This is a genomic window from Nocardia sp. NPDC051833 (assembly GCF_040681225.1).
GTDB lineage: Bacteria > Actinomycetota > Actinomycetes > Mycobacteriales > Mycobacteriaceae > Nocardia.
The window spans coordinates 1,201,010-1,313,829 of sequence record NZ_JBFAYK010000001.1; the positions used below are offsets into that span (position 1 = coordinate 1,201,010).

At 69.9% G+C, this 112,820-nt stretch carries 112 protein-coding genes and 1 pseudogene (2 of these 113 running past the window's edge); 61 read left to right on the forward strand and 52 right to left on the reverse strand.

Annotation, left to right across the window (positions count from 1 at the left end; genetic code table 11):
• The 6 genes from AB0L91_RS05195 to AB0L91_RS05220 form a co-directional block, all read right to left on the reverse strand.
• Positions 1-184, reverse strand: the 5' portion of a protein-coding gene (locus AB0L91_RS05195) for a CbiX/SirB N-terminal domain-containing protein (RefSeq protein WP_355276538.1). Its footprint begins 515 nt before the window's first position; the window shows 184 of its 699 coding nt (coding positions 1-184); it begins with the start codon at positions 182-184; its stop codon lies beyond the left edge, outside the window.
• Between the two features lie 71 nt (positions 185-255).
• Positions 256-1,500, reverse strand: coding sequence for a uroporphyrinogen-III synthase (locus tag AB0L91_RS05200; protein WP_357343527.1), 1,245 nt, complete (start codon positions 1,498-1,500; stop codon positions 256-258).
• A gap of 4 nt (positions 1,501-1,504) precedes the next feature.
• On the reverse strand, positions 1,505-1,906 hold the full coding sequence (nirD, locus tag AB0L91_RS05205) for a nitrite reductase small subunit NirD (protein WP_357343525.1): 402 nt from the start codon (positions 1,904-1,906) through the stop codon (positions 1,505-1,507).
• 63 nt (positions 1,907-1,969) lie between these two features.
• Entirely contained in the window at positions 1,970-4,519 is a 2,550-nt protein-coding gene (gene nirB, locus AB0L91_RS05210; RefSeq protein ID WP_365007351.1) for a nitrite reductase large subunit NirB, read from the reverse strand.
• 31 nt (positions 4,520-4,550) lie between these two features.
• Complete coding sequence (locus tag AB0L91_RS05215) at positions 4,551-6,011, reverse strand: nitrate/nitrite transporter (RefSeq protein WP_365007352.1); 1,461 nt, start codon at positions 6,009-6,011, stop codon at positions 4,551-4,553.
• Positions 6,012-6,276: 265 nt separating this feature from the next.
• A complete protein-coding gene (locus tag AB0L91_RS05220; protein ID WP_365011185.1) occupies positions 6,277-7,428 on the reverse strand; it encodes an MFS transporter in 1,152 nt (383 codons plus the stop codon).
• 248 nt (positions 7,429-7,676) lie between these two features.
• On the opposite strand from AB0L91_RS05220, the gene AB0L91_RS05225 reads away from it, so the two are divergent.
• The 4 genes from AB0L91_RS05225 (at position 7,677) to AB0L91_RS05240 (ending at position 11,589) form a co-directional block, all read left to right on the forward strand.
• Positions 7,677-8,348, forward strand: a complete 672-nt coding sequence (locus AB0L91_RS05225; protein WP_355276039.1) for a FadR/GntR family transcriptional regulator — start codon at positions 7,677-7,679, stop codon at positions 8,346-8,348.
• Between the two features lie 208 nt (positions 8,349-8,556).
• On the forward strand, positions 8,557-10,041 hold the full coding sequence (locus AB0L91_RS05230) for a nitrate/nitrite transporter (protein ID WP_355276041.1): 1,485 nt from the start codon (positions 8,557-8,559) through the stop codon (positions 10,039-10,041).
• Between the two features lie 160 nt (positions 10,042-10,201).
• The gene (locus AB0L91_RS05235; protein WP_365007354.1) at positions 10,202-10,735 is read left to right on the forward strand and encodes a GNAT family N-acetyltransferase; all 534 of its coding nucleotides are present in this window, start codon (positions 10,202-10,204) and stop codon (positions 10,733-10,735) included.
• A complete protein-coding gene (locus tag AB0L91_RS05240; protein WP_365007356.1) occupies positions 10,732-11,589 on the forward strand; it encodes a hypothetical protein in 858 nt (285 codons plus the stop codon). Before AB0L91_RS05235 ends, AB0L91_RS05240 begins: the two co-directional genes overlap by 4 nt.
• Here AB0L91_RS05240 and AB0L91_RS05245 read toward each other — a convergent pair whose 3' ends face one another.
• From AB0L91_RS05245 to AB0L91_RS05275, 7 genes are all read right to left on the reverse strand, one after another.
• The gene (locus tag AB0L91_RS05245) at positions 11,590-12,558 is read right to left on the reverse strand and encodes an SCO2521 family protein (protein WP_357343511.1); all 969 of its coding nucleotides are present in this window, start codon (positions 12,556-12,558) and stop codon (positions 11,590-11,592) included.
• A gap of 41 nt (positions 12,559-12,599) precedes the next feature.
• Positions 12,600-13,607 carry an SCO2522 family protein gene (locus tag AB0L91_RS05250; RefSeq protein ID WP_365007358.1) on the reverse strand — a complete coding sequence of 336 codons (1,008 nt, stop codon included), beginning with the start codon at positions 13,605-13,607 and terminating at the stop codon, positions 12,600-12,602.
• Between the two features lie 162 nt (positions 13,608-13,769).
• Positions 13,770-14,690: an SCO2523 family variant P-loop protein gene (locus AB0L91_RS05255; protein WP_365007360.1), complete on the reverse strand. Its 921-nt coding sequence runs from the start codon at positions 14,688-14,690 to the stop codon at positions 13,770-13,772.
• A 4-nt stretch (positions 14,691-14,694) separates the two neighbouring features.
• Positions 14,695-16,551, reverse strand: a complete 1,857-nt coding sequence (locus AB0L91_RS05260) for an SCO2524 family protein (RefSeq protein WP_357343509.1) — start codon at positions 16,549-16,551, stop codon at positions 14,695-14,697.
• A gap of 170 nt (positions 16,552-16,721) precedes the next feature.
• Positions 16,722-17,573 (reverse strand): TIGR02569 family protein, encoded by an 852-nt coding sequence (locus AB0L91_RS05265; RefSeq protein WP_355276053.1) that lies wholly within the window; start codon positions 17,571-17,573, stop codon positions 16,722-16,724.
• 112 nt (positions 17,574-17,685) lie between these two features.
• The gene (moeZ, locus tag AB0L91_RS05270) at positions 17,686-18,867 is read right to left on the reverse strand and encodes an adenylyltransferase/sulfurtransferase MoeZ (protein WP_355276055.1); all 1,182 of its coding nucleotides are present in this window, start codon (positions 18,865-18,867) and stop codon (positions 17,686-17,688) included.
• Positions 18,868-18,972: 105 nt separating this feature from the next.
• Positions 18,973-19,932 carry a DUF3152 domain-containing protein gene (locus tag AB0L91_RS05275; protein ID WP_357344247.1) on the reverse strand — a complete coding sequence of 320 codons (960 nt, stop codon included), beginning with the start codon at positions 19,930-19,932 and terminating at the stop codon, positions 18,973-18,975.
• Between the two features lie 321 nt (positions 19,933-20,253).
• Between AB0L91_RS05275 and AB0L91_RS05280 the strand changes: the two genes are divergently transcribed.
• Complete coding sequence (locus AB0L91_RS05280) at positions 20,254-20,916, forward strand: TetR/AcrR family transcriptional regulator (RefSeq protein WP_019048689.1); 663 nt, start codon at positions 20,254-20,256, stop codon at positions 20,914-20,916.
• Between the two features lie 197 nt (positions 20,917-21,113).
• On the opposite strand, the gene AB0L91_RS05285 is transcribed toward AB0L91_RS05280, so the two are convergent.
• Positions 21,114-21,341, reverse strand: a complete 228-nt coding sequence (locus AB0L91_RS05285) for a DUF3107 domain-containing protein (RefSeq protein ID WP_355276057.1) — start codon at positions 21,339-21,341, stop codon at positions 21,114-21,116.
• A gap of 100 nt (positions 21,342-21,441) precedes the next feature.
• Positions 21,442-21,978 carry a YceI family protein gene (locus tag AB0L91_RS05290; RefSeq protein ID WP_365007363.1) on the reverse strand — a complete coding sequence of 179 codons (537 nt, stop codon included), beginning with the start codon at positions 21,976-21,978 and terminating at the stop codon, positions 21,442-21,444.
• A gap of 115 nt (positions 21,979-22,093) precedes the next feature.
• On the opposite strand from AB0L91_RS05290, the gene AB0L91_RS05295 reads away from it, so the two are divergent.
• Positions 22,094-22,951: a helix-turn-helix transcriptional regulator gene (locus AB0L91_RS05295; RefSeq protein ID WP_365007365.1), complete on the forward strand. Its 858-nt coding sequence runs from the start codon at positions 22,094-22,096 to the stop codon at positions 22,949-22,951.
• A 3-nt stretch (positions 22,952-22,954) separates the two neighbouring features.
• Here AB0L91_RS05295 and AB0L91_RS05300 read toward each other — a convergent pair whose 3' ends face one another.
• Together AB0L91_RS05300 and AB0L91_RS05305 are read right to left on the reverse strand one after the other, a co-directional pair.
• On the reverse strand, positions 22,955-23,644 hold the full coding sequence (locus tag AB0L91_RS05300; RefSeq protein ID WP_355276063.1) for a ferritin-like fold-containing protein: 690 nt from the start codon (positions 23,642-23,644) through the stop codon (positions 22,955-22,957).
• A 28-nt stretch (positions 23,645-23,672) separates the two neighbouring features.
• Positions 23,673-24,725, reverse strand: a complete 1,053-nt coding sequence (locus AB0L91_RS05305) for an alpha/beta fold hydrolase (protein ID WP_365007367.1) — start codon at positions 24,723-24,725, stop codon at positions 23,673-23,675.
• Positions 24,726-25,182: 457 nt separating this feature from the next.
• On the opposite strand from AB0L91_RS05305, the gene AB0L91_RS05310 reads away from it, so the two are divergent.
• From AB0L91_RS05310 to AB0L91_RS05330, 5 genes are all read left to right on the forward strand, one after another.
• Positions 25,183-26,934, forward strand: a complete 1,752-nt coding sequence (locus AB0L91_RS05310; protein ID WP_365007369.1) for a DEAD/DEAH box helicase — start codon at positions 25,183-25,185, stop codon at positions 26,932-26,934.
• 279 nt (positions 26,935-27,213) lie between these two features.
• On the forward strand, positions 27,214-28,452 hold the full coding sequence (locus AB0L91_RS05315) for a hypothetical protein (RefSeq protein WP_357343498.1): 1,239 nt from the start codon (positions 27,214-27,216) through the stop codon (positions 28,450-28,452).
• Between the two features lie 36 nt (positions 28,453-28,488).
• Entirely contained in the window at positions 28,489-29,106 is a 618-nt protein-coding gene (locus AB0L91_RS05320) for an acid phosphatase (protein WP_365007371.1), read from the forward strand.
• A complete protein-coding gene (locus AB0L91_RS05325; RefSeq protein ID WP_365007373.1) occupies positions 29,103-29,582 on the forward strand; it encodes a GNAT family N-acetyltransferase in 480 nt (159 codons plus the stop codon). Before AB0L91_RS05320 ends, AB0L91_RS05325 begins: the two co-directional genes overlap by 4 nt.
• A 3-nt stretch (positions 29,583-29,585) precedes the next feature.
• On the forward strand, positions 29,586-30,263 hold the full coding sequence (locus AB0L91_RS05330; RefSeq protein WP_365007375.1) for an endonuclease V: 678 nt from the start codon (positions 29,586-29,588) through the stop codon (positions 30,261-30,263).
• A gap of 63 nt (positions 30,264-30,326) precedes the next feature.
• On the opposite strand, the gene AB0L91_RS05335 is transcribed toward AB0L91_RS05330, so the two are convergent.
• Entirely contained in the window at positions 30,327-30,737 is a 411-nt protein-coding gene (locus AB0L91_RS05335) for a hypothetical protein (protein WP_365011187.1), read from the reverse strand.
• A gap of 129 nt (positions 30,738-30,866) precedes the next feature.
• On the opposite strand from AB0L91_RS05335, the gene AB0L91_RS05340 reads away from it, so the two are divergent.
• Complete coding sequence (locus AB0L91_RS05340) at positions 30,867-31,811, forward strand: diacylglycerol kinase family protein (RefSeq protein ID WP_365007377.1); 945 nt, start codon at positions 30,867-30,869, stop codon at positions 31,809-31,811.
• A gap of 252 nt (positions 31,812-32,063) precedes the next feature.
• Entirely contained in the window at positions 32,064-32,318 is a 255-nt protein-coding gene (locus AB0L91_RS05345) for a WhiB family transcriptional regulator (RefSeq protein WP_022567051.1), read from the forward strand.
• A gap of 111 nt (positions 32,319-32,429) precedes the next feature.
• Here AB0L91_RS05345 and AB0L91_RS05350 read toward each other — a convergent pair whose 3' ends face one another.
• The 5 genes and pseudogenes from AB0L91_RS05350 to AB0L91_RS05370 form a co-directional block, all read right to left on the reverse strand.
• On the reverse strand, positions 32,430-33,944 hold the full coding sequence (locus tag AB0L91_RS05350; protein WP_355276077.1) for a histidine kinase N-terminal domain-containing protein: 1,515 nt from the start codon (positions 33,942-33,944) through the stop codon (positions 32,430-32,432).
• A gap of 31 nt (positions 33,945-33,975) precedes the next feature.
• Positions 33,976-34,191: a biotin/lipoyl-binding carrier protein gene (locus AB0L91_RS05355; protein ID WP_189026708.1), complete on the reverse strand. Its 216-nt coding sequence runs from the start codon at positions 34,189-34,191 to the stop codon at positions 33,976-33,978.
• Between the two features lie 154 nt (positions 34,192-34,345).
• A pseudogene (locus AB0L91_RS05360) lies at positions 34,346-35,428 on the reverse strand (RNA-guided endonuclease TnpB family protein); the annotation flags it as partial.
• Between the two features lie 267 nt (positions 35,429-35,695).
• A complete protein-coding gene (gene rsrA, locus AB0L91_RS05365; RefSeq protein WP_218718691.1) occupies positions 35,696-35,959 on the reverse strand; it encodes a mycothiol system anti-sigma-R factor in 264 nt (87 codons plus the stop codon).
• A gap of 11 nt (positions 35,960-35,970) precedes the next feature.
• On the reverse strand, positions 35,971-36,714 hold the full coding sequence (locus AB0L91_RS05370; protein WP_355276080.1) for a sigma-70 family RNA polymerase sigma factor: 744 nt from the start codon (positions 36,712-36,714) through the stop codon (positions 35,971-35,973).
• A gap of 132 nt (positions 36,715-36,846) precedes the next feature.
• On the opposite strand from AB0L91_RS05370, the gene ybaK reads away from it, so the two are divergent.
• The gene (gene ybaK / locus AB0L91_RS05375) at positions 36,847-37,338 is read left to right on the forward strand and encodes a Cys-tRNA(Pro) deacylase (RefSeq protein WP_357343488.1); all 492 of its coding nucleotides are present in this window, start codon (positions 36,847-36,849) and stop codon (positions 37,336-37,338) included.
• Between the two features lie 99 nt (positions 37,339-37,437).
• Entirely contained in the window at positions 37,438-37,758 is a 321-nt protein-coding gene (locus AB0L91_RS05380; protein ID WP_365007381.1) for a hypothetical protein, read from the forward strand.
• 63 nt (positions 37,759-37,821) lie between these two features.
• Here the strand turns inward: AB0L91_RS05380 and AB0L91_RS05385 are convergent, their stop codons facing one another.
• Positions 37,822-38,595 (reverse strand): SOS response-associated peptidase, encoded by a 774-nt coding sequence (locus AB0L91_RS05385; RefSeq protein ID WP_365007383.1) that lies wholly within the window; start codon positions 38,593-38,595, stop codon positions 37,822-37,824.
• A gap of 84 nt (positions 38,596-38,679) precedes the next feature.
• On the opposite strand from AB0L91_RS05385, the gene aroA reads away from it, so the two are divergent.
• Positions 38,680-39,990: a 3-phosphoshikimate 1-carboxyvinyltransferase gene (gene aroA, locus AB0L91_RS05390; protein ID WP_357343483.1), complete on the forward strand. Its 1,311-nt coding sequence runs from the start codon at positions 38,680-38,682 to the stop codon at positions 39,988-39,990.
• Positions 39,987-40,988: a ribosome small subunit-dependent GTPase A gene (gene rsgA / locus AB0L91_RS05395; protein WP_357344244.1), complete on the forward strand. Its 1,002-nt coding sequence runs from the start codon at positions 39,987-39,989 to the stop codon at positions 40,986-40,988. Before aroA ends, rsgA begins: the two co-directional genes overlap by 4 nt.
• 28 nt (positions 40,989-41,016) lie before the next feature.
• Here rsgA and AB0L91_RS05400 read toward each other — a convergent pair whose 3' ends face one another.
• A complete protein-coding gene (locus tag AB0L91_RS05400; protein ID WP_355276088.1) occupies positions 41,017-41,886 on the reverse strand; it encodes an Ig-like domain-containing protein in 870 nt (289 codons plus the stop codon).
• Between the two features lie 196 nt (positions 41,887-42,082).
• On the opposite strand from AB0L91_RS05400, the gene AB0L91_RS05405 reads away from it, so the two are divergent.
• From AB0L91_RS05405 to AB0L91_RS05425, 5 genes are all read left to right on the forward strand, one after another.
• Positions 42,083-42,400, forward strand: a complete 318-nt coding sequence (locus AB0L91_RS05405) for a hypothetical protein (RefSeq protein WP_357343481.1) — start codon at positions 42,083-42,085, stop codon at positions 42,398-42,400.
• A gap of 130 nt (positions 42,401-42,530) precedes the next feature.
• On the forward strand, positions 42,531-43,613 hold the full coding sequence (locus tag AB0L91_RS05410; protein WP_365007385.1) for an AMP-binding protein: 1,083 nt from the start codon (positions 42,531-42,533) through the stop codon (positions 43,611-43,613).
• Positions 43,613-44,983, forward strand: a complete 1,371-nt coding sequence (locus tag AB0L91_RS05415) for an aldehyde dehydrogenase family protein (RefSeq protein WP_365007387.1) — start codon at positions 43,613-43,615, stop codon at positions 44,981-44,983. Before AB0L91_RS05410 ends, AB0L91_RS05415 begins: the two co-directional genes overlap by 1 nt.
• A gap of 62 nt (positions 44,984-45,045) precedes the next feature.
• Positions 45,046-45,492, forward strand: a complete 447-nt coding sequence (locus AB0L91_RS05420) for a MarR family winged helix-turn-helix transcriptional regulator (RefSeq protein ID WP_365007389.1) — start codon at positions 45,046-45,048, stop codon at positions 45,490-45,492.
• 95 nt (positions 45,493-45,587) lie between these two features.
• On the forward strand, positions 45,588-46,037 hold the full coding sequence (locus AB0L91_RS05425; protein WP_357343475.1) for a hypothetical protein: 450 nt from the start codon (positions 45,588-45,590) through the stop codon (positions 46,035-46,037).
• 12 nt (positions 46,038-46,049) lie between these two features.
• On the opposite strand, the gene AB0L91_RS05430 is transcribed toward AB0L91_RS05425, so the two are convergent.
• Positions 46,050-46,385: a metalloregulator ArsR/SmtB family transcription factor gene (locus AB0L91_RS05430; RefSeq protein ID WP_365007391.1), complete on the reverse strand. Its 336-nt coding sequence runs from the start codon at positions 46,383-46,385 to the stop codon at positions 46,050-46,052.
• An 83-nt stretch (positions 46,386-46,468) separates the two neighbouring features.
• On the opposite strand from AB0L91_RS05430, the gene AB0L91_RS05435 reads away from it, so the two are divergent.
• From AB0L91_RS05435 to AB0L91_RS05465, 7 genes are all read left to right on the forward strand, one after another.
• Entirely contained in the window at positions 46,469-48,073 is a 1,605-nt protein-coding gene (locus AB0L91_RS05435) for an ABC transporter substrate-binding protein (RefSeq protein ID WP_365007393.1), read from the forward strand.
• On the forward strand, positions 48,040-49,062 hold the full coding sequence (locus AB0L91_RS05440; protein ID WP_365007395.1) for an ABC transporter permease: 1,023 nt from the start codon (positions 48,040-48,042) through the stop codon (positions 49,060-49,062). Before AB0L91_RS05435 ends, AB0L91_RS05440 begins: the two co-directional genes overlap by 34 nt.
• The gene (locus AB0L91_RS05445) at positions 49,055-49,876 is read left to right on the forward strand and encodes an ABC transporter permease (RefSeq protein ID WP_365007397.1); all 822 of its coding nucleotides are present in this window, start codon (positions 49,055-49,057) and stop codon (positions 49,874-49,876) included. Before AB0L91_RS05440 ends, AB0L91_RS05445 begins: the two co-directional genes overlap by 8 nt.
• Positions 49,873-50,811 (forward strand): ATP-binding cassette domain-containing protein, encoded by a 939-nt coding sequence (locus tag AB0L91_RS05450; RefSeq protein WP_365007399.1) that lies wholly within the window; start codon positions 49,873-49,875, stop codon positions 50,809-50,811. The genes AB0L91_RS05445 and AB0L91_RS05450 overlap by 4 nt, the downstream gene beginning before the upstream one ends.
• Positions 50,811-51,440 (forward strand): ATP-binding cassette domain-containing protein, encoded by a 630-nt coding sequence (locus tag AB0L91_RS05455; protein ID WP_365007400.1) that lies wholly within the window; start codon positions 50,811-50,813, stop codon positions 51,438-51,440. The genes AB0L91_RS05450 and AB0L91_RS05455 overlap by 1 nt, the downstream gene beginning before the upstream one ends.
• Positions 51,441-51,483: 43 nt before the next feature.
• A complete protein-coding gene (locus AB0L91_RS05460) occupies positions 51,484-52,893 on the forward strand; it encodes an FAD-binding oxidoreductase (protein ID WP_365007401.1) in 1,410 nt (469 codons plus the stop codon).
• A gap of 212 nt (positions 52,894-53,105) precedes the next feature.
• Positions 53,106-53,819, forward strand: coding sequence for a hypothetical protein (locus tag AB0L91_RS05465; RefSeq protein ID WP_357343456.1), 714 nt, complete (start codon positions 53,106-53,108; stop codon positions 53,817-53,819).
• 48 nt (positions 53,820-53,867) lie between these two features.
• Here AB0L91_RS05465 and AB0L91_RS05470 read toward each other — a convergent pair whose 3' ends face one another.
• Positions 53,868-55,079 (reverse strand): cytochrome P450, encoded by a 1,212-nt coding sequence (locus tag AB0L91_RS05470; RefSeq protein ID WP_365007403.1) that lies wholly within the window; start codon positions 55,077-55,079, stop codon positions 53,868-53,870.
• A 112-nt stretch (positions 55,080-55,191) separates the two neighbouring features.
• On the opposite strand from AB0L91_RS05470, the gene AB0L91_RS05475 reads away from it, so the two are divergent.
• The 6 genes from AB0L91_RS05475 (at position 55,192) to AB0L91_RS05500 (ending at position 60,850) form a co-directional block, all read left to right on the forward strand.
• The gene (locus AB0L91_RS05475; RefSeq protein ID WP_365007404.1) at positions 55,192-56,235 is read left to right on the forward strand and encodes a 3-oxoacyl-[acyl-carrier-protein] synthase III C-terminal domain-containing protein; all 1,044 of its coding nucleotides are present in this window, start codon (positions 55,192-55,194) and stop codon (positions 56,233-56,235) included.
• Between the two features lie 6 nt (positions 56,236-56,241).
• Positions 56,242-57,108 carry a hypothetical protein gene (locus AB0L91_RS05480; RefSeq protein WP_357343451.1) on the forward strand — a complete coding sequence of 289 codons (867 nt, stop codon included), beginning with the start codon at positions 56,242-56,244 and terminating at the stop codon, positions 57,106-57,108.
• Between the two features lie 50 nt (positions 57,109-57,158).
• Complete coding sequence (locus tag AB0L91_RS05485; RefSeq protein WP_355276108.1) at positions 57,159-57,482, forward strand: hypothetical protein; 324 nt, start codon at positions 57,159-57,161, stop codon at positions 57,480-57,482.
• Positions 57,483-57,564: 82 nt separating this feature from the next.
• A complete protein-coding gene (locus tag AB0L91_RS05490; protein ID WP_365007406.1) occupies positions 57,565-58,584 on the forward strand; it encodes an NAD-dependent epimerase/dehydratase family protein in 1,020 nt (339 codons plus the stop codon).
• Positions 58,581-59,336, forward strand: a complete 756-nt coding sequence (locus AB0L91_RS05495) for a glycosyltransferase family 2 protein (protein ID WP_365007407.1) — start codon at positions 58,581-58,583, stop codon at positions 59,334-59,336. Before AB0L91_RS05490 ends, AB0L91_RS05495 begins: the two co-directional genes overlap by 4 nt.
• Positions 59,333-60,850: a class I adenylate-forming enzyme family protein gene (locus AB0L91_RS05500; protein WP_365007409.1), complete on the forward strand. Its 1,518-nt coding sequence runs from the start codon at positions 59,333-59,335 to the stop codon at positions 60,848-60,850. The genes AB0L91_RS05495 and AB0L91_RS05500 overlap by 4 nt, the downstream gene beginning before the upstream one ends.
• Before the next feature lies 1 nt (position 60,851).
• On the opposite strand, the gene AB0L91_RS05505 is transcribed toward AB0L91_RS05500, so the two are convergent.
• Positions 60,852-62,144 (reverse strand): hypothetical protein, encoded by a 1,293-nt coding sequence (locus AB0L91_RS05505; protein ID WP_365007410.1) that lies wholly within the window; start codon positions 62,142-62,144, stop codon positions 60,852-60,854.
• 356 nt (positions 62,145-62,500) lie between these two features.
• The gene (locus AB0L91_RS05510; RefSeq protein ID WP_365007412.1) at positions 62,501-64,033 is read right to left on the reverse strand and encodes an amidase family protein; all 1,533 of its coding nucleotides are present in this window, start codon (positions 64,031-64,033) and stop codon (positions 62,501-62,503) included.
• Positions 64,034-64,183: 150 nt separating this feature from the next.
• Here AB0L91_RS05510 and AB0L91_RS05515 point away from each other — a divergent pair, with 150 nt between their 5' ends.
• Genes AB0L91_RS05515 through AB0L91_RS05525 form a run of 3 tightly spaced genes read left to right on the forward strand, consistent with a single transcriptional unit; the run spans position 64,184 to position 66,782 of the window.
• Positions 64,184-64,810: an urea carboxylase-associated family protein gene (locus AB0L91_RS05515; RefSeq protein ID WP_365007414.1), complete on the forward strand. Its 627-nt coding sequence runs from the start codon at positions 64,184-64,186 to the stop codon at positions 64,808-64,810.
• Entirely contained in the window at positions 64,807-65,922 is a 1,116-nt protein-coding gene (locus tag AB0L91_RS05520) for an NADH:flavin oxidoreductase (protein ID WP_365007415.1), read from the forward strand. The genes AB0L91_RS05515 and AB0L91_RS05520 overlap by 4 nt, the downstream gene beginning before the upstream one ends.
• Entirely contained in the window at positions 65,919-66,782 is an 864-nt protein-coding gene (locus tag AB0L91_RS05525) for a polysaccharide deacetylase (protein WP_365007418.1), read from the forward strand. Before AB0L91_RS05520 ends, AB0L91_RS05525 begins: the two co-directional genes overlap by 4 nt.
• Here AB0L91_RS05525 and AB0L91_RS05530 read toward each other — a convergent pair.
• Entirely contained in the window at positions 66,770-68,323 is a 1,554-nt protein-coding gene (locus AB0L91_RS05530) for a PucR family transcriptional regulator ligand-binding domain-containing protein (protein ID WP_365007419.1), read from the reverse strand. The two genes, AB0L91_RS05525 and AB0L91_RS05530, sit on opposite strands and share 13 nt — an antisense overlap.
• A gap of 78 nt (positions 68,324-68,401) precedes the next feature.
• Between AB0L91_RS05530 and AB0L91_RS05535 the strand changes: the two genes are divergently transcribed.
• The 4 genes from AB0L91_RS05535 to AB0L91_RS05550 all read left to right on the forward strand — a co-directional run bounded on the left by AB0L91_RS05535 (position 68,402) and on the right by AB0L91_RS05550 (position 70,647).
• Positions 68,402-68,680, forward strand: a complete 279-nt coding sequence (locus tag AB0L91_RS05535; RefSeq protein WP_355276126.1) for a hypothetical protein — start codon at positions 68,402-68,404, stop codon at positions 68,678-68,680.
• The gene (locus tag AB0L91_RS05540; protein ID WP_355276127.1) at positions 68,677-69,000 is read left to right on the forward strand and encodes a hypothetical protein; all 324 of its coding nucleotides are present in this window, start codon (positions 68,677-68,679) and stop codon (positions 68,998-69,000) included. The genes AB0L91_RS05535 and AB0L91_RS05540 overlap by 4 nt, the downstream gene beginning before the upstream one ends.
• Positions 69,001-69,099: 99 nt before the next feature.
• On the forward strand, positions 69,100-69,732 hold the full coding sequence (locus tag AB0L91_RS05545) for a pentapeptide repeat-containing protein (RefSeq protein WP_365007422.1): 633 nt from the start codon (positions 69,100-69,102) through the stop codon (positions 69,730-69,732).
• 99 nt (positions 69,733-69,831) lie between these two features.
• On the forward strand, positions 69,832-70,647 hold the full coding sequence (locus tag AB0L91_RS05550; RefSeq protein ID WP_365007424.1) for a peptidase inhibitor family I36 protein: 816 nt from the start codon (positions 69,832-69,834) through the stop codon (positions 70,645-70,647).
• A 65-nt stretch (positions 70,648-70,712) separates the two neighbouring features.
• Here AB0L91_RS05550 and AB0L91_RS05555 read toward each other — a convergent pair whose 3' ends face one another.
• The 3 genes from AB0L91_RS05555 to secA form a co-directional block, all read right to left on the reverse strand.
• Complete coding sequence (locus tag AB0L91_RS05555) at positions 70,713-71,111, reverse strand: type II toxin-antitoxin system VapC family toxin (protein ID WP_365007426.1); 399 nt, start codon at positions 71,109-71,111, stop codon at positions 70,713-70,715.
• On the reverse strand, positions 71,108-71,374 hold the full coding sequence (locus tag AB0L91_RS05560; protein ID WP_357343422.1) for a hypothetical protein: 267 nt from the start codon (positions 71,372-71,374) through the stop codon (positions 71,108-71,110). The genes AB0L91_RS05555 and AB0L91_RS05560 overlap by 4 nt, the downstream gene beginning before the upstream one ends.
• Positions 71,375-71,463: 89 nt before the next feature.
• A complete protein-coding gene (gene secA, locus AB0L91_RS05565; RefSeq protein WP_365007428.1) occupies positions 71,464-74,259 on the reverse strand; it encodes a preprotein translocase subunit SecA in 2,796 nt (931 codons plus the stop codon).
• A gap of 247 nt (positions 74,260-74,506) precedes the next feature.
• On the opposite strand from secA, the gene AB0L91_RS05570 reads away from it, so the two are divergent.
• The 6 genes from AB0L91_RS05570 to bluB all read left to right on the forward strand — a co-directional run bounded on the left by AB0L91_RS05570 (position 74,507) and on the right by bluB (position 81,322).
• Positions 74,507-75,916, forward strand: a complete 1,410-nt coding sequence (locus AB0L91_RS05570) for a wax ester/triacylglycerol synthase family O-acyltransferase (RefSeq protein WP_365007430.1) — start codon at positions 74,507-74,509, stop codon at positions 75,914-75,916.
• Positions 75,917-75,956: 40 nt separating this feature from the next.
• Positions 75,957-76,472, forward strand: a complete 516-nt coding sequence (locus tag AB0L91_RS05575; protein WP_355276546.1) for a hypothetical protein — start codon at positions 75,957-75,959, stop codon at positions 76,470-76,472.
• Between the two features lie 123 nt (positions 76,473-76,595).
• A complete protein-coding gene (locus tag AB0L91_RS05580; RefSeq protein WP_365007432.1) occupies positions 76,596-77,726 on the forward strand; it encodes a ferredoxin reductase in 1,131 nt (376 codons plus the stop codon).
• Positions 77,727-77,918: 192 nt separating this feature from the next.
• Entirely contained in the window at positions 77,919-79,319 is a 1,401-nt protein-coding gene (locus tag AB0L91_RS05585; protein WP_357343414.1) for a fatty acid desaturase, read from the forward strand.
• A gap of 99 nt (positions 79,320-79,418) precedes the next feature.
• Complete coding sequence (locus tag AB0L91_RS05590; protein WP_355276138.1) at positions 79,419-80,663, forward strand: fatty acid desaturase; 1,245 nt, start codon at positions 79,419-79,421, stop codon at positions 80,661-80,663.
• Positions 80,664-80,686: 23 nt separating this feature from the next.
• Positions 80,687-81,322 (forward strand): 5,6-dimethylbenzimidazole synthase, encoded by a 636-nt coding sequence (gene bluB / locus AB0L91_RS05595; protein WP_355276140.1) that lies wholly within the window; start codon positions 80,687-80,689, stop codon positions 81,320-81,322.
• A gap of 48 nt (positions 81,323-81,370) precedes the next feature.
• On the opposite strand, the gene raiA is transcribed toward bluB, so the two are convergent.
• The 6 genes from raiA to AB0L91_RS05625 all read right to left on the reverse strand — a co-directional run bounded on the left by raiA (position 81,371) and on the right by AB0L91_RS05625 (position 88,189).
• A complete protein-coding gene (raiA, locus tag AB0L91_RS05600) occupies positions 81,371-82,045 on the reverse strand; it encodes a ribosome-associated translation inhibitor RaiA (RefSeq protein WP_355276547.1) in 675 nt (224 codons plus the stop codon).
• Between the two features lie 206 nt (positions 82,046-82,251).
• Complete coding sequence (locus AB0L91_RS05605) at positions 82,252-82,896, reverse strand: ComF family protein (protein WP_365007435.1); 645 nt, start codon at positions 82,894-82,896, stop codon at positions 82,252-82,254.
• 32 nt (positions 82,897-82,928) lie between these two features.
• Positions 82,929-84,740, reverse strand: coding sequence for an MtrAB system accessory lipoprotein LpqB (lpqB, locus tag AB0L91_RS05610; protein WP_365007438.1), 1,812 nt, complete (start codon positions 84,738-84,740; stop codon positions 82,929-82,931).
• Positions 84,737-86,662, reverse strand: a complete 1,926-nt coding sequence (mtrB, locus tag AB0L91_RS05615) for an MtrAB system histidine kinase MtrB (protein ID WP_365007440.1) — start codon at positions 86,660-86,662, stop codon at positions 84,737-84,739. The genes lpqB and mtrB overlap by 4 nt, the downstream gene beginning before the upstream one ends.
• 124 nt (positions 86,663-86,786) lie before the next feature.
• Positions 86,787-87,464 carry an MtrAB system response regulator MtrA gene (gene mtrA, locus AB0L91_RS05620; protein ID WP_019048752.1) on the reverse strand — a complete coding sequence of 226 codons (678 nt, stop codon included), beginning with the start codon at positions 87,462-87,464 and terminating at the stop codon, positions 86,787-86,789.
• Positions 87,465-87,541: 77 nt separating this feature from the next.
• The gene (locus AB0L91_RS05625) at positions 87,542-88,189 is read right to left on the reverse strand and encodes a dTMP kinase (RefSeq protein WP_357343404.1); all 648 of its coding nucleotides are present in this window, start codon (positions 88,187-88,189) and stop codon (positions 87,542-87,544) included.
• A 271-nt stretch (positions 88,190-88,460) separates the two neighbouring features.
• Here AB0L91_RS05625 and AB0L91_RS05630 point away from each other — a divergent pair, with 271 nt between their 5' ends.
• Positions 88,461-88,718, forward strand: a complete 258-nt coding sequence (locus AB0L91_RS05630) for a hypothetical protein (protein WP_355276149.1) — start codon at positions 88,461-88,463, stop codon at positions 88,716-88,718.
• Between the two features lie 62 nt (positions 88,719-88,780).
• Here AB0L91_RS05630 and ahcY read toward each other — a convergent pair whose 3' ends face one another.
• From ahcY to cofD, 9 genes are all read right to left on the reverse strand, one after another.
• Positions 88,781-90,262, reverse strand: a complete 1,482-nt coding sequence (gene ahcY, locus AB0L91_RS05635) for an adenosylhomocysteinase (RefSeq protein WP_365007443.1) — start codon at positions 90,260-90,262, stop codon at positions 88,781-88,783.
• An 80-nt stretch (positions 90,263-90,342) separates the two neighbouring features.
• Positions 90,343-91,437, reverse strand: a complete 1,095-nt coding sequence (locus tag AB0L91_RS05640) for an alkane 1-monooxygenase (protein ID WP_365007445.1) — start codon at positions 91,435-91,437, stop codon at positions 90,343-90,345.
• A gap of 185 nt (positions 91,438-91,622) precedes the next feature.
• Complete coding sequence (locus AB0L91_RS05645; protein WP_355276152.1) at positions 91,623-92,291, reverse strand: TetR family transcriptional regulator; 669 nt, start codon at positions 92,289-92,291, stop codon at positions 91,623-91,625.
• Positions 92,288-92,470 carry a rubredoxin gene (locus AB0L91_RS05650; RefSeq protein ID WP_189026616.1) on the reverse strand — a complete coding sequence of 61 codons (183 nt, stop codon included), beginning with the start codon at positions 92,468-92,470 and terminating at the stop codon, positions 92,288-92,290. The genes AB0L91_RS05645 and AB0L91_RS05650 overlap by 4 nt, the downstream gene beginning before the upstream one ends.
• Positions 92,467-92,640 (reverse strand): rubredoxin, encoded by a 174-nt coding sequence (locus AB0L91_RS05655; RefSeq protein WP_218718627.1) that lies wholly within the window; start codon positions 92,638-92,640, stop codon positions 92,467-92,469. The genes AB0L91_RS05650 and AB0L91_RS05655 overlap by 4 nt, the downstream gene beginning before the upstream one ends.
• Positions 92,637-93,872, reverse strand: a complete 1,236-nt coding sequence (locus tag AB0L91_RS05660; RefSeq protein ID WP_357343393.1) for an alkane 1-monooxygenase — start codon at positions 93,870-93,872, stop codon at positions 92,637-92,639. Before AB0L91_RS05660 ends, AB0L91_RS05655 begins: the two co-directional genes overlap by 4 nt.
• A 195-nt stretch (positions 93,873-94,067) precedes the next feature.
• Entirely contained in the window at positions 94,068-94,592 is a 525-nt protein-coding gene (locus AB0L91_RS05665) for an NUDIX domain-containing protein (RefSeq protein ID WP_355276156.1), read from the reverse strand.
• The gene (locus AB0L91_RS05670) at positions 94,589-95,935 is read right to left on the reverse strand and encodes a coenzyme F420-0:L-glutamate ligase (protein WP_365007449.1); all 1,347 of its coding nucleotides are present in this window, start codon (positions 95,933-95,935) and stop codon (positions 94,589-94,591) included. Before AB0L91_RS05670 ends, AB0L91_RS05665 begins: the two co-directional genes overlap by 4 nt.
• Entirely contained in the window at positions 95,932-96,918 is a 987-nt protein-coding gene (gene cofD / locus AB0L91_RS05675; protein ID WP_355276160.1) for a 2-phospho-L-lactate transferase, read from the reverse strand. The genes AB0L91_RS05670 and cofD overlap by 4 nt, the downstream gene beginning before the upstream one ends.
• Before the next feature lie 500 nt (positions 96,919-97,418).
• On the opposite strand from cofD, the gene AB0L91_RS05680 reads away from it, so the two are divergent.
• From AB0L91_RS05680 to AB0L91_RS05715, 8 genes are all read left to right on the forward strand, one after another.
• Positions 97,419-97,652 (forward strand): WhiB family transcriptional regulator, encoded by a 234-nt coding sequence (locus AB0L91_RS05680; RefSeq protein WP_133733920.1) that lies wholly within the window; start codon positions 97,419-97,421, stop codon positions 97,650-97,652.
• 146 nt (positions 97,653-97,798) lie between these two features.
• On the forward strand, positions 97,799-98,281 hold the full coding sequence (locus tag AB0L91_RS05685; RefSeq protein WP_218718623.1) for a metallopeptidase family protein: 483 nt from the start codon (positions 97,799-97,801) through the stop codon (positions 98,279-98,281).
• Positions 98,282-98,365: 84 nt separating this feature from the next.
• Positions 98,366-98,740: a DUF3499 domain-containing protein gene (locus AB0L91_RS05690; RefSeq protein WP_355276550.1), complete on the forward strand. Its 375-nt coding sequence runs from the start codon at positions 98,366-98,368 to the stop codon at positions 98,738-98,740.
• A gap of 102 nt (positions 98,741-98,842) precedes the next feature.
• Positions 98,843-100,222 (forward strand): phosphomannomutase/phosphoglucomutase, encoded by a 1,380-nt coding sequence (locus tag AB0L91_RS05695; protein WP_365007452.1) that lies wholly within the window; start codon positions 98,843-98,845, stop codon positions 100,220-100,222.
• Between the two features lie 115 nt (positions 100,223-100,337).
• Positions 100,338-101,561 (forward strand): tobH protein, encoded by a 1,224-nt coding sequence (locus AB0L91_RS05700; RefSeq protein ID WP_355276164.1) that lies wholly within the window; start codon positions 100,338-100,340, stop codon positions 101,559-101,561.
• Positions 101,561-102,781 carry a mannose-6-phosphate isomerase, class I gene (gene manA, locus AB0L91_RS05705; RefSeq protein WP_355276166.1) on the forward strand — a complete coding sequence of 407 codons (1,221 nt, stop codon included), beginning with the start codon at positions 101,561-101,563 and terminating at the stop codon, positions 102,779-102,781. The genes AB0L91_RS05700 and manA overlap by 1 nt, the downstream gene beginning before the upstream one ends.
• 82 nt (positions 102,782-102,863) lie before the next feature.
• The gene (locus AB0L91_RS05710; RefSeq protein WP_355276167.1) at positions 102,864-103,784 is read left to right on the forward strand and encodes a cation diffusion facilitator family transporter; all 921 of its coding nucleotides are present in this window, start codon (positions 102,864-102,866) and stop codon (positions 103,782-103,784) included.
• A 116-nt stretch (positions 103,785-103,900) separates the two neighbouring features.
• Positions 103,901-104,839, forward strand: a complete 939-nt coding sequence (locus AB0L91_RS05715; RefSeq protein ID WP_365007456.1) for a cation transporter — start codon at positions 103,901-103,903, stop codon at positions 104,837-104,839.
• Between the two features lies 1 nt (position 104,840).
• On the opposite strand, the gene AB0L91_RS05720 is transcribed toward AB0L91_RS05715, so the two are convergent.
• Both AB0L91_RS05720 and AB0L91_RS05725 read right to left on the reverse strand, forming a co-directional pair.
• Positions 104,841-106,310, reverse strand: a complete 1,470-nt coding sequence (locus tag AB0L91_RS05720) for an NAD(P)/FAD-dependent oxidoreductase (RefSeq protein WP_365007458.1) — start codon at positions 106,308-106,310, stop codon at positions 104,841-104,843.
• A gap of 96 nt (positions 106,311-106,406) precedes the next feature.
• Complete coding sequence (locus tag AB0L91_RS05725) at positions 106,407-106,982, reverse strand: TetR/AcrR family transcriptional regulator (RefSeq protein WP_355276171.1); 576 nt, start codon at positions 106,980-106,982, stop codon at positions 106,407-106,409.
• An 87-nt stretch (positions 106,983-107,069) separates the two neighbouring features.
• On the opposite strand from AB0L91_RS05725, the gene AB0L91_RS05730 reads away from it, so the two are divergent.
• Complete coding sequence (locus AB0L91_RS05730) at positions 107,070-107,522, forward strand: DUF4267 domain-containing protein (RefSeq protein ID WP_365007461.1); 453 nt, start codon at positions 107,070-107,072, stop codon at positions 107,520-107,522.
• Positions 107,523-107,600: 78 nt separating this feature from the next.
• Entirely contained in the window at positions 107,601-107,819 is a 219-nt protein-coding gene (locus tag AB0L91_RS05735) for a DUF4287 domain-containing protein (protein WP_357343376.1), read from the forward strand.
• Between the two features lie 51 nt (positions 107,820-107,870).
• Here AB0L91_RS05735 and AB0L91_RS05740 read toward each other — a convergent pair whose 3' ends face one another.
• Positions 107,871-109,223: a cation:dicarboxylase symporter family transporter gene (locus AB0L91_RS05740; RefSeq protein WP_365007463.1), complete on the reverse strand. Its 1,353-nt coding sequence runs from the start codon at positions 109,221-109,223 to the stop codon at positions 107,871-107,873.
• Between the two features lie 77 nt (positions 109,224-109,300).
• Here AB0L91_RS05740 and AB0L91_RS05745 point away from each other — a divergent pair, with 77 nt between their 5' ends.
• Both AB0L91_RS05745 and AB0L91_RS05750 read left to right on the forward strand, forming a co-directional pair.
• Positions 109,301-110,854, forward strand: coding sequence for a sensor histidine kinase (locus AB0L91_RS05745; protein WP_357343372.1), 1,554 nt, complete (start codon positions 109,301-109,303; stop codon positions 110,852-110,854).
• Complete coding sequence (locus tag AB0L91_RS05750; protein ID WP_316575908.1) at positions 110,851-111,549, forward strand: response regulator; 699 nt, start codon at positions 110,851-110,853, stop codon at positions 111,547-111,549. The genes AB0L91_RS05745 and AB0L91_RS05750 overlap by 4 nt, the downstream gene beginning before the upstream one ends.
• 8 nt (positions 111,550-111,557) lie before the next feature.
• On the opposite strand, the gene AB0L91_RS05755 is transcribed toward AB0L91_RS05750, so the two are convergent.
• A protein-coding gene (locus tag AB0L91_RS05755; protein WP_365007466.1) for a cytochrome P450 crosses the window boundary here: on the reverse strand, positions 111,558-112,820 show its 3' portion. 66 nt of this gene lie beyond the right edge of the window; 1,263 of the gene's 1,329 nt are visible here — the last part of the coding sequence; its start codon lies off the right edge, out of view; it ends in the stop codon at positions 111,558-111,560.

Sequence of the window (112,820 nt, forward strand, 5' to 3'; positions counted from 1 at the left end):
CCACGACGGCCGGGCCGTCGAGGTCGCGCAGCACCTCCGACGGCGACGGGCCGAGCACGTCGACGAAGGCGGTGCGCAGCGCGGCGTTGGGCGCCGCGCCCTCGGCTTCCGTGCCGTCGGCGCCGCGCCCCGAAACCGCGGCGCCGAGTTCGGCGGCCACCGCGTCGGCGAGCGCGGCGATCATCTCCACACCGCGCGCGCTGCGGGTGCCGTGCGCGACGAGCACCAGGGCCGGCTCACCCGGCCGCGCGGTGCTCACCAGACGCCGATCGGTTGCGCCGGTCGCGGCGACCGGGCCGGCGTGCCGATGCCGGCCTGATGCGGCGGCTGCACCGGCGGCCTGCTCACGGGGGTGTCGGAGCAGTCCGCGGCGTCGAGCGCGAGCCGGTAGCCGCGCTTGACCACGGTCTGGATCGCCTTGGGCGTGCCGAGGCCTGCGCGCAGCCGGGCGATCGCGGTCTCCACCGCGTGGGTGTCGTCGCCACCGCCGGGCAGGGCCGAGAGCAGGTCCTCGCGGGACACCACCCGGCCGGGCTGCCGGGCCAGCGACCGCATCAGCGCCATCGGCGCGGGCGCCAGCTGGCGCACCTCACCGTCGACGACGACGCAGCCACCGCGCACGCTGATCAGGTGACCGGCCGCGTAGATCCGGCTCGCCCGGCGCGGCAGTTCCTCGGCGACGTGGCGGGCCAGCGCACCGAGCCGCGCGCGGCCCGGCATGGTGGTCGGCACGCCGAGTTCCTCCAGCGGCGCGGCGGTGATCGGGCCGACGCAGGCCGCGAGCACCCGCCCGCGCAGCGCGTGCAGCACGGACTCGAGCAGGCCGGTCTCCTTGGCCCGCATCAGCATCGACGCCACCGCCGGAGCGCTGGTGAAGGTGACGCAGTCGAGGCTGCCGGAGATGATCGACTCGATCATGGCGTCCATCGGGCCGCGGTCGGCGGGCGGCTCCCACCGGTACACCGGGACCGGAACCACGTCGGCGCCCGCGCAGCGCAGCACCTCGCAGAAGTCGGGAACCGGCTCCCACTCGGTGGTCGCGCCGTGCAGCTGCACCGCGATGCGGACCCCTTCGACGCCCTCGGCGAGCAGGTGATCGAGCACCTCGGCCGAGGACTCCGAGGCAGGCGACCATTCCTCGCGCAGCTCGGCGGCGCGGATGGCGCCCTTGGCCTTGGGGCCGCGAGCCAGCATCCGGGTCGAGGCGAGCGTGTCGCGCAGCGTCTCGGCCAGGCCCCAGCCCTCGGCCGCTTCCATCCAGCCGCGGAAGCCGATGCCGGTGGTCGCGACGGTGATCTGCGGCGGATCGGCGATCAGCAGCTCGGTGACGCGCTCGAGCTCGGTGTCGTCGGCCAGCGGGATGATGCGGATCGCGGGGGCGGAGACCACGGTCGCGCCCTTGCGGGTGAGCAGGGTGCCGAATTCCTCGGCACGGCGCGCGGCGGTGACGCCGATGGTGAAGCCGGCCAGACCGGGGCCGGTGTCGGTGGGAGAGGTCATGGAATCAGCCGTCCGAGGATTCGAGGGCCGAGACCTGCACCGGCTCGTTGGATACCGAGACGACGCCACCGTCGAGCTGGACGGCGTAGACCGGCAGGGACTTGGTCGCGTCGTCGAGACAGCGACCGTCGATCAGCGAGAAGGCCTGCTTGAGCAGCGGCGACGCGACGACGGGCACCCCGCCGCGATCACCGACGATGCCGCGCGACATCACCGCGGCCCGGCCGAACGGATCGATGTTGCCGACGGCGGCGAGCGTGCCGTCGGTGAGTAGGAACAGGGCGGCCTGCCTGCCGCCCCGGAGCAGGACAGCAACGCCGCGGCCCGGGATCAGGAAGTCGAGTCGGCACGCCTGAGTCCAGGTTGCCGTCTCCGTGGTGATGGTGGGTGTGTCGATAACGGTCATCGGTTCCTCCTCCGAACGCCTTACCTATTGGTACAGGCGCCCTGTTTCCGCAGGGTTAAGCGCTTATTTCCCGGCCGCTGCTGTGTCGGAGCCAACACCGGCGGGCATGCCGGGCAGGCCGAGAAGCACTGGCACCTTGCGCTCGCCGCTGTCGTCGAACGAGATGGTCGGGTCGGCTTCGTCAGGGGCGTTGACGAAGGAGACGAAGCGCGAGAGCTTGTTCTCGTCCTCGAGCACGGCCGCCCACTCGTCCTTGTAGCCGTCGACGTGCTTGGCCATCGCGGCCTCCAGGTCGTCGGCGATGCCGAGGCTGTCCTCGCACACGACGGCCTTGAGGTAGTCGATGCCACCCTCGAGCGCCTCCTGCCAGGGCGCGGTGCGCTGCAGGCGGTCGGCGGTGCGGATGTAGAACATCAGGTAGCGGTCGATGTAGCGGATCAGCGTCTCGTCGTCGAGGTCGCCGGCCAGCAGCACGGCGTGCTTCGGGGTCAGACCACCGTTGCCGCCGACGTAGAGGTTCCAGCCGTGCTCGGTGGCGATCACGCCGACGTCCTTGCCGCGGGCCTCGGCGCACTCGCGCGCGCAGCCCGAGACGGCCAGCTTCAGCTTGTGCGGCGAGCGCAGGCCGCGGTAGCGCTTCTCCAGCAGCACGGCCATGCCGACCGAGTCCTGCTGGCCGTAGCGGCACCAGGTGGAACCGACGCAGCTCTTGACGGTGCGCAGCGACTTGCCGTACGCGTGGCCCGACTCCATGCCCGCGTCGACCAGGCGCTTCCAGATCAGCGGCAGCTGCTCCACGGTCGCGCCGAACAGGTCGATGCGCTGGCCACCGGTGACCTTGACGTAGAGGTCGAACTCCTTGGCGACCTCACCGATGACGATCAGCTGCTCGGCGGTGACCTCACCACCGGGCATCCGCGGCACCACCGAGTAGGTGCCGTTCTTCTGCATGTTGGCCAGGAAGTGGTCGTTGGTGTCCTGCAGCGCCGCCTGCTCGCCGTCGAGGATGTGATCGCTCGAGGTCGAGGCCAGGATCGAGGCGACGGTCGGCTTGCAGATGTCGCAGCCGGTGCCCTTGCCGTGCTTGGCGATCAGCTCGGAGAAGGTGCGGATGCCGGTGACCTGCACGACCTGGAACAGCTCGGCGCGCGACTGACTGAAGTGCTCGCACAGCGCCTTGGACATCTCCACGCCGGACTGCTCGAGCAGCTTCTTGATCATCGGCACACAGCCACCGCAGGAGGTACCGGCGTTGGTGCAGCTCTTGATGCCGGGGATGTCGCAGGCGCCGTCGGCGATGGCGCCGCAGATCGCGCCCTTGCTGACGTTGTTGCAGGAGCAGATCTGGGCGTCATCGGGCAGCGCGTCGGCGCCCAGCTCGGCGCCCGCGGGCGAGATCAGCGCGGCGGCGTCGGCGGGCAGCGGGCGGCCGACCAGCGGGCGCAGGGCCGCGTACTGGCTGGCGTCACCGACGAGGATGCCGCCGAGCAGGGTCTGCGCGTCGTCGGAGACGACCAGCTTGGCGTAGGTGCCCTTGGCCGCGTCGTGCAGCACGACCTCGAGCGCGCCCTCGGTGGTGCCGTGCGCGTCACCGAAGGAGGCGACGTCGACGCCCATCAGCTTCAGCTTGGTGGACATGTCGGCGCCGGGGAACTCGCCCGCGCCACCGAGCAGCCGGTCGGCGACGATCTCGGCGGTGGTGTATCCGGGGGCGACCAGGCCGTAGCAGATGCCCTCGATCGCGGCGCACTCACCGATCGCGTAGACGCTCGGGTCCGAGGTCTGCAGGGTGACATCGGTGAGGATGCCGCCGCGGGCGCCGATCTCCAGGCCCGCGGCCTTGGCCAGCGCGTCGTGCGGGCGGATACCGGCCGAGAACACCACCAGCGAGGCGTGGATCTCCGATTCGTCCGACAGGTGCAGGGTGACGTTGTTGGCCCCCTCCTCCTCGATCGAGACGATCTTGGCGGTGCCGACGCCGGTGTGCACGTTGAGGCCGATGTCGGTGACCAGCTTCTCCAGGATCGCGCCACCACCGGCGTCGACCTGGGCGGGCATCAGGCGGTCGTTGTACTCGATGACGTGCGGGGTCATGCCCATCAGCCGCAGCGCGTTGGCGGCTTCCAGGCCGAGCAGACCGCCACCGACGACGACGCCGTGCGCGCCGGGACCGGCCGCGTCGGCGGCGGCGCGGATGCCGTCGAGGTCGTCGATGGTGCGGTAGACGAAGCACTCGGGCAGATCGTGACCGGGCACCGGCGGGACGAACGGGTACGAACCGGTGGCCATGACCAGCGCGTCGTAGGCGATGACGTCGCCGTTGGAGCTGGTGACGGTCTTGGCCGCGGTGTCGATGGACTCGCCGCGCTGGCCCAGCCGCAGGTCGACCAGGGGGTCGCCGTCGTAGGTGTTACCGGGCAGCGCGAGCTCCTCGGCCTTCCAGCTGCCGACGTAGTAGGACAGGCCGACGCGGTCGTAGGCGGGCAGCTTCTCCTCGGAGAGGATGACGACCTGCCATTCGCCTGCCTCGTCGCGCGAGCGCAGGGCCTCGACGAAGCGGTGACCGACCATGCCGTGGCCGACCACGACCACTGTCTTGCGAGTGCTGTTCATGAGAGTGACCTCCTTGGTTGTGGTCGGGTAGTCAGCGAGCCGACGTAGTGGCCGACGAAGCGTTGTTTTCGGCCTCGAGGACCAGGGACTCGGCCTCGACCACGACATCGGAGTCGGCAGGCACGGTGGACAGACGGGGACGGCGCAGGAACACCGTCCAGGTGACGGCCGCGCAGAGCACGTAGAAGGCGAGGAACACCCAGAACGCGGTGGTGGCCGAGGAGGTGCTGGCGTAGGAGCTGCGCAGCACCATGTTGATGCCGACGCCGCCGAGGGAGCCGATCGCGCCGACGAAGCCGATCAGCGCGCCGCCGGCGTTCTGCGACCAGGCGGCCTGCTCGGCCCGCGGGAGCGGCAGGCTCTTGGACTTGGCCTCGAACACCGACGGGATGATCTTGGTGACGGCGCCGTTGCCGAAACCGGAGAGCACGAACAGGGCGATGAAGCCGACGACCAGCAGGGCCATGGTGGCGCCGGAGGCGACCCCGTTGTTGCGGTCGGCCATCGTCGAGGCGGCGATCACGATCAGCGCGGCGGCCATCATGGCGCCGAAGGTGCCGAGCGCGACCCTGCTGCCACCGATCCGGTCGGCCATCTTGCCGCCGTAGGGGCGGGCCAGCGAACCGAGCAGCGGGCCGATGAAGGCGATCGAGGCGGCGTGCACGGCGGCCTGGGCGGCGGTGTCGCCACCGGCCTTGAAGCTGATCTGCAGGATCTGGCCGAAGGCGAAGCTGTAGCCGATGAACGAACCGAAGGTGCCGATGTAGAGGAAGGCGATCGCCCAGGACTGCGGCACCTTCAGGGCCTTGCCCATGGAGGACAGGTCGGCCTGCTGGTTGGTCAGGTTGTCCATGTACAGCGCCGCGCCGACCGCGGTGACACCGACGAGGACCAGGTAGATCGCGCAGATGAGGTAGGCGTAGTCACCGCCGAGGGTGACCAGCACCAGCAGGCCGAGCAGCTGGATCACCGGGACACCGATATTGCCGCCGCCCGCGTTCATGCCCAGCGCCCAGCCCTTGAGCCGCTGCGGGTAGAAGGCGTTGATGTTGGTCATCGACGAGGCGAAGTTGCCGCCACCGATGCCGGCGAACGCGGCCACGACCAGGAAGGTCGTGTACGAGGTGCCCGGCTGGGTGACGAAGTACAGCGTCAGCAGCAGCGGGACCACCAGCAGCAGCGCGCTGAAGATCGTCCAGTTGCGGCCGCCGAAGCGAGCGGTGGCCACGGTGTAGGGGATCCGCAGGAACCCGCCGACCAGGGTCGGCATGGCGACCAGGAAGAACTTGCCCGCCGGGTCGATGCCGAACTTGTCGGCGGGCATGAACAGCACCATCACCGACCAGATCGACCACACCGAGAACCCGATGTGCTCGGCGAAGACCGACCAGATCAGGTTGCGCTTGGCAATGTCCTTGCCGCCGGCCTCCCAGGCCGCGACATCCTCGGCATCCCAGTGCTCGATGTCGTGGTTACGCTTCAGCGTGCTCAAGTTGGGCCTCCCAAAAGTGCGATGGCCCAACGGTAGGAAATGGGTATTGCCGGAATGCTGCGGGAAATTTCGCGCGAATCAACGGTTTCTCACCTATGCCGCTCAGAGCGGGTGAGATCGGCCCTTTTGTTTCCGGCGTGTGACACAACGATTTCCGCAGGTAAGGAAGCGGCCAGAAATCGTCGGAATCACCCGTGAGGGTGTGACGTACACAGCATTACCCTCGACGCACACGCGCGCAACTCGAGCGGTGAGATTTCCCGGCTCAATTCCAGGTGTCTTCGAGCATGCGCGGCTTGCACGCCTGCCAGGCACCCGCCAGCAGCACGCCGAGGGCGACCAGGAGCATGCCGAACGGGACCGCCCAGCCGCCGGTCCAGGTGTGCAGCATGCCGAACAGCAACGGTCCGACGCACGCCACCGCGTAGCCGACGCCCTGGGTGAACCCGGACAGCGCCGCCGACCCCCGCGGGGTGCGGGTGCGCAGGTTGATCAGCGTCAGCGCCATCGGGAAGGTGCTCGGGCCCAGCCCCAGCAGCACCACCCACAGCACCGGGGCGCCCATGGGCGCGATCAGCAGACCGGCGAAGGCGATGACGAACAGCACCATGCAGCCCACCACGACGGGGAACGGATTGCGCATCCGCGAGACCACGGTCGGCGCGCCAAGCGCGGGGATCAGGCCCATGAGCGCGAACAGGCCGACCATGCTGCCGCCGAAGCCCGCGCTCGCGCCGGCGTCGGACAGGATCTTGGGCAGCCAGGCGAACATGGCGTAGGTGGTCAGCGAGGTCATGCCGAACATCGCGGCCATCCCCCAGGCCACCGGCGAACGCCACACTTTGCCTGTCGCCGTTGACGATTCGGCGGGCAGGGCGGTGACGTCGTGGCGGTCGCGGCCCTTGCGGTCGCGCAGCACGAACACCCACGGCACCGCGGCGGCGAAGCCGACCAGCGCCCACACCCCCATCGAGATCCGCCAGCCGTGGTCCTGCGCCAGCGGCACCGCGACGAACGCGGGCACGACGGTGCTCAGCTGCACCATCACGATGTAGAGGGAGCTGATCGCGGCCAGCTGATCGGCGAAGTACCGCTTCACCAGCGGCGGGATCACCACATTGCCGATGCCCATGCCGAGCAGCACCACCGCGGAGAACCCGAGCAGTTCCCCGGTGCCACCCGCGAACGCGCGCACCAGCGACCCGGCACCGGCCAGCAGCATCGCCAGCAGCACCGTGCGCTCGAGCCCGTACCGGCGCACCAGCAGCGGCGCGACCAGCCCGGCGAGGCCGAACATCGCGGTCGGCAGCATGCCGAACACCCCGACGATCGCCGTCCCGTACCCGATATCCGCGCCGATCTCCTCCGCCAGCGGACTGAACGCGGTCACCGCGGCCCGCAGGGTGAGGGCCGACATGATGATCGCCGCGAGAACCAGCAGCCGCCCCTCGACCAACGATCGACGACTGACCCGACCCCCGTCGACCACGACCTCCGGCTCGCGGTCGCGCAGATGGGGGGCGGTAGCGGATTCATGGAGTGGCGGCACCGCAAAATCATAGGATGACCCGATGACCAATGCCAAGCGACTGTGAGCAATGTCCATCTCCCCGCCCTCGAGTCTGGCCAAAGTACGCGGAGAGGCGGGCAAGTACCCTGGCTGACGTGCAACCCGTCCGGCGAACCAGCCTCATCGCTCAGGTCACCGAACAGCTTCGGGCCGAGATCCGTTCCGGCCGTTGGCCAGTGGGCCAACGGATCCCCACGGAACCCGAACTCACCGAGCTCACCGGGACCGGGCGCAACACCGTCCGCGAAGGCGTCCAGGCCCTCGTGCACGCGGGCATGCTCGAACGCCGCCAGGGCTCGGGCACCTATGTGATCGCCACCTCCGAGGTCGGCGGCACCCTGGGCAAGTACTTCGCCGACGCCGAGGAGCGCGACATCCTCGAACTGCGGCAGGCGCTCGACACCACCGCCGCGGGTCTGGCCGCCCGCCGCCGCGACGACGCCGACATCGCCACGCTGCGCCGCCTGCTCGCCGAGCGCAGCAACCGCAACTGGACCGAACCCGACCCGGTCGCCATCGCCGCCGACGTGGAACTACACCGTGCGATCGTCGTCGCCAGCCACAACGCGGTATACCTGGAGTTCTACGATTCGCTGCTGCCGATCATCGAGCACGTGATCCACGCGCGCACCGCCCGCTCCGACGACGCCTACGACACCGAGCACGCCGAACTCGTGCAGGCCGTGATCGACGGCGACGCCGACAAGGCGATGCAGGCGACCCGCTGCTTCCTCGGCTCGCTCATCGCCGAGTACCCGGATCGCTGAGAAAAGCGAACCGGCGGCTCTTCTACATCCAGGTTTCCGGCCGGTCACCGACCCGCGATTTCGGCGGTGAGCGTGAGTTGGCTGGAACGTCACCTGAGGCCATTGTCACGCAACAACCGACTTCTACCTTTATCTCGACCCCGCAAGAAGCGCATCGAACGCCACGAAAGTCGATGCGCTTCTATCGAGCCCGATCGAGAGGAAGCCGATGACCGCAATCGCCGCCACCGGCCAGGAGACGGAATCCCCGTCCTTCGAATATCAGAAGAAGGGCCGCTGGCTGACCCAGTGGAACCCGGACAATCCGGAGTTCTGGGAAGCCGGCGGCAAGCAGACCGCCCGCAAGAACCTCTGGTTCTCGGTCTTCGCGGAGAACCTGGGCTTCAGCATCTGGGTGATCTGGGGCTCCATCGTCACCGCCATGGGCTCGGCCGGCTTCGAGTTCCTGGCCGGACTGGGCAAGGGCAACCCGACCGCGGTCAGCAACGCCCTGCTGCTGACCTCCATCCCGACCCTGGTCGGCGCCGCGCTGCGCATCCCGTACACCTTCGCCGTCCCGAAGTTCGGTGGTCGCGCCTTCACCGCGTTCAGCGCGGCGATGCTGTTCATCCCGACCCTGGGCATCCTCTACTTCGTCAACCAGCCCGGCACCCCGATGTGGGTCTTCCTCGTGCTGGCTTCGCTGGCCGGTGTCGGTGGCGGTAACTTCTCGTCGTCGATGGCCAACATCTCGTTCTTCTTCCCCGAGGGCAAGAAGGGCGCCGCGCTGGGCCTCAACGCCGCGGGCGGCAACCTCGGCGTCGCGCAGACCCAGCTGATCGTGCCGCTGCTGATCACCTTCGGCACCCACATCATGGCCAAGGACGCGGGCGGTTTCCGCTTCGGCATCACCCTGGCGGTGCTGTTCTGGCTGCCGTTCATCGCGGTCGCCACCATCGGCGCGCTGTACTTCATGGACTCCATCGCCGAGGCGAAGTCCGACGGCAAGTCCTACAAGCTGGCCCTGACCAACCGGCACACCTGGATCATGGCCTTCCTCTACATCGGCACCTTCGGTTCGTTCATCGGCTTCTCCTTCGCCTTCCCGACGCTGATCAAGGCCACCTTCCCCGATCTGGCCAAGATCGGCTGGATCACCACCCTCGGTAACCTCGCCTTCCTCGGCGCGCTGGTCGGTTCGTTCAGCCGTCCGTTCGGCGGCTGGGTCTCCGACAAGATCGGCGGCGGCGCCAAGATCACCGTCTACGTCTTCGGCGGCATGTCGATCGCGGCCGCGTTCATCGTCCTCGCGGTGGACCTGAAGAGCTTCCCGCTCTACCTGGCGTCCTTCCTGGCGCTGTTCGTCCTGGCCGGCATCGGCAACGGTTCCACCTACCGGATGATCCCGTCGATCTTCAACGCGACCGCCAAGAAGTACGCCTCCGAGCACGGCATCGACATCGCCGAAGCCGCCATTTCGGCCAAGCGTCAGGCCGGCGCCGCCATCGGTGTCATCGGCGCGGTCGGCGCCGCGGGTGGCTTCGTCGTCCAGCAGGCGCTGCGCCTGTCCAACGTCCACCTCAAGACCATGGCCCCCGCCTTCTGGGCCTACGCCGCGGTGTTCCTGGTGATGGCGGCGGTCACCTGGTGGTGCTACCTGCGCACCAACTTCGCCACCGACCGGGCGCCCTCGCTGGCCTACGCCAGCGTCTGATCCACCCAGCGAAACCCCGAAAGCCACGTTCGGCTCCCCCTCACCGAACGTGGCTTTCGGCTGTGTGACAACACTTTTCGGCCGTGGTTGTGGCCGCGATCACCGATCTGCGCTTACCCTGGAGTTCAGACTTGCACCGGGGCGGCAGAGGTGAGCGGTATTGAACATCTCGAACGAGCAGGCAGAGCTACGATTCCGATCCGCCACCGTCGACGATCTGGCCGCCATCGCCGAGCTCGAATCGCACGAATTCATGCCACTGGCCTATCCGTATTTCGCCATCAGGCAATTGTTCGATATCCACGGATCGCATTGGCTGGTCGCCGATCTGGCAGGTTCGATTTGCGGGTACGCGATGGTGGCGGTCGGCCGCAGCACCGCCTGGCTGATCGGCCTGGCCGTCTCGGCGGGCTATCAGGGCCGGGGTCTCGGCCGCTCACTCCTGGATCTCGCTGTCGCGCAATGCCGTTCATCGCAGGTCGACGCCGTCTTCATCACGGTGCGCCCGTCGAATGTGCCCGCGGCGACGCTGTACAAGAATTCCGGTTTCGTCTGGGCGGGTTACGAGGACCAGTACTTCGGCGCGGGGGAACCACGAGATCTGCTGGTGCACCGCATCGTTCCCGATTGGCCGAGCGCCGATCCCACCGATCGCCGGTGGTACAAGGACCGTGGGCCGGTCGACGAGGGATGACCGACTACGCCGAACACGATCGGCTCGGCGACTTCGTCGCCTCCAAGACCACCCTGATCCGCAGACACGCGGGCGCTTTCGCCGACGTGGTCGCCGATTTCCTGCACGCGCCAGGACCGGCCGACGAATACGCCCTGCTCGACGAACTCAATCACCGGGTCGAGCAGTTCCTCGCCGACTACGTTCCGCCCTCGACCCGCCGCGTCGGCGACAGCCTGGTCTTCGCCCACCTCTATCGCGACGCCGATCCCGACGTGCTCGACAACGCCGGACGCGAACTGTCCTGCGAGACCGTGCTCACCGCGCTGTTCGCCGCCGAGGTCGAATTCCGCGGCCCGCTGCGGCTGAGCCGCACCCAGTCGATCCTGCTCGCCGAGGTGTACGAGGAACTCGGCGAACAGCTCTCGGCGCACAAGCTGCCCGCGCACGCCGCGCTCGCCTACCGGCAGGCCTACCGCCTGCACACCACCACCGAGAACCCGCGCGGGCAGGACCGGTGCGGGCTGAACATGGCGCGCGCAAAGACCAGGGCGCGCAGCCCACGCTGGCGGCGGCTGCCCGGAATGACCTCGGACCTGCTGTGCGGCTACGGCTATCGGCCGTTCCTGCTGCTGGCCTGGATCGCGGTGGAGATCGCGCTGTTCGTCGGGGTCTTCTACCTGTCGAGCACCGGGATCGGCGTCAACACCGCCGTGCGGGTGGGACTGCTGAACTTCCTGAATCCGGTGGGCACCGACGATCTGCCGAAGCTGGGTTCGTTCGCGCAGGCCACCCTGATCGTGGAGTCGTACGCGGGCATCGTGTCGACCTCGGTGTTCTTCGCGCTGCTGGTGCGGCAGCTGTTCCGGCTGTGATCACCAGCGCGACTGGCTGCGGGTGAGCGCGCCCAGCGTCGCCACCGCGACCCGGTCGCGCAGCTGCCCGATCCGGGAATTCCACTGCACGGTGAAGCCGGGTTCGGCCTCCAGACCCGTCCACAGGCCGCGCAACGGCGCCGGGGTGAAGGCGCCGGGCAACCACAGGTGCACCAGGTGCTCCAGCAGCGGGGTGAGCACCTGGGCGGGCGAACTGCGCGAGAGCTCGGCCATCTCGGCCTCGTCGATGACCTCGGTGAGCACCGTCAGCAGCCAGTCGTGCATGGCCAGGTCCTCGCAGAAGGCCTGCACCATCGCCAGTTCCGCCTCGTCGCCGACCACCACCGAGGCCAGCCGGGTCTCGTCGTCGAGCAGGACGAACGACATGCTCGGCGCCTGCCCGCGCTCCACCCGCGCGGCCCACCGCAGCCGCGACGCGCTGGTCTGGATCGGCGGCTTCTGGTTCAGCATCGGATCGGTGCGGACCCGCATGTGCAGCCGGGCCGCGATCGCGCCGGGGTCCAGCGTGGCCGTCGTCGCGTCCCCTGCCCCGAGGAAGCCGTCGACCAGCTGGGTGCTGATGTCCGGCGGTATCCGGGTGAGGATCTCGACGATGCCGATCCGGCCCAGGTAGTGACCCCAGCTGCGCCGATGTGTGCCCTCCCCGGCGGTCACGGTGGCCGTCGCCGAGCTCTGCAGGATCCGCCCGCCCAGGACAACGGCGTGGGCCGCGACCGTCCCGACCGCCCGCACCCGGCCCCGCGCCGGGGTGGCGAGCCGGCAGTCGACGCCCTCGGAGATCACCGGCGACTGCGCCCAGCTGACCGGACGTTCCCGCGACTGCACGCGTCGGCCCCGCACGAGAGTCAGCAATTCCGCCGCCGACCCACGGCTCAGAGCCGCCGACTCCGGGAGCAGCCCGGTGCGCACCTCGCCAAGGAGCGCCAGCGGTCCACCGCTGAGATGCATTGCTGCAGCGTAGCCCGTATGCGCTGGTGACGGCATCGGATCTACAGGCTGCTGAGGAAGAAGTGGGAGAGCCGGTCGGTGACGTCGTCGGTCATCGCGATCCCCTGTTCGCTCGCGCGGCGGGTGAGCAGCCCGACGACGGCGGGGTCGGGCTGGACGTGGTCGAGGATCATCCGCACCGCGTGCTCGATGCCGACGTACCGCTGCGGCAGCAGCGACAGCGAGCGGAACGCGGCGAACGGCGCCGCCCGCTCCTGCAACCGGATCACGCTCGGGAAATCCGCCCAGCGCGCAGGCCATTCGTGCCCCGGCGGCCAGTACTCGGCATCGACGATGGCCTTGCCCTCGTAGCGGAGCATGCCCAGGCGCAGCAGCTGCCAGACCGAGGCGAGGAACGGGCACGACCAGAGCACGTCCTGGCCCGCGCCACGATCGCGCCACATCTCGACGTCGAGGAAGATGTTGTGGTTGCGCGCGGCGAACTCCACCGGCGGCCGGTAGTTGACCTCCATGGCGTGCCCCGGCTCGTGATCGCTGGACCGCTCGCCGTTGCACAGCCAGCCCGACTCCGCGGTCGGTGGCCGGCGCCCGGTGCTGCCCGGCGCCGGTTCGGCCACGATCGCGTCGGCGACCATCTGCGCCAGCGGAATCCGCGGCTCGTCGTGCTGACGGCGCAGATACCGGCTGCACCCGGCCTCGCTGGCCAGGTAGTCGATCCGGACGCCGCATTCCTCGGCGATGCGCAGCAGTTTCGGCACGATCCGGCGCGGATCGGCGTCGGTCTGGAAGTAGTCGTCGAGCAGGAAGCAGGTACTCACCCGCACCCGCGAGGCGCCACCGGCGGCCTCGGCGAAGTCCTGCCTGGCGATCTCGGTGAAGGCCTCGAGCAGCGGTGCCACCCTCCGGAACTGGGCCGCGATCGTCGCTTCGCCGTTGAGCAGGTCCGACATGTAGAAGTGCCCGACCTCGATGGACACATGCGACAGCGGTACATCCTCGACACGCACTGACGCCGTCGACTCGGCGTAGACGGCGCCACCCACAACCACAGCCCCTCGTCAACCCGTCCGGATAGAATCGTGGCGATTCTAGCCATCACGACGGCGCGCCCATCGATCGGACACGCCCATCGAATTTTCCCCTCCCCCAGTCCCTTTCGCAAGTTATGTCGCGATTGCGCGCATTGTGCCCGAGCGGGCGTTTTCCCGCGGTTACACCCGCACCCAGGTCGCGCGATCCCACAGCCGCCGCGCCAGTTCCTCGAAGGCGTCGACGGTGGCGCGATTGGCGATGCCCGCGTTCACATCCGCGTCGAGCACGATCTGCTCCCGCCACTGCAACACGGGCTCGACCGGCGTCTCCCCCAGCAGCGCGCCCGCGCCGAGCCGGTACTCGGCCGCCAGCGAACGCAACGCGTCGTTCTGCTTGAGCAGCCAGGCCGCCTGGGGGCCGCCGCTGGCCGCGTGCTCGTCGGTGACGCGCGGAACGGCGGTGCGGACGAAGCGGATCCGGGCCAGCAGGTCGTCGGGGGCGTAGCCGAGTTCGACCCCGGTCTTCAGCAGGCCCTTGGGCCCGTGCACCAGCCCCTGCGCGGCCATCAGGTGCTGCCGGGTCCAGCGGTGGTAGACCAGCCAGCACACCTCCTTGTCCGGCATGTCCTGGGGGCGGGTCGCTTCCAGCGCGATCTGCATGGCCACCGACCGGCCCGCGCTCAGGTCGACGATCACCACCTTGTAGGTGCTGTCCAGATCGAGCAGCAGTTCGCGGCAGCGGCGCACCACATGCGTGTCGTTGGCCGACATGGCCTCGCCGCCGCCCTCGTCGCCGGGCAGCAGGACCAGCTTGCCGCCCCGGGATCGCTGGCTGCGCAGGGCATCCCGATTGGTGTTGGCCCGCACGTCGATGCGCTGCGGCAGGCTGTTGTGGCCGCGCAGATACGAGTGCAGGCCGCTGCCGGAGGCGGTGCCCCGCTCGACCGCGCTGATCTCGAACAGCGCACCCGCGGTCGGTGAGCCGAAGTCGAAGTCGAGATAGGCCGTGCTGATCCCGCGCAAGCCAAGCCGGTAGGCCAGGTTGCAACTGGTCACCGACCGTCCGGTGCCGCCCTTGTCCGAGGTGGCGAAAACGATCATGGGGTCACGTGCTCCTCATCGCGTCGAGACGAGCGTAGGCGAGCCGGTCGAGTTCGATCAGGGCCGCCGAGGCGAGCGTGAACGCCGTTCCCGGTTGCAGATTCACCACGTCGCGGGCCCTGGCCAGCTGCTGCTCGACGCCGTCGAGCGCGATGCGGTTGGCCGAGGTGTCCTCGACGCTGACATTGAGCATCTCCTGATTGAGCAGGTGCTCGGCCTCGTTGAGCAGTTCGACGGCGCGCACCACCATCGCCGGGGAGCGCAGCGGCGCCTCGCGGTAGGTGCGGTCGGCGGTGACCAGGCATTCGATCACGCGCTCGGTCATGTACCAGGACGGGAGGGTCTGACCCGCCCTGGCGGCGGCACCGAAGGCCGCGCCGGGATCGTCCCACAGGCCCGCGGCGTCACCGTCGGTGATCATCCGCAGGTCCAGGTGGTCCATCACCTTCTTGGCCAGTTCCATCAGCCGGTCGCGGGCGGTGATGTTGCCGGACAGGCGGGCCGCCTGCAGGCTGCGCTTGAGCAGCACCGGCGCGAAGTCCGAGGCGATCCACTCCAGCCGGGAGCCGCCGCCGTCGACGAGTTCGCTGCCGCGCAGTGTCATCCGCACGCCGGGGTGGTGCAGGGCCAGGGACGGGTCGTCCTGGGTGGGTCTGCGGATGATCCGGCCGCGGCGGGCCAGCTCGTCGAAGATGCCGATCGCGCGGGTGAGGTCGTCGTCGGAGGCGGTGCGGGCCACCAGCTCCTGGATCAGCACCGCGGACACGATGAGGGAGAAGTAGTCCGACTCCTCGCCGTCGGAGGTCCGCCACGGGATGTCCTCCAGCGGCCAGGTGCCGCTGCCGAAGCGGGCGACCGTCGCCCAGTAGCGCTGGGTGATGTCCCAGCGGATGCGCAGCGCCTCGGCCAGGCGGTACTGGGTGTCGTCGAGCAGGTCGAGCTCTCTGGTGCGCTGGGAGAGCACGTCGTTGATGCCGTCGAGGGCGGTGATGGTGAAGTAGAGGTAGGGCCTCGGGTCGGCGTAGCCGATGCTGGAACCGATGGCGTCGGGGACGAAGTCGACCGGGTCGGCGCCCTGCACCACGCCCCAGCTCCAGCCGCACTCGAAGAGCAGATCCTCGTCGTCGAGTTCGGATTCCGGCGCCCGGCCCAGCGTGACGTCGTTGCGCAGCCGGGCGCGCACGCGATCGAGGCTGCGGGCCACGGCGTCGACGACCACCTTCTCCGGCTGCCCCGACTGGTTGAGCATCCCGAGCATCGCCTTACCCGAGGGTGAGCGCGGCGAGGCCGTGTTGACCACGAAACTGCGCACCAGGCCCGTCATCGCGGCGGTCAGCCGGGTGCTCAATCCGGTACTGAGCTCGGCGATCCTGGCGCTGATGTCCTTGCGCCGCTCGGTGCGCGCCCAGCGGTCGAAGACCCGGGCGAAGCCGAGCGCGGCGATGCACAGCGTCACCGACATGGAGTAGCCGTCCACCACCTCCAGCGCGTGCTGGGCGGGGGTCGGCTCGGTGTCGCCGGTGGCGCGCAGGTAGCTGCCCGCGTCGAAGCGGGGCAGGCCGTCGGGATCGGTGTTGCGGGCCAGGTACTCCTCCACCAGGCCGAGCACCGTGATGCCGATCCTGGCCTGGCCGCCGAACGCCTCGAGGACGACTCTGACGTCGTCGGACATCGCCTCGGGGCGGTCCAGCGCGAAGCTCTCGATCTCGGTGGCCGGATACAGCAGGCACAGCAGCTGTTCGGAATCACTGATCGAATTGGCGCCGAGGACTCCGTCCCAATGCCATTTCTCGTCCCGGTAGCAGGCCGAGAGCATGGCGCTCCAAATATCCAGAATCTGTTGTCTGGGCTGGATTCTCACCCGCAGCAATCCTCACCGCTCGTGACGGGCCGCACGGGTCCCCCGGTCCGGCGCAGGACACATGGCGGCGATGCTCGATGAAGATAGCACGGGATATCCCAGGAAACGTTGGGTCTCAACGGATTTGAAACCACATCAGACCCATCGGTCACTATCGGCGCAATTCGCCCTTACAACGCCAAACGGACCATGTCCGCCGTGCGGGCCAGGCCGGGAAACGCCTCCGGGGTGGACCGCGGGTGCAAGGCGTGCACGGCCAGCCGGAAGATCAAGGCGCGCAACAACATCTGCGGCCATTCCGGCAGGCTGGCCCAGCGGTCGAGCAAGCCGTCGTCGCCACCGCCCCAGGCCAGCGCGTCGACGACCACCACCCCGGCGGCCCAGGCGGCCGGACGCCAGTACGGGGTGATGTCGGTCAGGCCGGGCGTGTGCGCGCCGGCGAACAGGACGGTGCCGAAGAGATCGCCGTGCACGAGCTGATCGGGTCCGCGCACCGGCTTGCGCAGGGTGGCCAGCTGACCGATCAGTTCCAGGCTGCGCTGCCCGTCGGGGGTCGCCGCGATCGGGACGCCGCCCGCGCGCAAGCTGCGCAGCGGCACCGATTCCCAGGCGGCCCGATCGGCGGCCACGAACACGTCGACGTCGACCCACGGCGCGACCGGCGGCTGCACCAGGAAACGCGGACGTTCCAAGGGCGCTGTCGCCTTGTGTAATCGCAGCGACACCGACACCACCTCGTCGTGCCGCGGTTCCGGCGCGCCGTCGACGAAGGTGTCGGCGCGCCAGCCGGACACCACGTACCTGCCGTCGGTGGCGCGCACCGGGCGCGCCACCCGCAGACCGTCGACCGCCAGCGTCTCGCGCACCTTCGCCGACCACGCGGCCCGCGCGTGATCGGCCACCGGACTCAGCACCACGTCACCCAGCCGCCAGCCACCGTCCCAGTCACCGAGGGAGACCGGTGTCACTTCGCGAAGCCCGAATGTGGCCCGCACATGCTCGGGAGGTTCGACTGAGGTCACGGCCGTACCGTAACCCCGCGGCTACCGCCCGAGCCCGAAGGCACGCTGGCACACTCCACTTTGCGACCTCGCCGCAATCTTCGACGAGGTCGGCAACAGCGCAGTTACCGGATCAGTAGACCGGCAGCGAGGGATCGACCTGCTTGGCCCAGGCCACGACGCCGCCCTGCAGGTGCGTGGCGTCGGCGAAACCGGCGCGCTTGAGCGCCGCCAGCGCCTCGGCCGAGCGGATACCGGTCTTGCAGTGCAACACGATCGGCTTGTTCTGCGGCAGTTCGGCCAGCGCCTCACCGGACAGGATGCGGTCCTTGGGAATCAGCGTCGCGCCGTCGATGTGGACGATGTCCCACTCGACCGGCTCGCGGACGTCGATCAGCTCGACCTTGTCCGCGTCGAGCAGATCCTTCAGCTCGGCGGCGGTGATCGTCGACCCGGCCGCGGCGGCCACACCCTCTTCCGAGACCACACCGCAGAACGCCTCGTAGTCGATCAGCTCGGTGATCGGCTGACGCTCCGGATCGCGGCGCAGCTTGATGGTGCGGTAGTTCATGTCCAGTGCGTCGTAGACCATCAGGCGGCCGAGCAGCGTCTCACCGATGCCGGTGATCAGCTTGATCGCCTCGGTCACCATCACCGAACCGATCGACGCGCACAGCACGCCGAGCACGCCGCCCTCGGCGCAGGAGGGGACCATGCCCGGCGGCGGGGCCTCCGGGTACAGGTCGCGGTAGTTGATGCCGCGGCCGTCGGGGGCGTCCTCCCAGAACACCGAGACCTGGCCCTCGAAGCGGTAGATCGAGCCCCACACATAGGGCTTGCCCGCGAGGACGGCGGCGTCGTTGACCAGGTAGCGGGTCGCGAAATTGTCGGTGCCGTCGACGATCAGGTCGTACTCACGGAACAGCTCGACCGCGTTGTCCGGCTCCAGCCGGATCTTGTGCAGCCGCACATCGATCCCGGAGTTGATCTCGCGGATCGAATCGCGGGCGCTGTCGGCCTTCGACCGGCCGATATCGGACTCGCCGTGGATGATCTGGCGCTGCAGGTTCGACATGTCGACCTCGTCGAATTCGACGATGCCGAGCGTGCCGACCCCGGCCGCGGCCAGGTACAGCAGCGCGGGCGAACCGAGACCACCCGCGCCGATCACGAGCACCTTGGCGTTCTTCAGGCGCTTCTGACCGTCGACGCCCAGATCGGGGATGATCAGGTGCCTGCTGTAGCGAGCGACCTCGTCCTTGGTCAGTTCCGCGGCCGGCTCGACGAGCGGCGGCAGGGACCCGTTGAATGACACGTCAGAGCTCCTGTATCTATGGCGAAAACCGTGCGGGTTGGCAATGGTGACAACATCGCCGGCCGCGGGGTTCTTCCCGTCTATGGTCGCGCATCGCCGGGGGCCTCACCCCCTCGGGTACGGCCAGGGGTTGAAGCGGCAGGTCTTGCCGTCGGCGGGCACCACGCCGTGCGGGTCGAGCAGGGCGATGTCGTTGTTCTTGGTGCCGAAGGTCTGCTGCATCATGATCGGCGCGAGGCCGCCGTCGGTCTCGCAGGGCTGGTGGCCGTGGTAGCCGATGGCGTGGCCGACCTCGTGGTTGATCTGGTACTGCCGGTAGGAGCCGATGTCGCCGTCGAAGGCCAGCGCGCCGCGCACCCAGCGCACCTCCGAGAGCACCACGCGGTCGATATCGGCGTTGTAGCAGGAGGAGTCGATCGGGATCTCGAATCCGCACGCGGCGCGGGTGCTCTCGCGGGAGGTGAGCGAGAGCCGGAAGTCGGGTTCACCGGTGTCGACGCGCTGGAAACCGAAGCGCGGGTCGTGGGTCCAGCTCTTCGGGTTGGCCAGGGTGGTCTCCACCATCTTGGCCACCGCGGCGTCACCACCGAACGGGCCGGTGTCGATCCCGTCCTCGACCTCGACGGTGTAGCGGAACACCCGCTCGGTGCCGGTGCCGACCTGGGGGCTGGTGCCGGGCACCACATGCCAGGTGCCCGCCGCGCGATCGACGTACTCGCCGCCCTCGGGCAGCGCGCCCAGCGGCAGATCTGCGGGGAACTTCCCGTCACCGGGCGGGGCGCCGATGATGCCGGACTGGGCGACCTTCGGGCTCAGCGCGCCGAACCCGGGTTCGACCGCGGCGGGCATCGGGCCCGCGCGCACGGCGTCGACGACGACGAGCACGGTGACGGCCAGCAACACCGGCAGCGCGTAGGCCCGCCAGCCGTAGCGGCGCACGAACCGGCCGATCGCGCTCTGCTTCTTCGCCTCCCGCTGCGGGCTGCGCGGACGGCCGCTGTCGGCGTCGGTGGGGTTCCAGCGGGCGCGCAGTGGCTGCCGCGACTTGTCGGCGGGCTGATACAGCCCGAGCGGGTCGTAGACCTGGAGTTCTCGCCCTTCTGGCGCCGACGTCACAGAACCGGACTCGGTGGGTTGCGTGGGGCGAGCGACATCGCGCCCGCCGCCGGATGGTCGTTCCGGTCGGTCGGTCACCCCACCAGATTCTCACAGTGCGCAACCCCGGCTTCGCGGCGGCCGCAGGAGATCACGCGGTTACGGCCCGGCGAACCCCGCGGACTGGTACTACATTTCCAGGGCGAAACTTGATGGGAACACCGTGCGGGTATCGTTCGTGGGATACCGGACCGCACCCCTGGGCCGGGGTAAACGACAAAGAGAGCCGAGATGACAGACCTCGTGGACCGCATGACCTCGCGCCGATCGGTGCCGGAAACGGTCCCGGCCAAGCGCGGCACCCGGCTGCCCCGTGACGAGCGACGCCAGCAACTGCTGCTCGCGGCCAGCGAAGTGTTCGTCCAGCGTGGCTACCACGCCGCGGGCATGGACGAGATCTCGCAGGTGGCAGGCGTCAGCAAGCCGGTGCTCTACCAGCACTTCGCGAGCAAGCTGGAGCTGTACCTGGCGGTGCTGCAGAACTATGTCGACATCCTGGTGTCGAGCGTGCGCCAGGCGCTGCGCTCCACCACCGACAACAAGCAGCGCGTGCGGGCCGCGGTCGCCGCGTACTTCGACTTCGTCGACAACGAGATGCAGGGCTTCCGCCTGGTCTTCGAATCCGACCTGACCAGCGAGCCGCAGGTGCAGCGCCGGGTCGAGCAGGCCACCGAGGCGTGTGTGGACGCCGTCTTCGACCTCGTCGCCCACGACTCCGGCCTCGACCCCTACCGGGCCCGCATCCTGGCCGTCGGCCTGGTCGGCGCCAGCCAGTTCACCGCTCGCTACTGGCTCGAGGCCGACCGCCCGATCCCCAAGGACGAAGCGGTCGACACCACCGTGGCCCTGGCCTGGGGCGGCCTCAAGCACGTCCCCCTGCACCCGATCGGCTGAGAACGAAACAGCGAAGGCCTGCCATCCGAACTCGATGGCAGGCCTTCGCTGTTTCACGACCTGAGCAACTGATCTCGCGAGAACATCGGTACCTCGTCGGGCACGCCCAGAACTCGAGCGGCTCCCATCCGCAAGCCCGATCAGGAGATCGGCCGGTCCCTCAGCCGTCGGCCGAAATCGCGGGGAGGCGGGACAGCTCAGACCGTGGCGAAGCCGACGCGGCCGGTCGCGGGCGAGCCGATCTCCACGTAGGCGACCTTCGCCGACTGGATCAGGAACTTACGGCCCTTCTCGTCGGTCAGCGAGACCACACCGCTCGCGCCGCTCAGCGCCTCGGAGACCAGCGCCTCGATCTCGTCAGGGCTCTGCGCGCTGTTGATGACGAGCTCGCGCGGGCTATCCGAAATACCGATCTTGACCTCCACGGCCAAACCTCCGAACGTAAGAGTCCTGTGTTGTCGACTCCAGGCTAATGCAGGCGGCCGATGCGAGCGCCATGCCCGCCTGCGCTCTGAGCGAACGGGATCAGGCGGGCTCGATCAGTTCGATCTCCAGTTCGATCTTCACGGTGTCCGACAGCATGCCCGGCATCGGGACGCCGACGCCGAAGTCGGTGCGCTTGATCGCGCCGGTGGCGGAGAAGCCGGCGTGCCGGGTGCCGTCGGGGAAGTCCGCGACGCCGCCCCACTCGACATCGAGGGTGACCGGCTGGGTGACGGTGCCGAGGGTGGCCTCGCCCGCGACGGTGAAGGACTCGGCGACGCGCACCGGCGCGGTGGCGCGGAAGGTGAGGGTCGGGCGGTTGGCGACGTCGAGGAAGTCGGCGGCGCGGATGTGGGCGTCACGGTCGGCGTTGCCGGTGTCGAACGAGTCGAGCGCGATGGTGGCGCCGATGGTGGCCGCGCCCGCTTCGTCGACCACGAACTCGGTCTCGAAGCTGGTGAAGCCGCCGCGCACCTTGGCGATCCCGAGGTGGCGCACGGTGAACGAGACCGAGGAGTGGTGGGTGTCCAGCGCCCACGATCCGGTCCTGAGCTGCTGGGTCTGTGTCGAGGAAGTCATGACTCCACCCTGACCGGACCATGGTCCGCTAACCAGACCGCGCTTATCCTGGACCCCGCAGGGCGTGGCTGCGAGAGCGGGGACCGGGCACCATCGAGACATGGCAGGCGAAGACATGACAGATCGGCAGCATGCTCGATCGGCGTTCGCGGAACTTCTGGTCGCGCGCCGGGCCGAGCTGCGGCCCGAGGACGTCGGCCTGCCCGGCGGCGGCCGACGGCGCACCCCCGGCCTGCGGCGCGAGGAGGTGGCGGTGCTGGCCGGCGTCAGCGCCGACTATCTGGCCCGGCTCGAGCAGGGGCGCGACAGCAATCCGTCGATGGCGGTCGTCGACGCGCTGGCCACGGCGCTGCGCTTCAACGACACCGAGCGCGCGCACTTCGGCTGGCTGGCCCTGACCAGCAGCGCCGAAGCCCGCTGCCCGAGCACCGCGTTCGACCCGGAGCTCGATCAGGTGCCCGCCGCGCTGCGCGGAGTCGTCGACGCGATGACGCCGACGCCAGCGTTCGTGCTCGGCCCGCGCGCCAATGTGCTGGCCTGGAACAGCGCGTGGGCGGACCTGGTCGGCCCGATCGGCCTGCTCGACGATCCCGACCAGGTGAACCTGGCCGTGTGGACCTTCCGGCACGCGCAGGCCCGCGTCACGGTGACCGACTGGGCCCAGCTCGCTGATCACCTGGCCGACCAGCTCGCCAGGACCAGGCTGCGCAGGCCCGAGGACGAGCGGGTGGCCGGGATCATCGCCCACCTGTGCACCGAGCCGGAATTCGCCCGCCGCTGGCAGCCGCATCGCCTCGCCGAGGACGTGCCCACCCTGCTCGGTTTCGAACACCCGGTGCGCGGCACCCTCACGTTCACGGTGCAGACCCTGGCGGCCGAGCGCGATCAACAGGTCGTCATCTGGCTGCCGCGCGAGGCAGCGGCCCGCGCACCGGAACTGCGCCTCGTGCCGGGCCACGCGGTCGGCGAGTAGTACCTACAAGCCGAGTTCGGCCATGCGGGCGGCGTGGCGCTCCTGCATCCGGTCGAACAGGGTGGCGATGCCGTTGAGGTCGCCGGTCGCGGCCAGCACCAGCTCGGCCAGCTCGTCGCGCTGGGCCATCACGTACTGCGCCTGGGTGATCGCCTCGCCGAGGAGCCTGCGGCCCCACAGGGTGAGGCGGTCGCGCTCGGAGCGGCTGGCCGCCACCGCGCTGCGCACCTCGTCGACCACGAACTGGGAGTGGCCGGTCTCGGCGAGCACGTCGCGCACCACGTCGGCGACCTCGGCGGGGAGCACGCCGACGATCTCGGAGTAGAAGTCGGCGGCCAGACCGTCACCGACGTAGAACTTCACCATCGACTCGAGCCAGGTCGAGGGGTCGGTGGAGGCGTGGTAGGAGTCCAGCGCGCCCTGGTACTGCGCCATCGAGGCCTCGGGATCGGCGCCCCGCGCGGCCAGCGCCGACTCCAGGGTTTCGAAGTGCGCCAGCTCGGCGGCGGCCATCTTCGCGACGGCCACCCGGCCGCGCAGCGACGGCGCCAGCTTGGCCTCTTCGGCCAGCCGGTAGAACGCGGAGATCTCGCCGTAGGCGACGACCGCGTACAGCTCGGTCACCCCCGGGTGATCCGCGGCGAGCGGTTCGGTCGAGACAACATCCGGCGCGGCAGAGGTCTGTGCTCCCATGGGTATCAACCTTAGTCCCGATCGATGATCAGTCGCGCTCCGCCAGGAACTTGTCGAGGTAGGTCCAGGTGGTGTGGCGGGCGTCCGGCCCGGCCAGGATGCCGAGATGACTGCCCGGCGCGACCTCGTAGGTGACCGACGGCGATCCGGTGAGGGTGCGCAGGCCCGCCTCGACGGCGGCCTTGGGCGTGATGACATCGGACGTGCCGCCGACCAGCAGCACCGGCACCCGCACATCGGCGAGTTCGACGACCCGGTCCCGCAGCTGGAGCCTGCCCCGGCCGATGTCGTTGGCCAGGATGAACCGGCCCCAGATCTGCCCGTAGAAGCGGCCGGGGTAGCCGGGCATGGCGGCCTGGAACCGGTCGATGGATTCCATCTTGGCCAGCGTCTCGGTGCGGGTGATGTTGTTCGCCAGGAACATCGGCCGCGCCAGCTCCCGGTCGAAGGCGGCGAGCCGGTAGCCGATCTTGACCAGCGGCGCGGGGATGCCGCCCGCGGCGCGCACCAGCGCGGTGGTGGCCTGGCCGCCGGTGACGCTCGCGACCGCGCGCAGCTGCGGCATGCCGAGCATCTTGTTGTAGTCCAGCGGCGAGCCGACGCCGGTCACCGAGCGGATCGGCAGTTCCGGGTTCGCGGCGGCGGTGAGCAGGGCGAACACGCCGCCGATCGACCAGCCGACCAGGTCGACGGGAGCACCGCCGCGATCGGCGCTGGTGCGCAGGATCGCCTCGGGCAGGATGTCGGTGACCCAGTCCTCGAAGCCCATCCGGCGATCGGCGAAGGAGATGTCGCCGTAGTCGACGAGGTAGGTGGACCGGCCGGTCGAGACCAGGTGGCGGGCCAGGCTCTGGTCCGGGCGCAGGTCGAAGCAGGTCGCGGGCGCGGCCAGCGGCGGCACCAGCAGCACCGCGGAATCCGATGTGGCCGAGGGCGATTCGGATTCGTAGCGGCGCAGCAGACGATGCGGTTCGTCCCACAGGACGGTCGAGGGGGCCGGGGCCGGCGCTTCGATGCCTCCGCCGAAGCTCAGCGCCCACGCGTTGCGCGCGGCGGTGGTGACGGTCTCGGTGATGCTCACGTCAAGAATGTCTCACACACGGTACCGGCGGTACCAAGTGAGTTCTGTTACACGTGACAGACACGCGCGAAATCGCGGCCGTCGAATTGTGCTGTGACACAGGGTGGGACCACGAGAATGTGACGTCGCACCGGTATTCGCGGCACTGTGCGCCGAGCCGAAATTCGGGCTGCGAAGAATATCACGCTACAATCTCCGTGGACAACGCTAGTTTCCTCGCCCCGGCAGACCCTGCGGGCGCGACTCTCCCGCTCTCGCGGGCGCTGCGCTCCACCGGCGTTCAGCGCGGGCGGACGGCGGCGATGTCCACGGAAAATGTGCGCGCACCGAATCCGCATCACCGATGTGCCGCGCCGATGACGCGATAGCGCTCGGTGCAGGCCCGGTGAATATCACAGGCGGATATGTGGTCGTCGCGGGCCGACCGGCCCGCCCCACCTCGTGCGTGCGAGATGCAATGACGAGGAAGGCACGAACCCTGAGCAAGATCACTGTCGAACAGGAACCCGGTTTGACCGACACTCTCCTGACGGCCGAACTGGACAACACCCACATCCCGCCGAGTTTCGCCGAATTGGGCGTGCGCGAAGAAATCGTGCGCGCGCTCGGCGAGATCGGGATCGAACGCACCTTCGCGATTCAGGAACTGACCCTGCCGCTGGCGCTGGCCGGCGAGGATCTCATCGGTCAGGCCCGCACCGGCATGGGCAAGACCTTCGGTTTCGGTGTGCCGCTGCTGCACCGCATCGCCACCGCCGACACCGGCACCACCCCGCTCGACGGCACCCCGCGCGCCCTGGTCATCGTGCCGACGCGCGAGCTGTGCATCCAGGTCACCAAGGACCTGGAGAACGCGAGCAAGTACCTGACCAACCACCAGGGCCCGCTGAAGGTCGCCGCCATCTACGGTGGCCGCCCGTACGACACCCAGATCGCCGCGCTGCGCGACGGCGTCGACGTGGTCGTCGGCACCCCCGGCCGCCTGCTGGATCTGGCCAACCAGAACCACCTGATCCTCGGCAAGATCGGCGTGCTGGTCCTGGACGAGGCCGACGAGATGCTCGACCTGGGCTTCCTGCCCGACATCGAGCGCATCCTGTCGATGGTCCCCGACGCCCGCCAGACCATGCTGTTCTCGGCGACCATGCCCGGCCCGATCATCACCCTGGCCCGCACCTTTCTCACCCGCCCGACCCACATCAGGGCCGAGGAGGCCAGCGACTCGGCGGTGCACGATCGCACCGCGCAGTTCGTCTACCGCGCGCACGCGCTGGACAAGAGCGAGCTGGTCGCGCGCGTGCTGCAGGCCGAGAGCCGCGGCGCCACGATGATCTTCACCCGCACCAAGCGGACCGCGCAGAAGGTGGCCGACGACCTGGCCGAGCGCGGTTTCGCGGTCGGCGCCGTGCACGGCGACCTGGGCCAGATCGCCAGGGAGAAGGCGCTGGCCAAGTTCCGCAAGGGCACCATCGACGTGCTCGTCGCCACCGACGTCGCCGCGCGCGGCATCGATATCGACGACGTCACCCACGTCATCAACTACCAGTGCCCCGAGGACGAGAAGACCTACGTGCACCGGATCGGCCGCACCGGCCGCGCCGGCCGCACCGGTGTCGCGATCACCCTGATCGACTGGGACGAGCTGCACCGCTGGGAGTCGATCGACAAGGCGCTGGGCCTCGGCATCCCCGACCCGGCCGAGACCTACTCGCGCTCGCCGCACCTCTACACCGATCTCGGCATCCCGGAGGGCGTCACCGGCGTCATCCGCAAGCCGAAGCCGGTCCGCGAGGAGGGCGACGTCGTCGAGGAGCGCACCGAGCGGCCCAAGTCGACCAGGAGCCGTCGCCGCACCCGCGGTGGCAAGGCCGATCCGGCCGCGGGCACCGAGTCGGCCACGGCCGACACCGCCGCCGACGAGTCGGCCCCGGCCGACGACGCCGAGGGCGACAAGCCCGCCCGCCGTCGCCGCCGTCGCCGCAAGCCCGCCGAGGCGGGCGAGGCGACCGCCACCGAGTCGGGTGCCGAGGCGGCTCCGGCCGCCACGGGCGAGTCGGCCACGTCCGGCGACACTGCCGCCGAGTCCGCGACCTCCGGTGACGCGCCCGCCGAAGCCAAGCCGGCCAGGCGCGGTCGTCGGCGCAAGCCGGCCGAATCCGCCGCCGACAGCCCGGCGACGGCCGACAGCCCGGTGACCGTCGACGCCTGACGCGGAACACCCCGACCGCCCCCTGCCCCCACGGGCCGGGGGCGGTCGCGTCTTCGCCTGTCGCCCCGGCCGGACTCACCCCCTGGCAGCCCGCCGACCCGGATGCCCGGCGCGCACGCCACGCCGAGCGCCCCGCTCCCCCTTCGGGACCGGAGCGGTCGACGTGCCCGCCGGGCTCCTGGTCAGGCACCTGCGCGCGGACGACGGCGCCGCAGGCGCGAGCAGGCCACCAGGGGTGGTGGACTCGGGTGCCATGGCGCGCCGAATACACTCGCCTGTGTGCTCGCACCCGAGCGGCGGACGCGCGCCGATATCTTTGCCGCAGCAGCGATCGCCGTCACCCTCGTGCTGGCGGCGATCGTGGTGTGGGCGCGAGCCGACGCCACCGGGACCGATTCGGTCACCGCGGCCTCGCCCGCGCCGACGGTGACCGCGGCGACGCAACTACCCGCCACCCTCAGCGAACGATGGCACGCGGCCGACACGGCGAGCAGCCGGGCCCTGACCTCCGGCAATGTCGTGGTGACCGGCGACGCCGGCACCGTCAGCGGCCGGGACCCGGTGAGCGGCGAGCAGCTGTGGTGGTATCGCCGCGACATGCCGCTGTGCGCGGTGGAATCCCAGTTCGGCACCGTCATCGCCACCTATCGCGATCAGCGCGGTTGCAGCCAGACCACCATGCTCGAGTCCGACACCGGCGCGCGCAAGGTCGCGCGCAGCAGCTACATGGACGACGAGATCCGGGTCACCGGCGACGGCACCTACCTGCTCGCCCTCGGTCCCGACCGGCTGGAGATGTGGCGCTCGGACCTGGTACGCACCCTCGAGTTCGGCTACGTCGACGCCCCGGTGAACCCGAACACCCAGCCGCGCACCGGCTGCGCGCTGACCTCGGCCGCGTCGAGTTCCTCGCGCCTGTCGGTGCTCGAGCGCTGCCCCGCCGACATGACCGCCCGGCTGACCGTGCTCAATCCGGCGCCGAAGGAATCGACCGACCCGGAGGAGTACGGCTCGCGGGTGCTCACCGCGCCCGGCGCGGACTCCCCCGAGGTCCGGGTGATCGCGGTGTCGGACAACAAGACCGCCGTCTACTACCCGGCCACCCCGGCGACGGCGACCGGCCTCGGCCTGCCCGCGCGGATCGCCGTGCACGACGGCACCGGCAACGAGATCGCGGTGCACCAGCTGGCCGCGCCGTGGAACCCGCGCACGACCACCGTGACCCGGCTCGGTTCGGCGATCTACGTCTTCACCGGCGACAGTCTGATCGCCTTGAGCGCGAACACTTTACAGCCGGTCTGGACGGTCCGCGACGCGCTCGGCACGCCCGCGCTGATGGCGGGCAGGCTGCTCGTCCCGGTCGCCGACGGACTGATCGCGGTGGACACCGCCAACGGCGAGACGGTCGCCCGCATCCCGCTCCAGCGCACCGACTACCAGGGCGACACCATCTCCACCGCCGTCCTCGGCCCGACGGTCTTCGAACGGCGCGGCGGACAGCTCTACGCCCTCGGCTGACGATTCCGCCGTGGCGGCGCCTGCCATGATGGACCCATGTCCACTTCCGACGTCCGGCTGGTCCTGCTGCGCCACGGCGAAACCACCTGGTCCAGTCAGCGACGGCACACCAGCCACACCGATCTGCCGCTGACCCCGCTCGGCGAGGCCCAGGCGCGCTCGGCCGGACTGGTACTGAAATCGCTCGACCTGCGCGATCCGCTGGTCTTCACCAGCCCCCGCCTGCGCGCCAGGCAGACCGCCGAACTGGCCGGGCTCACGCACGCCGCGATCGACGAAGACCTCGCCGAATGGGACTACGGCGACTACGAGGGCCTGACGACCGTGCAGATCCGCGAAACCGTCCCCGGCTGGACGGTGTGGACCGCCCCCGTCCCCGGCGGCGAGAACGCCGAGCAGGTGGGCGCGCGGGCCGACCGGGTCCTGGCCCGGGTCGAACCGGTACTGGCCGACCGCGACGTCGTCCTGGTCGGCCACGGCCACTTCTCCCGCGTCCTGATCGCCCGCTGGGCCGAATTCGCCGTCACCGAGGGCCGCCGCTTCGCCCTGTCGACCGGCGCGATCACCGAACTCGGCTACGACCACGACGCCCACACCGTCTGGGGCCACAACCTCACCACCCGCACCGAACCCATCGAAGGAGCCGCCCGATGAGCGTGCGTCGCGCCACCCCCGCCGATGTCGCCACGATGGTCGAGCTCGTGCACGAGCTGGCCGAGTACGAGAAGGCGCCCGCGGAGTGCACGCTGACCGTCGAGCAGCTCGATACCGCGCTGTTCGGGCCCGCGCCGGCGCTGTTCGCCCATGTCGCCGAGCTCGACGGGGTGGTGGTCGGGTGCGCGATCTGGTTCCTGAACTACTCCACCTGGGACGGGGTGCACGGGATCTATCTGGAGGACCTGTACGTGCGGCCGGAGACGCGCGGCACCGGGCTCGGTCGCGCGCTGGTCGCCGCGCTGGCGGCCGAGGCGGTCGCGCACGGGTACAGCCGGGTGTCGTGGTCGGTGCTCACCTGGAACACGCCGTCGATCGCGTTCTACGAATCCCTCGGCGCCGCACCGCAGGACGAGTGGATCGGCTACCGGCTCGCGGGCGACGAACTGTCGGCGCTGGCCGCGACCGCGCGCTGAGCCGTGCGGATCGACGCGCCCCGCGACTGGCCGCGCACGCCCGAGGAGGCGACCGCGCTCCAGGACGAACTGCGCCCGCTGGTGCGCGCGGAAAACCCCGCGCCGCCGCGATTCTCGACCGCCGCGGGAATTGATTCCGCCTACGCCGAGGACGGCACCGTCGCGACCGCGGCGGTAATTCTCGATATCGCCACCCTGGAACCGGTGGAATCCGCGGTGGCGCACGGAATCTCGACATTTCCCTATGTGCCGGGACTGCTCGCGTTCCGGGAACTCCCGGCCACCGTCGCGGCACTGGAGAAACTCACCGGTACCCCGGATCTGCTCGTCTGCGACGCCCAGGGCCGCGCGCATCCGCGCCGCTTCGGGCTGGCCTGTCACGTGGGATTGCTGGCCGGAATTCCCACCATCGGTGTCGCCAAATCGGTGTGGGGCGAGTACACCGAGCCCGGCCCGCGCCGCGGCGACGCCACCGACGTCACCATCGACGGCGAGGTGGTCGGGCGCGCGCTGCGGACCCGCGACGAGGTGAAGCCGCTGTTCGTCTCGGTCGGCCATCTGATCGACCTCGACACCGCCTGCGCGCAGGTGCTCGCCCTCACCAGGGGCTTCCGGCAACCGGAGACCACCCGCCGGGCCGACCACCTGTGCCGGGCGGCGCTGCGCGCGGCGACGGCCTGAGCGCTACGCGTCCCGGTGCTCGGGGTCGGAGAGCTCGCCGTAGTCCTGCCGACAACGGTCCGGCTACGGACGGTCTTCAGTGATCTCGCCGTAGTCCTGTGCCATGAACCGGCTCGACGCGGGGGCGAACAGCGCGGCCAGGCCGCCGAGCGAGATGATCGCCAGCAGGGTGCCCCACAGCGGCTGGTGCGAGTCGGTCAGCAGCGACCACGCGACCGGCAGCAGCAGCACCTGGGCGATGACGGCGATCGCGCGCCCCCAGCGCTTGCCGCGCAGCAGGCCGATGCCCGCGGCGAGCACGCCACCGAACAGCACACCGAACCACATCGCGGTGCCGACGCCGCTGGCCACCGACTGGTCGTGGCCGGTCAGCGCGCGCACCACCAGCACGACCGCGGTGCCGACGCCGGCCAGACCCTCGAGGGTCACCAGGGCGCCCGCCACCCGGATCGACGCCGGAATGCCGGTCGGCACCGGTTCGTCGTCACGCTGTTCGCCGCTGTCTGTCACGTCCTGCTCCGCCACGGCCCCCAGCCTACGACGAGCTGTCGTGGTGGCCCGGCGCGCGCCGGGTGTTCACGCCCTCCCATTACCCTCGACATCGTGCGGACGCTGCTCATCGTCAACCCGAATGCCACCTCGACCACCCCGGCGACCCGGGATCTGCTCGCCCATGCCCTGGAGAGCCGGACCCAGCTGACCGTTGCGCACACCCAGCATCGCGGCCACGCGGCCGAACTGGCCCAGTGGGCATCCACGCAGGAGATGGACCTGATCGTCGTGCACGGTGGCGATGGGACGGTCAACGAGACCATCAACGGCTTCCTGCCGGTGCCCCAGGTGGGCGACGATCAGGTCTGGCGACCACGCCTCGGCATCATCCCCGGCGGCTCGGCCAACGTCTTCGCCCGCGCCCTCGGTATCTCCCCCGATCCGGTCACCGCTACCAACCAGCTCATCGATCTGCTCGGCCGCGACGCGGACCGCCGGATCGGGCTCGGGCTTGCCGACGATCGGTGGTTCACTTTCAGCGCGGGCGTCGGTCTGGACGCCGATGTGTGCGAGGCGATCGATGTCGCCAGGGCGAAGGGCCGCAAGGCGACGCCCGCCCGCTATCTGCGGACCACGGTGCGCCAGTTCTTCCGCGCCCGGCGCGCGGATCCGCGCGTCACCGTCGAGGTCCCGGGACACGATCCGGTCGATGAGGTGTATTACGCCTTCGTCACGAATTCGAGTCCGTGGACCTATCTCGAGGACCGCCCGATTCGCACCAATCCGGGGACGACCTTCGAATCCGGCCTCGGGGTGTTCGCGGTCCGTTCGATGAGTGTGACCCGCACCCTGCTGCTTGCCAGGCAGTTGCTGGCCGAGAATGGAAACCCCAAGTCGGACACGCTTTTCCGGGTCGACGACGTGCCGTCCGTGCACATCGAGACGCCCGAGGAGATCGGCCTGCAAATCGATGGCGACTTCATCGGAAAACGCAAGATGGTGCATTTCACATCGGTGCCCGGCATCCTCGATGTGGTGGCGCCCAAGCCCTCCTGAGCTCCGGACACGCGGAAAAATCTCCCGGTTGCGCTGCGAAAACCAGGAGACGCGAGTACAAAGGACCGGGCGGGTTCCCCCTGCGGGCACCTTAGAGCGTGATCTCCCCCACGGTGCGCCGGACACCTATTGACATCTACGGTGTTCGTGAAAGCATTCACAAGCAACCGTGCGGAAACATTCGAGTCGCACAAGTGAACGATCCACTAACCAGAGGTGCCCTTTGTGGCGCCCGCGCAAAGGAGCAGAGGAATGGACTGGCGCCACAAGGCCATCTGTCGCGACGAGGACCCCGAGCTGTTCTTCCCGGTGGGTAACAGTGGTCCTGCGCTCGCGCAGATTGCCGATGCCAAGCTGGTCTGCGCCCGCTGCCCCGTCACTGCCGATTGCCTGTCGTGGGCCCTGAAGTCCGGACAGGATGCCGGCGTGTGGGGTGGAATGAGCGAAGACGAGCGTCGCGCGCTCAAGCGGCGCAACGCGCGCACCCGTACGCGTACCTCCGTCTAGTCGACGAAGGAGGCGTTGCCGGGCCATTCAGCCCGGCCCGGTAACGCATGTGAGAACCCGGCACCTCGCGGTGCCGGGTTTATTGTTGCCCTACAGCGGTTTTCGGACTTTCTAACGTCCGGAGCGGCGGCCCAGCGGGACCCGCAGCACCGCGTCGGTGCCCACGTCGGCACCGGGATGCAGGCCGATCGAACCACCGAGTTCCGAGGTCACCAGGGTCCGCACGATCTGCAGGCCGAGGCGGTCGGAACCCTCCAGACTGAACCCGGCGGGCAGGCCACGGCCGTCGTCGCTGATGATCACGTCGAGCCAGCGGGCCGACCGTTCCGACCGAATCGTCACGGTACCGTTCTGCCCCGCGTCGAAGGCGTGCTCGATCGCGTTCTGCACCAGTTCGGTCAGCACCATCACCAGCGGGGTCGCCCGCTCGGCGGAGAACACCCCCAGCGAGCCCGCCCGGCGGACCTTGATCCGCGCGGTGTGCACCGTGGCCACATCGGCCATGATCGGCAGCAGCCGGTCCACGACCTCGTCGAGGTCGACCTCTTCGTCCACCGACATCGACAGCATCTCGTGCACCGAGGCGATACTGGTCACCCGGCGCACCGATTCCGTCAGCGCCACTTGGGCTTCCGGGTTCTCGGTACGGCGCGCCTGCAGGCGCAGCAGCGCCGCCACGGTCTGCAGATTGTTCTTCACCCGATGATGGATCTCGCGGATCGTCGCGTCCTTGCTCAGCAGCGCGCGGTCGCGTCGCTTCACCTCGGTGACGTCGCGCACGAGCACCGCGGGCCCGGCCAGTTCGCCGCCCGGCCGCAGCACCAGCGTGCGCAGCAGCACGGTCGCGCCGCGCGCCTCGACCTCCATCCGGCGGCCGGTGCGCCCGGCCAGCGCGGCCTGGATGTCGGCCACCACCTCCTGCGCGTCGAACGGGTCGGTGATCAGCGAGCGGGTGGTGACGGCGAGATCCTGGCCGACCAGGTCGGCCTGCATGCCCATCCGGTGATACGCCGAGAGCGCGTTCGGGCTCGCGTAGACGACGATGCCCTCGGTGTCGAGCCGGATGAAGCCGTCGCCCGCGCGCGGGCTGGAGTGCGTCGCCGCACGGTCCTCCGGGGTGGGGAAACTGCCGTCGGCGATCATCTGGCACAGGTCGTCGGCGCAGGAGACGTATGCCGTCTCCAACGTGCTGCGGACCCGGGACCGCTGCAGATCGGAGTCGCGGCTCAGCACCGCGATCACGTCCTCGCCGCAGCGCACCGGGATCGCCTCCCGGATCGCGTGCACCGGGCTGGGGTGATAGACCGCGCTGACCTCGACCTCGCTGTCGGTCCGCGCCGTCTCGCCGGTCAGCAGGGCGTCGAAGACCTGCGGGAAGTCGGTGCGGGAGGCCGTGGTGCTGACCTTGTCGTCCAGGTGCACGGTCGGTGCCGTCGTCGGACGGATCTGGGCGACGCACACGACATCGGCGCCCTCGGCGACCGGCCCGGCGCCGACCCACAGCAGCAGGTCCGAGAACGAGAGGTCGGCGAGCAACTGCCAGTCACCCACCACCCGCTGCAGATGGTCGACGGCGATGCCGGGTAGGTCGGTGTGTTCGGCCAGTAACTCGCTCAGAGTTGCCACGGTGGATCTACGCTTCGCTTCCGGGTGCGGGTCAGGCGATGGTGGCGATCAGGTCGCCCGCCTGGAGGACCTGTCCGGGCGCCACATCGATCGAGGTGACGTCACCTTCGACCTCGGTGAGCACCGGGATCTCCATCTTCATGGATTCGAGCAGCACCAGGGTCTGATCGACCCGCACATGCTCGCCCACCGCGACCTCGACAGCGAGCACGGTCGAGACCATCTCCGCGCGCACTTCTTCAGGCATGGCACCCCGTTCACTAGTCGGTCAAGCCACCGCATGCATGCGATAGCGGTAGTGCCGAAGCTACAGCCATTGACTTCCTCCCGTCCCCGAGGGGCCGGGATTTACCTGCCTCACGGCAGGACCTTCCTGTTTCATCGACAGTCGCCTACCCGCATCAACCACGGGTTGGTCTCACACCATCTCCACAGGCGAGCACCGCCAGCCCGACGGCACGTATGTTCCTCGCGGCATTGACATCCCGATCGTGGACCGCGCCACACCGGCACTCCCACTCGCGAACATTCAGCGGCAACTTGTCCACGATCGATCCGCACGCCGAACACGACCTCGACGACGGATAGAACCGGTCGACCGCAACCACGGTCCGCCCGTACCAATCCGCCTTGTACTCCAGCATCGACCGGAACTGTGACCAGCCGGCATCCGAAATCGACCGCGCCAGACGATGATTGCGGGCCATGTTGCGCACACTCAGATCCTCGATGGCGATCACTTGATTTTCGCGCACCAATCGAGTAGAGAGCTTGTGCAGATGATCTCGCCGCCGGTCTGCGATCCGGGCATGAATCCTGGCCACCCGCAGCCGGGCCCTCGCCCGATTGCTCGACCCCTTCTGCTTGCGCGACAACGCGCGCTGAGCCTTCGCCAAACGCTCCCGATCCAGCCTCTCGTATCGGGGATTGGATACCTTTTCCCCCGTCGAGAACGTGTACAGGCTGCTGATCCCAGCGTCCACCCCGATCGATTCCGAAGAGTCGGGGTGATCGGCGATGAACTCCTCCACCAGGATCGACACGTGATAGCGGCCCGCAGCATCTTTCGACACCGTGACCTGCGATGGTCGAGCCCCCTCCGGTAGTGGGCGTGACCATACGACAGCCAATGGGTCTGCTTGTTTGGCCAGCTTGATGCGCCCATCGCGGTAGGTGAAACAGTTCGAGAAGTAGGTGGCCGAATCAGTCGACCGCCCCTTCCTCTTGAACCTCGGGTAGCCGGTCTGCTTGCGCCAGAACTTGTCGAAAGCAGCTTGCAGATTCTGCAACGTGGCCTGCAACGGCCCTTTCGAAGGCTCAGCGAGCCACTCGGTATCCGGATCACGTTTCCAGGCGGTGAGCATCTTGCTCGTCTCCGCATAGTTGACGCGTCGCTGCTCCTGCATCCATGCGCGCGAACGTTCCGCAAGAGCCCGGTTATAGACATAGCGGACGCAGCCGAAAGTACGGGCAAGCTGTTGCCGTGCCGCTGCCTCCGCGGTGAAGGCGGAGTCTGCGCGACGACCCTCGGATCACACATGAAACAATGGCTCTCGATCAGATCGTGCTCCGCGCTCCGGCGGGGAGGACCCAGAGAAGGGAGCTACCTATGGGTAAGCGTGGACGTAAGAAGCGCAGCCGCAAGGGCAACGCAGCCAACCACGGCAAGCGGCCCAACTCCTGAGCTGCGCTCGGAGTACGGAAAAGGGGCACCCGTCGGGTGCCCCTTTTCTGTGTCCTGACCCGGGCGTTCAGCCCTCGGTGGTCTCGATCCTGGTGACCGTGATCGACCGGTGGATCTCCAGCTTGAGCCGGTCGCGCAGCCCCTCCGGAGCGTGCTCACCACCACATTTGCGGCTGAGCAGGCCCTTGATCTTCTCCTCGATGCCGTAGGCCTCGATGCACGGACTGCAGTGGTCCATGTGCTCCTGGAGCCGGTCCCGGGTGGCCTGATCGCATTCGCCGTCGAGCATGAGCCACACGTCCGCGAGTACCGCGGTGCAGTCCATCTCCATGTCGGGGTCGCTCACTTCGTAACCTCCTGGCGTTCCCCACGGTCGAATCCACGTTCACGCGCCACGTCGGCGAGCAAACCCTTGAGCTGCTTGCGGCCGCGGTGCAGCCGGGACATCACGGTACCGATCGGGGTGCCCATGATGTCGGCGATTTCCTTATACGGGAACCCCTCGACATCGGCGTAATACACCGCCATCCGGAACTCCTCCGGCAACTGCTGGAGCGCGGCCTTGATCTCGTCGTCGGGCAGGGCGTCGAGTGCCTCCACCTCGGCCGAGCGCAGGCCCGTCGAGGAATGCTCGGCGGTGGCCGCGAGCTGCCAGTCGGTGATCTCGTCGGTCGGGTACTGCGCGGGCTGGCGCTGTTTCTTGCGGTAGGAGTTGATGTAGGTATTGGTCAGGATCCGGTAGAGCCAGGCCCGCAGATTCGTGCCCTCCTTGAAGGACTTGAACCCCTGGAACGCCTTCACGTACGTCTCCTGCACCAGGTCCTCGGCGTCGGCCGGGTTCCTGGTCATGCGCAGAGCGGCGCCGTAGAGCTGGTCCAGCATCGGGAGCGCATCGCGCTCGAACCGCGCAGCCAGCTCGGCTTCGTCGACTTCCGAGCCGGACGCCTCGGCAGGCACCACGTCATCGTCGCTCGTCACACCAATCCCTTCGATCGCCGTAGTAGCCGAATCTACCGGCACCACGGATTCGAAAGGCAATCGCGCACCCTGCGGCGAGACAGGACGCTCCTCGAGCAGCAGTGTCACTATCTCTCCTTCGCGAGTTCGGCGGCGGGTGGGCTTGTCACTTGTGTGCAACAGGCACCCCAGCATCCGTGTTCCCGGACGGTAGGAAATGTGTTTGCCGAGCGGGGCACCCGCGCGGTTAGGGTGACGCACATGGCAGCCGCGTCGACTCCCGCGATCAAGGTCCTCACCGGTGCTGGCATCGCCCACCGGGTCCACGCCTATGCCCACGATCCGCGGGCGGAATCCTTCGGCGACGAGGCCGTCGACGCGCTGGGCGGCGAACTCGGCGTCGCGGCCGCGCAGATCTTCAAGACGCTGGTGATCGAACTGTCGACCGGCGCGCTGGCCGTCGCGGTGCTGCCGGTACCGGCCAAACTGTCGCTGAAGGCGGCCGCCGCGGCGCTGGGCGCGCCTAAGGCGGGCATGGCCGACAAGACCAAGGCCGAGCGCACCACGGGGTACGTCCTCGGTGGCGTCTCCCCGCTCGGCCAACGCAAGAAGCTGCCGACCGTCGTCGACGCCTCGGCGCTGGACTGGGACCGGGTGCTGTGCAGCGCGGGCAAGCGGGGCCTCGAGATCGAGCTGGCACCGGCCGACCTGGTGCGCGCGGCGGCCGCCGTCACGGCCCCGATCACCGCCTAGCGCGGCGCGCGGCCATCCGATCGGCGTTTCGTTCCGAATTCACTGCGACGCAGTCCGCGCCCGGTACGACCGATTCGACCCGAGGATGTGATGCGAGAAATGTCCGCTCGTTCGACGATCGCCACCCTGTCCGGTGCTCTTGTCCTGACCTTCGGCGCTGTCGCCTTCGCCCCGCCCGTCACCGCGATCCCGCCGGTGGCCCCGTCCGCGCCGACCGACCCGAGCGACTTCCCGCTCAACGGTCCCGGCACCACCAAGAACTCCCCCCAGGCCGCGCCCGAGAAGGACGAGAAGGCCGAGAAGGCCGAGAAGGCGGAGAAGCTCGGCGGCGGGGTCGCCACCGTGCTGATCGATCTGGCCACCGGAATCGTCAAGTGCGGCTTGAACATCGCCACCGACGCGGTGAAGTGCAAGTTCTGACGACGCACACGGCGGGGCCGGATCGGCGCGAGCCACCCGGCCCCGCCGTTTTCCGTCTCCGGACTAGAACAGGCTCGGCACGTCCGCGGCGGGGTCGAGCAGCTCGGGCCCGTTGTTGCGCACGCTGTTGACCAGGGTCGACACCGGCCGCGCCACGATCGCCGCCACCTCGGCGGGCGAGGCACCGGCGAGCAGTTCGGCCGGTGCCGGATGGTCGGGATCGAGCCAGGCGTCCCAGTGCTCGCGCGGCATCGGCAGCGGCATCCGGTCGTGGATCTTCGCGAGGTCGCCGATGGCGTCGGTGGTGAGGATCGTGCACGACAGCAGCGGCGCGGCGTCGGGCACGTCCCGATCGCGCCACACCGACCACAGCCCGGCCATGTAGAGCCGCGACCCGTCCGCGTGCGCCATGTAGTACGGCTGCTTGACGGCCTTGCCCTTCGCCGTCGGGGCGGATTCGACCAGCCATTCGTACCAGCCGTCCATCGGCACCAGGCAGCGCTTGTGCTTGGCGGCGTCGCGGAACGACGGCGCGGTGACCGCCCGGTCGGCGCGGGCGTTGAACAGCGGCTTGCCCTTGGCCGGCTTGCCGGGCTCGCCCGCCTTCGTCCAGGCCGGGATCAGGCCCCAGCGCATGCGCCGGACCCGCAGTGCCGGGTCGTCGTCGGGGGCGCCGTGCTCGTGCCGCTCCACCACGGTCAGCACCTGACTGGTCGGGGCCACGTTGTAGCTGACCGCCGATTCCTGCTGGTCCGCGTCGAGATCGGTCTCGTCGATCGCGTCGAGTTCGGCCGCCAGCCGACCCGGATTCGTGGTCGTCGCATATCGTCCGCACATACGGCCATCGTCTCACCGGGGACCGACACCCGGCGGCGACGCGACCACACCGAATTCCACACCACCCGTGTGTCCGGACCGCACATGCGCGAAGATGGGCGGGTGAGTTTCTGGCCAGCGCCCCATATCGAGGTCCCCGTCCACGCGACCGTGACCCTGCCCGGTTCGAAATCCATCACCAATCGCGCGCTCATCCTGGCCGCACTGGCCGATGGCCCGTCCACCCTCACCGGTGCGCTGCGCAGCCGCGACACCGACCTGATGATCAAGGCCCTGCAGAGCCTGGGCACCGAGATCCTCGGTGACGCCGAGACGCTCGAGGTCACCCCGGCGCCGCTGCGCAGTGCCGCCGTCGACTGCGGCCTGGCGGGCACCATCATGCGGTTCCTGCCGCCCGCCGCCGCGCTGGCGACCGGCGACGTCGCCTTCTTCGGTGACGAGCAGGCCAAGACCCGCCCGCTGACCACCATCCTCGACGCCCTGCGCAAGCTCGGTCTCGACGTCGACGGCGACGCGCTGCCGTTCGTCGTGCACGGCACCGGCAGCCTGCGCGGCGGCGCGGTCACCATCGACGCCTCGGGCTCCTCGCAGTTCGTCTCCGGCCTGCTGCTCTCGGCGGCCCGGTTCGACGAGGGCATCACCGTCCACCACGACGGCAAGCAGCTGCCGTCCATGCCGCACATCGAGATGACGGTGGAGATGCTGCGCCGCGCCGACGTGACCGTGCACACCCCCGCCGACTCGCGCAGCGCGCAGACCTGGACCGTGGAGCCGGGCCCGATCCGCGCGGTCGACTGGGAGATCGAGCCCGATCTGTCCAACGCCACCCCGTTCCTGGCCGCGGCGGCGGTCACCGGCGGCGAGGTGAGCATCCCGATGTGGCCGCGCGGCACCACCCAGCCCGGTGACGTGATCCGCGAGATCCTGGTCCGGATGGGCGCCGAGGCGCGCATCTTCGACGGCGTGCTCACCGTGCGCGGCCCCGGCCGCCTGGCCGGCATCGACATCGACCTGCACGACGTCGGCGAGCTCACCCCGACCGTGGCGGCGCTGGCCGCCCTGGCCGACTCGCCCTCGCACCTGCGCGGCATCGCGCATCTGCGCGGCCACGAGACCGACCGGCTCGCGGCGCTGTCCACCGAGATCAACCGCCTCGGCGGCGATGTCACCGAGACCGAGGACGGCCTCGAGATCGTGCCCGCGCCGCTGCACGGCGGACAGTGGCATTCCTACGCCGACCATCGGATGGCCACCGCCGGCGCGATTCTGGGCCTGCGGGTGCCCGGCGTGGAGATCGAGGACATCGGGACAACGGCCAAGACGCTGCCGACCTTCGTCACCCTGTGGGAGCAGATGCTCGACCCCGCCCTATCGGGTGAGGGAGCGGCGCGCTGAGCCGCCGCGGCCGTACCGCAGCCAGCTACGACGAATCCGATGTCCGGGTCCGCCCGGGCAGGGCCTCGCGTCCGCGCACCAAGACCCGTCCGCAGCACAACGACGCCGAGGCCGCCATGGTGGTCTCGGTGGACCGCGGTCGCTGGGGCTGTGTGCTCGACGGTGACGCCGACCGGCGCATCGTCGCCATGCGGGCCAGGGAACTCGGCCGCACCCCGATCGTGGTCGGCGACCAGGTCGACGTCGTCGGCGATCTCACCGGCAAGCCCGACACCCTCGCCCGGATCGTGCGGGTCGCCGAGCGCAGCACCGTGCTGCGGCGCACCGCCGACGACACCGATCCGTTCGAGCGGATCGTCGTCGCCAACGCCGAGCAGTTGTTCATCGTGGTCGCGCTGGCCGATCCGCCGCCGCGCACCGGGTTCGTCGAGCGGGCAATGGTGGCCGCGTACGCCGGTGGGCTGGAACCGATCCTGGTGCTCACCAAACGCGATCTGGTCGCCGAATCCGAATTCGCGACCGCCTTCGATGGCTTGGACCTGAAGATCCTCTACGCCGGGATAGATGACCCGATCGAGCCGGTGCTGGAACTGCTCGACGACCGGCTCACCGCCCTGATCGGGCATTCCGGGGTCGGCAAGTCGACGATGGTGAATCGTCTTGTGCCCGATGCCTATCGGGCCGTGGGCGAGGTGTCCGGGGTGGGCAAGGGCAAGCACACCTCCACCCAGTCGGTGGCCCTCCCGCTGCCCGCGGGTGGCTGGGTGATCGACACCCCCGGCGTGCGGTCGTTCGGGCTGGCCCACATCACGCCCGACGACGTCATCGCCTCGTTCACCGACCTGGCCGACGCCATCGAGGACTGTCCGCGCGGCTGCACCCACCTGGGTCCGCCCGCCGATCCGGAGTGCGCGCTGGACCAGCTCCCCGGCACGGAGCGGCGGGTCGCCGCGATTCGTCAGTTGCTGACCGCGCTGATCTCGAACGAGACCTGGTAGCAACCGATTCCGTGCCGGGGAGGGGTGCTCAGAACCCGAAGGATCCGGTGCCGGTACCGCCGCCGTCACCCGGGCCGGGATCGGTCGGCACGTCGGCCACGGTGACCACCTTGGTGGTCGACGAGCTGGCCACGCCGCTGCGGCCGGAGAACGTCGCGCCGATGGTGTAGGCACCCGCGGCGCCCGGCGTCCACACGATCGTGGCCTTGCCGTTCGCGGCGACCGGGATGTCGCCGAGGACGTTGTCACCGGCCTTGAACTGGACGGTGCCGCCCGCCGCCGCGGGCGAGACGCTGGCCTCCAGCGTGACGGCCTTGCCGACCTGCGCGCCGGTCACGTCGGTGAGCACGGTGCTCGACACGGCGTCGCTGGACACCGTGATGTTCGGGCCCTTGCCCTGGTAGGTGCCGTCGCCGAGCGAGCCGCCGTAGTGCATGGAGGTCGGCAGCGGGGTGTCGCGGGCGCAGTTCACGCCCACCTTGTACTGCACCTCGAAGGTCTGCGACTTCGGCTCGATGTTCGGGTACACCGGGTACTTGGTGATGCCGAATTCGGCGCGCACCCAGTCCGAGGACGAGGTGTCGAGCTGGACCTGGTCACCGCCCATCTTGGCCGAGCCGGCGACCGGGGTCAGGCACGCCGGGTGCAGGTCCTTGATGTTGTAGATGTATTCGACCGGGATGCCGGTGCGCTCGAACTTCGTCGTCACGGTCACGGTGTCGCCGACGACCGGGTTGGTGTTGGACACCGTCCGGGTGAATTTGCTGTTCCCGTCGTTCCAGGTGATCGTTCCCGGCGCGGCCGAGGCCGTCGCCGGCATCGCCGCCACCGCGAAGCCGGCCGCCACCGCGAACGCGGCCATCGAACCGGCTACCCGCTGCACTCTTCTGTCCACCATCGTTGTCTCCCACGTACACCGGGCGCCCTCGACATCTTCGTCGAGGCGTTCCATCGCCCGAGTTGGCGAGCAGTAGATCACGCAGCGGCACCCCGGCGGATCGAAATCCGAAATGAGTCTCATTCAGATTGCGAATTCGACTCACGTTGGTTCGCGTTCCCGGCAACGGACACCCGGCGCCGGTAGCGTCTCCCCCATGAAGCCACCGGCGATCGGTTATCTGCGCCGCGACATCTCGGGTGTCGCCCAATCCTGGGACGAAACGCAGATCCGTTCCCTAGCCGAACGACTCGGCTACCGCTTCACCAAGACCGTCGTCTTCAGCGACCGCACCATGGACCCGCTCGGCCGTCTGCTCGACGTGGTGACCACCACCGAGGCCGCCGCCGTGGTCACCCCCGACCTCACCCACCTGGGCGCCGATCTCCCCCACCGGTTACTCGCCGCCTGCGACATCATCACGGTCTCCCCCGAGATCACCCACGCCCGCACGATCCCCGCCCTCCCCGCCTGATCCACCGGCGGACCATGGACGTTCCTATCGTCTGATCGACGTGGGCGCCACCGTGGGCTCGCACGGCCTCCGGCGCGGAACGATGAACCTCGCAAAACGCCCATCTTTTGCGAGCCTCGGAGGCCGTGCCATGTGTTCCGACATCCTCGACCTGGACGCTGTCGACATCGATCCCGACGACTACGTCCAGGCCTTGATGAGCTGGCATTTCGGTGCCGACACCGGGAGTCCGTACTGGTTACGGCGGGCCGCCGGGCTCGACTTCGATCCGCGGACCGACGTGCGGACCTTCGACGATCTGCGCCTGTTCCCCAACGTGATCGACGAGTTCCGCGATGTCGCGGTGGAGGATCTGATCCCGCGCGGGCTGCGCGGCGCGGATCGGGAGATCGCCGGGATCTTCGAGAGCGGCGGGACCACCGGCGCGCCGAAGCGGTTCGTGATGTTCGAGCGCTGGATGGAGTTCGCGCTGTCCTGGGACGAGCACCATTACGCCGACCTCGGGACCACGAACACCCTGGCCATCGCACCCAGCGGCCCACACATGTTCGGGGAGTTCGCGTCCCGGCGCGCCCGCAGGCACCACGGCGTGAAGTTCACCGTCGACCTGGACCCGCGCTGGATCAAGTACCTGATCGGCTCCGGTGACACCGACGGCGCCGACCGCTATGCCGAGCACCTGATCGACCAGGCCGCCGCCATCCTGACCACCCAGTCGGTCGGCATCCTCATCGCGACCCCGCCGCTGCTCGAGCGGCTGGCCCGGCGCGAGGAGCTGGTCGACGCGGTCCGCAAGCAGGTGAAGTTCCTGTGCTGGAGCGGCGCGCACATGGACGCCGACACCAGGGACGTCCTGCGGCAGGAGGTCTTTCCCGGCATCCCGCTCAAGGGCCTCTACGGCAGCACCACCATCCTCGGCATGTCGCGCGAGCGCGATGTCGAGCGCGCGGACGGGCTGGCCGTGTTCGACACGCCGAGCCCCTACATCGCGTTCCGCGTGGTCGATCCGGCGACCGGTGACGACGTCGCCGACGGCGAGCGCGGTCAGGTCGTGATGAACCACCTCACCAAATACGCGCTGCTGCCGAACAATCTGGAGCGCGACACCGCGCTGCGCGCCGAACCCGCGCCGGGCACGCTCGGCTGCGCGGTCGCCGATGTGCGGCCGGTGCAGACCTTCGCCGACAAGTCCGTCATCGAGGGGGTGTACTGATGATCGAGATCGACGCCCTCGGGCCCGCCGGCGCGTATCACGCCAGGCAGCGCATTCCGATCACCGCCCTGGACGGCACCGAAGTCGGTGAGCTGGGCCAGGTTCCGGCCCTGTTCGTCCGGCGCGCGATCGCCGCCATGCGCGCGGCGCCCACTGTCCCGGCCGCTGAACGCTTCGCCCTCATGGCGAAGGCCGCCGAGCTGTTCACCACCGCCACCATCGGCGGGCTCGATCCCGAGGAGTACATCCGGATCGTCTCGACCGTGTCCGGGGTGCCCCAGCAGGTGGTGCGCCAGTCGGCCGAGTGGGTCGCCGAGGTCCTGCGCTCGCAAAGCGACACACTGGCTTCGGCGATGCCGCAGGGCGCCGTCGCGGAATGGTCCGACGAGCGCACCCGCGAGGGTGCGGGCGTGTGGGTCCGCAAGGGCGAGGTGTTCGCGGTGCACGCGGCGGGCAACACCCCGGCGGTGCACGGGCTCTGGCCGGAGGCACTGGCGCTGGGCTACAAGGTCGTCGTCCGGCCCTCGGCACGCGAGCCGTTCACCGCCTTCCGGCTGGTGAGCGCGCTGCGGATGGCGGGGTTCCCGCCCGCGACGATCACCCTGCTACCCACCGACTACGCCGCCGCCGATGTGATCATCGCCGAGGCCGACTACGCGATCGTCTACGGCGGTCAGGACGTCGTCGACAAGTACGGCACGAGCTCGCGGGTGCTCACCCAGGGCCCCGGCCGGTCCAAGATCCTGATCACCGCCGACGTGGACTGGCGGGAGCGGATCGACGTGATCGCCGATTCGGTGAGTCATCTGGGCGGCACCGCCTGCACCTGCACCACCGGGGTGCTGGTCGAAGGCGACCCGGAACCGGTGGCCCGCGCGCTGGCCGAGCGCCTGGAGCGCATCCCGAGCCTGCCCGCCGACCATCCCGACGCCATCCTCACCGTGCAGCCGCTGCCGACGGTGACGGCGATCGACGAGTACCTGCACGAGGTCGCGGGCACGGCGACACCGCTGCTCGGCGGCGACACCATCGTCGACGAACTCCCCTCCGGCGGTGCGGTGCTGCGCCCGGCCGTGCACCTGGTCGACACCGCGACCGCGCCGCAGCTCGGGGTCGAACTGGCCTTCCCGTGCGTCTGGGTGGGGCCGTGGCAGCCCGCGGACGGCATCGCGCCCCTGCGGGACACGCTGGTGCTGACGGCGATGACCACCCGCGCGGATCTGGTCGACGCCCTGCTGACCGAGCCGACCATCACCAATCTCTACCTCGGCGACAATCCCACCACCTGGCTGCGACCCGGCGTTCCGCACGACGGCTACCTGGCCGAATTCCTCATGCGCTGCAAGGGCATGATCCGCTCCGGCATCTGATCCGGCGCGCCCGCGCCCGGCCTGTCCCCGCCGGGCGCGGGCGCGTACGCGAAAATGACCGGGTGACCACCGAGAACCCGCGCCCCCGGCCACCGGCGATGAGCCCGACCATCCTGGTGATCACGCTGTCGCGCCGGGTCGAGGCCGAACTGAGCGCCGGACTGGCCCCACTGGACCTCACGGTCGCCAGGCTCGGGCTCCTCGGGCACATCAACGGCGTGCCGGGGGCGTCGTTCAGCGAGCTGGCGCGGATGTCGGGAACGAGCGTGCAGAGCGTGCACACCGCGGTGAAGTCGCTGGTCGCGGCCGGGCTGGTGCAGGACCGCACCGCGCGCGCCGGATCGGCCTCGGCGATCGAGCTCACCGAGGCGGGCACCCGGCTGCTCGGTGAGGCGCGAAAAGTGGTGACCCAGGTCGACACTCAGCTCTTCGGACCCGACGCCGACCCGATTCAGCGGCGCGTCGGCACGGCCATCGTCGCCGCGTTCACCGGCGCGTCGCCCGCCTGACCAGCGTTCCCACCGGACGTGACCCAGCCGACCTTCAATGTTGTTGAAACTCGAGCTAAGCTTCAGCCATATTGAAGGTCGGAGGGAGTCGACAGGTGGAACATCTCTTGCTGTCCGTGCACGTGGTCGCGGGCATCGTCTTCGTCGGGGGCTCGGCGGTCGCGACCAGCCTGTTCCCCCGCTACGCCCCGGTCGCGGCGGGCGGCCCCGATCCCGACTCGGTGCGCAGCCGCTCGGTGGCGGTCGCCCTGCACCGGATCACCGGCAACTACGCCAAACTCGCGATCATCGTCCCGGTGATCGGCATCGTCCTGGCCACCCTCCAGGGCCGGATGAACGAAATCTGGATCACCGTCGCCATGATCACCACCGCCATCGCGGGCGGCCTGCTCGCGGTGCAGATCCACCCACTCCAGCGCCAGGCCCTCGACACCCCCGACGCGGGCAGCCGCCTGAAGACGCTGTCGATGCTGGCCGGCATCTACAACCTGCTCTGGACGGCGGTCGTCGTCCTCATGATCGTCCGCCCCGGATCCGCGAGCTGAAAACCGGCGGCGTCAGGCGTGTTTGGCGCCGATGGTGTGCAGGATTTCGTGGATGATCGGGTCGGTCAGGCGGTTGGTGACCGTGCGGCCTTCGCGGCTGGAGGTGACGCAGCCTTCCTGGCGCAGGACGCGCAGGGCCTGGGAGATCGCGTTCTCGGTGCGGCCGATGGCGGCGGCCAGTTCACCGACGCTGATGCCGGGGGTGCGGTGCAGGCATAGCAGGATCTCCAAGCGGTTCGGGTCGGAGAGCAGGTCGAATCGCTGGGCCCAGGTGGCGATTTCGACGTCGCCGATCGCGCGCCGGCCGAGCTCGACCGGCGATCCGTCCAGTGTGCGTGGCTCTCCCATGACGGCGTTCAGCTTAGTCCTCGACTGGACAGCGCCGCTATCATCTGTCCATCTGTTCAGATAAACATGAGTTGGGATGATGGATGAGGCTCCGCGCTCGGTCGCTGTTCGCTGTGGGGGTCGCGTGCGCGCTGGCCGTGTCGCTGTCCTCGTGTGGCGCGCCGACGAGCGGGTCCACCGACTCGCTGGTCCTCGCCGATGCCTATGAGCTGGGCGGATACAACCCCGTCGCCGGGTACGGCGCGGCCGGTGAGGCCAAGATGTACGACGGCCTGCTGCGGTTGACCGGCGGCGCGGGACTGTCGGGATTCGCCCCGGCGCTGGCCACCGCCCTGCCCACCCCGAACGCCGACGCCACGGTGTGGACCGCGCCGCTGCGCACCGGCGTGCGGTTCAGCGACGGCTCCGCGTTCGACGCCGACGATGTGGTCGCCACCTACCGGGCGATCCTGGACCCGGCCTCGGCCTCGGAGGCGCGCTCGTCGTTCTCGATGATCGAGCGGGTCGAGGCCGTCGACCCGGCCGCGGTCCGGTTCACCCTGCGCCACCCCTACGCCGCGTTCGCGACGAAGCTGCTCATCGGCATCGTCCCGGCGGAGGCCGTCGCGTCGCCGGGCCCGGCGACGGCGTCGGCGCTCAACACCGCGCCCATCGGCACCGGCCCGTACCGGCTCACCAGCCTGGAACCGACCCGCGCGATCTTCGAGGCGAACGAGGACTACTGGGGCGGCGCGCCCGCGGTGAAACGCCTGACGCTGCTCTACGTCCCCGACGACAACACAAGGGCGCAGCGGATGGCAGGCGGTGAACTCGACGGCACCACGCTGCCGCCGCTGCTGGCGAAGACGTTCGCCGAGCGGCCGTCGATGGCGGTGCGGTCCAACACGTCCGCCGATTGGCGCGGCGTCTCGATGCCCGCGGGCGATCCGGTGGCCGGTGATCCCGCCGTGCGCCTGGCGCTCAACCACGCGGTCGATCGCCAGGCCATGATCGACAACATCCTCGGCGGGTACGGCCGCCCCGCCTACACCCCGATTCCCGAGGTCTACGGCGATTCCCACAACCCGGCGGTGACCTTCGCGTTCAACCGGACCCGCGCCGAACGCATCCTCGACGACGCGGGCTGGCGAGCCGGACCCGACGGTATCCGCGCGAAAGCCGGTGTGCGCGCGAAGTTCACGGTGATGTACAACTCCACCGACACCCTGCGCCGCGATCTCGCGCTGGCCTTCGTCTCCGACGCCAGGCGGGTCGGCGTCGAAGTCGACCTGGCGGCGCTGTCCTGGGACCGGATCGAACCGCGCATCGACACGGCGGGCATCCTGCTCGGCGGCGGCAGCGAGCCCTACGATCCCGATACCCAGGCCTACGCCACCCTGCACTCGCCCGCGGCCGACCCGAGCGCGGGCAGCCCGTACGACAACGCGAGCAGGCACGCCGACCCGGCGATCGACGCGCTGCTCGAACAGGCGAGGCGCAGTACCGATCCCGCGGTCAGAGCGACCGCCTACCGCGACGTGCAGAGCCGCTACGGCCAGAACCCGAGCCACGTGTTCCTGGTGCACCTGGATCACGCCTATGTGGTGAAGGACTCGGGCTGGAGCACCTCCGGCCCGATCCTCGAACCGCACACCCACGGCGTGACCTGGGGCCCGTGGTGGTCGTTGCAGACCTGGACCCGGCCGTGACCCGCGGCCGATTCCGTGGACGCGGCATCGGCGCCATGGCGGGCCGTCGGCTGGCGGCCCTGGTCCCGGTGCTCGCGGCGGTGTCGGCCGGGCTGTTCGCGGCGGCGGCGATCTCGCCGTTCGACCCGCTGGTGGGCTACCTCGGCGCGCGCTACGAGTCGACCAGCGCCGCCGACCGGGCCCTGCTCGCCGAGCAGCTCGGCACGGACGCTCCCTGGTATCAGCTCTACCTGCGCTGGGTCGCCGACCTGATCGGTGGCGATCTCGGTGTCTCGCGCGGCTTCGCGCAGCCGGTGAGTACCCTGCTCGCCCAACGCATTCCGTGGACGGTGCTGCTGGTGGTCGTCGCGATGAGCGTGGCCGTGGCGGTCGCGCTCGGCGCAGGCCTCTGGGCGGGCATGCGGCGCGGCGGGGTGGTCGACCGGACGATCGCCGCCGCGTGCGTGGTCATGCAGGGACTGCCGCCGTTCGTGGTGTCGCTGGCGGCGATCGGGCTGTTCGCGGTCGGCCTCGGCTGGCTGCCGCCCGCCGGACTGACCGACGCGGGCGCCGACGTCGACGTCGCCCAGGTGGCGCGGCATCTCGTGCTGCCCGCGTCCGCGCTCGCGCTGTCCCAGGTGCCGTGGCTGCTGCTGGCCGTGCGGGAATCGGTGTCGGCCAACCGGAGTGAGGATTTCGTCGTGGGCGCGGCGACCAGGGGCATCGATGCCACGACCATCACCCGCAGGCACATCCTGCCGACCTCGCTGGCCCCGTTCGTGACCATTCTCGGGGTGCGGCTGCCCGAGGTCGTGGTCGGCGCGGTGCTGGTCGAGGAGATCTTCTCCTGGCCCGGTGTCGCCGGCGCCTTCGTGCAGTCGGCGAAGGACCTGGACATGGCGCTGCTGGCGATCCTGACCGTCGGCACGACGGGCGCGGTCATGCTCGGGTCGCTGCTCGCCGACATCGCCGTCGTCGCGCTCGATCCGCGGGTGCGGGCCGATGGCTGAGCGGCGGCTGACCCTCGCGCTGGGTGTCCTGGCCGCGGTGGTGCTGTACGCGGTGCTGGTGCCGTGGGTGGCGGGGATCGACGACCGGCTCACCGATTTCGCCGCCGCCCGCCAGGCGCCGTCGGCGCGGTGGTGGTTCGGCACTGACGCGGCCGGGCGTTCGCTGTTCGTCCGGATAGCGGCGGCGCTGCGGACCTCGCTGCTGGTCGCGGCGTGTGCCGCCGCCGTGTCGACGGTGCTCGGCGTCGCCGTCGGCGCGGTCGCGGCATTGGCGGGCGGCCGGGTCGACCGGGTGGTGATGCGGCTGGCCGACACCGCGAACGCGCTGCCGCATCTGCTGCTCGGCATCGTGATCGTGGCACTGTTCCGCGGCAACGCGGTGGCGGTGGTGTTGTCGATCGGGCTCACCCACTGGGTGCAGGTCGCGCGGATCGTGCGCGCGGAGAGCCTGAGTCTGCGCGAACGCGAGTACATCGCGGCAGCGGTGCTCGCCGGGGCAGGCCGCACCCATCTGCTGCTGCGGCACCTGCTGCCCGCCGTCGCGCCGCAGGCGCTCATCGCGGTGGTTCTGCTGCTGCCGCACGCGATCTGGCACGAGTCGACGCTGTCGTTCCTCGGATTCGGGCTGCCCCCGCACGAACCGAGTCTCGGTACCTTGCTCGAGGAAGCACGGACCTCGCTCTTGCTCGGTGGCTGGTGGACGCTGGTCTTCCCCGCCGGGTTCCTGGTGCTGACCACGGTCGCGGTCGCCGTGGCCGGGTCGGCGCTGCGCGGGGTGCTGCTCCCACCGAGACCGTCGAGGATGCCCCGATGACCGGACTGACCATCGACGCGCTGACCGTGCGGATTCCGTTGCGCGGCAAGGACGTCGTCCACGCGGTGACCGACGTATCGCTCGAGGTGGCGTCGGGGACGGTGACCGCGCTGGCGGGCGAGTCCGGCTGCGGGAAGTCGATCGTCGCCGCCGCGATCCTCGGAGTGCTGCCCCCGGCGGCCGTCGCGCACGGGTCGATCCGCCTCGACCTGGGTGACCGGACGATCGATGTCCTCGGCGACACGAGCCCGCGCGCCGGACGCACGTCATCGCCCCGCCGACGAGCTCGCCCCGCCGATCACTCGTACCGTGGCCGCCACATCGCCCTGGTCCCCCAGTCGCCGAGCACGCACTTCACCCCGGTGCGCACCATCGGCTCGCAGCTCGCCGAGACGATCGCCGCGCTCGGCACCGACCACACCCCCGCCGACCTGGCCGATCGTGCCGGACTGCCGTCCTCGGCGCTGTCGTTGTACGCGCACGAACTCTCGGGCGGGATGGCGCAGCGGGCGGCGGTGGCGGCCGCGCTGGCCGGTGACCCGGAGGTGATCGTCGCCGACGAACCGACCTCCGGGCTCGACCGGGCGCGCACCGATCAGATCGGGCAGTTGCTGCGCGCGTGCGCCGATCAGGGCGCCGCGGTCCTGCTCATCACCCACGATCTCGGGCATCTGCTGCGCGCGGAGATCGCCGACACCGTCGCGATCATGTACGCCTCGCGCCTGATGGAGGTCGGGCCCGCGCGGCAGGTCCTCGACGATCCCCGGCACGACTACACCGGGGACCTGCTGGCCGCCCTGCCTGAACGCGGGCTGCGTCCACTGCCGCATCCGCCGCAGGTCCTGACCAACCTGACCGAGATCTGCCCGTACGCGGGCGGACCCACCGCGCTGGTTCGCGAGGACCGGCGCATGATCCGCCGACCGAGGTCCTGATGCTTGTCGCCGACGCCCTGACCGTGGGCTACCGACCCGACGCCCCCGTGGTCCGCGGGGTCGACCTGCGGGTCGCACCGGGCGAGATCGTCGGGATCACCGGCGATTCCGGCTCGGGCAAGACCACCCTGGCCAAGACCATGGCCGGGCTGCTCCCGCCGAGCGCGGGCACGGTCACCGTCGACGGCGCACCGCCGCGTGCCCGGCGCGGCGCGATCGCGATGGTCTTCCAATCACCGCGCGCCGCCACCAATCCCCAGTTCACCCTGGCCCGGATCATCGCCGAACCGGCCACGATCCGCCGCGCCCCGGCACCCGACCTCACCGCCGTCGCCGCCGCGGTCGGCCTCACCCCCGACCTGCTCTACCGCCGCCCGCACGCCCTCAGCGACGGCCAGCTGCAACGCGCCTGCGTGGCCCGCGCCCTCCTCCAGCGCCCCCGCTACCTCGTCCTCGACGAGGCCACCGCCATGCTCGACGCCGCCACCACCGCCACCATCCTCCGCCTGATCATGACGAAAGCCACCAACGACCTCGGCGTCCTCCTGATCAGCCACGACCACGCCCTCCTCGCCGCCACCTGCACCCGCGTCACCACCGTCGCCAACGGCACCCTGACCCCACACTGAAGCCTCAGGCTGTCCTCAGCAACGCGGCTTAGCGTGTGCTCCCGTGACTTTCACGCAGGGGAACTCCGAGACCGAGCGGCGCAGTCTGAGTGGGTGGGGACGCACCGCGCCGACCGTCGCCGAGGTATTGCGCACAGCTGATCTCGGCGTGATCGCCGAGCGGGTGCGCACGGCGGGCCCGCGCGGGGTGATCGCGCGCGGACTGGGCCGCAGTTACGGCGATCCGGCGCAGAACGGCGGCGGGCTGGTCGTCGACATGACCGCCCTGGACCGCATCCACAGCATCGATCCCGACAGCGGGATCGTCGACGTCGACGCCGGGGTCAGCCTCGACACCCTGATGCGGCGCGCGCTGCCGCACGGACTCTGGGTTCCGGTGCTGCCCGGCACCCGGCAGGTGACGGTCGGCGGGGCCATCGGGTCGGATATCCATGGCAAGAACCATCATTCGCAGGGCAGCTTCGGCAATCACGTGGTGTCGCTGGACCTGCTCACCGCCGACGGTTCGGTGCGGACGCTGACGCCGACGGGCCCCGAGTCCGAACTGTTCTGGGCGACCGTCGGCGGCATGGGGCTGACCGGCATCGTCACCGGGGCGCGAATCCGGTTGAAGCACACCGAGACCGCGTACTTCTTCGTCGACAACGACCGCACCCGCGATCTCGACGAGACGATGGCGCTGCTGACCGGCGGGTCCGACGACGGCTACGACTATTCGATGTCGGTACCCGACACCATTTCCACCGGCACGAAACTCGGCCGGGCCGGGTTCAGCCGTGGTTCGCTCGCGACGCTGGACCAGCTGCCAGTGAAACTCCGCAGCAAACCGTTGAATTTCGATGCACCGCAATTGTTCACCGTGCCCGATATCTTTCCGAACGGGATGGTCAACAGCGTCACGACGCGCATCGCGGCCGAGGCGGCGCATCGCATGTTCCCACGGCGGGCGCGCGGCCGGATCCAGAATCTGACGCAGTTCTATCACCCGCTGGATCTGCTCGGCGAATGGAATCGCGCCTACGGCAGGCGCGGCTTCCTGCAGTACCAGTTCTCGATGCCGTTCGGCGCCGAGCAGCAGCTCGCCGGCGCGGTGCAGGCCATCGCCGAGTCGGGGCACCACTCGTTCCTCAACGTGTTCAAGCGGATGGGCCCGAGCAACCCGGCGCCGCTGTCCTGGCCGCACCCCGGATACATGCTGAGCTTGGACTTCCCCATCGCCGCCGGTCTCGACCGGTTCTGCCGGGAGCTCGACGAACGGGTGCTGGTCGCGGGCGGGCGGCTGTACTTCGCCAAGGACTCGCGGACCGCGCCGGAGACGATCGCGGCGATGTATCCCCGCCTGGCCGAATGGCGGCGGGTGCGCGACCTGGCCGATCCCGAGCAGGTCTTCGCCTCCGATCTCTCGCGGCGGCTCCAGCTCGTTCCGGCGGCGGTGCAGCACGTGAGACCATGACGTGTTCCAGATCACGATGGCAATATTCCGAATGAAAGTTCCACTCGGCAAACGGCATTCACGCCCAATGGCGCAGATCACTGTCCGTTTTGAGTTCTTATGACATTTTAAGTTACATCTCAGCAACATTGAGTTGGACACTTGTTCATGGGTGCTCGATCGAGGGCCTGCGCTCCTCCGGGAGCATTGCCATTGAGGGAAAGACTGCATTCATGAAGATCCGCAAGGTTGCCGCAACCTCCGCACTTGTCATCGCCGCGCTCGGTATCGCCACCGGCACCTCGCACGCCGCGCCCGCCCCGGCGCCCGTTCCCGCCTTCCTCGACGGGGTGAGCCAGGGCGTGAACCAGGTGCTGCCCGGCATCAACTGGAAGACCGGCATCGAGGGCGACTCGGTCGTCGTCGAGACCGACGCGGGCTCGCTGGCCAGCGAGAACGGCCAGTTCCAGGTCCGCGACGAGCAGGGCAACGTCGTGGTCGGGTTCCCGCTCGCGTACACGCTCAACGACCTCGAGTACCCGATCGACGCCGCCATCGACGGCACCCGCGCCGTGCTCACCCCGCGCACCGAGGCCGCCTCGGCCCGGCCGTCGACCCTGCTCAAGGACGTCGTCCGACAGGACGCCTTCGACGACGCCGTGAGCGCCGCCGCCACCCAGTTCGGCATCGTCACCGCCATCGGCACCCTGGTCGGCACCCTCGTCGGTGGCGTCGCGGGCTGCGCGCTCGGCGCCGCGGGCGGCGTGCTCCTCGGCATCCCGGTTCTCGCCCTCGGTGGCGCGACCGGTGTCGCCGGCTGCCTCGCCGGTGGCGCGGTCGGCATCCCGCTGGGCGCCGCCGCCGGTCTGGTGATCACCGGCGTGCCCGCCGCGATCGCGATCGGCATCGGCTTCCACAACCGGATCAACGCGCCGGAAAACCAGTAGTACCCGCCGCGAAGGCCCCGTCCACCGGACGGGGCCTTCGTGCTGCCGTCAGTCCGCGAGCCGGATGCGCAGCGTCTCGTAGGTGGGGATGAAGACCTTGCGCCGGTAGCGGCGCTCGACGATCTCCCACGGCCTGCCCGCCGCGGTGAGCGCCTCGAGCAACGCGGTCAGCTCGGAGTGGACGAGCTGGGCGCCCAGGCACAGATGGCGCCCGCCGCCGAACCAGAGCTGGCGGGTCTCGGGCACGTAGTCGCGGTGCACGCTGAAGTCGCCGACCGCGTTGTTGATGGTCCAGGTCAGGATCTTCACGTGCTCCCCGGCCCGCAAGTCACGGTCCGCGACCCGCACGTCGGCGGTGACCGAGCGCCCGACCAGATAGGCCGGACTGGTCACCCGCAGCGTCTCGCGCACCGCGTCGGGCAGCCGCTCGGGCGCGGCGAGCAGGGCCCGGTGCTCGCCGGTGTCGTGCATGATCGCGACCATCCTGGTCATCGCGCTGGCCAGGGTGTCGGTGCCCGCCACGGCCATCAGGATGGCCAGCCCGGCCGCGTGCTCGACGTCGAGACCGAGTTCGCGGCAGCGCCCCAGCGTGGTGTCGGGGTCCGCGCGCGCGTAGGCGGAAGGGACATTGACAGCCAGCTGCCCGGCCAGCTCCTTGGCACGGGCTACCGCCACGGGGTCGAGCGTGGTCGAGGCCATGGTGCCGAAACCGAGGTTGACCAGCTCCTCGACGTGGTGGAACAGCCGCAGGAACAGCGCGTCCAGGTCGTCGGTGGGGTCGCCGCCGATCGCCGCGGCGATGTCCTCCGGACGCATCCCGACCAGGTCGGACACACTGCGCCCGACCAGGATCTGGGCGCGCGCGGCGATGTCGACGGTCTCGCCCTGGGCCAGCCGATCGCGCAGATCCCGCAGGTCAGGACCGATGACGCGCTGCACGAGCGCATCGGTGTGAGTGAGGGTGAACAGGTCGCGCACCTTGGTCCGCAGCTCGGTGTGGCCTGGCCCTTCGAACAGGTCCTCGACCCAGTCGCCGATGACCTGCGCCCACCAGTGCCCGGCGGCGCCCTCGGAGACGATGCTGAAGTGCGTGCTGTCGTTGTAGATCTGGCGCGCGACCAGCGGATCGGCAACGAACCAGCCGAGTTTGGGGACCTTGCGGATCGGGCGCGCGATCCGGCCCAGCAGCAGCACGCCGGGCAACCAGGGCTGACCTGCGGCGAGTAGGGTGAGTTCATGGCGTCGGGCAGCACTCCACACCCCGGCACAATCTAGTTGAGCGTGACCGAATAGTGAAGGTCTGTGACTAGGATCGGCGAGATGCGTTGATGGAGGACGGTGCATCGCGCGATATTCGGAAGTGAACAAGCACATGGTGAAATCCACAATCGAGGCCGTCGGCGCGTATCTGCCCGCCCGCGAGGTGACCACGGCCGAGCTGATGAGCCAACTGGCCATCGACGCTCCGCTGGATCTGGAGAAGGTCAGCGGGGTGGCGGCGCGGCGGGTGCGCGGCGTCGACGCCGAGGGCAGGCCGGAGGATTCGTTCAGCATCGCCCTCGCCGCCGCGCGCGAGGCACTGGCGAATTCCCGGTACGCGGCCGCCGAGCTGGATGTGATCATCTCCTGCTCGATCACCCGCACCCGCGGCGAGGACTTCTGCCTCGAGCCGTCCTTCGCGCTGATGCTGCGCTCCGAGCTCGGCGCGCACCGGGCGATCCACTTCGACGTGTCCAACGCGTGCGCGGGGATGATGACCGGAGTCCTGTTGCTGGACCGGATGATTCGCTCCGGTGCGGTCCGCAGGGGCCTGGTGGTCTCCGGCGAGTGCATCACCCCGATCTCCGACACCGCGGTGCGTGAGATCGCGCAGAAGTACGACCCGCAGTTCGCCTCGCTCACCGTCGGCGACGCGGGCGCGGCCGTGGTCCTCGACGCCACCGACGGCCCCGGCCTGGACTACGTGGAGCTCAACACCAGCGCCGCCTTCGCGAAACTGTGTCTCGGCATGCCGAGCGACCAGGGTCCCGGCGTCGCGCTCTACACCGACAATCGCGCGATGCACAACGAGTCCAGGTACCTGCTGTGGACCTCGCGGCAGCGCGAATTCCTTGCCGCCCGCGATTCGGACTTCGCCGCCGAGGGCTACGACTACCTGATCCATCACCAATTCAGCGGTCCCGCTGTGGAATTGATCGACAAGATCGCCGAGCGCGAGTTCGACTCCCCGATGCCGCCGAAGCTGGCCGTGCTGGACCGCTACGGCAACACCGCGTCGACCTCGCACTTCGTGGTGCTGCACGACGCGCTGCGGCAGGGCCTGATCGCCCCGGGGTCCAAGGTGCTGCTGGTGCCCGCCGCGTCCGGGGTGGTCGCCGGGTTCTTGTCGGTGACAATCGGCGATCTGCGGGTATAGGACAGTATGGGAATCATCATTTCTTCGGCCGTCACACAGACCGGTGGCGTCAGCTCGGTGGGTCAGGCGGCCGCCGCCGCGGGGGCCGCGCTGACCGCGGCCGGGTGTCCGCCGGAACAGGTCGACGCGCTGATCAATGTCGGGGTCTACCGCGACGCGAACCTCGTCGAACCGGCAGTGGCCGCGCTCATCCAGCAGGCGGCCGGCATCGGCCTGGAGTACCGGCCCGGTGACGTGCCCTGCCTGTCGTTCGACCTGATGAACGGCGCGTGCGGCCTGGTCAACGCTGTCGGCGTGGCCACCTCGCTGCTGGCCGACCTGCCCACCGGACACGTGGTCGTCGTCTCCGGTGACGCGCATCCGTCGATGCGAGCGGACGCGGACTTCCCGTTCGAGCCGGTCGGCGCGGCGCTCGTGCTCGAGAACTCTTCCGCCGCTGTCGGTTTCGGCGGTGTGCACGTGAGCGCCGGTGACGCGCTGCCCGATCCGCAGGGCTACGTGACGCTGTCGGCGATGGGCGCGACCGGGCGTTCGGCCCTGACCGTCGAACTCGGCACCGGCACCGCCGAACTCGTCGAGCACGCGGCGATCGCGGCGCGGGAAGCCTTGGCGGCCGACGATCTCGACGCCGCGCGGGTGGTCCTGGTGTGCGGCAGGCCGACCCCCGAGTTCGCCGCCGAGCTGGCCGCCGAACTCGGCATCGGCACCGTGATCACCGACGACTTCGCCGGTGACGCGCACACCTCCGCGCTCACCGCCGCCTACGTGGCGGCGCGGGACGCCGGGCTCGTCGACCGGCCGCTGCTGTTCGTCGCCGCCGACGGCGGGCCGACCGCCGCGGCCGTGACCTACCGTGGGCCCGGGGTGCGGTGATGACCACGCACGCCGTGTCGACAGCGAACGGAAACAAGGAGAGGTGGACGGTGACCGCACCGCAGCAGACTCAGGCGCGCCATCGCGCGACGACGGCGCAGGCCCCGAGCAAGGCGACCGTGCTCGCCCTGCGGACGGTCCCGGTGCTCGGCTGGGCCTACGTGGTCCTCGGGATCGTGCGGCCGTTCCGGTCCCGGCTGGCGAAGCTGGCGTTCTGGATCGACCTGGCGCTCAGCGTCGGCGCGCACCTCGCCCAGATCCCGGCCGCGCGCAAGGTGGCGGCCGAGCACGGAATCGGGCCGGGCCGGGCCGCCGCGATGACGATGCTGCTCGGTGCGACCTGGTGGAAGACGCTGGGCGAGGCCACTCGGTGAGCCCGGCGTGGACAGCGGCGAACGACCACCGGGACCGGTGCGTCCCGGCGGGCCCGCCGCGTCCGCGCCGTAGGGTGACGCGATGACTGTGCTGGTGACGGGGGCGAGCGGGTTCGTCGGCGGGGCGATCGTGCGCGCACTGCTGGCGCGTGGCATGCCGGTCAGGGCGATGGTGCGCGAGCCGTCGAGCGCCCCGGCGGGCGCCGAGGTGGCGGTGGCCGATCTCGCGGACACGGCGGCACTGGCCCGCGCGGTCACCGGGGTGCGGGCCGTCGTGCACGCCGCGGCCCTGCTCGGCGAGTTCGGACGCCCGGCGGAGTTCTTCGCGGTGAATGTCGCCGGGACGGACCGGCTGATGCAGGAGGCCGCCGCGGCGGGTGCCGAACGGTTCGTCTTCATCGGCAGTCCCAGCGCGCTGATGGCGCCCGACGGCGGCGATCAGCTGGGGATCGACGAGACGACCCCGTATCCGGCCCGCTTCCTCAACAGCTACTGCGAGACCAAGGCGGTGGCCGAACAGCTGGTGCTGGCGGCCGATACACCGACGTTCACGACATGCTCGCTGCGGCCACGGGCCGTCTGGGGGCCGGGCGACCGCCGCGGTCCGATCGTGCAGATCCTGGCGAAGTTGCGGGCGGGCCGCCTGCCCGACCTGTCCGGCGGCCGCGAGGTGCGCGCGTCGCTGTGCTACATCGATCATCTGGTGCGGGCCGTTGAGCTGGCGCTCGCGGCCGAGAAGATCGGCGGGCGTGCCTATTTCGTCGCCGATGCCGAGCCGGTGGCGGTGTGGCCGACGATGGCCGCGGTGGCGCGGCGATTCGGGCTGACCCCGCCGAGTGTCGTCGTGCCGGCGCCGGTGCTCGGTGGGGCGCTCGCGGCGATCGAGACGGTGTGGCGGATTCCGGCGGTCGCGCAGCGGTGGACGCCGCCGCTGTCGCGCTACGCGGTCGCGCTGGTCACCCGGTCGGCGACCTACGACCTCACCCGCGCCGAACGCGAACTCGGTTACCGGCCGACCGTGCCGTTCGCGGAGGGGCTGGATCGCTTCCACGCGTGGGTCACCGAGATCGGCGGGCTCGACCGGCTGGTGGCCGACCGGTGAGCGGCGACCTGTGGGTGGTGATCCCCGCTTTCGACGAGGCGCGCGGGATCGACGCGACCCTGAATGCCATTGCCGCGCAACGCGATACCGATTTCCGGGTGGTCGTGGTCGACAACGATTCCAGCGACGGCACCGCCGGCATCGTGCGGGCCTTCGCCGCCGCGCATCCGGTGCCCGCCATCGAGGTGATCAGCGAAGCGCAGAAGGGCACCGGGGCCGCCGCCGATACCGGCATGCGGTACGCGATCGCCCAGGGCGCGACGCGGCTGGCCCGGACCGACGCCGACTGCCTGCCCGCGCCGGACTGGATCGAGCGGATCAACGCCGGGTTCGACGCGGGGTTGCGGCTGATCAGCGGGCAGCTGATCCCCCGGACCGACGAGGGAGTCTCCTGGCGCGACCGCACGATCATCCGGGTCGCGCTGGAGGTGGCCTCTGCCTTCGGCAAGGTGCGCTCGGGCAATCGCGATCCGAAATATCTCGGCCCGTACGTGATGACGCCCGGGTGCAATATGGCGATCACCGCCGAGTTGTACACGGCCGCAGGAGGATTCCCGCGCACCGCGATCGAGGACCTGCACGAGGACCGGGCCCTGGTCAACGCGGTGCGCACGATCACCACCGACTACGGCCTGCGCCGTGATGTCCGGGTGTACGGCTCGAACCGGCGGGTGCGGGCGTGGGGTATCCGCAAGACGCTGGCCTGGTACGCCGATCACCGCTACCGGCCCGAGATCGTCGATATCCGATGACCGCCGATTTCCTCGCCCACCTGGCGATGCAGGCCGATCGCATTCCCGACGCCTCGGCGCTGGGCACGGTCGGGCAGCGCGCGCTGACCTATCGCGAGCTCGTCGACACCATCGACCGGGTCGCGGCCAATCTGGGGGCGGCCGGGTTCGCGCCCGGCGATCGGATGCTGTTCTCGATCCGCCCGAGCGTGGCCTCGGTGACCTTGATCTTCGGGGTGATCGCGGCGGGCGGCACGATCGTGTTCGTCGACCCCGGCATCGGTCCCGACCTGTTCGCCCAGCGGGTGGCGCTGGTCGAACCCACCTGGGCGGCCACCGAATCGCTGCTGTACGCGGTGAGCGGACCGCTCGCGGGATTCGGGCGCAAGCGCGGGCTGAGCCTGCCGCGCTTCGGCGCGCTCGAGGTGCGGCACATCCACAGTGGCGCGTGGCTGCCCGGCGTGCCCGCGGGCTCGATTCCCCTGCGCCGCTTCACCGGTAAGGCGGCCGGGTCGTCGACGGTACCCGCCGATCCCGACGCGGCGGCCTTGATCGTGTTCACCTCCGGGACCACCGACGACCCGAAAGCCGTTGTGCACACCCGCGCTTCGCTCGGTGCGGGGCTGGCCGCGATGGGCGGCCGGACCAGCCTGGCCCCCGGCGCGTTCCTGCACACCGAGCAGCTGATGATGGGGCTGCCCGCGCTGATGGCGGGCGCGCGCTGGGCGATGCCACCGTATCCGCGGTTCGGCACTCACATCGATCCGGTGCGCTTCACCCACGGCTTGCGCAGCGCCACGCACGCCTTCTACACCCCCGCCGACCTGGCCGCCGCGCTCGACGCGCTCGAGGCCGGTGCGATCACCGCGCCCACGTACCTGCGCCAGGTCGCCCTCGGTGGGGCGCCCGTCACCTCGGCGCTGCTGCGGCGGGCGCGGAAGTCGTTGCCCAGCACCGAGTTCCTGGCGATCTACGGTATGACCGAGATCCTGCCGGTCGCCGTCACCAACGATGTGGCCAAGCTCGCGCACGAGGGCGACCTGCTCGGCGCGCCCGTCCCCGGGGTGCGGGCGCGCATCGCCGCGGACGGCGAACTCGTCCTGGCCGGACCGAACCTGTGCCGCGGCTACCTCGGCGCCGAGCCGCTGACCGAGGTCCCCACCGGTGATCTGGCCCGCTGGGACGGCGAGCAGCTCGTGCTCACCGGCCGCAAGAAGGACATGATGATCCGCGGCAAGACCAACATCTACCCCGGCCTGTACGAACCGGTGATCACCGCGATCGCCGGGGTGCGCGAGGCGATCATGGTCGGCCTGCCCGACGAGATCGGTGACGAACGCATCGTCCTCGCCGTCGTCCCCGACCCCGGCGCCGACGATATCGCGACCCTGCTCCGCACCCGCCTCCCCCACCTCATCGACACCACCGCCGTCCCCGACGACATCGTCATCGTCGACAAGATCCCGGTCAGCGGCCGCACCAACAAACCCGACCGCGCCACCCTCCGCGACCAGCTGCGCGCCCACCTGGGCTAGTTCAGCGGGTCAGGGCGGTGTGGGTGTGGTCGGCGAGGGATTCGATGGTGGGGCGTGGGAGCAGGGTGTCGACGTAGCAGAAGGTGATCGACATCGTCGTGTCCAGGGTGGCTACGGCGACGGTGAGGGCGCTGGCGCAGGAGTTGGTGCCCGCGACGGTGAGGGCCGTGATCGGGAGGGGCTCGGGGGTTTCGGGGGCGGTGAGGCGGCCGAGGTTGCTCAGGGTGACGTTCCAGGGGGCGCGGCGGTCGACGAGTTCGACCGCGCGCCTGCCGGATTCGAGGGAGCGCGGGCAGCCGTAGCGGATGGCGGCCAGGGCGCTGAGGTCGGCGTGCCGGTCGAGGCGATGGGTCAGTTGGGATCCGGCGGCACGCGCGGCGTCCCAGAGGGAGTCGGCCGGGCCGAAGGGCACGAACGTGGGAACCACGGCGGTGAACATGCCCGGCTCGTCGTCGGCGGGTGGTGGCGCCAGGCGGGAGCGCAGGTCGACCGGGATGCCGATCGCGGCGATACCGGAGCCGCGGGGACGGTTCAGTTCTCCCAGCGCCTGGGCTAGGGCGGCGGCCAGCGCGGCGTTGACGGTGACGCCCGCGCGCTGACAGCGGGTGCGGAGCGCGGCGAGCTCGTCGCCCTCGACGGTCCTTAGCACGGTGCGGGTGCGGCGGGCGGGCAACGGCGGCGGGGTGCCGGGGATGCCGACGGCGCGCCGGAAGGTCGCGGTGAGCTGGCCGGCGAGGTTGGTGCGCAGGCACCGGAGCAGGCCGGTGTGCGCGGACGGGATCAGGTCGTCGGCGGCCGGGATCGGGGTCCGGACGGTGTCGGGCACGGCGGCGCCGAAGGCGACGGCGAGCAGGCGCGAGCCGAGGGCGGCCATCGAGCGGCCGTCGATCAGCACGTGCGAGAAGACCAGGATCAGGTCGTGCAGCTCGTCGGAAGTGCCGGGGCGCCAGGCCAGATCGATGAGTCTGCCCGGCGCGGTCGCGAGGTCGACCGGGGTGACGAGTTGCTCGTCGAAGACGGCGTGCCACTCGTCCGGATCGTCGACGATGCGGTGCAGGACCGGCAGATGCGGGTCGGCGGCGGGCACGAAGCGGGGCCCCTCGGCGACAACCACTCGCAGCAAGGGGAATTCGGCGACCACCGCCGCCGCAGCGTCCTCCAGACGATATGCCCCGATCGGCCCACGCACCCGCAGCCGGACCACACAGTTGGCCGGGGACAGCTGGTCGACCAGCCAGAACCAGCGCTCCGACGGCGACAGCGGACGATCGATCTCGCCGTCGCGCACCCTCACGCCGTCCTCCTCCACACCTCGCCCGGACCCGCGTGCGCCACGTTCCACACGCACTCGTTCGAGAGTACGGCCGCAGCTCGGCCGGGGCGCGAATCACGCGGTTCCCGGTGTGCCGGAGAGCTTGGCCTGCGATCGACCCCGCTGCCACCGGCTGCTTACGCGGATCGACGGCCGCCCTGCGATCTCGTTGCGCCACAGTTCGGTTGGGCCGACGTACGGTGCGGCGGCCTGGCACCCAGCCGTGAGCAGGCCTGCTGAACCGGCACCGCAATCGCGATACGCCAGCAGGGCCGATGGCTCCGGTCGAGAGATCCACGACCGGTCGGCGTGTGCCGTTCGATGGGCAGACGCGGTCGCTAACGGCTATCCCGATCTCGGCGTTCGGCCCGATGCGGGTGCAGGACTCGCTCGGTCCAGGCGGCGTCGCTGAGCAGTGCGCTGTCCGCACCGGCGGGCTTGGACAGCAGCGCGGCATTGCCGGGGCGCCTGAGTGCGGTGGGCAGGCTGATCCCGCAGGTGCCGAGGTAGCTGAGCAGCATCGTGGTGCGCAGGATCGTGGCGTTGGCGGCGTCGTAGGTGTCCTGGTCGGCGAGCAGGTCGGGGATGCGTGGCGGCAGGTGGCGGATCGGCGGGCAGAGCAGCGTCGCATCGCCCAGCTCGGAGGCGAACTCGGCGCGCAGGCCGGGCAGCGCGGCGTACACCGGGGCGATGGTGGTCGCCGTGCCGGTATTGCCTTCGAGACGGCGGCGGGTCGCGGGCTCGATCGGCATCGTCGAGCGCAGCCGGTGGCTGTGCAGGCGATAGGCCTCGGCGCCGACGATCGTGCCGTGGTCGTCCAGCAGTCGCTGGGCCGCGCCGAGGGAAGAAAATCCGCGCACCACCACGGTCGCGCCCGCCGCGCGCAGCCGGGCGACGGTGCGGGCGAAGTCATCGGCGATCGGTGGCGCGAGGTCCTCGGCCCATTCGCCGGTCGGCACGACGAACCGTGGCGGCAGCGAGCGCGCGGCGTCGACCCCGCCGGTCGTGCCGAGCCCGCCGACCGGCTGTCGGGCCCACCGCGCCGGGTCCGGCGTCCGGCCCCCGAACCACTGCCCGCCGGGTGATGCCGCCCCAGCGTGCGACACCGGCCCGGCGAACTGCGCGCGCCCTGCGAACTGCGTGGACCCTGCGAACTGCGCAGGCCCTGCGGATGCCGTAATACCAAGCGGAAGCAGCAGTTCGTCGAAGGCCGCGATGTCGGTGACGGTGGTGGCGAAGAGGCCGATGCTGTCTAGAGTCGGCGCGAGGGGCGCGAAGTCGTGCGGGCCGTATCGTCCTGGGCTGGCGCGGAATCCGATGATCCCGCAGAGGGCGGCGGGGATGCGGACGGAGCCGGAGGTGTCGGTGCCGACCGCGAGGGGGACCAGGCCGCGGGCGACGGCGACGGCTGATCCGGTGGACGATCCGCCGGGGATCATGTCGGGGGCCAGGGGGTTGGCGGGGGTACCGAACCGGGTGTTGATGCCGAGGCCGGAGAAGGCGAACTCGCTCAGGGTGGTCTTGCCGACGGTGATCAGGCCGCGGTCGTGCGCCCGGCGCACGAGCAGGCTGTCGACGGCGGCGGGTTCGTCGTGCTGGTGGCTGGCCGAACCGCACGTCGTGACGGTGCCCTGGACATCGAACAGGTCCTTCCACACGATCGGCACACCGTCGAGAGCACCGCGCCGGAGCCCACGCGCGGCCCGGCGATCACTCGCCGCCGCCTGGAGGCGGGCACGCTCACCGGTGACCGTCACCAGGATCGCGGCCGAATCAGGCTGTCGCACACGATCGATCGCGGCCTCGATCACCGCTGTCGCGGTGGTTTCGCCGGTGGCGACGGCACGGGCCGTGACGAGAGCGGTGGCCATGCGCGGCACTCCTCGGCATCGATGGAACGGACCACCGCACGCTATCGCGACCGCAACCACCCAGGGCATGGTGAAACATCCATTCAGCTTGCAAGAAAGTGGCGATATCTCCATAGCACCCGAGGTCCGCCCACCGGTTGACTGAACGGCATGACAACGACGAGCTACCCCGAGCCGGTGCTGGTGCCGGCCAGGCAGGCCAGGTCGGTGCTGCTGCGGACCGGCGACCGCCTGCGGATCACCGATATCGCCGGTGGCCAGGTCGGTGACGTCTTCGCCTACCACGCCGACGACCTCACCGAGCAGCACAGCGCCGCGCACACCCGCACCCACACCAGCCGCCTGTTCCCGGCGCTGGGCGAGGCGTTCGTGACCAACCGGCGCCGCCCGATCCTCACCTACCTCGCCGACACCTCCCCCGGTGACCACGACATGCTGATCGCCGCCTGCGACCCGGAACGCTATGCGGCATACGGTGATCCGGGCCATGCCAGCTGTGCGGAGAACCTGATCCGGGCGCTGGCCGAGCGGGGACACCCGGCGCCGTCGCACATCCCGCAGCCGATCAACGTGTTCATGCGGATCCCCGTCGCCACCGACGGCGCGCTGTCCTGGCTGGCCGCCCCGACCCGGCCCGGCGACGCGATCACCCTGCGCGCCGAGCTGCCGTGTCTCGTCGTCGTCTCGTCCTGCCCACAGGACCACAACGTCATCAACGGGACGGGCCCGAGCCCGCTGTCCCTGACCGTCCTGACCACCGAGGAGAAGAACCGATGACCACCACCGACCTCGCCCATCCCGCCCTCGCCCCGTTCGATCTCGGCACCCTGCGCCTGCGCAACCGCTTCACCGTGGCCCCGATGACCCGGATCTCGGCGACCCCCGACGGCACCCCGACCGCCCGGATGGCCGGGTACTACCGCGAATTCGCCGCGGGCGGCTTCGGGCTGATCACCACCGAGGGCATCTACCCCGACGCCGCGCACAGCCAGGGCTACTACGGTCAGCCCGGCCTGGTCACCGACGCGCACGTCGCCGGGTGGCGGACCGTGGTGGACGCGGTGCACGCCGAGGGCGTGCCGATCGTCGCCCAGCTGATGCACGCCGGTGCCATCTCCCAGGGCAACTCCTACGGCAACGGAACGATCGGGCCGTCGGCGGTCGCGCCGCCGGGACGGATGATGGCCGACTACGGCGGTGTCGGCGGCCCGTGGAGCGCGCCGAGGGAGATGACCACCCGCGATATCGACGAGGTGATCGCCGGTTTCGCCGCCGCGGCCGCGAACGCGAAGGCCGCCGGGTTCGACGGCGTCGAGATCCACGGGGCCAACGGCTACCTGCTCGACCAATTCCTCACCGGCTACACCAATCTGCGCACCGACGAGTACGGCGGCCCGGTACGCGACCGGGTCCGGCTGCACGTGCGCGTACTGGACGCGGTCCGCGCGGCGGTGGGCGAACTGCCGGTCGGCGTGCGGCTGTCGCAGACCAAGGTCAACGACTTCACCTACCGCTGGCCCGGCGGCGCGGACGACGCGCGGGTGATCTTCGGCGCGCTGGCCGAGGCGACCTACCTGCACATCGCCAGCGAGGGCCGGAACTTCCTGGAGACCGCGCGCCTGGCCGACGGCTCGACGATCACCCAGCTCGCCCGCGAGGTGACCGGTAAGCCGGTGATCGCCAACGGCGGCATGCACGCGCTGCCCCAGGCCGCCGACGTCCTCACCGGCGGGCACGCCGATCTGCTCTCGCTCGGCACGGGCGCGCTCGCCAACCCCGACCTGCCGCGCCGGGTCGAGACCGGGCGACCGCTCGACCCCTTCGACCGTGAGATGCTGCACCCCATGGCGAACCTGGACACCGCGGCGGCCTGGCGCGCACGCCGATGACGTCGTGGACCCGTGGCGCGGCCGCCGTCGCGATCCTGACCTTCGACGTCGACGCGGAAACGCCGATCCTCGCCGAGGGCAGACGCTACGCCGAGCACCCGATGGTGATGTCGCACCAGTCCTACGGACCCGATGTCGGCGTGCCACGGATCCTCGACCTGCTCGACGAGCTGGCCGTGCCCGCGACGTTCTTCGTGCCCGGCTGGGTGGCGGAGCGACGTCCTGGACTGGCCGCCGCGATCGTCGATCGCGGCCACGAGGTCGCCCACCACTCCTACAGCCATCGGGCGCCCACCTCGCTGCCGCCGGGCGCCGAGCGCGCGGATTTCGTTCGGGCACTGGAGGTCTTCGCGGCCCAGGGCATCGAGATCGCCGGACATCGCGCGGCGATGTGGAGCGCCAGCCGCGAAACCCTCGCCCTGGTGGCCGAATACGGGCTGACCTACGACTCCTCGCTGATGGGTGACGACCGGCCGTACCTGGTGCCGGGCGCGCACGCGCCGGTGGTGGAACTGCCGGTGCACTGGTCGCTCGACGACTGGGAGCAGTACGCGTATCTGCCGGAGCCGCGGATCGGGTCGGTCATCGAGTCGCCGGACAAGGTCGAGCGGATGTGGCGGGCCGAACTGGACGGGATGCGGCACTACCGGTGCCTGTTCAACGTGTGCATGCACCCCTTCCTCACCGGGCGGCCGGGCCGGATGCTGGCCATGCGCACCCTGATCCGCTACGCGCAGGACTGCGGGGACGTGACGTTCGCGCGCTGCCGGGACGTGGCGGCCTGGGCCAGCGCCGACACCGCGACACCGGTGCGCCCGCTGCCCACCTACGACGTGGATCCGGCGGTCTATCCCGGCTGAGGGTCGGCCGCGAACGCCAGGAACAGGTCGACTGTGTCGGCGAGCCGGTGCACATCGCGGCCGGTCAGCTCCGTGATCCTGGCCATCCGGTTGCGCAGGGTGTTGACGTGCACGTGCAGCGCCGCCGCCGTGACGCCCCACTGGCCGTCGTTGACGAGGAACACGCGCAGGGTGTGCTCCAGTTCGGTGCGCGCGCGGGCGTCGTGCGCGCGCAATGCGCCGAGCACCTGACCGGCGAAGCGCTCCAGCACCCGGGCATCGAGCAGGCCGAGCAGCATCCGATGGGTGGCGATGTCGGCGAAGGTCGCGGTGTCCGGACCGGTCTGCGCGCGCAGCACCTGGCAGACCTCCCGCGCCCGGACCAGCGGCTCGCGCAGACCCGCCGCGGTGGCGGCGATGTCGCCCACGCCGATGACGACGCGGGCGGCCGCCGCGCGACGGGCGACCTCGCCGGCGAGCTCGGCGGCGAAGCGGGCCGGTTCGTCGGCGGTGCCCGGCCACGGGCACACCGCCACCACATCGCGGCTGCCCGCGGCGGTGAACACCGGGATGCCGTGCGTGGCGAACACGGTGCCCGCCGCGTCGGCGATGTCGTCGAGCGACACGTCCTCACCGGCCAGCGCGAAGACCGCCAGCGGCCCGTCCGACGGCACGCCGTAGGCCCGCAATCGCCTGCGCACCTCGTCGTCGCGACCGGGGCCGGACAGGATCATCTCGAGCAGCTCGGCGGCGAAGCGGGCCTCGATCGCTTGCACCGCTTGCTGTTTGGCGACCTCGAGGCTCAGGAACCGAGCCGCCTGGTCGAGGGCCTCCCGATCGGCGGCGGTCAGCGTCGCCGCCGGTTCCAGGCAGTAGAGCCCGGCGTCGATCTCGCCCATCGCGCCCTCGACGAGGTAGAGCGCCGACGGCCCCGATCCGAGCAGGTTCACCTCGAGCGGCGGCGGTGTCCGCGTGAGCGCGGCCGCGGCCGTGCGGATCTGTTCGGCGGTCGGCTCACAGCCGATGGCGGCCAGGCAGCGGCCCCGCCGATCGACCACCAGCAGCGGCAATTCCGTCTCGCCCCGCAGGATCTCGAGCACCCCCGCCGCACCGCTGCCCCGCGACAGCGCGGTGGCCAGCGCGTCGCCCCGGCGCACCGTGGCCGTCAGCTCCGCCTGGAGCACCTCGTTCTGGATGCCGGCGGCGGCGCGGGTGAGCGCGGCGAACGGCACCCCGATACACAGCTCGATCAGGGGCAGGTCGCGCTCGCGGCACAGGTCGACGAGCTCGGCGGGCAGCACCGGAGTCTGCGCGGTCAGCCCGAAGACCAGACCGGCCGCACCCGCCCCGGCCAGCGCGTCGACGAAGCGCGCCGCGGGCACGTGCGACTGCCACAACCCGTTGGTCAGCACCAGCTCGCCGGGGCGCACGTAGGGCGACGGGTCGGGTAGCTCGGTGGTGTGCAGCCAGCGGATCTCGGCGGCCAGGCGATCGGTGAGGTCCGGCGTCACGATCCGCAGGCCGAGCGCGGGATCGGCGACCAGTCGGCTGATGGTCAACACCCCCGCGAATCTACCCATCGATCCGGCCGGGATGCTCAGTGCTTTCACAGGCTGTTACTACGTGCGTATTATGGACTTATGGGTTTCGAGTGGCCTGATTGGGCGATCGCTCACCTGATCGGCGTCGAACCCAGCGAGGTTCGGCAGGTCCTCGCAGCGTCACGACGGTGGCCACGCCCGGCCTTCGACGGCCAGGTGTCCGTCCTGACGGTGTGGGGGCGCACCACGGCCGGACGTCCGCTGATCGTGGTCACACGACAGCGCGACGACTGGACGTGGGTGATCATCGGCGCACGAGCGATGCGCGCCGAGGAGCTGGCGCAGTTCGAGCAGTGGGAAAGTGGGACCGAGTCATGAGCGATCAGGACTATCCATCGAGCAAGGAAGAGCTCGCCGACTTCATGGATCGGCTGAGCTTCTCCGACGCGGCCGCCGAAGCGCCACCCCGCCTGCCCGCCAACGAGGACATCATGGTGACCACCTCCATCCGGTTGCCGCTGGGCCTGCACTCCCGGCTGAAAACCCTGGCCGACGAGCGTCGCGTCGGCGTGTCGACATTGCTGCGGGAGTGGGCCGAGGCCGCCGTCGCCGAGATCGACGACGAGGATCAGCTGATCTCGCTCGCCGAGGCCAAACGGGCGCTGTCGCGGGTCCACCCCATCCATCGCGCCAGCTGATTCACGTTCGTGACCGGACGGTTCCCGCGCGAGAACCGCAGGGTGTAAATACTTCTCATGATGTTCTGGCGGCGCCGACCGATTGGCGATCTGCACGCGGTGCCCAGGTGGCCCACCGACCCGGACGCGCGGACGATTCTCGCGCGCTATCTCGACCAGCTCCCCGCTGACCCGGCCGCGCCGCGCACGACCGAGATGCTGTTCAACGGGTGGGGCCTCGACCTCGCGGGCAGTGATCTGTCGGGGCTCGATCTCGGTGGCGCCGAGCTCGGCGAGGCGAGGCTGACCGGCGCCCGGCTGATCGACACCGACCTCTACGGTGCCTGGATGCTCGCCACCGACCTGTCCGGGGCCGACCTCACCGGCGCCGACCTCGGCACCGCGCAAGCCCGCGACTGCGTATTGCGCGCGGCCCGGCTCACCGGCGCGCGCCTGATGAAGGCCGATTTCGCCGCCTCCGATTTCCGCGACGCCGACCTCGGCGGCGCCGATCTGCGCCGGGCGAGCTTCGGCGACAGCGATTTCCGTGGCGCGAGTCTGCGGGGCTGCCGGCTCGACCGCGCGAACTTCGATGGGGCCCGGCTGGCCGGCGCCGATCTCACCGGCGCGAGCGGCGCGGTCGACGGTGCGATCGATATCGGCGCCGACGCGCCCCGGCTGGTGCACGGCGCGGAACTCGCCGAGTGGTTCGACCGGCAGGGTGCGGCGATCGGTGTGGCCGTGTGCCGCTGATCTTTCGTTCGGCTGAGCAAGGGTGGCCACGCCCGGGCGCGGGACACGTGACCATGAATTTCCTTGCACGAGTGGGTAATCCACGCGCATTCTGACGCCGTGCAGAAGCTGGTGGCGGTAATCCTCGCGGTCGTGGTCGGGTTCGGCATCGTCGGGTGCAAGGGCGATGAGGCGACCGAGACGGCCAAAGAAGTCGTGTGCGAGATGGTGGTTCCGGTCGTCGAGGTGGTCGCGCTGAAGCTCAGGGCCGGCGTGACGGTGACCGCGGCCCTCGTCGTGGCGGCCACCGGCATCGCGCTCTCCCAGGCGTGCACCTATCTGCTCGACCGGTTCGGCGAGAACCCCGACGAGGAGCTCCCGGTGATCCTGGACAACGGAAAGGGCACCGAGACAACGAAAGTCAGCGCCAACACCTTCACCAGCGTCACCCAGAGCTGGTGTGACAAGACCGGCGGCTGCACCGGCTACGACCGCTGTCCCACCGGCTACCTGTGCCTGTTCACCGGCAGCGAGGGCACCGGCAAGATGTCGCTGTTCAAGATCGGCTCCCCCGACCTGGCCGGCCAGCACATCGACAGCGCCGCCCTCTCGGTCTACAACCGCGCGGGCAAGACCGCCACCCTCTTCGCCGCCCGCGACAACAAGGGCGACACCTACACCGTCGCCACCTCCGCCAAGGGCGACCTCCCCGCCGACTGGCGAGCCAGGGCCCGCTCCCTCACCGTCGGCCCGATCCCCACCGGGATCGCCTCCGGCACCGACTCCCCCACCGTCACCGGCACCGGCTCCCCCACCGGTACCGGCACGAAGACACCCGGCCCGACCGCCCCGAAGAGCGGAACCGGCTCGGCCGTCCCCTCGGTCACCAAGCCGATCACCCCCGGCACCGCCGGATCGTCCGCCCCGACCGGCTGAGGCCCACTGGGCACCGACGGCGTCAGCGTCGAACCGGGTTGCGACAGGCCTGCGCTACCGGTGACTCAGCCTCGCAGAACGCGCACCGCGCAGGTGATGCCCGGCGCGTTCGCCAACCGGGCGTCCGTCGTGAGCAAGTCACATCCATAGGCTTCCGCCGCCGCGACATAGGCGGCGTCGTAAGCGGTCAGGTTGTCGCGGAGATCCCAGATTCTGGGTACGAAGACCCGCGTAACGGGAACCTCGGGATCCAGTGCGCCGACGGCATCGACCGCGCGGGCGGCCTGGTCCGCGGTGATGGTGCCCGCACGGGTGAATCGCCGGATCACCGACAGGACCTCGACGGTCCAGTGCTGCGGGGCGATCCAGCGGTTGTCGGCTTCCAGCGCGGCACGGCAGACATCACCCAGCGGGCCGGGGTTGAGCAGCGCGTGAACGAAGACCGAGGCATCGACCACGATCACCCGCCGAAATCCGCATCATCGAAGGCCGAATCCCGTTCGGCGCGTTCGGCATCCAGCGCAACGACGACATCACCCGCGGTGAACGCGACATCCATCGCCGCGGGACTGAACTGCTTGAGCACCGCGATGTTGTCCTGCCGCCGAGCCTCGTCGCGCACCAAGTCGAACAGGAACGCCTGCAGCGACTGCCCGCGCTGCCGCGCCAGCGCGACCAGCTGGTCGCGCAACGGCTCCGGAACGTCGCGAATCTGCAAGGCAACCATGCATGCAATTATACATGCACAATCGCCATGGGAAACGGCCGAGGCCCCCGCGGTGTGCGGGGGCCTCGGTGGGTTCGATCAGTGGTGCGTCAGCGGCGGCGCTTGCCCTTGGTTTCGGCGCGGGCGGCTTCGCGGCGCTCGCGGCGGGTGCCGGGCTGCTGGCCGCCGTATTCCTGGGCGTCGGAATGGGATTCGGCGCGGCCGTCTTCGGCGGGGCCCGAGTAGTTCAGGCCGCGGGGGGCCTGATCGGTGATGCCCTTGGCGCGCAGGGCGGGCGGGGCCTGGGTTTCGGTGGGGGCGTCCTGGGGGCGGGCGCCGACCGGGGAACGCAGACCGGCGCCGACCGAGACGCCTTCGGGCTGGGGCTGCTGGACCTCGACCTGGAGGTTGAACAGGAAGCCGACCGACTCCTCCTTCAGACCGTCCAGCATCGCGGCGAACATGTCGAAGCCCTCGCGCTGGTACTCGACCAGCGGGTCGCGCTGGGCCATCGCGCGCAGGCCGATGCCCTCCTTGAGGTAGTCCATCTCGTAGAGGTGCTCACGCCACTTGCGGTCCAGGACCGAGAGCAGGACCTGGCGCTCCAGGTTGCGCATCGCGCCCTCGCCGGCGAGGCCGTCGATCTCCTGCTCGCGCTTCTCGTAGGCGGTGTGCGCGTCGTCGAGCAGGGCCTCGCGCAGCTCGTCGCGGGTGAGTTCGCCCGCGTCGCCGGTGCTGGTCTCGCCCGCCAGTTCCTTGTGGTCGAGGGTGACCGGGTAGAGCGTCTTGAGGGCGCCCCACAGCTTGTCCAGGTCCCAGTCCTCGATGTAGCCCTCGGCGGTGGCGCCGTCGACATAGGCGGTGGTCACGTCGGTGATCATGTTCTGCACCTGACCCTCCATGTCCTCGCCACGCAGGATCCGGTTGCGCTCGCCGTAGATGACGGTGCGCTGCTGGTTCATCACCTCGTCGTACTTCAAGACGTTCTTGCGGATCTCGAAGTTCTGCTGCTCGACCTGGGTCTGAGCGCTCTTGATGGCCTTGGAGACCATCTTCGCCTCGATCGGCACGTCGTCGGGCAGGTTCAGCCTGGTCATGATGGCCTCGAGCGCGGCGCCGTTGAAGCGGCGCATCAGCTCGTCACCCAGCGACAGGTAGAACCGGGACTCGCCCGGGTCGCCCTGACGGCCGGAGCGGCCGCGCAGCTGGTTGTCGATGCGACGCGACTCGTGGCGCTCGGTGCCGAGCACGTACAGACCACCGGCGTCGCGGACGGCCTCGGCGTCGGCCGCGGTCTGCTCCTTGACCTGATCGAGCGCGGAGTGCCAGGCGGCCTCGTACTCGTCGGGGGTGTGCACCGGGTCGAGGCCCTGCTTGCGCAGCAGGATGTCGGCGATGATGTCGGCGTTGCCGCCGAGCACGATGTCGGTACCACGACCGGCCATGTTGGTGGCGACGGTGACCGCGCCGGGCCGGCCGGCCTCGGCGATGATCTGCGCTTCCTGCTCGTGGAACTTCGCGTTCAGCACCGAGTGCGCCACACCGCGCTTGGTGAACTGCTTAGACAGGTACTCCGAGCGCTCGACGCTGGTGGTACCGATCAGGACCGGCTGGCCCTTCTCGTGCCGCTCCACCACGTCGTCGACGACGGCGGCGAACTTGGCCTCCTCCGACTTGTAGATCAGGTCGGCCTGGTCCTTGCGGACCATCGGCTTGTTCGTGGGGATCGGGACCACGCCGAGGCTGTAGATCGAGTGCAGCTCGGCGGCCTCGGTCTCGGCGGTACCGGTCATGCCGGACAGCTTGTTGTAGAGGCGGAAGTAGTTCTGCAGGGTGATCGTGGCCAGGGTCTGGTTCTCCGGCTGGATCTCGACCTTCTCCTTGGCCTCGATCGCCTGGTGCATGCCCTCGTTGTAGCGGCGCCCGACCAGGATGCGGCCGGTGAACTCGTCGACGATGATCACTTCGCCGTCGCGGACGATGTAGTCCTTGTCGCGGGTGTAGAGCTCCTTGGCCTTGATGGCGTTGTTCAGGTAGCTCACCAGCGGGGAGTTCGCGGCCTCGTAGAGGTTGTCGATGCCGAGCTGGTCCTCGACGAACTCCACGCCCGCCTCGTGCACACCGATGGTGCGCTTCTTGATGTCCACCTCGTAGTGGACGTCCTTCTTCAGCAGCGGCGCGATGCGCGCGAACTCGGCGTACCACTTGGACGACGCGTCGGCCGGGCCCGAGATGATCAGCGGGGTACGGGCCTCGTCGATGAGGATGGAGTCGACCTCGTCGACCACGGCGAAGTTGTGGCCGCGCTGGACGAGATCGTCCAGCGAGTGGGTCATGTTGTCGCGCAGGTAGTCGAAGCCGAACTCGTTGTTGGTGCCGTAGGTGACGTCGGCGCTGTAGGCGACGCGGCGCTCGGCCGGGGTCATGCCGCCGAGGATCACGCCCACCTCGAGCCCGAGGAAGCGGTGCACGCGGCCCATCCACTCGGCGTCGCGCTTGGCGAGGTAGTCGTTGACGGTGACGACGTGCACGCCCTCGCCGGAGATCGCGTTCAGGTACGCGGGGAGCACACAGGTCAGGGTCTTGCCCTCACCGGTCTTCATCTCCGAGATGTTGCCCAGGTGCAGCGAGGCGCCGCCCATGATCTGCACCTTGTAGTGCTTCTGGTTCAGCACTCGCCAGGAGGCCTCCCGAGCCACCGCGAACGCCTCGAGCAGCAGGTCGTCGAGGGTCTCGCCCTCGGCGAAGCGCTGCTTGAACTCGGCGGTCTTGGCGCGCAGCTCGTCGTCGGTCAGCTGCTCGATCTCCTCGCCGTACGCGATGACCTCGTCGGCGAGGTTCGACAGGCGCTTGACCATGCGACCTTCACCAATCCGTAGCAACCTCGTCAGTGTCAGCGCAGGCACGGGTCTCGTCAGTCCTCTGGTCGGAGTGTGTTCGGCTAGTGAGCCACGGTGTTATGGGCCATCGTAGTCCGCAGACCACCGTACCCGGCCGGGAGTACCCGTGCCCGGTGTACCGGGCGATGCCATCGGCCCAGGTCACAACCGCCGATGAGGCTCGTTGCCCGGCACCGCGATTCACCTACGGTGACGTAGGATGAGGCACGTGCCCGATCTGCGCGATGCGGCACCGGAAGGAGTATCGGAGCGCGTGATCACGAGACTGACGCCGCAGGACGCGTCGTTCTACCGGCTCGAGTCGAGCAGCAACCCGATCCACATCGGCTCCCTCGCGATCCTCCAGAACACCGAACCCGGCGCCACCGGCCAGGTCCTCGACTACGACGGCCTCATCGACCTGGTCGAATCCCGGCTGCCCCTGGTGCCGCGCTACCGCCGCAAGGTCCGCGAGATCCCGCTCGCCCTCGGCAGGCCGGTGTGGGTGGAGGACAGCCGCTTCGACATCAGCTATCACATCCGCCGCTCCGCGCTGCCCGGTCCGGGCAGCGACGAACAGCTCTACGACCTGGTCGCCCGGCTCGCCTCGCGGCCGCTGGATCAGGGGCGGCCGCTGTGGGAGATGTATCTGATCGAGGGCCTCGTCGACGGGCGCAGCGCGGTGTTCACCAAATCGCATTCGGCGCTCGTCGACGGTGACACCGCGCTCGAGATCGGGCATGTGATCCTCGACAACAGCCCGCTGCCACGCGACCTGGCCGACGACGCGTGGCGGGCCCCGCGTGAACCCACCGACGTGGAGCTGCTGGCGGGGGCGCTGTCCCAGCTGGCCGCGCAGCCGCGCGAGGCCTACGAGGTCGCCCGCGACGCGGGATCGAACGCGTTCGGCCTGGTCCGGGGCACCAGGATGGCGGTGAAGGCGGCGGCCAACGCGGTGCGCGCGGCGGCCTCGGGGGTCGCCGACAGCCCGCTCAACGCCAGGACCTCGCGCAGCAGGCGGTTCGACGTGGTGCGCACCGATCTGGAGGACTACCGGACCATCCGGCGCCACTTCGACTGCTCGATCAACGACACGGTGCTCGCCGTGGTCACCGGCGCGCTGCGCAACTGGCTGCTCTCGCGCAACGAGGCGCTGGTCGAGTCGACCAATCTGCGCGCGGTGGTGCCGATGTCGGTCTACGTCGACGGCGGCGACCAGCCGACCCCGGCCAGCGAGGTCTCCTCGTTCCTGATCGATCTGCCGGTGGGCGAGCCGAATCCGGTGATGCGGTTGTCGCACATCTCGCACGCCACCGAAGCCACCGGCAGACAGCGGCGCGGTGTGCGCGCCCGCACGCTGGTACACCTGGCCGGGTTCGCTCCGGCCAGCCTGCACGCGATGAGCGTGCGCGCGGCGAGTACCTTCGCCGACAACACGTTCAACCTGGTGATCACCAACGCGCCGGGACCACAGACCGCGATGTACATCGGCGGGGCGCGCATGCTGGAGATGTATCCGGTATCGCCGCTGCTGCGCAATCAGACGTTGAGTTTCGGGCTCACCTCGTACGACGGTCAGGTCTTCTACGGACTCAACGCCGACCGCGACGCCATGGCCGACATCGACGTCCTGGCCGCGTCGGTGCACGAATCGATGGAGGAGTTGCTCGGTGCCTGTATCTGAGAACGGCAAGCTGCGCGTCTACATCCCGGCGACGATCCCGATGCTGCGCAGGCTCGTCGACGAGCGCGAGGTGTTCCCGCTCGGCGCGACCGCGTTCGCGGTGACCCCCGCGCTGCGCGAGGCCTACGCCGCGGGCGACGACGACGAGCTGGCCGAGGTCGCGATGCAGGAGGCGGCCAGGGCGTCGCTGCGGCTGCTCGCCGGTGAGCGCGACGGCCTCGACGACGCGGACGAGGACGCCGCGGGCGAGGCGGCCGCGCCGGGCAGCCCGGTCTACCGGCGCGCGGTGATCGCGGCCGACGTCACCGGCGCGAAGCTGCGGCCGGACCTGGACGACGCGGTGGTGAAGCTGGCCGGGCCGATCACCTACGACCAGGTGGCGTCGGTACACGTCGACCTGGCCGAGGCCGAACCGCAGGTCGCCAAGGCCGTCGACGTCATCGACGCCGCCGATCTGGGCGATACCGACGCCGAGTTCGTCCTCGGTGACGCCGAGGACCATCAGCTCGCCTGGTACGCCACCCAGGAACTGCCGTTCCTGCTCGATCTGCTGTGACATCTCCCTGATCAGCACCGTGACCGCCGCTGCCACTGCCGCCGAACCTACGATGCCGTAACCTGGCTGCGAGCGAGCTGCCCCACCGCGGCTCGACGGCAGGACAGGGAGACAACGGCAAGCATGGTCATGAACAAGTTCCGGGAATGGCTCGAAGCACCGGCCGCGCAGGTCGGCGACCGCGGCGGCAAGCTCAACGTGCTGCGAGGCGCGGTGGCCCGGGTGACCACTCCCCTGCTCCCCGACGACTACCTGCACCTGGCCAACCCGCTGTGGTCGGCCAGGGAGCTGCGCGGGCGGATCGTCGAGGTGCAGAAGGAGACCGCCGATTCGGCGACCCTGGTGATCAAGCCGGGCTGGGGCTTCGACTTCAAGTACCAGCCGGGTCAGTACATCGGCATCGGCATCCTGATCGACGGCCGCTGGAACTGGCGGTCCTACTCGCTGACCTGCCCACCGGACTGGACCGGCGAGGGCGGCAAGCGGCTCATCTCCATCGCGGTGAAGGCGATGCCGGAGGGCAAGCTGTCCAGCCACCTGGTCAACGGGGTGGCCGAGGGCACGATCGTGCGCCTGGCCGCCCCGCAGGGCGGGTTCGTGCTGCCGGAGCCGCCGCCGGCGAAGGTGCTCTTCCTCACCGCGGGCAGCGGCATCACCCCGGTGATGTCGATGCTGCGGACGATGGACCGGCGCGACGGTGTGACCGACGTGGTGCATGTGCACTCGGCGCCGACCGACGCCGACGTGATGTTCGGCGCCGAGCTGCGGGCACTGCACGACAAGCACCCGAGCTTCGTCTCGCACCTGCAGCTGACCGACGCGCAGGGCCTGTTCTCGCTGGCGAGCCTGGACGAGCTCTACCCGGATTGGCGGGAGCGCGAGACCTGGGCGTGCGGCCCGGCCCCGATGCTCGACGCGATCGAACACCATTGGAAGGCTGCGGGAATCCCGGAGAAGCTGCACGTCGAGCGCTTCGAGGTGGAGCGGTCGGCGATCGGTGAGGGTGGCACCGTGACCTTCGGCACCACCGGCCGGACCATCACCGCCGACGGCGCGACCAGCCTGCTCGAGGCGGGCGAGTCGATCGGGGTGCAGCTGCCGTTCGGCTGCCGCATGGGCATCTGCCAGACCTGCGTGGTCACGCTGTCCGCCGGACACGCCCGCGACCTGCGCAACGGAGACGAACGTCAGCCCGGCGACAAGGTGCAGACCTGCATCTCCGCCGCGGCGGGTGACTGCACGCTCGACATCTGAGCGTCCCGCGCACTTCGGACAGCAGGTACCCTCGGAGTCATGCGTCGACCATATGAATGGCCGACAGCGGCTGGTCTCGGCCTACCTCGCGCCGACCGGCGCAACCCCGGGGCCGGGAACGCGGCACAGCCGCCGTTCTCGGCCCGCCTCCATATCTGAGCGACCAGCCGCCAACCGACAGAGAGGACCCCGGTGGCAATCACCGATATCCAGGCCTTCGCCCATCTCACGGCGGCCGACATCGAAACCCTGGGGAAAGAACTCGATTCGATCCGCCGTTCGGTGGAGACCTCCCGCGGCGAGCGCGACGCGAAGTACATCCGTCGCACCATCGCCGCCCAGCGCGCGCTCGAGGTGGCCGGCCGCGCGGTGCTGTTCGGCAGCCGCAACCGCTGGGCCTGGCTCGGCGGCACGGCGCTGCTGTCGGTGGCCAAGATCATCGAGAACATGGAGCTCGGGCACAACGTCAGCCACGGGCAGTGGGACTGGATGAACGATCCGGAGATCCACTCCACCAGCTGGGAGTGGGACATGACCGGGACCTCGGCGCAGTGGCGCCGGGCGCACAACTACTCCCACCACACCTACACCAACGTCCTGGGCAAGGACGAGGACCTCGGCTTCGGCATCCTGCGGATGACCCGCGACGAGGCCTGGCACCCCAAGCATCTGGTGCAGCCCGCGGCGAATCTGCTGCTGGCCGCCACCTTCGAGTGGGGCATCGCGCTGCACGACCTCGGCATCGAGAAGGAGCTGGCGGGCATTCCGGCCAAGCAGGTGCTCTCCGAGCCGAACAAGGACTTCGCCCGCAAGGCGGGCCGTCAGGTCGTCAAGGACTTCGTGCTGTACCCGGCGCTGACCGGCCCGGCCTGGAAGTCGACGCTGAAGGCCAACACCACCGCCAACCTGGTCCGCAATCTGTGGGCCTACGCGGTGATCTTCTGCGGGCACTTCCCCGACGGCGCCGAGAAGTTCACGATCGAGCAGCTCGACGGTGAGACCCAGGGCGAGTGGTACCTGCGGCAAATGCTGGGCAGCGCCAACTTCAAGGCCGGTCCGGTGATGGCCTTCATGAGCGGCAATCTCTGCTACCAGATCGAGCACCACCTGTTCCCCGACCTGCCGAGCAACCGGTACCCCGAGGTCGCGGTGCGGGTGCGCGAGCTGTGCGACAAGTACGACCTGCCCTACACCACCGGCTCGCTGGGCAAGCAGTACCTGCTGGCCTTCCGGACCATCCACAAGCTGGCCCTGCCCGACCGCTTCCTGAAGCGCACGGCCGACGACGCCCCCGAGACGTCCTCGGAGCGCAAGTTCACCGGCATCTCGCTGCCCGACGCGCTGCGGGTCGATCCGGAGACCGGCAAGCGCTTCGGCCTGCGCTCGGCGCTGCACGACGCGAAGGTCTCGCTGGAGATCAAGGCGCGGCACGAGAAGGAAGTGCTGCGCGAGGCCAAGGCGACGCTGAAGGCGCGGGCGCGGCAGGAGAAGCTGGCGTTGCGGGAGGCCAAGCGCGCGCTCGGTGAGCGGGCCAAGCACGAGCGGGGCGCGCTGCGCGACCGCGCGGCCAAGCGTAAGGCGCGCCGCGGCTGAGATAACATCTCAGTTTCGATTTCGCAATAGGACGTTTCACACAATCAGGGCCCGAAATCGCCAACCTACGCTCTCGTAACCTACGGTAGTGTAACCGGCATGGCGATCTCGGATGTCAAGGAATACGCGCACCTCACCGCCGCGGATGTCGAAGCTCTCGGTGCTGAGTTCGACGCGATCCGCCGCGAAATCGAATCTTCGCGGGGGGCTGCCGACGCGCGCTACATCCGCAACGTCATCCGCCTACAGCGGGCACTGGAGATCAGCGGTCGTACCGTGCTGTTCGCCAGCTTCCTGCCCCCGGCCTGGCTGGCCGGCGTCGCCCTGCTCGGCACCGCCAAGATCATCGAGAACATGGAGATCGGGCACAACGTCATGCACGGGCAGTGGGACTGGATGAACGATCCGGAAGTCCACTCCACCTCGTGGGAATGGGACAACGCGGGCCCGTCGGCGCATTGGAAGATCACCCACAACTTCCTGCACCACAAGTACACCAACGTCCTGGGCATGGACGACGACATCGGCTACGGCCTGCTGCGCGTCACCCGCGATCAGCGCTGGATGCCGTTCTACCTGGGCAACCCGATCTACAACCTGCTGCTGCAGATGCTGTTCGAGTACGGCGTCGCGATCCAGCACCTGGAACTGGGCAAGGTCGCCAAGAAGAAGTGGGCCAAGGACTCGCCCGAGTGGCAGCAGTTCGACGCCGACCGCAAGCTGGTGCTCAAGAAGATCGGCAAGCAGGCCGCCAAGGACTACCTGATCTTCCCGCTGCTCACCGGCCCGTCGTTCTTCAGCACCCTGACCGCCAACATGGCGGCCAACGTGGTGCGCAATGTGTGGACCAACGCGGTGATCTTCTGCGGTCACTTCCCCGACGGCGCGGAGAAGTTCACCAAGGCCGACATCGAGAACGAGACGCAGGGCGAGTGGTACCTGCGCCAGATGCTGGGCAGCGCCAACATCTCCGGCGGCAAGGTCATGCACTTCATGACCGGCAACCTCAGCCACCAGATCGAGCACCACCTGTTCCCCGACCTGCCGAGCAACCACTACGCCGCCATCGCCGTGCGGGTGCGCGAGCTGGCCGAGAAGTACGACCTGCCCTACACCACCGGGTCGCTGCCGGTGCAGTACTTCAAGTCGTGGCGCACGATCCTCAAGCTCTCGCTGCCCAACAAGTACCTGCGCCACACCACCGACGACGCGCCGGAAACCAAGTCGGAGAAGCTGTTCGGCGGCAATGCCGTCACCACCGTCGACCCGGTAACCGGCCGTCGCCGTGGCCTGCGCACCGCGCTGGCCGCCGGGCGCAAGCTGGCCCGCCGCTCGGTGGCCTGACCGGCTGCGGTTGACTGGTCGGCGTGTGTGCCGACCAGTTGAGCGTCTACGACGCGATCCGCCTGCGCCGTGATGTGCGCGCCGAGTTCACCGGCGAGCTCGTCGACGACGACACCCTGTGGCGGATCCTGGACGCCGCCCATCGCGCGCCCAGCGTCGGCAATTCCCAGCCGTGGGACTTCGTCGTGGTCCGCAAGCCCGACACGTTGCGCCGCTTCGCCGACCACGTCGCGGACAAGCGGGTCGAGTTCCGTGACGCGCTGCCCGCCGAGCGGGCCGAGACCTTCGAGCCGATCAAGATCGACGGGATCGTCGAGAGCGGCACCGGCGTCGTGGTCACCCACGACGACCGGCGCGGCGGACCGCAGATCCTGGGCCGGGCGACGGTGCCGGAGACCGGCGTGTACTCGACGGTGCTGGCGATCCAGAACCTGTGGCTGGCGGCGACCGCGGAGCGGGTCGGCGTGGGCTGGGTGTCGTTCTACGATCCGGAGTTCCTACGCGAGCTGGTCGAGCTGCCCGCCGGGATCAAGCCGGTGGCCTGGTTGTGCGTCGGGCCGGTGCGCGAGTTCCAGCGGGTCCCCGACCTGGAACGGTTCGGGTGGCGGTCGGGTCGCGCGCTCGCCGAGGCCGTGCACCACGAAACCTTCGGTGACTGAACACGATCCGGGCACCCGCTGCGGCGGGTGCCCGGATCGGCGTTGGTGTCAGGCCAGTCGGATCAGGCCGTAATCGAAGGCGTGTCTGCGGTAGACGACCGAAGGTCGGTCGGTCTCGCGATCGTGGAACAGGAAGAAGTCGTGTCCGACCAGTTCCATCTGGTAGAGCGCGTCGTCCACCGACATCGGCGTGGCGGTGTGCACCTTGGTGCGCACGATGTGGCCGGGGCCTTCCTCATGCTCGGGTTCCTCGGCATGAGCGTGCGCGGCGGCGCCGTTCGGCGCGGCGAACAGGGATTCGTCCACCAGCGTGGCGGTGGCCTGCGCGACCGAGACCGGCGTCTTGTCGCCGTAGTGCACCACGCGCCGCTTGTCTTTGGTGCGGCGCAGTCTGCTCTCGATCTTCTGGGTGGCCGATTCCAGCGCGGCGTAGAAGCTGTCTGCGCAGGCTTCCGCGCGCACGATCGGACCACGGCCGCGCGCGGTGATCTCCACGCGCTGACAGGCCTTGCGTTGACGACGGTTGCGTTCGTGGAAAAGTTCCACATCGAAGAGGAATATCGACGGATCGAAGCGCTCGAGCCGAGCGAGCTTCTCCGCCACGTAGATTCGATAGTGGTCGGGGACTTCGACATTCCGACCGGAGACCACCACTTCGGCGTGCGGGCTCTCGGTCGAGTCGGCAGCACTGTCGGCCAGTGCCGTGGGGTCAGCGTCTCGCACTGATGCCCGTGAAGAAGTCGTCACGCGTACCTCCCGGATATGGCCGCACACGAGAAGCGAGTGCGGCGGGATTGAGCTGTGCCGATCGGGAATCGCTCGGCACCAGATGTCCGCGGCGCCACCTCCCAAACTTGTCGTTCGGTGTGTGTCCGCGACGCTAGTCCGCCACGGGCAAGTGCGCCACTGTTCACGCAAATTTCGCGGAGTCAAGCCGCGCAGGTCACCAAAACCGCGCACGGAAGTACGCCGATTCGACTAAGAACGCGTACCGATTCGGTGACAGTCGCCCCGGTGGTGAGAACGTCGTCGACCACGACTACCTCTGCATTCGCCGCGATGACGGCCGGGTCGGCGAGCTGGGTCACCGTCATGATCTTGTCGCGCAGATTGTGGGCACGCTCGCGTGTCGTCAACCCCACCGAGTCGCGCACGCCGCGCCGCATCCGCAGCAGCGGCACGCTCCGGCTATCGATCAGCCACCGCGTGGCGGCGGCTGTCGCGCGCGCCACCGGGTCGCCGCCGCGGCGCCGCGCGGCCGCCGAGCGGGTCGGCGCCGGGACGAGCACCAGCGGGCGATCAGGGGCCCGCAGGCGGTCGAGAGCGAGCGCCAGGGCCAGGCCCAGCGGCGCGGCCAGGTCGCGCCTGCCGTGCTCCTTGGCCGCCAGCACGGCGCGGCGTCCCGCACCGCGATAGGGGCCGAGCGCCCAGCACGGGACGCCGGGATCGGTGCGCGGACGGACCCGCACCGGGGCCCGGCTGAGCTCGGCCGCGCAGCCGGGGCACCAGGCAGCGCCCACCGTCGCGCAGCCGCCGCAGTGGACGGGCAGCACCAGATCGAGCAGGGCTCTCATAGCGGGTGAGTATCACAGCACCCACCGACAACTCAGCCGGGCAGCACCGGGACGACGCGTTCGCCGGTCAGGCCGGGCACCTCGCGCCAGAAGCGGTCGTTGCGGGCCGGGTCGGCGGTCTGCAGTTGCAGGACGGCGCGGGAGTCGGCGACGTACTGGGTGGCGGGCGCCGCCGTCACCACCCGCACCGGCGGGGTCAGGTTCTGCGAGGTCACCGCGGAGAACTGGGACCCGTCGATGGAGACGGTGAAGACCGGGTCGACATTGCCCTCGCGCGCCACCATGATCGTGTCGCCGGTGACCCAGCTCAGCGAGACCGCACGACTGCTCAGCCCGAGCGCGAGCGGCACCGGCGAGGTGAGCGCGTACTTGCCGTCGGGCCTGCGTTCGATCACCGCGACGTAGACCCGGCCGTCGGCGATCAGCGCCGCGCGCACACCGGTGCGTGAGACCACGACCTCGCTGATCGGCGGACGCGGCGATCCTGAGCCCTCGAACAGGGCCGTGGTGTCGACATCCTGAACCGAGACGTTGCCGGTGGCGCGATCGGTGACCGCCCGGATGACGTGGTCGCCGTCGAGCACCGTCCAGGCGGCGCCGCCGTCGGAGGTCCACGACGGGCGCGCGATGGTGGCGCCCTCGGCGACGGCGAAGGCCTTGGCGCCGTAGTTGCCGATCAGCAGGGTGCGGCCGGGTTCGGGCGCCGGCCTGCCGGTGTCGGCGACGGCGGCGACGAACTGGCCGTCGGCGGAGATGCCGACCGACTGCAGATTGGTCGCCTCGCCGAAGGAACCACTCGGGGTGACGATGCCGTCCGGAGTCACCTGCACCAGCGTGCCGTCGCGCAGGGCGTGCAGGCCGATCCGGTTCTGGCCGGGGGCCGACGCGCTGTACTGGTCGAGGTCGGCGACGGACCAGCCGTTGGCGTACCGGTCGTCGAGCGGTTTGCCGTCGGCGAGCAGCACGTACGGGCCGAGGATGTCGGCGCCGGCCAGCGTCATCACCACCTGCGCGGCGAGCAGTTCGCGGTCCTTCGGCGCGAGCTGGCCGATCCCGGCGAAATCGATGCGCACCCCGCCGATGCCGATACCGACCTCGCCCGGCTCGTTGCTGGCCTTGGTGATCGGGCCGCGCACGGTCACCGGCTGCGCGAGCTGATTGCGCACGACCGGCGCGATCGCCGACTGCGGGCCCGCGCCGAGCATGCCGATCAGCCGCTCGGTCAGCTGGGCGCGCGGTACCGAGATCCAGCGCGGGTCAGGGACCAGCACGGAACTGCCCGGATCGACGTACTGCAGGACGTAGCGGCGATAGGACTTGTCGAACGCGGTGGAATCCATGACGACGCCGTCGGGCAGCTCGGTGATCCGCCACTCGCCGTCGATCTTGCTCATCTCGATCTTGTTCTCGAGCGTGCCCTCGACGGCCCGGTAACTGCCGTCCCCGGCCAGCTCGCCGACCTTGCGGGCGCGGATCACGTAGCTGGCCTTGTCGCCGGACCGCGATTCGCGCAGGGTGTCGGGCCGGTCGACGATGGTGATGCCCGCCTCGTCGTTCCATTCGCCCGCGGTGTCGGCGGCCATGTACTGGCGGGCCGCGGCGTGCCGGTTGGCCGGGTCGGCGCTGGCCGCCAGGAAGTCGCCGACCAGCAGGTCGGGGTCGCGGCCGGAGGTCGGCGGCGGCGGACCCTCCGAGGTCGGCGCGCGGTTGATCGTGCCGAGGGCCTGCGGCGCCGAGGACTCCGGCAGGCTGGCGCACCCGCTCAGCACCAGCACGCCGGCCAGCCCGGCCGCGACCAGCGCGGCGGCCCGCCGTCCCCAGCGCTCACCCCGCACGTTCGTCATGACTGTCGGTCTCCGGTCTCGGTGGACATCGGCTGGTCGTCGGCGCCGGCTAGCCCATTCGACGCGGGCGGCGCGTCGGTGTCCACGGGTGCTGCCTTCGAGTCTGCCCCTCCGGCGGGCTCGGTGTGCATTCCCTCGGTGACACCGGCCTCGCCCGGGTCGGCCGGGCTCGCCGCCGAGCCGCTGGGCTCGGTCCGGATCGCGCCGAGGTCCGCCGGATCCTGCTGGATCGCGGCCGACCCCGCGGGTTCGGTCTGGATCGTGCTCGGACCCGTCGGCTCGGTCCTGAGGTCGCCCGGCTCGGTCGACTCGCCGTCGCCTGGTTCGGCCGGTTCCGGCTCGGCCTCGGGGAGCGCGGGGACCTTGCGCAGCATCGGTTCCAGGGCCAGCGGGCTCGCGCCCAGTTTGCGGCCGCGCACCATCGGCAGCAGCAGCCGGAAGCTGGCGCCGACGCCGGGATCGCCCCACGCCTCCAGCCTGCCTTCGTGCAGGTTGGCGTCCTCGACGCTGATCGACAGGCCGAGTCCGGTGCCGCCGGAGCGCCGCACCCGGGACGGGTCCGAGCGCCAGAACCGGTTGAAGACGAGCTTCTCCTCGCCCGGCCGCAGACCGACACCCTGATCGCGCACGACGGTCGCGACCGCGTTGGCCTCGGCGTCACCGCGCATCCGGATCAGCACCGGCTTGCCCTCGCTGTGGTCGATCGCGTTGGCGAGCAGGTTGCGCAGCACCCGCTCGACGCGGCGCGGGTCGACCTCGGCGACGACCGGCTCCTCGGGCAGATCGATGACGACCTCGACACCGGCCTCCTTGGCCAGGTGCCGCACCGTGGAGATCGCCGCCCTGGCGCACATGCGCATGTCGAGCGATTCCACCTGCAGCTCGGCCACACCGGCGTCGTGCCGGGAGATCTCGAGCAGGTCGTTGAGCAGGCCCTCGAACCGGTCGAGCTCGTTGACCAGCAGCTCGGAACTGCGGGCCAGCGCCGGATCGAGATCGTCGCTGGAGCCGTGGATGAGGTCGGCGGCCATGCGCACCGTGGTCAGCGGGGTGCGCAGCTCGTGGCTGACGTCGGAGGTGAACCGGCGTTGCAGATTGCCGAATTCCTCCAGCTGGGTGATCTGGTTGGACAGGCTCTCGGCCATCTCGTTGAACGCCTGCGCGAGCCGGGCCATGTCGTCCTCGCCGCGCACCAGCATGCGTTCCTTGAGCCTGCCGTCGGCGAAGCGACCGGCGATCCGCGCCGCCGACCGGATCGGCAGCACCACCTGCCTGGTCACCAGCGCGGTGATCGCGGCGAGCAGCACCAGCAGCACAACGCCGCCGATGAGCATCGTGCCGCGCATCAGCGACAAGCTCGCTTCCTCGCTGGCCAGCGGGAAGATGAGGTAGATCTCCAGGGTCGCGACCTCGGCGCTCGGGCTGCCGATGATCAGCGCGCGCCCGCGATAGCCGTCCGGGTCGGCGACGGTGGTGAACTGGTAGGAGACCTGGTTGCGCTGGACGAAGCGGCGCAGCTCCTGCGGCACCTCCGAAATGGGGCCGGTGGTGAGTTCCTGCGGCGGCGTGCCGCCGACCATCGCCAGCGCCGAGTCGAAACTACCGGCGGCGCCGCTGGACTGGCCGGTGCCGCCACGGCTGGACAGCGCGGCGCGGGCGTCGGCGAGCTGTTGCTGCTGACTGTTCGCGTCGTGCACGCCGGAGAGCTTGCCCTCGATCGTGCTGCGGGCACGATCCATCTCCTCGACGGCGGCGTTGATCTTGGCCTCGAGCAGCCGGTCGGTGATCTGACCGGTGAGCACGACACCGAGGATCGTGATCACGATGAGCGAGAGGGTCAACGTGGACACGATGACACGCAGCTGCAGCGACCGGCGCCAGAGATGGCCCAGCGCGGTCCCGACAGCCTGGAACCAGGCCATGACCGGGGCCGCCCATCGCCGCAACTGCGTGACGAAGGTGTGCGCACGTCCGTCGTGCGCTGGAGGCGCTGACGCTGTACCGGCAGGTCGACCGTCGGTCACAGCGGCGCCTCACAGGTACCGATCACGGCGGTCCGGCCTTGTAGCCGACTCCGCGGACGGTCAGCACGATCTCCGGATTCTCCGGATCCTTCTCGACCTTCGCGCGTAGTCGCTGCACGTGCACGTTGACCAGGCGGGTATCGGCGGCGTGCCGGTAGCCCCAGACCTGTTCGAGCAGCACCTCACGGGTGAACACCTGGCGCGGCTTGCGCGCGAGCGCGACCAGCAGGTCGAACTCCAGCGGGGTGAGCGAGATCTGCGCGCCGCCGCGGGTCACCTTGTGCGCGGGCACATCGATGACGATGTCGGCGATCGAGAGCAGCTCGGCGGGCTCGTCCTCGGTACGGCGCAGCCGCGCGCGCACCCGGGCGACGAGTTCCTTCGGCTTGAACGGCTTGACGATGTAATCGTCGGCACCGGACTCCAGACCGAGCACCACGTCGACCGTGTCGGTCTTGGCGGTGAGCATCACGATCGGAACGCCGGAATCGGCCCGGAGCACACGGCATACGTCGATGCCGTTCATCCCGGGCAGCATCAGGTCCAGCAACACCAGGTCGGGGCGGATCTCCCGCACCGCCGACAGGGCCTGCGTGCCGTCGCCGACCACGTGCGGGTCGAACCCTTCCCCGCGCAAGACGATGGTCAGCATCTCAGCGAGTGCCATATCGTCGTCGACGACCAGAATCTTGGGCTTCATAATCCTATGTTGTCATCTCCCAGGCCAGGATCGGGCTGCCACGCCATTAATGATGTGAACCCGTCGCGTATCCAACCTTATCCGGCAAAGATTTCCGAGCAGAGGGTGAGTAGGGCGGGCCTATCGTCATCGGATCGGTATGTCCACCAGCGACCGAACCAGTCGCGGTCGGCCAGCTCACGATAGACCTCCCCGGTGCGGTGCTGCAGGCCGCCGTCGCGCTCGTAGGCGTCCAGGGCGCGGGCGGTGTCGAGTTCACCACGGCGGCGGGCACGTTCGGCCGCGACCTCGGTGGGAAGGTCGATCAGCACGGTGAGGTCGGGCACCGGCAGCGCGAGCCTGCCGAACTCCAGATCGCCCACCCAGGACACGATTTCACCGTCGGCGTCCTGCCCGGCCCTGGCCGCGGAGTAGGCGGCGTTGGAGGCCACCCAGCGGTCCAGGACGACGATGTCGTTGGCGTCCAACAGGTTCGACAGCTCCGCGCTCGCGTCGGCGCGGTCGAGGGCGAACATGATCGCCATCGCGTTGATGGACCCGGCGAGGTCGCCGTGCCCGCCCCGCAGGGCTTCGGCGGCCAGATCGGCGTGGATCGATCGGCCGTATTGCGGAAAGGCCAGGCGGCCTGCCCGCAGCCCCTTTCCCGACAATTCGTCGATCAGCCCGTCGATCAGCGTCCGTTTACCGGCGCCGTCGAGGCCTTCCACCGCAATCAGCACGCCCATGAGCGGTGAGATTACCCGGCCGGGGGCGGCGAACCTCGCAGGCCCCACCCCGGAATCACCGGCGACCGCCGCGGCGCGACGACGAGCCGGGCGCCCGAGCGCTGTGTCGTCCGACGCGCCGGGCCGATGGCGACCGGATTACCCGTTTCACCTCCCGACAACAGTCTGAAGTGGTCTCATTCCAGAGTCCTCGGCGGATCGGCTCCGTCCGGGCTACCGGGGCGCACGCCAACCCAGCGCCCGCGCCGGGCCGCTCGATCCAGGAGTCATCATGCTCAACCGAACCGTCCTCCGTGCCGCCGTGGCCGCCGCCGCGCTCGGCATCGCCCTCGCGGGCTCCGGCGTCGCGACCGCCGCGCCGACGGCCGACCCCATCGGCCGCGGCGACCACGCGCGCAGCGGCTCGGCCGCCCTGCTCAGCGGCTCGGCCGAGGCGGGCTCCGCCGCGGCGGGCTCCGCCGCCGAACTCGCCGCCTGCGCCCTCCTGGAAGCCGTCATCCCGCTGCCGGTCTGCCTGCTGCTGGTCTGATCCCCCGAACACGACGGTGGCCCGCCGACCATCAGGTCGACGGGCCACCGTGCGGTCGAGACTCAGTAGCGGTAGTGCTCCGGCTTGTACGGGCCCTCCACGTCCACGCCGATGTACTCGGCCTGGTCCTTGGTGAGCTTGGTCAGCGTGCCGCCGAGTGCCTCGACGTGGATGCGCGCGACCTTCTCGTCCAGGTGCTTGGGCAGCCGGTAGACCTCGTTGTCGTACTCCTCCGGCTTGGTCCACAGCTCGATCTGCGCGATGACCTGGTTGGAGAAGCTGTTCGACATGACGAACGAGGGGTGGCCGGTGGCGTTGCCCAGGTTCAGCAGGCGACCCTCCGACAGCACGATGATCGCCTTGCCCGAGTCGAAGGTCCACAGGTCGACCTGCGGCTTGATCTCGAGGCGGTGGGCGCCCGAGCGCTCCAGCGCGGCCATATCGATCTCGTTGTCGAAGTGACCGATGTTGCCGAGGATGGCCTGGTCCTTCATCGCCTTCATGTGCTCGAGGGTGATGATGTCCTTGTTGCCCGTCGAGGTGATGACGATGTCGGCCTGGCCGATCGCCTGCTCCACGGTGACCACGTCGTAGCCGTCCATCAGCGCCTGCAGCGCGTTGATCGGGTCGATCTCGGTGACCTGCACGCGCGCGCCCTGGCCCGCCAGCGACTCCGCGCAGCCCTTGCCGACGTCGCCGTAGCCGCAGATCAGCACCTTCTTGCCACCGATGAGCACGTCGGTGCCGCGGTTGATGCCGTCGATCAGCGAGTGGCGGGTGCCGTACTTGTTGTCGAACTTCGACTTGGTGACCGAGTCGTTGACGTTGATCGCCGGGAACACCAGCTCACCCGCGGCGGCGAACTGGTACAGCCGCAGCACGCCGGTGGTGGTCTCCTCGGTGACGCCCTTGACCGCGTCGGCGATGACACTCCACTTGGTCTTGTCGGCCTCGAGGCTCTCGCGCAGCAGGTTGAGGAACACCTTGTACTCGGCCGAGTGGTCGGCGTCCTCGGGCGGCACCACGCCGGCCTTCTCGAACTGCGCGCCGCGCAGCACGAGCATGGTCGCGTCGCCACCGTCGTCGAGGATCATGTTGGCGGGCTCGCCCGGCCAGGTGAGCATCTGCTCGGCGGCCCACCAGTACTCCTCCAGCGTCTCGCCCTTCCAGGCGAAGACGGGGGTGCCCTTGGGCTCGTCGACGGTGCCGTCGGGCCCGACGACGATGGCCGCGGCCGCGTGGTCCTGGGTGGAGAAGATGTTGCACGAAGCCCAGCGCACCTGCGCGCCGAGAGCGACGAGGGTTTCGATCAGGACGGCGGTCTGCACCGTCATGTGCAGCGATCCGGAGATGCGCGCGCCCTTCAGCGGCTGCACATCGTGGTATTCGCGGCGCAGAGCCATCAGGCCGGGCATCTCGTGCTCGGCGAGGCGGATCTCCTTGCGGCCGAATTCGGCCAGCGAGAGATCTGCCACCTTGTAATCGATGCCGTTGCGAACGTCGGCGGTCAGCTCGGTGCGCGCGGGAAGTTCTGAGGTCGTCATCAGCCTCTCCTGGTAGTCAGTACCGAGGCAAGGCTACCGCGTGCGCGCCCGCCCGTTTCCCGGTCCTCGGCGGGCGGCGGTCAGGCCGCGGCGCGGTATCGGGCCAGCAAACGCCGCTCCTTGGGCGGCGCGACGTTGGCCAGCGACAGATCGCCGCCGTAATGGGCGGCCACCTTGGGGTCCATCACCGCGCGCCACAGCGGTGGCACGGCCGCCAGCAGCAGCATCGTGGCGTAGCCGGCGGGCAGCTGCGGCGATTCCTCGGTGGAACGCAGGGTCTGATAGCGGCGGCCGGGGTTGGCGTGATGGTCGCTGTGGCGCTGCAGATGGAACAGGAAGATGTTGGTGACCAGGCGGTCGCTGTTCCAGCTGTCGCGCGGGGAGCAGCGTTCCCAGCGGCCGTTGGGCTTGCGGGCGCGCAGCAGCCCGTAGTGCTCGACGTAGTTCACGGCCTCCAGCAGTCCGAAGCCGATGACGGCCTGCAGGACCAGCCAGGGCGCGATCGCGGGCCCGAACGCCAGCAGCAGCGAACCGAACAGCACCGCGCTCATCGACCACGCCTGCAGGATGTTGTTCTTGGTGCTCCACCAGCCCCGGCCCTGCCTGGCCAGCCGGGCCCGCTCGAGCTGGATCGCGGAGCGGAAGCCGCCGATCACACTGCGCGGCAAGAACTCCCACAGCGACTCCCCCAGCCGGGCGCTGGCCGGATCCTCGGGGGTCGCGACCCGGGCGTGATGGCCGCGATTGTGCTCGACGAAGAAGTGCCCGTACCCGGACTGGGCGAGCGCGATCTTCGACAGCAATCTTTCGGCACTCTCGACCCGGTGCCCCAATTCGTGGGCGGCGTTGATGCCGATCCCGCTGACGAAGCCGACGGTGGCGGCCAGCCCGAGCTTGTCGACGACGTCCAGATCGTCGCCCGCCCACATCGCGCAGGCGATCACCAGACCGATCAGCTGCACGGGCAGGAACAGGTACGTGCACCACCGGTAGTACCGGTCGGAAGAGAGCGCTTCGTAGTCCTCGTCGCGCGGATTGTTGCCGTCCTCGCCGACTATCCAGTCCAGCACCGGAATGGCGATCAACACGATCACCGGCCCGATCCACCAGAGCACCTCGGCCTTGGTGTGGTACACGAGCTGGGAGGGCAGCAGTGCTGAGGCAGGGGCGATCAAGCCCAAGGCCCATAGATACCGTTTGGGATCACGAAATCCCCCCGGTTTGCCAACCGTTTGCACGCACGCTCCGCTGTAAAAAAACTAATCGCCGACCGATGTGAATACTGACAGACCGTAGGCGCGTTACACAGAGTCACGCCGCCAAACGTGGTGACGGTTACACGGTGGCGAATCAGAGCCGATCAGACACCGGAGTGATCGCCGTCACCGAGCGGTGCCCGGATGCCGCGTACCTGCACGATCGCTTCGACGTACGGACTCAGCAGCGCGCTCATCTCGGCGGGCGCGTCCCGCTCCGGCACCGGCGGGTTCGGGATGTAGCTCAGCGCGATCCGCACCAGGGCGTGTGCGAGCACATCGGCCTCCGCGTCGGTGGCGTCGACCCAGCTGCGCTGGAACACCACGCCCAACCGCGCGGTGGCGTGTTCGAGCAGGGGGCCCGCGTCGAGGGTGATCAGGCGCAGCAGGTCCGGCTTCATCTCCCCGGCCAGCAGCGAGCGCACCAGCGGGTCGGCCGCGGCCGACAGGAAGAACCCGGTCATGCCGACCCGGATGGCGGCGCGGGCGTCGCCGACATTGTCGTCGAGCGCCTCGCGCACATGGTCGACGAGTTCGTCGGCCAGCCGCAGCGCGTAGGCCTGCGACAGACCAGCGCGCGATCCGAATTCGTTGTAGAGCGTCTGCCTGCTGACGCCGGCGCGCGCCGCGACGTCACCGAGCGTGATCTTGGACCAATCACGCTCGGTGAGCAGCTCGCGCATCCCGTCCAGGACGGAGCTACGCAGCAATTCCCGCGCGGCCTCCTGATACGGGATGCGCGATCCGGTGCGCGGCGTGCCCGCGACGCTCACGAACGTTCGATCTCGACCATGAAGAAGTCGGACTTGGCCGCGCCGCAGTCGGGGCAGGTCCAGTTGTCCGGGATGTCCTCCCACTTGGTGCCGGGGGCGATGTTGTCATCGGGCCAGCCCTGCGCCTCGTCGTATTCGAACCCGCACTGCACACACTGGTAGAGCTTGTACTCGGTCACCGCGATACTCCTACCGCCTCGAAGTCGATCTTCTCCCGCACCCCGCAGTCCGGGCAGCACCAGTCGTCGGGAACCGACGCCCAGGGCGTGCCGGCCGGAAATCCCTCTCGCGGGGCTCCTTTCGTTTCGTCGTAGACATAATCACAGACCGGGCAGCGGTACGCACTCATGCCGGATTCTCCTGTCCGTACCGGGCGAGCACCCGCCCGCGATGCTTCGGTTCGATATTGGCGCGGGTGACGTCGCCCGCGTAGTGCGCGAGCACGCGCTTGTCCATCACCCTGCGCCAGATGGGCGGGAAGTAGGCGATCAGGATCATGCTCGCGTAGCCGCTGGGCAGGTTGGGCGCACCGTCCCAGCTGCGCAGCGTCTGATAGCGGCGGGTGGGGTACGCGTGGTGGTCGCTGTGCCGCTGCAGGTGGTACAGGAAGATGTTGGTGACGATGTGGTCGCTGTTCCAGCTGTGCTCGGGCGCGGGTCGCTCGTAGCGCCCGGTCGCCGTCTTCTGCCGGACCAGGCCGTAGTGCTCGAGGTAGTTCACCGATTCGAGCAGGCTGAAACCGACGACGGCCTGCAGGATCAGATACGGCAGCACCTCGATGCCGAAGACCGCGATCAGGCCCAGCCACAGCACCACCGACATCGCCCAGGCGTTGAGCACGTCGTTGCGCAGGGTCCACGGGCTCTTGCCCAGCCGGTGCAGGCGCTCCTTCTCCAGGTGCCAGGCCGAGCGGAAGCTGCCCCACACCGTGCGCGGCCAGAACGACCAGAACGTCTCGCCGATGCGGGCGCTGGCCGGATCCTCCGGGGTGGCGACGCGGACGTGGTGCCCACGGTTGTGCTCGATGTAGAAGTGGCCGTAGAACGACTGTGCCAGCGCGATGCGCGCGAGCCAGCGCTCCAGATCGACCTTCTTGTGGCCGAGTTCGTGCGCGGTGTTGATGCCGATGCCGCCGATCATGCCGACGCTGATCGCGATGCCGATCTTGTCCACCACGTTGGCCCCGCCGGGGAAGCCGAGCCAGTGCAGATTCGGCGCGGTGATGATGTAGCAGGCGAAGATCAGCGAGGCGTACTGGAACGGCAGGTACAGGTAGGTCAGGTAGCGGTAGTACTTGTCGTTCTCCAGGTACTCCATCACCTCGTCCGGCGGATTGTTGCCGTCGGGCCCGAAGAACAGGTCCGCGATCGGGATCACGATGTACACCAGCACCGGCCCGAGCCAGAACGGCACTTCGGCCAGCCGGTGCCAGCCGAGCTGGTTGAGTCCCCAGATCAGGGGGATCGCGATCGTGAACAACCCGGTCGGGGCGAACAGGCCCCACAACCAGAGATAGCGCTTGGAATCGCGCCACTGCGGGGGCGCCACCCGCTGTTCGGACGCGTTGGCATCTGTCGACATCGTCGTCTCCATCCTGCGACACACCTCACACCTGTGATGTGCGTAACTCTCTGTCACAGACGATAGGTCCCGATTTGTCCGGCGTCTAGACAAATTTGCAGATTTGTAAAGCTGCAACAGTCGGATAACGGAACAGCGACCGTGCCCACCTGGGCACGATCGCTTTCATCGCAGGTCAGATACCTATTCAGGGTCCTATACGCCCACCAGCAGGACATCGGCGCCGGCCGGTAGCCCGGCCACCGGCCACCACCGCAGATCCGTCGACTCGGCGCTGCGAACGGGCACCGCGCCCGGCGGCGCGACGATCTCGAACAGCAGGTCCAGGTGCCGCGTCGGCACCCCGAGCGAGCAGGTGATCGGGTGCGCCTGCGCGCCGTACAGACCCGGCGTCAGACGCAGGTCCGCGATGCCCGACTCCTCCACCGCCTCGCGCAGCGCGGCGTCGGCGACCGTCTCGTCCCCTGGCTCGCAGTGCCCACCGAGCTGGATCCAGCGGCCCACCCGCGGATGCAGGGTCAGCAGGATCTCGCTGCGGTCGTGCGAGAGCACGATCGCCGAGGCGGTGATGTGCCCCGGCGCGTGCTCGCGCAGGCACCCACGCGGCGCCGAACCGAGAAACGCCAGCATCGCCTCACGCAGCGACCGGTCCTGGCCGGACTCCGGCTGCCAGTCGGTGAGCAGCTCGGTGGCCGAGGCGTGCAGCGACTCCGCGCTCACAGTTCGACCAGGCCCGCACCCGGCGAGCCGACCGTCCGCGGCGCGGGTTCGTCGAGCGGCACACCGATCGCGATGGCGCCCAACGGCATCCAGTCCTCGTCCAAGCCCAGGGTCTCGCGGACCAGCTCGGGGGCGAAGATCGTCGACCCGATCCAGCAGCTGCCGAGGCCGTCGGCGGCCAGCGCCACCAGCAGGCCCTGCACCGCGGCGCCGACCGCGACCGTGAACATGGTCTGCTCGGCGGCCTGACGACGGGCGTCGGGATAGTCGTGCGCGCCGTCGGGCACGCAGAACGGGATGATCACCTCGGGGGCGTCGAACAGGATGCGCCCGCGCGCGACCCGGCGCTCCACCCGCTCGGGGTCGAGCCCGTCGGCGGTCAGATCGGCGCGCCACTGTTCGGCCATCGCCTCGAGCAGCTGGGCGCGCAGCTTCGGCTTGCGCAGCCAGACGAAGCGCACCGGGCGGGTGTGATGCGGTGCGGGCGCGGTCAGCCCGACCGCGACGGCGGCCCTGATCCGTTCCGGGTCGACCGGCTCGTCGGCGAAGGCGCGGACCGAACGCCGCAGCGGCACAGCCTCTTTGCGGCCCATCTCGATCGCCTCGGCGGTGCCGAGCCAGAACAGGTCGTCGATGCCGCCGCGCAGCAGCGCCGCCGCGCTCGAGCCGTCGTCGTCGGTCGCCAGGCCGCGCACCACCGCGACCGGGACGCCGCCGAGCTTGCCCTTGACCAGGTCGGCGGCGGCGGCGAGTTCGTCGGCGACGGCCACCTGGGTGACGTGCAGTTCGTTGCCCTGGCCGTCGACCGCGCCCGCGTAGTCGTGCAGCACGCGCAGCCCGGCCGCGCCGATCGCGGCGTCGATCTGGCCGTTGCGCCAGGCCCGGCCCATGGTGTCGGTGATGACCACGGCCACGTTCACCCCGAGCCGCTGGGCCAGCGCGGCCCGCAGCGACTTGGCGCTGGCGTCGGGATCGGTCGGCAGCAGCACCAGTTCGCCCTCGGCCACGTTCGAACCGTCGACGCCGGACGCGGCCTGCACGATGCCGAGCCGGTTCTCGGTGATGAGGGTGCGGCCCTTGCGGGCGAGCACCCGCACCGCCTCGTCGTCGACCAGTTTGCGGCGGGCGGTGTCGCGCTCCTCCGGATCGGTCGGCGCGGCGACGATGCGGCCCTCGGCCTTGGAGACGATCTTGCTGGTGACCACGACGACGTCGCCGTCGGCCAGCCAGGGTGCCTGTGCGGCAAGGTGTTCGGCGACGTCGTCGCCGGGCCGGAACTCCGGCAGGCCGGTCACCGGCAGGATGCGCAGCTCGTCGGCCGCGTGGTCGGGCAGTACGCTCACGGCTTCACTCCCGCCAATTCCAGTGCGGCACGGGCCATCTCGGCCGTGGCCTCGGGGTCGGTCATCAGCAGCGGGACGCTGCGCACCTCGACGCCGGGCACGTCGGCGGTGTCGGTGGAGTGCACCAGCCAGCCGTCGAGGATGCCGGTGGCCGAGCGGGCGCCGTAGTGCCGCCCGATCGCCTCGGCGGTGGATTCCACGCCGATCACCGACAGGCACTCATCGGCCATGCCGCGCAACGGCTTTCCGTCGATCACCGGCGACAGGCCGATGACCTTGGCCTCGGTGGTGCGCAGCGCGCCCCTGATCCCGGGCACGGCGAGGATCGCGCCGATGCTCACGACGGGGTTCGACGGGGCCAGCAACACGGCGTCGGCGGACGCTATGATTTCGGTCACATCCGGGGCCGGGGCGGCCTGTTCGGCGCCGATCGAGGCGAATCCGTGCGTCGGGAGCGCCGCGCGATAGCGCACCCACCATTCCTGGAAGTGGATCGCGCGACGTTCGCCGGCGTTGTCGGGATCGCTGACGACGACGTGGGTTTCACAGCGATCGTCGGTAGCCGGAATCAGGCGCACGCCCGGCTGCCACCGATTGCACAGCGCCTCGGTGACCGCGGACAGCGGATATCCGGCGCGCAGCATCTCGGTGCGGATGAGATGGGTGGCGATATCGCGATCGCCGAGGCCGAACCAATCGGGCTGGGCGTTGTACTTCGCCAGCTCCTCTTTCGCGTGCCAGGTCTCGTTCGCGTGGCCCCACCCGCGCTCCGGGTCGATGCCGCCACCGAGGGTGTACATGCAGGTGTCGAGGTCGGGACAGATGCGAAGCCCGTGCATCCAGACGTCGTCGCCGACGTTGACGATGGCGGAGATGTCGGCATCGGGCAGCAGCTGCCTGACGCCTTGCAGGAACCGTGCACCGCCGACGCCGCCGACCAGAACGGCGATCTTGGGCTCGCGCACCGCGTGTTGTGCAGTCACAGGGTCACAGCCTAAGCGGTGGGGGTTGCCGATTGATTTCGCGGCGAATTACGGCAAAGTTGCTGGTCATTTGCCACAGCACATAACAAGATCAAAACGAAAGGCGGGTGCGGAGTGTAACGGAAGGGTGACGGCGGGTTGACCACCGGCGAGTGCGGCGTGTCTAATCACAGACATGTCATTCCGGTCACCGCGATAGGGCATAGCGCGGGGGCGTTTGCGAGAGGGTGTTGGCTCGCCGGAAGACAGGTTCGGGGAAGCCCGCGAGACTACATCGCGGTGTTCGGCCGTCGGGGTCCGCGTTGGCCCGGCGGAAAGAATCTTTCTGCGCTAACACATAGTGAGGAGGCGGAACGATGACCGAAGACATGGTCTCGCCGACCGATTCCACAGCAGGCGCAGCTCACGCTGTCTGCGCCGACACGAGCTGGCCGGAACCGGACGTGGTAAGCGAAGTCGCGGCCCCCCGGCTGAGTCTGGTCGTGACGGGCTTCGACGAGATGTTCGAGTCCATCGAAGAGCAGTGGCAGGAGCGCGCTCTGTGCGCTCAGACAGACCCCGAGGCGTTCTTCCCCGAGAAGGGCGGCTCGACCCGTGAGGCCAAGCGCATCTGCCTGGGCTGCGAGGTGCGCGATCAGTGCCTGGAATACGCACTGGCGCACGACGAACGTTTCGGTATCTGGGGCGGTCTCTCGGAACGAGAGCGTCGCAGGCTGAAGCGCGGAATCGGCTGAGAGAATGTTCGAAAGTAGACTCTGAGGCTCCAGCCCGGAGCACGCAGGCGCAGTACGTCGGTGCTTCGGGCGCACGCCCAGTAGTCGCGCCGTCCCCAGGCTCGACGGGCACGACCAGGTGCACGCGAGAAAGGTGGACGACTCCCATGGCACGTTCCCGGCGTCATACCCCGGCGCCCACCGCCCGCTCGGTGACCCGCCGCGGCCGTGGTGTCCGTGGACCCATGCTCCCGCCCACCGTTCCCGCGTGGCGCACGAGGGGGCAGAAATTCGACCGGCTGGTGCTCGAGGCCTTCGCCCCGCTGGACACCCGCTGGCACGATCGCCTCACCAAGCTCGACATCGCCGTCGACGATGTACCGAAAATCCGTCCGCTGCACCCTGATTCGGTCACCTGGCCGGACGAGGTGGTGGCCGACGGGCCGGTGCCGCTGTCGCGGTTGATCCCCGCGGGCGTCGACCGGCACGGCGCGGCCACCCGCGCCAGGGTGGTGCTGTTCCGCAAGCCGCTGGAACTGCGCGCCGCAGATCCGGACGATCTCGTGGAGCTGCTGCGCGAGGTCCTCGTCCAGCAGATCGCCACCTATCTCGGCGTCGACCCGGACCTGATCGATCCCGAGCCCGAATAACGACCCGCCGATAACGGGACGTATCACCGCGTGTCCGTATCCACTTTTGCGGGCCGGAGGGCTAATCTCGACGTCGTGATCCCCATGCGTCGTTGCTGCCGACCCGGCTGCAAGAACCCGGCTGTAGCGACGCTGACGTATGTGTACTCCGACTCGACCGCCGTCGTCGGACCACTGGCCACCGTCGCCGAACCGCACTCCTGGGATCTGTGCGAAACCCACGCCTGCCGCATCACCGCCCCCAAGGGCTGGGAACTGGTGCGCCACGAAGGCGGATTCTCCTCGAGCACACCCGACGACGACGATCTGACCGCCCTGGCCGAGGCCGTGCGCGAAGCGGGCCTGCGCCGCCGCCCCGCCGACGCCGATCAGCCCGGCTACCGCGACAGCTCGACCCCGCCGCCGCGCACCACGCGGACCGGCCGCCGCGGCCATCTGCGCGTCCTCCCCGACCCGTAGGCCGTCCGCTCCTCGCGAAACCGGACCGGAAATCCGCTGGTCACCGTCCCCGCGCCCAGGTACATGCGGAACCGCCGGGCGCGCACCACTAGGGTGAGAACCATGACGACTGTCGCGCGCTCTGGCGAACTCGTGAACGCCGTGATCAAGGCTTATGACGTCCGCGGGGTAGTGGGCGAACAGATCGATGCAGGATTCGTCGGGGATGTCGGCGCGTCCTTCGCCCGGCTGATGCGCGCCGAAGGCGCGACCCGGGTCGTGATCGGCCACGACATGCGCGAGTCCTCCCCCGACCTGTCGGCGGCCTTCGCCGCGGGCGTGCGGGCCCAGGGCCTGGATGTGGTGCACATCGGCCTGGCCTCGACCGACCAGCTCTACTTCGCCTCGGGCAAGCTCGGCTGCCCCGGTGCCATGTTCACCGCCAGCCACAATCCGGCCCGCTACAACGGCATCAAGCTGTGCCGCGCGAACGCGCTGCCGGTCGGCCAGGACACCGGGCTGGCGACGATCTCGGCCGAGATCGTCGCCGGCGTGCCCGCCTTCGACGGCACGCCAGGCACCGAGACGAGCACCGACCTGCTGGCCGACTACGCGAGCTTCCTGCGCGAGCTGGTCGACCTCGACGACATCCGCCCGCTGACCATCGCGGTCGACGCGGGCAACGGCATGGGCGGCCACACCGTGCCCGCCGTCCTCGGCACACTCGGCCCGGTCACCATCGTGCCGCTGTACTTCGAACTCGACGGCTCGTTCCCCAACCACGAGGCCAACCCGCTCGACCCGAAGAACCTGGTCGACCTGCAGGAGCTGGTGCGCCGCAGCGGCGCCGACATCGGTCTGGCCTTCGACGGCGACGCCGACCGCTGCTTCGTCGTCGACGAGCGCGGCGAGCCGGTCTCCCCGTCCGCGATCACCGCGCTGGTGGCCCAGCGTGAGCTCGCCAAGGAGCCGGGCGCGACGATCATCCACAACCTGATCACCTCGCGCGCGGTGCCCGAGCTGGTGGAGGAGCTGGGCGGCAAGCCGGTGCGCACCCGGGTCGGTCACTCGTTCATCAAGCAGGAGATGGCGTCGGAGGGCGCGGTCTTCGGCGGCGAGCACTCCGCGCACTACTACTTCCGCGATTTCTGGGGTGCCGATTCGGGCATGCTGGCCGCGCTGCACGTACTGGCCGCCCTCGGTGAGGGTCCGCGTCCGGTCTCGGAGCTGATGGCCGCCTACGACGTCTACGCCGCCTCCGGCGAGATCAACTCGACCGTGGCCGACGCCGCCGAGCGCACCGCCGCGGTGCTCGCCGCGTTCGCCGACCGGACCGTCTCGGTGGACCGCCTCGACGGCGTCACCGTCGACCTCGGCGACCACGCCTGGTTCAATCTGCGCGCCTCGAATACCGAACCGCTGCTTCGACTCAACGTCGAAGCCGGATCGCAGGCCGAAGTAAACGCACTCGTGACCGAGATTCTGAGCATCGTCCGCGCCTGACTGGGAAAATGAAACCAGTACCGGTGCCGACTGGAATAGTGGAATCACAGACCTGGTATTCGCCGACGGCTCGCCGGCAGACGACACAGCGCGATGAGGGGAGGTGGGATCGGCGATGATCGCTGGCACACCCGTATTCGACCTCGACGATGCCGCGTCGCTGGAGGCGGCCGATACCGGCGGCGCCTTGCGTTCGGCGGCTTCGGGCGGTGCGCAGGTCCGCGCCACGGCCGCGGCGGTCGCCGAGACCTCGCTCACCGAACGCCTCGCCGAACTGCGTCCGCGCAGCCTGGTCCTCGTCTCCGGTTCGGGCCGGGCGGCCCGCGCCGCCGGCCTGCTGGTCGCCACCCTCGGTGACCGGGCCGGGCTGCCGATCGTGCCCGTCACCGCGCTGCCGCCGTGGGTCGGTCCGCTCGACGTGGTGCTGGTGGCAGGCGACGACGCGGGCGACCCGCGCCTGATCGATGCCGTCGACCGCGCGCTGCGCCGCAGTGCCGAGGTCATCGTCGCCGCGCCCAACGAGGGTCCGCTGCGCGCGGTGGCCGCCGGTCGCGCGACCGTGCTCGAACCGCGCGTGCCCGTCCTCGACCACAACCGGCTGCTGCGCTTCCTCGCCGTCGGCATCGCGGTGCTGCGCGGGGTCGACGCCCAGCGCAGCGTGCCCGCCACCCCCGACCTGACCGAACTGGCCGACATGCTCGACGCCGAGGCGCTGCGTGACGGCCCGCACAACGAGGTCTTCCACAATCCGGCCAAGACCCTGGCCGCGCGGATGCACGGGGTCGGCGTCGTCCTCGCCGGGGATTCCCCCGCCGCGGTCGAGCTGGCCGGGCACGGCGCCGAGGTGCTGCTGCAGTCGGCGGGCAGGCTCGCCGCGGCCGCCGATCTGGCCGACACGGTCGCCGCCGTCGGGCGGCTGGCCGAGGCGGCCGGTGGCGCCGCACCGGGTTTCGATCCGCTCTTCCACGACGAGGAACTCGACGGTCCGGCCCCGGTCGACCGGGTGCGGGTGCTCGCGCTGAGCGTGCATCCCGATCAGGCCGCCGCCCGGCGCAAGCTCGCGGTGTTCGACGGTGTCGGCGGCGGGCTCGTCGACGCCGATCTGGTGCACGCCGACGTCGACGTGCTGCAGACCCAGCTGGCCGAGCCTGGGTCGGCCCCGACCACAGACAGCGCCGCCGCCACCTCCGCCGCAGGGGGCGGACACGGCAGCGAGATCGAGCAGCTGGCGGTGCTGGCCTTGCGCCTGGACATGGCCGCTGCCTATCTCCGGCTGACGGGGGCGCGCGGCCCGGCCGCGCCCGGCCCGGACCCATACCACGACGGGGGACGCTACTAGTGCAGGAACTCGTTGGTGCGCTGCGTTCCTACGCCTGGGGATCGCGCACCGCGCTCGCTCAGTTGTGCGGTCGGCCGGTGCCGTCGGCGCATCCGGAAGCCGAACTGTGGTTCGGCGCCCATCCCGCCGACCCGGCCCACGTGAAGGTCGCCGACGGCACCCGCTCGTTGCTCGAGGTCGTCGCCGCCGACCCGGCGCGAGAACTGGGCGCCGTCGCCGACACCTTCGGCACCCGGCTGCCGTTCCTGCTGAAGATCCTCGCCGCCGAGGAACCGTTGTCGCTGCAGGCCCACCCCAGCTCGGCGCAGGCGCGAGCCGGCTTCGAACGGGAGAACCGCACCGGGGTGCCGCTGGACTCGCCCATGCGCAACTACCGCGACGACAGCCACAAGCCCGAACTCGTGGTGGCGCTGGGCCGGTTCGAGGCGCTGGCCGGATTCCGCGACCCGCACCGCACCGTCGACCTGCTGCGCGCCCTGGACGTGCCCGGCCTCAACATCTACGGCGAACTGCTTGCCGCCCAGCCCGATTCGGCCGGGCTGCGCACACTGTTCACCACCTGGATCACGCTGCCGGCGGCGGCGCTGTCGGCGCTGCTGCCCGCGGTGCTCGAGGGCTGCGTGCGCTACCTGTCCGGCAAGGGCGATCGCGCCTTCACCGCCGAGGTGCGCACCGCGCTGGAGCTGGCCGAGGCCTACCCCGGCGACGCGGGCGTGCTGGCCGCGCTGCTGCTGAACCGGCTGACGCTGGAGCCGGGCCAGGCCCTCTACCTCGACGCGGGCAATCTGCACGCCTACCTGCGTGGCGTCGGCGTGGAGATCATGGCCAACTCCGACAACGTGTTGCGCGGCGGCCTCACCCCCAAGCACGTCGACGTGCCGGAACTGCTGCGGGTGCTCGACTTCGAGCCGATCGACCTGCCGGTGATCGAACCGGAGCTCGGTGCCGACGGTGGCGTCCGGTATCGCACGCCCGCACCGGAGTTCGCACTGTGCCGGTTCGATCTGTCCGCCGACGCCGAGCCGGTGGCGCTGGCCGACGCCGGGCCCGGCATCGTGCTGTGCACCGAGGGCACCGTCGAGCTGTCCCAGAACGGGCGCGCGCTCACCATCGCGTGCGGCAGCGCGGCGTGGATCTCCGCGGCCGACACCGAGATCAAGGCCCGCGCGATCGGCGGGGCCGCGCAGCTGTTCAGCGCCTGTGTCGGCGCCGGGAACTGACACCGAAGCGCACTTTTCACTCCCCTCCCCTTAGGCTGTTGCGGGCACAAGCGTGTACAGCGGAGAGAAGGGCGGGCCGGGTATGTCGGCTGGTGGTGGCAAGAAGGCGATCATCGCCGCGTTGACGGCCAACGCGGGAATCGCGGTGTCGAAGTTCGTCGGCGCGGCGATCACCGGATCGGCGTCGATGATGGCGGAGGCGGTGCACTCGGTCGCCGACACGGCCAACCAGGGTCTGTTGCTGTTCGGTCAGCGCGCGGCGGCCAAGGACGCCGACGAACTGCATCAGTTCGGGTACGGGCGCAATCGCTACTTCTACTCCTTCGTCGTCGCCCTGGTGCTGTTCACCCTCGGCTCGGTGTACGCGATCTACGAGGGCATCCACAAGATCCAGCATCCCGAGGAGCTGAGTCAGCCGATCGTCGCGATCGTCATCCTCGGCATCGCGATCGGCTTGGAGACCTTCAGTTTCATCACCGCGGTCCGCGAGTCCAGGCCGCTCAAGGGCGACGCCAGCTGGTGGCGGTTCATCCGCAACTCGCGCAGCCCCGAGCTGCCGGTGGTGCTGCTCGAAGACACCGGCGCGCTCATCGGTCTGGTGATCGCGTTCGGCGCGGTCGGCCTGACCATGGTCACCGATGATCCGATCTTCGACGGCATCGGCACCCTGGCCATCGGTGTACTGCTCGGCGTCATCGCGGTCGTGCTGATCGTGGAGATGAAGAGCCTGCTGATCGGCGAGGGCGCGACCCCGGAGCAGGACGACGCCATCCGCGCCAACCTGGTCGACGGCGCGAAGATCACCTCGGTGATCCACCTCAAGACCGAGTACCTGGGCCCGGAGGAGATGCTGGTGGCCGCCAAGGTCGCGATCGCGCCGGACCTCGATATCGCCGACATCGCCGAGGCCATCGACTCCGCCGAGGTGCGGGTGCGCGCCGCGGTGCCCACCGCGCGGCTGATCTACCTGGAGCCCGATCTGTACCGGACCCAGTCCGTCTGATCCGTCCGGCTCACCGAATCGCCGTCGTCCCGCCCGGGACGGCGGCGATTCGCGTCGGTCGACACGTCCTCGCGCCGGGGTGGTCCGGCGCGGTCGAGCGGGTACGGTTCGGTGCCATGGCCGGTGAAGGCGGAGAGAGCAAGATCGCGATCATCGCCGCGCTGGCGGCTAACGCGGGCATCATGACCGCGAAGTTCATCGGCGCGTTCATCACCGGCTCGTCGTCGATGCTCGCCGAGGCCGTGCACTCGGTGGCCGACACCGCCAACGAGGCGCTGCTGCTGGTCGGGCAGCATCGGGCGGGCCGGGACCCGGACACGCTGCACCCGTTCGGGTATTCGCGCAACCGGTACTTCTATTCGTTCGTCGTCGCGCTGGTGCTGTTCACCATGGGCTCGCTGTTCGCGGTGAACGAGGCGATCCACAAGATCATGTCGCCGCACGGGATCGAGTCGCCGTCGGTCGCGATCGTGATCCTGCTGGTATCGATGGTGCTCGAGGGCTTCAGTTTCCGCACCGCGCGCAAGCAGTCCGCGCCGTTGAAGGGCGAGCGCGGCTGGTGGCATTTCATCCGCACCACCCGCAATCCCGAGCTGCCGGTGGTGCTGCTCGAGGACCTGGGCGCGCTGATCGGCCTGGTATTCGCGCTGGCCGGGGTGAGCCTGACGATGCTCACCGGCAACGGGGTGTGGGACGGCATCGGCACCCTGTTGATCGGCCTGCTGCTCGGCGTGAACGCGATCGTGCTGATCGTCGAGACCAAGAGCCTGCTCATCGGCGAGGGCGCCACGGCCAAGGAGGACACCGCGATTCGCGGCGCCCTGCTCGCCGATCCCCGCATCGTGCGGGTCGTCCGGATCCAGACCCAGTACCTGGGCCCGGACGATCTGCTGGTGAACGCCAAGATCGCGATGCGCCCCGGGCTCGACATCAGCGAGGTGGGCGCGGCCATCGACGACGCCGACCACCGCATCCGGGTGGCAGCGCCACACGTCTGCACCGTCTACCTCGAACCCGACGTCTTCCGGCCCGAATCGGTCCGCGCGACACCCTGATTCAGTGGTAGGCCGGGGCAGCGCCGCGCAGGAGGTCGAGGGGATCGGTGACGATGCCGAAGCGGGTGCGCAGCAGGTGGCGGGCGGCGTGCAGGCCGGGCATGCCGTGCACGCCGGGGCCGGGTGGGGTCGACGACGAGCACAGGTAGGTGCCGGGGATCGGGGTGGAGTAGGGGTTCCAGCGGGCCAGCGGGCGGAAGGCGGTCTGGCGCAGGGTCATCGCGCCCGCGGAGATGTCACCGCCGACATAGTTGGCGTTGTGCGCGGGCATGAAGGCCGCCGGGGTCACGTGTTTCGCCAGGATCAGCTCGCGGAAGCCGGGGGCGAACCGCTCGACCTGGGCGATCACGGTCTCGCTGATATCGCGGTCGGAGCCGTTGGGGACGTGCGCGTAGGTGTAGAAGGTGTGCTTGCCCTCGGGGGCCCGGGTGGGGTCGACGACGCCGGGCTGGATCGCCAGCACATACGGTCGCTCCGCGAATTCGCCCGCGGCGACGCGGCGTTCGGCGCGCATCGCCTCGGCGCGGGTGCCGACCAGGTGCAGGGTGCCCGCCAGCTCGCAGCCGGGCGCGGTCCACGGCACCGGACCCGACAGCGCGAAATCGACCTTGCAGGCGGCCCCGCCGTAGCGGAACCGGCCGAGGCGCTCGCGATAATGCGAGGGCAGGCGATCCCCGGCGATGCGCAGGAGTTCGGCGGGCGAGGTGTCGAACAGCACGGCGCGCGCCCGCGCCAGTTCGGCGAAGTCGTCGACCCGGTGTCCGGTGACGATCTCGCCGCCGAGCCGTTCCAGCTCGGCGATCAGCGCGTTCGGGATCGCCTGGCTGCCGCCGCGCGGAATCACCCAGCCGCCCGCGTGGGCCAGGGTGCCGAGCAGCAGGGCGGCGCCGACCGCGGGCAGCGCGCGCGGCGGGGTGATCGCGTGGGTGGCCACGCCGGTCAGCAGCGCGGGCGCGACCTCGTCGTGGAAGCGGTTGTTCCACAGCGGCGATCCCTGTTCGAGCAGGCGCAGGCCGAAGCGGACGGCGGTGGGAATCCGGGTCGGCGGATGCCGCAGATCCGACATGGCCAGGTCGACCACGTCGGGCCAGTGCTCGACCAGCGGACCGAACAGCGCGCGCCAGGCCGGGCCGTCGCGACCCAGGTCGGCGATCGTGGATTCGAGGTTGCGCCACGCCAACCCGGCGATGCCGCCGTCGAGCGGGTGCGCGTAGGAGACGGTCGGGGTCAGCAGGTCGACGCCGTGCGCCGGGAGGTCGAACGCGCGAAAGAAGGGCGAGGCCAACGCCATCGGATGGGCGCCCGCGCAGATGTCGTGGTGGAATCCCGGTAGGGTGAGCTCGGCGGTCCGTGACCCGCCGCCCGGCTGTTCCTGAGCCTCGAGCACCCGCACCGAGAGCCCGGCGCGCGCCGCGATCACCGCCGCGGCCAAGCCGTTGGGCCCCGACCCGACTACCACGACCTCAGCCATCCGATGTCCCTTCGCCCTCGGCCGCCGCGGGCGACCTGCGCCGTCGACTCCAACCTACGCGGCGCGCGGACCGCCGCCGACGAGTCGTCGGTCACCTCACGCGAACGCGGCCCAGCTCTCGACCAGCAGGGCGATCCGCCGCTCGCGCAGCTCCGGGCGCAGCCTGCCGCTGCGTTCCAGCGTGGCGATGCCGTGCATGGAGGCCCAGGCCACCTCGGTGCGCGCGCCGAGTTCGTCGCCCTCGGCGCCCGAGCTGAACATCGCCTCGAGGCCGGCGAAGGCGTCGCGCAGCGGCTGCGGGGCGTCAAGGCCGAAGGTGAGATCGGTGGTGAGGACGAAGATCGCGTCGTAGCGGGCCGGGTTGGCGGCGGCGAAGTCGAGGTAGGCGCGGGCGACCTTGTCGAACATCTCGGTACGGTCGGTCGCGCTCTCCCTGGCCAGGCGCACCTGCTCGGCCAGTTCCACGCAACCCTGCAGAGCGACGGCGCCGACGATGGCGGCCTTGTTGGCGAAGTGGCTGTAGAGCACCGGCTGGCTGTACTCGATGCGGTCGGCCAGTTTGCGGATGGTGACCGCGTCCCAGCCCTCCGCCTCGGCCAGCTCCCTGGCCGTGTCGATGATCTGCTGATGTCGCTGGGCGCGTTCGCGTTCCCTACGGGTTTGCGTGCTCATGCTCGAAATTCTAGCAACGCTAGACAAGAGAGCGGGGCGCACGCTATCGTTCTCGCATCACCTAGCACCGCTAGATTTCAGAGCAACGTGGAACAGACCCAGGAGCACACCATGATCGTCTCGCGCACCGCCACCGCCCTCTCCGCGCTCGGCGCGGCGTTCATCCTCTACATCGGCCTGAGCTACCTGATCACCCCGGAGACCATCGCCACCGGCTTCGGCCTGCCCACCTGGCCCCAGGGCGACGCGGTGGCCTTCCTGAATCTCAAAGGCGTGCGCGATACCGTCAGCGGCCTCCTGATCATCGCGCTGCTGGCCGCCCGCCAGCGCTTCGCGCTCGGCATCACGATGCTGGTGCTGGCCCTGATCCCGGCCGGCGACATGCTCACGGTGCTGAGCTGGGACGGCTCCCCCGCCGCCGCCTTCGGCATCCACGGTTTCACCGCCGTGCTCGTCGCCCTGGCCGGAGGACTGCTGCTCCGCGAGCACCGCACCGGCACCAACACCACCGTCGACCAGCGGGTCGCCATCGCGGCGTGACGCCGGTCACTATGCGATGAATTCCGCGCCGCCCCACCGTCTTCACCGACAACGAGCAACCACCGAGGAGGAACCACCATGGCGAACGCACCGCACGGCCCCGCGTCCTACTTCCCCACCATCGAGGCCAAGTACGGCCGCACCGTCGACGAGTGGCTGACCCTCCTCGGCGCGGCGACGGAGACCAAGCACGCGGCGCTGGTGACCTGGCTCAAGACCGAACACGGTCTCGGCCATGGGCACGCGACCGCCCTGGTGCAGTACCACCTGAACCCGGACAAGTGGGCGCGCGCCTGATCCCACGCCCACCGGAAGGCCCCGCGAGCACCGCGGGGCCTTTCGCGTCGGTCACGACACCGGAACGGGTTTCGGCGCCGGTTCCGCGACATCGACCGGATGGTCGTCGACCATCGTCTCCTCGTCGAAGGGCAGTTCGCGATCGAGGACCCGGCGGGCGCGATCGGCGTCGACGGTCTTGGTCCAGGTGCCGATGAGCAGGGTGGCGACCGCGTTGCCCGAGAAGTTCGTCAGCGCACGGGCTTCGGACATGAAGCGGTCGATGCCGACGATCAGGCCGACACCGTCGAGCAGTTCCGGACGGTGACTCTGCAGGCCACCGGCGAGCGTGGCCAGGCCCGCGCCGGTGACCCCCGCGGCGCCCTTGGACGCGATGATCATGAACAGCAGCAGGCCGATCTGCTCCCCCAGGCTCAGCGGCTTGCCCATCGCGTCGGCGATGAAGATCGAGGCCATGGTCAGGTAGATCGCGGTGCCGTCGAGATTGAACGAATATCCCGTCGGCACAACGACACCCACCGTCGTGCGCTCCACGCCCGCGTGCTCCATCTTCGCCACCAGCCGGGGCAGTGCCGACTCCGAGGACGAGGTCGCCACGATCAGCAGGTACTCGCGCGCCAGATACCGGCACAGCTTCAGGATCGACATCCCCGAGACCAGGCGCAGCACCACCCCGAGCACGCCGAAGACGAACACCAGGCAGGTCAGGTAGAACGCGATCATCAGCGTCGCCAGCTGCACCACCGCCGACCAGCCGGTGCGGCCCACCACGTTGGCGATCGCGCCGAACGCGCCGATCGGGGCCAGCCACAGGATCATCGACAGGATCCGGAACACCAGCTTCTGCCCGAGCGCGACCGCCCGCAGGATCGGCGCGCCCGCCTCCCCCATCGCCTGCACCGCGAACCCGACCAGCAGCGCGACGAACAGCGCCTGCAGCACGCTGCCCGCGGTCAGCGACGACACCAGCGTCGTCGGCACGATGGCCTGGATGAAGTCCCAGGTGCCGCCCGCGCCGTGCGCCTGCTCGGCGTACTTCGCGCCCGCGCCCGCGGTGCCGGCGCCCAGTCCGGTGCCCGGCTCGATCAGGTTCCCGACGACGAGCCCGATGCCGAGCGCGACCGTCGACATCGCCAGGAAATAGGCGATGGCCAGGCCACCGACCTTGCCGACGGTGGCGGCCGCGCGCACCGATCCGATGCCCAGGACGATCGTGCAGAAGATGACGGGTGCGATCATCATCTTGATCAGGTTCACGAACAGGGTGCCCAGCGGCGCCAGCGACTGACCGAATTCCGGCGCCAGCCGGCCGACCAGGATGCCCGCAAGGACCGCGAAGATCACCGCGATGTACAGCCAATGGGTATGGTCGCGTTTCCGCGATGGTGCGGCGGTTGTGCTCATGGCGCACAATCATCCGGAACCACTGTGACTCCCATCACATTTGGTGCATAACGTTCAAGACGAGGTCGGAGGGCAAGATGCGACGAGTGCGGCTGTCGCTCGCCGGGCAGGCCTTCGTCTGGCAGCTGGTGGTGCTGGCCCTGATGATCGGGACCGGGACCATCCTGGCGGTCCTCGACGCCCGCCACGACCACGACGTGGCCACCGAACTGCAGGTCCGCGACGTGGCGGTGACCGTGGCGCGCGCACCGTCGACGCTGGCCGCGGTCAACTCGCCCTACCCCAGCGGACTGCTGCAACCCACCACCGAGCGCATCCGCGTCGACACCGGCATGGACTTCATCGTGGTGATGGCGCCGGATCGCACCCGCTACACCCACACCAATCCCGACATGATCGGCAAACCGTTCACCGGCAGCATCGACGCGGCACTGGCCGGGCAGACGCTCACCGAGACCTTCACCGGTTCGCTCGGACCGTCGATCCGCGCGGTCACCCCGGTCTACGACAGCGGCCGGGTGGTCGCGCTGGTCTCGGCGGGGGTCACCAGGGCCAGGATCGGCACCCAGGTGGCCTCGCAGGTGCCGGTGATCCTCGGCGTCTCCGCGGCCGGGCTCGCGCTGGCCGCGTGCTCGTCGTTTCTGATCAGCCGCAGACTGCGCCGCCAGACCCACGGCCTGGCCCCCGACGAGCTGCGCGCGCTCTACGAGCACCACGACGCGGTCCTGCACTCGGTGCACGAGGGCCTGGTGGTGTTCGGGACCGCGCCGGGGCCCGCCGAGGTGGTCAACGATCAGGCGCGCACCCTGCTCGACCTGCCCGACGGCCCGGTGCACCGCACCGACCTGCCGACCTCGCTGCAGCAGATGCGCTGGGGCGTGGTGCGCGACGAGACGCACGTGACCACCGACCGGGTGCTGCTGGTCAACCAGGACGTGGTCAGCTGGGAGGGCCGCCCGATCGGCACCGTGCTGACCATTCGCGATCAGACCGAACTGCGCGCGGTGCTCGGCGAGCTCGACTCGGTGCGCGGGTTCGCCGAGTCGCTGCGGGCGCAGGCGCACGAGGCGGCCAACAAGCTGCACACCGTCGTGACCATGGTCGAGCTGGGCCGCCCGGAGGAGGCCGTCGCCTTCGCCACCGCGGAGTTGCGGCTCTCGCAGGTCCTGATCGACCGGCTGCTGTCCGCCGTCGGGGACGCGGCGCTGGCCGCGCTGCTGCTGGGCAAGGTCGACCAGGCCGCCGAGCGCGGGGTGAGCCTGGCGATCAGCGAGGACACCGCGCTGGACTCCACCGATCCGCTCTCGGCGCAGGAGACGGTGACGCTGGTCGGCAACCTGGTCGACAACGCGATCGACGCCGCGGCGGGCACCGTCGACAAGCGGGTCGAGGTGTCGGTGTTCCACTGTGACGGCGAGCTGGTGGTCCGGGTCGCCGACAGCGGACCCGGCATGTCGGCGCAGATGTTCTCGCGGGCCGCCGAACGCGGCTACACCACCAAGACCGACCACGCCGGACTCGGCCTGGCACTCGTGCACCGCCTCGTCGATCGGCACGGCGGCGCCATCACCACCACGGCCGCACCACACAGCGCGGTCAACGTTCGCATTCCGCTGAGGGAGAAGACATGATCCGGGTCCTGATCGTCGAGGACGAGCCGTTGATCGCCCAGGCCCACCGGGCCTATCTCGAGCGGCTCGACGGGTTCGTCACCGGCGGCGTCGCGCACACCGGTCGCGACGCGCTCACCCTGGCCGCCGAGGCGATCGCGGACGGCAATCCGTTCCACCTGGTGCTGATGGACATCGGTCTGCCCGACATCAGCGGACTCGAGGTGGCCGCCGCGCTCAACGGTCTCGAACCGCGGCCGGACGTCATCGCGATCACCTCCGCCCGCGAGCTGACCATGGTGCGCAATGCCGTGGCACACGGCGTGGTGCTGTATCTGCTCAAGCCGTTCACCTTCGCCGCGTTCCGCGAGAAGCTGGAGCGCTACCGCGATTTCGACACCGCGCTCCCTGCGGGCGAGGCCGCCCTGTCGCAGTACGACATCGACCGCGCTCTCGGTGCCCTGCGCACCGCGGACCAGCGGGCGGGCGCGCCGAAAGGCGTGGTGCAGCACACGCTCGAGGAGGTCTCGCGGGCCGTGCGCTCGGCCGAGTCCGGCATCACCGCGACCGATGCCGCCGCGGCCGTCGGCGTCTCCCGCATCACCGCGTGGCGCTACCTGGAGAAGCTCGCCGACGACGGATTGGCCGAGCGCCGAGCCGATTACGGCCGCGCCGGCCGCCCCAAGACCCGCTACCGCTGGCGCGCCGGCGCGTAGACCGGAGATCAGGACAGGCGCGCGGCCCCCGCCAGACCGTCCGGTGCCGGGGTACGCGCGACCGGACCGAGGTCGACCGGCATGTGCTCGAAACCGTGCAGGGTGAACAGGTTTCGCCGCACCGGCGCCTCGCGCAGCCGCAGGTTCGGGTAGCGGGTGTAGAGCGCGCGCAACGCGTGTACGGCCTCCATGCGGGCCAGGCTGGCGCCGAGGCAGGCGTGGATGCCGCTGCTGAAGGCGACGTGTTCGCGCAGGTTCGGGCGGTCGATGTCGAAGCGATGCGGGTCGGCGAAGACGGCGGGGTCGCGATTGGCACCCGCCAGCGACAGGATGACCGTGTGGCCCTCCCGCACCGTGATGCCGTCGATCTCGACGTCCTCGAGCGCCTGGCGCGCGGTGGTCTGCACCGGCGGGTCGAAGCGCAGGGTCTCCTCCACCACGTCGGACCAGCGGTCGGGATCGGCCTGGGCGAGCGCGAGCTGATCGGGGTTGGCCGACAGCGCCGCGATGGCGTTGCCGATCAGGTTGACGGTGGTCTCGAAACCGGCGCCCATCAGCAGGCTCGCGCCCGCCTGGAGTTCGCGCAGGTCCAGGTCGCCGGAGCGGACCAGGGTCGAGAGGATGTCCTCGCCGGGGTCGCGGCGCAGCTGGGCGATGTGGGCGGCCAGGTAGTCGTCCATCGATTCGATCGCGACCATCGCGCCCCGGTAGGTGCGCCACGAGGTGCCGATGTCGAGCAGCGGCGTCACCCGGTCGCCCCAGCGCAGGAACAGGTCGCGGTCGGCGGCGGGGAAGCCGAGCATGTCGGCGATGATCGCGATCGGCACCCTGGCGGCGAAATCGGTGATCAGGTCGACCGATCCGTGCGCGGGCATCGCGTCGAGCAGCTCGGCGGTGACCACCTCCACCCGATCCCGCAACCGGGCGATGGCGCGCGGGGTGAACGCCGAGGCCACCGGCTTGCGCATCCTGGTGTGCTCGGGCGGGTCGAGGACCAGCATCGACGGCGGCTCGACCGGATTGGGCGGCAGCGTGACCAGCGCGGCGAGCTTGCGCCACGGTCCCGGCAGATCGCCGCCGAGTGCCTGCCGCACGCCGAATCGGGTGTCGCGCAGGATGGCCCGCACCTGGCCGTGGTCGAAGGCCGCGTAGGACAGCGGGGTCCGCAGCAGTCCGCCGGGCGCGCGGAGTTCGTCGATCAGCGGGTAGGGGTCGTGCAGGCCGCGCTGTCCACTGAGCAGGATGGCGAACGGGTCACCCTTGCGCACCTG

What these genes read in the sequence shown, in the direction of transcription:
- AB0L91_RS05605 (WP_365007435.1), bottom strand. Translation starts at nt 82,896, where the DNA reads ATGAGAGCCCTGCTCGATCTGGTGCTGCCCGTCCACTGCGGCGGCTGC.
- AB0L91_RS05540 (WP_355276127.1), top strand. Translation starts at nt 68,677, where the DNA reads ATGAGCGATCAGGACTATCCATCGAGCAAGGAAGAGCTCGCCGACTTC.
- AB0L91_RS05735 (WP_357343376.1), top strand. Translation starts at nt 107,601, where the DNA reads ATGGCGAACGCACCGCACGGCCCCGCGTCCTACTTCCCCACCATCGAG.
- AB0L91_RS05280 (WP_019048689.1), top strand. Translation starts at nt 20,254, where the DNA reads ATGACAGACCTCGTGGACCGCATGACCTCGCGCCGATCGGTGCCGGAA.
- AB0L91_RS05695 (WP_365007452.1), top strand. Translation starts at nt 98,843, where the DNA reads ATGACGACTGTCGCGCGCTCTGGCGAACTCGTGAACGCCGTGATCAAG.
- AB0L91_RS05750 (WP_316575908.1), top strand. Translation starts at nt 110,851, where the DNA reads ATGATCCGGGTCCTGATCGTCGAGGACGAGCCGTTGATCGCCCAGGCC.
- AB0L91_RS05510 (WP_365007412.1), bottom strand. Translation starts at nt 64,033, where the DNA reads ATGGCCACCGCTCTCGTCACGGCCCGTGCCGTCGCCACCGGCGAAACC.
- AB0L91_RS05625 (WP_357343404.1), bottom strand. Translation starts at nt 88,189, where the DNA reads ATGGGCGTGCTGATTGCGGTGGAAGGCCTCGACGGCGCCGGTAAACGG.
- AB0L91_RS05525 (WP_365007418.1), top strand. Translation starts at nt 65,919, where the DNA reads ATGACGTCGTGGACCCGTGGCGCGGCCGCCGTCGCGATCCTGACCTTC.
- AB0L91_RS05745 (WP_357343372.1), top strand. Translation starts at nt 109,301, where the DNA reads ATGCGACGAGTGCGGCTGTCGCTCGCCGGGCAGGCCTTCGTCTGGCAG.
- mtrA (WP_019048752.1), bottom strand. Translation starts at nt 87,464, where the DNA reads ATGAAGCCCAAGATTCTGGTCGTCGACGACGATATGGCACTCGCTGAG.
- AB0L91_RS05740 (WP_365007463.1), bottom strand. Translation starts at nt 109,223, where the DNA reads ATGAGCACAACCGCCGCACCATCGCGGAAACGCGACCATACCCATTGG.
- AB0L91_RS05435 (WP_365007393.1), top strand. Translation starts at nt 46,469, where the DNA reads ATGAGGCTCCGCGCTCGGTCGCTGTTCGCTGTGGGGGTCGCGTGCGCG.
- nirB (WP_365007351.1), bottom strand. Translation starts at nt 4,519, where the DNA reads ATGAACAGCACTCGCAAGACAGTGGTCGTGGTCGGCCACGGCATGGTC.
- AB0L91_RS05380 (WP_365007381.1), top strand. Translation starts at nt 37,438, where the DNA reads ATGTCCGCTCGTTCGACGATCGCCACCCTGTCCGGTGCTCTTGTCCTG.
- AB0L91_RS05580 (WP_365007432.1), top strand. Translation starts at nt 76,596, where the DNA reads ATGGTCATGAACAAGTTCCGGGAATGGCTCGAAGCACCGGCCGCGCAG.
- AB0L91_RS05630 (WP_355276149.1), top strand. Translation starts at nt 88,461, where the DNA reads ATGCTCAACCGAACCGTCCTCCGTGCCGCCGTGGCCGCCGCCGCGCTC.
- AB0L91_RS05475 (WP_365007404.1), top strand. Translation starts at nt 55,192, where the DNA reads ATGGTGAAATCCACAATCGAGGCCGTCGGCGCGTATCTGCCCGCCCGC.
- AB0L91_RS05715 (WP_365007456.1), top strand. Translation starts at nt 103,901, where the DNA reads ATGGCCGGTGAAGGCGGAGAGAGCAAGATCGCGATCATCGCCGCGCTG.
- AB0L91_RS05255 (WP_365007360.1), bottom strand. Translation starts at nt 14,690, where the DNA reads ATGATCGTTTTCGCCACCTCGGACAAGGGCGGCACCGGACGGTCGGTG.
- AB0L91_RS05295 (WP_365007365.1), top strand. Translation starts at nt 22,094, where the DNA reads ATGACAGATCGGCAGCATGCTCGATCGGCGTTCGCGGAACTTCTGGTC.
- lpqB (WP_365007438.1), bottom strand. Translation starts at nt 84,740, where the DNA reads ATGACGAACGTGCGGGGTGAGCGCTGGGGACGGCGGGCCGCCGCGCTG.
- nirD (WP_357343525.1), bottom strand. Translation starts at nt 1,906, where the DNA reads ATGACCGTTATCGACACACCCACCATCACCACGGAGACGGCAACCTGG.
- AB0L91_RS05200 (WP_357343527.1), bottom strand. Translation starts at nt 1,500, where the DNA reads ATGACCTCTCCCACCGACACCGGCCCCGGTCTGGCCGGCTTCACCATC.
- AB0L91_RS05320 (WP_365007371.1), top strand. Translation starts at nt 28,489, where the DNA reads ATGTCCACTTCCGACGTCCGGCTGGTCCTGCTGCGCCACGGCGAAACC.
- AB0L91_RS05465 (WP_357343456.1), top strand. Translation starts at nt 53,106, where the DNA reads ATGAAGATCCGCAAGGTTGCCGCAACCTCCGCACTTGTCATCGCCGCG.
- AB0L91_RS05655 (WP_218718627.1), bottom strand. Translation starts at nt 92,640, where the DNA reads ATGAGTGCGTACCGCTGCCCGGTCTGTGATTATGTCTACGACGAAACG.
- AB0L91_RS05230 (WP_355276041.1), top strand. Translation starts at nt 8,557, where the DNA reads ATGACCGCAATCGCCGCCACCGGCCAGGAGACGGAATCCCCGTCCTTC.
- AB0L91_RS05455 (WP_365007400.1), top strand. Translation starts at nt 50,811, where the DNA reads ATGCTTGTCGCCGACGCCCTGACCGTGGGCTACCGACCCGACGCCCCC.
- AB0L91_RS05430 (WP_365007391.1), bottom strand. Translation starts at nt 46,385, where the DNA reads ATGGGAGAGCCACGCACACTGGACGGATCGCCGGTCGAGCTCGGCCGG.
- AB0L91_RS05725 (WP_355276171.1), bottom strand. Translation starts at nt 106,982, where the DNA reads ATGAGCACGCAAACCCGTAGGGAACGCGAACGCGCCCAGCGACATCAG.
- rsrA (WP_218718691.1), bottom strand. Translation starts at nt 35,959, where the DNA reads ATGGAGATGGACTGCACCGCGGTACTCGCGGACGTGTGGCTCATGCTC.
- AB0L91_RS05685 (WP_218718623.1), top strand. Translation starts at nt 97,799, where the DNA reads ATGGCACGTTCCCGGCGTCATACCCCGGCGCCCACCGCCCGCTCGGTG.
- AB0L91_RS05300 (WP_355276063.1), bottom strand. Translation starts at nt 23,644, where the DNA reads ATGGGAGCACAGACCTCTGCCGCGCCGGATGTTGTCTCGACCGAACCG.
- AB0L91_RS05480 (WP_357343451.1), top strand. Translation starts at nt 56,242, where the DNA reads ATGGGAATCATCATTTCTTCGGCCGTCACACAGACCGGTGGCGTCAGC.
- AB0L91_RS05515 (WP_365007414.1), top strand. Translation starts at nt 64,184, where the DNA reads ATGACAACGACGAGCTACCCCGAGCCGGTGCTGGTGCCGGCCAGGCAG.
- mtrB (WP_365007440.1), bottom strand. Translation starts at nt 86,662, where the DNA reads ATGGCCTGGTTCCAGGCTGTCGGGACCGCGCTGGGCCATCTCTGGCGC.
- ybaK (WP_357343488.1), top strand. Translation starts at nt 36,847, where the DNA reads ATGGCAGCCGCGTCGACTCCCGCGATCAAGGTCCTCACCGGTGCTGGC.
- AB0L91_RS05345 (WP_022567051.1), top strand. Translation starts at nt 32,064, where the DNA reads ATGGACTGGCGCCACAAGGCCATCTGTCGCGACGAGGACCCCGAGCTG.
- ahcY (WP_365007443.1), bottom strand. Translation starts at nt 90,262, where the DNA reads ATGACGACCTCAGAACTTCCCGCGCGCACCGAGCTGACCGCCGACGTT.
- AB0L91_RS05680 (WP_133733920.1), top strand. Translation starts at nt 97,419, where the DNA reads ATGTTCGAGTCCATCGAAGAGCAGTGGCAGGAGCGCGCTCTGTGCGCT.
- AB0L91_RS05245 (WP_357343511.1), bottom strand. Translation starts at nt 12,558, where the DNA reads ATGCATCTCAGCGGTGGACCGCTGGCGCTCCTTGGCGAGGTGCGCACC.
- AB0L91_RS05405 (WP_357343481.1), top strand. Translation starts at nt 42,083, where the DNA reads ATGAAGCCACCGGCGATCGGTTATCTGCGCCGCGACATCTCGGGTGTC.
- AB0L91_RS05520 (WP_365007415.1), top strand. Translation starts at nt 64,807, where the DNA reads ATGACCACCACCGACCTCGCCCATCCCGCCCTCGCCCCGTTCGATCTC.
- AB0L91_RS05355 (WP_189026708.1), bottom strand. Translation starts at nt 34,191, where the DNA reads ATGCCTGAAGAAGTGCGCGCGGAGATGGTCTCGACCGTGCTCGCTGTC.
- AB0L91_RS05560 (WP_357343422.1), bottom strand. Translation starts at nt 71,374, where the DNA reads ATGGTTGCCTTGCAGATTCGCGACGTTCCGGAGCCGTTGCGCGACCAG.
- AB0L91_RS05690 (WP_355276550.1), top strand. Translation starts at nt 98,366, where the DNA reads ATGCGTCGTTGCTGCCGACCCGGCTGCAAGAACCCGGCTGTAGCGACG.
- AB0L91_RS05590 (WP_355276138.1), top strand. Translation starts at nt 79,419, where the DNA reads ATGGCGATCTCGGATGTCAAGGAATACGCGCACCTCACCGCCGCGGAT.
- AB0L91_RS05240 (WP_365007356.1), top strand. Translation starts at nt 10,732, where the DNA reads ATGACCGACTACGCCGAACACGATCGGCTCGGCGACTTCGTCGCCTCC.
- AB0L91_RS05220 (WP_365011185.1), bottom strand. Translation starts at nt 7,428, where the DNA reads ATGTCGGCCCTCACCCTGCGGGCCGCGGTGACCGCGTTCAGTCCGCTG.
- AB0L91_RS05490 (WP_365007406.1), top strand. Translation starts at nt 57,565, where the DNA reads ATGACTGTGCTGGTGACGGGGGCGAGCGGGTTCGTCGGCGGGGCGATC.
- AB0L91_RS05710 (WP_355276167.1), top strand. Translation starts at nt 102,864, where the DNA reads ATGTCGGCTGGTGGTGGCAAGAAGGCGATCATCGCCGCGTTGACGGCC.
- AB0L91_RS05415 (WP_365007387.1), top strand. Translation starts at nt 43,613, where the DNA reads ATGATCGAGATCGACGCCCTCGGGCCCGCCGGCGCGTATCACGCCAGG.
- AB0L91_RS05400 (WP_355276088.1), bottom strand. Translation starts at nt 41,886, where the DNA reads ATGGTGGACAGAAGAGTGCAGCGGGTAGCCGGTTCGATGGCCGCGTTC.
- AB0L91_RS05325 (WP_365007373.1), top strand. Translation starts at nt 29,103, where the DNA reads ATGAGCGTGCGTCGCGCCACCCCCGCCGATGTCGCCACGATGGTCGAG.
- AB0L91_RS05535 (WP_355276126.1), top strand. Translation starts at nt 68,402, where the DNA reads ATGGGTTTCGAGTGGCCTGATTGGGCGATCGCTCACCTGATCGGCGTC.
- AB0L91_RS05660 (WP_357343393.1), bottom strand. Translation starts at nt 93,872, where the DNA reads ATGTCGACAGATGCCAACGCGTCCGAACAGCGGGTGGCGCCCCCGCAG.
- AB0L91_RS05290 (WP_365007363.1), bottom strand. Translation starts at nt 21,978, where the DNA reads ATGACTTCCTCGACACAGACCCAGCAGCTCAGGACCGGATCGTGGGCG.
- AB0L91_RS05410 (WP_365007385.1), top strand. Translation starts at nt 42,531, where the DNA reads ATGTGTTCCGACATCCTCGACCTGGACGCTGTCGACATCGATCCCGAC.
- AB0L91_RS05450 (WP_365007399.1), top strand. Translation starts at nt 49,873, where the DNA reads ATGACCGGACTGACCATCGACGCGCTGACCGTGCGGATTCCGTTGCGC.
- AB0L91_RS05575 (WP_355276546.1), top strand. Translation starts at nt 75,957, where the DNA reads ATGCTGCGCAGGCTCGTCGACGAGCGCGAGGTGTTCCCGCTCGGCGCG.
- aroA (WP_357343483.1), top strand. Translation starts at nt 38,680, where the DNA reads ATGCGCGAAGATGGGCGGGTGAGTTTCTGGCCAGCGCCCCATATCGAG.
- AB0L91_RS05720 (WP_365007458.1), bottom strand. Translation starts at nt 106,310, where the DNA reads ATGGCTGAGGTCGTGGTAGTCGGGTCGGGGCCCAACGGCTTGGCCGCG.
- AB0L91_RS05700 (WP_355276164.1), top strand. Translation starts at nt 100,338, where the DNA reads ATGATCGCTGGCACACCCGTATTCGACCTCGACGATGCCGCGTCGCTG.
- AB0L91_RS05500 (WP_365007409.1), top strand. Translation starts at nt 59,333, where the DNA reads ATGACCGCCGATTTCCTCGCCCACCTGGCGATGCAGGCCGATCGCATT.
- AB0L91_RS05310 (WP_365007369.1), top strand. Translation starts at nt 25,183, where the DNA reads ATGACGAGGAAGGCACGAACCCTGAGCAAGATCACTGTCGAACAGGAA.
- AB0L91_RS05445 (WP_365007397.1), top strand. Translation starts at nt 49,055, where the DNA reads ATGGCTGAGCGGCGGCTGACCCTCGCGCTGGGTGTCCTGGCCGCGGTG.
- AB0L91_RS05385 (WP_365007383.1), bottom strand. Translation starts at nt 38,595, where the DNA reads ATGTGCGGACGATATGCGACGACCACGAATCCGGGTCGGCTGGCGGCC.